Origin of the sequence: Streptomyces anulatus, assembly GCF_014650675.1 — a bacterium.
Lineage (GTDB): Bacteria > Actinomycetota > Actinomycetes > Streptomycetales > Streptomycetaceae > Streptomyces > Streptomyces anulatus.
This window is the reverse complement of record NZ_BMVK01000005.1, coordinates 460118-542031: the sequence shown is the minus strand read 5'-3', so window position 1 is coordinate 542031 and position 81914 is coordinate 460118. Positions and strand designations below refer to the sequence as shown.

General features: G+C 72.2%; 74 protein-coding genes and 1 riboswitch (1 of these 75 cut by a window edge). Of the genes, 19 read left to right on the top strand and 55 right to left on the bottom strand.

Going from position 1 to position 81914, the window contains the following annotated elements:
• Window positions 1-65: 65 nt before the first annotated feature.
• From IE272_RS16475 to metE, 4 genes are all read right to left on the bottom strand, one after another.
• Window positions 66-1457, bottom strand: a complete 1392-nt coding sequence (locus IE272_RS16475) for a lysine N(6)-hydroxylase/L-ornithine N(5)-oxygenase family protein (RefSeq protein ID WP_190007168.1) — start codon at window positions 1455-1457, stop codon at window positions 66-68.
• A 70-nt stretch (window positions 1458-1527) separates the two neighbouring features.
• The gene (locus tag IE272_RS16470) at window positions 1528-3105 is read right to left on the bottom strand and encodes a pyridoxal phosphate-dependent decarboxylase family protein (protein WP_190007167.1); all 1578 of its coding nucleotides are present in this window, start codon (window positions 3103-3105) and stop codon (window positions 1528-1530) included.
• Between the two features lie 308 nt (window positions 3106-3413).
• Window positions 3414-4379 carry an immunity 49 family protein gene (locus IE272_RS16465; protein ID WP_190007166.1) on the bottom strand — a complete coding sequence of 322 codons (966 nt, stop codon included), beginning with the start codon at window positions 4377-4379 and terminating at the stop codon, window positions 3414-3416.
• Window positions 4380-4505: 126 nt separating this feature from the next.
• Entirely contained in the window at window positions 4506-6830 is a 2325-nt protein-coding gene (gene metE, locus IE272_RS16460; protein WP_190007165.1) for a 5-methyltetrahydropteroyltriglutamate--homocysteine S-methyltransferase, read from the bottom strand.
• 165 nt (window positions 6831-6995) lie between these two features.
• Window positions 6996-7209: riboswitch (cobalamin riboswitch) on the bottom strand.
• 323 nt (window positions 7210-7532) lie between these two features.
• On the opposite strand from metE, the gene IE272_RS16455 reads away from it, so the two are divergent.
• On the top strand, window positions 7533-7730 hold the full coding sequence (locus IE272_RS16455) for a hypothetical protein (RefSeq protein WP_007460715.1): 198 nt from the start codon (window positions 7533-7535) through the stop codon (window positions 7728-7730).
• A gap of 64 nt (window positions 7731-7794) precedes the next feature.
• Here IE272_RS16455 and cobF read toward each other — a convergent pair whose 3' ends face one another.
• The gene (cobF, locus tag IE272_RS16450) at window positions 7795-8628 is read right to left on the bottom strand and encodes a precorrin-6A synthase (deacetylating) (RefSeq protein ID WP_056697870.1); all 834 of its coding nucleotides are present in this window, start codon (window positions 8626-8628) and stop codon (window positions 7795-7797) included.
• Between the two features lie 109 nt (window positions 8629-8737).
• Between cobF and lplAB the strand changes: the two genes are divergently transcribed.
• Together lplAB and IE272_RS16440 are read left to right on the top strand one after the other, a co-directional pair.
• The gene (gene lplAB, locus IE272_RS16445) at window positions 8738-9802 is read left to right on the top strand and encodes a lipoate-protein ligase LplAB (protein WP_050357404.1); all 1065 of its coding nucleotides are present in this window, start codon (window positions 8738-8740) and stop codon (window positions 9800-9802) included.
• Between the two features lie 108 nt (window positions 9803-9910).
• Window positions 9911-11560, top strand: coding sequence for an FAD-dependent monooxygenase (locus IE272_RS16440; RefSeq protein WP_190007164.1), 1650 nt, complete (start codon window positions 9911-9913; stop codon window positions 11558-11560).
• Window positions 11561-11650: 90 nt separating this feature from the next.
• On the opposite strand, the gene IE272_RS16435 is transcribed toward IE272_RS16440, so the two are convergent.
• The 4 genes from IE272_RS16435 to IE272_RS16420 all read right to left on the bottom strand — a co-directional run bounded on the left by IE272_RS16435 (window position 11651) and on the right by IE272_RS16420 (window position 17580).
• A complete protein-coding gene (locus IE272_RS16435) occupies window positions 11651-13264 on the bottom strand; it encodes a molybdopterin-dependent oxidoreductase (protein ID WP_190007163.1) in 1614 nt (537 codons plus the stop codon).
• A 124-nt stretch (window positions 13265-13388) separates the two neighbouring features.
• Entirely contained in the window at window positions 13389-15611 is a 2223-nt protein-coding gene (locus IE272_RS16430; RefSeq protein ID WP_056697880.1) for an NADP-dependent isocitrate dehydrogenase, read from the bottom strand.
• Window positions 15612-15715: 104 nt separating this feature from the next.
• A complete protein-coding gene (locus tag IE272_RS16425; RefSeq protein ID WP_050357808.1) occupies window positions 15716-16369 on the bottom strand; it encodes a response regulator in 654 nt (217 codons plus the stop codon).
• Between the two features lie 47 nt (window positions 16370-16416).
• Window positions 16417-17580, bottom strand: coding sequence for a sensor histidine kinase (locus IE272_RS16420; protein ID WP_190007162.1), 1164 nt, complete (start codon window positions 17578-17580; stop codon window positions 16417-16419).
• A 168-nt stretch (window positions 17581-17748) separates the two neighbouring features.
• Here IE272_RS16420 and IE272_RS16415 point away from each other — a divergent pair, with 168 nt between their 5' ends.
• Window positions 17749-18720 (top strand): carboxymuconolactone decarboxylase family protein, encoded by a 972-nt coding sequence (locus IE272_RS16415; protein WP_190007161.1) that lies wholly within the window; start codon window positions 17749-17751, stop codon window positions 18718-18720.
• A 10-nt stretch (window positions 18721-18730) separates the two neighbouring features.
• On the opposite strand, the gene IE272_RS16410 is transcribed toward IE272_RS16415, so the two are convergent.
• Complete coding sequence (locus IE272_RS16410; protein ID WP_050357398.1) at window positions 18731-20209, bottom strand: amidase; 1479 nt, start codon at window positions 20207-20209, stop codon at window positions 18731-18733.
• Between the two features lie 148 nt (window positions 20210-20357).
• Window positions 20358-20744 (bottom strand): hypothetical protein, encoded by a 387-nt coding sequence (locus IE272_RS16405; protein ID WP_050357397.1) that lies wholly within the window; start codon window positions 20742-20744, stop codon window positions 20358-20360.
• 217 nt (window positions 20745-20961) lie between these two features.
• Here IE272_RS16405 and IE272_RS16400 point away from each other — a divergent pair, with 217 nt between their 5' ends.
• Complete coding sequence (locus IE272_RS16400; RefSeq protein WP_190007160.1) at window positions 20962-21723, top strand: hypothetical protein; 762 nt, start codon at window positions 20962-20964, stop codon at window positions 21721-21723.
• A gap of 64 nt (window positions 21724-21787) precedes the next feature.
• On the opposite strand, the gene IE272_RS16395 is transcribed toward IE272_RS16400, so the two are convergent.
• The 8 genes from IE272_RS16395 to IE272_RS16360 all read right to left on the bottom strand — a co-directional run bounded on the left by IE272_RS16395 (window position 21788) and on the right by IE272_RS16360 (window position 30680).
• Window positions 21788-23347, bottom strand: a complete 1560-nt coding sequence (locus IE272_RS16395; RefSeq protein WP_056697892.1) for an NCS1 family nucleobase:cation symporter-1 — start codon at window positions 23345-23347, stop codon at window positions 21788-21790.
• A gap of 122 nt (window positions 23348-23469) precedes the next feature.
• On the bottom strand, window positions 23470-24471 hold the full coding sequence (locus tag IE272_RS16390; protein ID WP_050357393.1) for a TIGR03842 family LLM class F420-dependent oxidoreductase: 1002 nt from the start codon (window positions 24469-24471) through the stop codon (window positions 23470-23472).
• 12 nt (window positions 24472-24483) lie between these two features.
• Window positions 24484-25884: a dihydropyrimidinase gene (hydA, locus tag IE272_RS16385; RefSeq protein ID WP_073743376.1), complete on the bottom strand. Its 1401-nt coding sequence runs from the start codon at window positions 25882-25884 to the stop codon at window positions 24484-24486.
• Window positions 25885-25984: 100 nt separating this feature from the next.
• The gene (locus tag IE272_RS16380) at window positions 25985-27268 is read right to left on the bottom strand and encodes an aspartate aminotransferase family protein (RefSeq protein WP_050357391.1); all 1284 of its coding nucleotides are present in this window, start codon (window positions 27266-27268) and stop codon (window positions 25985-25987) included.
• Window positions 27265-28107 carry a nitrilase-related carbon-nitrogen hydrolase gene (locus tag IE272_RS16375; RefSeq protein WP_050357389.1) on the bottom strand — a complete coding sequence of 281 codons (843 nt, stop codon included), beginning with the start codon at window positions 28105-28107 and terminating at the stop codon, window positions 27265-27267. The genes IE272_RS16380 and IE272_RS16375 overlap by 4 nt, the downstream gene beginning before the upstream one ends.
• Before the next feature lie 207 nt (window positions 28108-28314).
• Entirely contained in the window at window positions 28315-29814 is a 1500-nt protein-coding gene (locus tag IE272_RS16370; protein ID WP_190007159.1) for a hypothetical protein, read from the bottom strand.
• 157 nt (window positions 29815-29971) lie between these two features.
• Window positions 29972-30352, bottom strand: a complete 381-nt coding sequence (locus IE272_RS16365; RefSeq protein ID WP_190007158.1) for a PPOX class F420-dependent oxidoreductase — start codon at window positions 30350-30352, stop codon at window positions 29972-29974.
• A 58-nt stretch (window positions 30353-30410) separates the two neighbouring features.
• The gene (locus IE272_RS16360; RefSeq protein WP_050357385.1) at window positions 30411-30680 is read right to left on the bottom strand and encodes a helix-turn-helix domain-containing protein; all 270 of its coding nucleotides are present in this window, start codon (window positions 30678-30680) and stop codon (window positions 30411-30413) included.
• A gap of 73 nt (window positions 30681-30753) precedes the next feature.
• On the opposite strand from IE272_RS16360, the gene map reads away from it, so the two are divergent.
• Window positions 30754-31521 (top strand): type I methionyl aminopeptidase, encoded by a 768-nt coding sequence (gene map / locus IE272_RS16355; protein ID WP_056698969.1) that lies wholly within the window; start codon window positions 30754-30756, stop codon window positions 31519-31521.
• Window positions 31522-31533: 12 nt separating this feature from the next.
• Here the strand turns inward: map and IE272_RS16350 are convergent, their stop codons facing one another.
• From IE272_RS16350 to ggt, 3 genes are all read right to left on the bottom strand, one after another.
• Window positions 31534-32649: an NADAR family protein gene (locus IE272_RS16350; RefSeq protein WP_057666666.1), complete on the bottom strand. Its 1116-nt coding sequence runs from the start codon at window positions 32647-32649 to the stop codon at window positions 31534-31536.
• 48 nt (window positions 32650-32697) lie between these two features.
• On the bottom strand, window positions 32698-33432 hold the full coding sequence (locus tag IE272_RS16345) for a glycoside hydrolase family 75 protein (protein WP_050357383.1): 735 nt from the start codon (window positions 33430-33432) through the stop codon (window positions 32698-32700).
• 171 nt (window positions 33433-33603) lie between these two features.
• Entirely contained in the window at window positions 33604-35421 is a 1818-nt protein-coding gene (gene ggt, locus IE272_RS16340) for a gamma-glutamyltransferase (protein WP_190007157.1), read from the bottom strand.
• 106 nt (window positions 35422-35527) lie between these two features.
• Here ggt and IE272_RS16335 point away from each other — a divergent pair, with 106 nt between their 5' ends.
• Both IE272_RS16335 and IE272_RS16330 read left to right on the top strand, forming a co-directional pair.
• Complete coding sequence (locus IE272_RS16335) at window positions 35528-36271, top strand: hypothetical protein (RefSeq protein WP_050357381.1); 744 nt, start codon at window positions 35528-35530, stop codon at window positions 36269-36271.
• A gap of 341 nt (window positions 36272-36612) precedes the next feature.
• Window positions 36613-37392 carry a S1 family peptidase gene (locus tag IE272_RS16330; RefSeq protein ID WP_050357379.1) on the top strand — a complete coding sequence of 260 codons (780 nt, stop codon included), beginning with the start codon at window positions 36613-36615 and terminating at the stop codon, window positions 37390-37392.
• A gap of 101 nt (window positions 37393-37493) precedes the next feature.
• Here IE272_RS16330 and IE272_RS16325 read toward each other — a convergent pair whose 3' ends face one another.
• The 3 genes from IE272_RS16325 to IE272_RS16315 all read right to left on the bottom strand — a co-directional run bounded on the left by IE272_RS16325 (window position 37494) and on the right by IE272_RS16315 (window position 39894).
• Complete coding sequence (locus IE272_RS16325) at window positions 37494-38003, bottom strand: SRPBCC family protein (RefSeq protein ID WP_050357378.1); 510 nt, start codon at window positions 38001-38003, stop codon at window positions 37494-37496.
• Window positions 38000-38377 carry an ArsR/SmtB family transcription factor gene (locus tag IE272_RS16320; protein WP_097935989.1) on the bottom strand — a complete coding sequence of 126 codons (378 nt, stop codon included), beginning with the start codon at window positions 38375-38377 and terminating at the stop codon, window positions 38000-38002. Before IE272_RS16320 ends, IE272_RS16325 begins: the two co-directional genes overlap by 4 nt.
• A 116-nt stretch (window positions 38378-38493) precedes the next feature.
• Window positions 38494-39894 carry a CLIPPER-2 domain-containing protein gene (locus IE272_RS16315; RefSeq protein WP_190007156.1) on the bottom strand — a complete coding sequence of 467 codons (1401 nt, stop codon included), beginning with the start codon at window positions 39892-39894 and terminating at the stop codon, window positions 38494-38496.
• Window positions 39895-40304: 410 nt separating this feature from the next.
• On the opposite strand from IE272_RS16315, the gene IE272_RS16310 reads away from it, so the two are divergent.
• Window positions 40305-40934: a TMEM175 family protein gene (locus IE272_RS16310; protein ID WP_050357376.1), complete on the top strand. Its 630-nt coding sequence runs from the start codon at window positions 40305-40307 to the stop codon at window positions 40932-40934.
• Window positions 40935-41087: 153 nt separating this feature from the next.
• Here IE272_RS16310 and murJ read toward each other — a convergent pair whose 3' ends face one another.
• On the bottom strand, window positions 41088-42740 hold the full coding sequence (gene murJ / locus IE272_RS16305) for a murein biosynthesis integral membrane protein MurJ (protein ID WP_190007155.1): 1653 nt from the start codon (window positions 42738-42740) through the stop codon (window positions 41088-41090).
• 146 nt (window positions 42741-42886) lie between these two features.
• On the opposite strand from murJ, the gene IE272_RS16300 reads away from it, so the two are divergent.
• The gene (locus IE272_RS16300; protein WP_098892926.1) at window positions 42887-44095 is read left to right on the top strand and encodes a L,D-transpeptidase; all 1209 of its coding nucleotides are present in this window, start codon (window positions 42887-42889) and stop codon (window positions 44093-44095) included.
• Window positions 44096-44271: 176 nt separating this feature from the next.
• Window positions 44272-45870, top strand: a complete 1599-nt coding sequence (locus tag IE272_RS16295) for a CocE/NonD family hydrolase (protein ID WP_190007154.1) — start codon at window positions 44272-44274, stop codon at window positions 45868-45870.
• Between the two features lie 32 nt (window positions 45871-45902).
• Here IE272_RS16295 and IE272_RS16290 read toward each other — a convergent pair whose 3' ends face one another.
• The 5 genes from IE272_RS16290 to IE272_RS16270 form a co-directional block, all read right to left on the bottom strand.
• Window positions 45903-46790, bottom strand: coding sequence for an amino acid ABC transporter permease (locus IE272_RS16290; protein ID WP_050357372.1), 888 nt, complete (start codon window positions 46788-46790; stop codon window positions 45903-45905).
• A complete protein-coding gene (locus IE272_RS16285) occupies window positions 46787-47431 on the bottom strand; it encodes an amino acid ABC transporter permease (protein WP_007454866.1) in 645 nt (214 codons plus the stop codon). The genes IE272_RS16290 and IE272_RS16285 overlap by 4 nt, the downstream gene beginning before the upstream one ends.
• 16 nt (window positions 47432-47447) lie before the next feature.
• Window positions 47448-48377: a glutamate ABC transporter substrate-binding protein gene (locus IE272_RS16280; protein WP_190007153.1), complete on the bottom strand. Its 930-nt coding sequence runs from the start codon at window positions 48375-48377 to the stop codon at window positions 47448-47450.
• Between the two features lie 12 nt (window positions 48378-48389).
• Window positions 48390-49133 carry an amino acid ABC transporter ATP-binding protein gene (locus tag IE272_RS16275; protein ID WP_007454870.1) on the bottom strand — a complete coding sequence of 248 codons (744 nt, stop codon included), beginning with the start codon at window positions 49131-49133 and terminating at the stop codon, window positions 48390-48392.
• A gap of 147 nt (window positions 49134-49280) precedes the next feature.
• Window positions 49281-49721 (bottom strand): DUF6278 family protein, encoded by a 441-nt coding sequence (locus IE272_RS16270; protein ID WP_047179583.1) that lies wholly within the window; start codon window positions 49719-49721, stop codon window positions 49281-49283.
• Between the two features lie 109 nt (window positions 49722-49830).
• On the opposite strand from IE272_RS16270, the gene IE272_RS16265 reads away from it, so the two are divergent.
• Entirely contained in the window at window positions 49831-50610 is a 780-nt protein-coding gene (locus IE272_RS16265; protein ID WP_050357368.1) for an SDR family NAD(P)-dependent oxidoreductase, read from the top strand.
• A gap of 31 nt (window positions 50611-50641) precedes the next feature.
• On the opposite strand, the gene IE272_RS16260 is transcribed toward IE272_RS16265, so the two are convergent.
• The 14 genes from IE272_RS16260 to IE272_RS16195 form a co-directional block, all read right to left on the bottom strand.
• The gene (locus IE272_RS16260) at window positions 50642-51388 is read right to left on the bottom strand and encodes a Clp protease N-terminal domain-containing protein (protein ID WP_050357367.1); all 747 of its coding nucleotides are present in this window, start codon (window positions 51386-51388) and stop codon (window positions 50642-50644) included.
• Window positions 51389-51470: 82 nt separating this feature from the next.
• Window positions 51471-52250, bottom strand: coding sequence for an exodeoxyribonuclease III (locus tag IE272_RS16255; RefSeq protein WP_050357366.1), 780 nt, complete (start codon window positions 52248-52250; stop codon window positions 51471-51473).
• A gap of 42 nt (window positions 52251-52292) precedes the next feature.
• A complete protein-coding gene (locus tag IE272_RS16250) occupies window positions 52293-52946 on the bottom strand; it encodes an MBL fold metallo-hydrolase (RefSeq protein ID WP_007454881.1) in 654 nt (217 codons plus the stop codon).
• 12 nt (window positions 52947-52958) lie between these two features.
• The gene (pcaDC, locus tag IE272_RS16245) at window positions 52959-54245 is read right to left on the bottom strand and encodes a bifunctional 3-oxoadipate enol-lactonase/4-carboxymuconolactone decarboxylase PcaDC (protein ID WP_190007152.1); all 1287 of its coding nucleotides are present in this window, start codon (window positions 54243-54245) and stop codon (window positions 52959-52961) included.
• A gap of 129 nt (window positions 54246-54374) precedes the next feature.
• Window positions 54375-55361 (bottom strand): Acg family FMN-binding oxidoreductase, encoded by a 987-nt coding sequence (locus tag IE272_RS16240; RefSeq protein ID WP_190007151.1) that lies wholly within the window; start codon window positions 55359-55361, stop codon window positions 54375-54377.
• A 192-nt stretch (window positions 55362-55553) separates the two neighbouring features.
• Window positions 55554-56432: a geranyl diphosphate 2-C-methyltransferase gene (locus tag IE272_RS16235; protein WP_050357363.1), complete on the bottom strand. Its 879-nt coding sequence runs from the start codon at window positions 56430-56432 to the stop codon at window positions 55554-55556.
• 33 nt (window positions 56433-56465) lie between these two features.
• Entirely contained in the window at window positions 56466-57776 is a 1311-nt protein-coding gene (locus IE272_RS16230; RefSeq protein WP_190007150.1) for a family 2 encapsulin nanocompartment cargo protein terpene cyclase, read from the bottom strand.
• A gap of 90 nt (window positions 57777-57866) precedes the next feature.
• Window positions 57867-59279, bottom strand: coding sequence for a family 2B encapsulin nanocompartment shell protein (locus tag IE272_RS16225; protein ID WP_050357361.1), 1413 nt, complete (start codon window positions 59277-59279; stop codon window positions 57867-57869).
• A gap of 513 nt (window positions 59280-59792) precedes the next feature.
• A complete protein-coding gene (locus IE272_RS16220; protein ID WP_050357360.1) occupies window positions 59793-60389 on the bottom strand; it encodes a hypothetical protein in 597 nt (198 codons plus the stop codon).
• 71 nt (window positions 60390-60460) lie between these two features.
• The gene (locus tag IE272_RS16215) at window positions 60461-61627 is read right to left on the bottom strand and encodes an ROK family glucokinase (protein ID WP_050357359.1); all 1167 of its coding nucleotides are present in this window, start codon (window positions 61625-61627) and stop codon (window positions 60461-60463) included.
• A 133-nt stretch (window positions 61628-61760) separates the two neighbouring features.
• Window positions 61761-62618, bottom strand: a complete 858-nt coding sequence (locus IE272_RS16210) for an ATP-binding cassette domain-containing protein (RefSeq protein WP_098892929.1) — start codon at window positions 62616-62618, stop codon at window positions 61761-61763.
• Window positions 62615-63661 (bottom strand): ABC transporter permease, encoded by a 1047-nt coding sequence (locus IE272_RS16205; RefSeq protein WP_050357357.1) that lies wholly within the window; start codon window positions 63659-63661, stop codon window positions 62615-62617. Before IE272_RS16205 ends, IE272_RS16210 begins: the two co-directional genes overlap by 4 nt.
• A complete protein-coding gene (locus tag IE272_RS16200; RefSeq protein WP_441350944.1) occupies window positions 63658-64668 on the bottom strand; it encodes a sugar ABC transporter substrate-binding protein in 1011 nt (336 codons plus the stop codon). Before IE272_RS16200 ends, IE272_RS16205 begins: the two co-directional genes overlap by 4 nt.
• Before the next feature lie 374 nt (window positions 64669-65042).
• The gene (locus IE272_RS16195) at window positions 65043-65801 is read right to left on the bottom strand and encodes a GntR family transcriptional regulator (RefSeq protein ID WP_073959761.1); all 759 of its coding nucleotides are present in this window, start codon (window positions 65799-65801) and stop codon (window positions 65043-65045) included.
• A gap of 131 nt (window positions 65802-65932) precedes the next feature.
• Here IE272_RS16195 and IE272_RS16190 point away from each other — a divergent pair, with 131 nt between their 5' ends.
• Window positions 65933-66952, top strand: a complete 1020-nt coding sequence (locus IE272_RS16190; protein WP_190007149.1) for a Gfo/Idh/MocA family protein — start codon at window positions 65933-65935, stop codon at window positions 66950-66952.
• A gap of 20 nt (window positions 66953-66972) precedes the next feature.
• Here IE272_RS16190 and IE272_RS16185 read toward each other — a convergent pair whose 3' ends face one another.
• The 4 genes from IE272_RS16185 to IE272_RS16170 all read right to left on the bottom strand — a co-directional run bounded on the left by IE272_RS16185 (window position 66973) and on the right by IE272_RS16170 (window position 71502).
• A complete protein-coding gene (locus IE272_RS16185) occupies window positions 66973-68169 on the bottom strand; it encodes a cytochrome P450 family protein (RefSeq protein ID WP_050357353.1) in 1197 nt (398 codons plus the stop codon).
• A gap of 56 nt (window positions 68170-68225) precedes the next feature.
• A complete protein-coding gene (locus tag IE272_RS16180; RefSeq protein WP_050357352.1) occupies window positions 68226-69398 on the bottom strand; it encodes a cytochrome P450 family protein in 1173 nt (390 codons plus the stop codon).
• 36 nt (window positions 69399-69434) lie between these two features.
• Window positions 69435-70175, bottom strand: a complete 741-nt coding sequence (locus IE272_RS16175) for a response regulator transcription factor (RefSeq protein ID WP_032793177.1) — start codon at window positions 70173-70175, stop codon at window positions 69435-69437.
• A gap of 106 nt (window positions 70176-70281) precedes the next feature.
• Window positions 70282-71502 (bottom strand): sensor histidine kinase, encoded by a 1221-nt coding sequence (locus tag IE272_RS16170; protein ID WP_050357351.1) that lies wholly within the window; start codon window positions 71500-71502, stop codon window positions 70282-70284.
• A 145-nt stretch (window positions 71503-71647) separates the two neighbouring features.
• On the opposite strand from IE272_RS16170, the gene IE272_RS16165 reads away from it, so the two are divergent.
• A complete protein-coding gene (locus tag IE272_RS16165; protein WP_047179549.1) occupies window positions 71648-71851 on the top strand; it encodes a hypothetical protein in 204 nt (67 codons plus the stop codon).
• Window positions 71852-71923: 72 nt separating this feature from the next.
• On the opposite strand, the gene IE272_RS16160 is transcribed toward IE272_RS16165, so the two are convergent.
• Window positions 71924-72853 (bottom strand): DMT family transporter, encoded by a 930-nt coding sequence (locus tag IE272_RS16160; RefSeq protein ID WP_056698972.1) that lies wholly within the window; start codon window positions 72851-72853, stop codon window positions 71924-71926.
• 241 nt (window positions 72854-73094) lie between these two features.
• On the opposite strand from IE272_RS16160, the gene IE272_RS16155 reads away from it, so the two are divergent.
• From IE272_RS16155 to IE272_RS16145, 3 genes are all read left to right on the top strand, one after another.
• Window positions 73095-73730 (top strand): TetR/AcrR family transcriptional regulator, encoded by a 636-nt coding sequence (locus tag IE272_RS16155; protein ID WP_050357349.1) that lies wholly within the window; start codon window positions 73095-73097, stop codon window positions 73728-73730.
• Between the two features lie 107 nt (window positions 73731-73837).
• Window positions 73838-74617 (top strand): SDR family NAD(P)-dependent oxidoreductase, encoded by a 780-nt coding sequence (locus tag IE272_RS16150; RefSeq protein ID WP_190007148.1) that lies wholly within the window; start codon window positions 73838-73840, stop codon window positions 74615-74617.
• 149 nt (window positions 74618-74766) lie between these two features.
• Entirely contained in the window at window positions 74767-75597 is an 831-nt protein-coding gene (locus IE272_RS16145; protein WP_007456692.1) for an aldo/keto reductase, read from the top strand.
• Between the two features lie 127 nt (window positions 75598-75724).
• Here the strand turns inward: IE272_RS16145 and IE272_RS16140 are convergent, their stop codons facing one another.
• The 3 genes from IE272_RS16140 to allB all read right to left on the bottom strand — a co-directional run bounded on the left by IE272_RS16140 (window position 75725) and on the right by allB (window position 78711).
• Window positions 75725-76048, bottom strand: a complete 324-nt coding sequence (locus IE272_RS16140; protein WP_050357345.1) for a putative quinol monooxygenase — start codon at window positions 76046-76048, stop codon at window positions 75725-75727.
• Between the two features lie 163 nt (window positions 76049-76211).
• Window positions 76212-77342, bottom strand: a complete 1131-nt coding sequence (alc, locus tag IE272_RS16135; protein ID WP_056697946.1) for an allantoicase — start codon at window positions 77340-77342, stop codon at window positions 76212-76214.
• Between the two features lie 25 nt (window positions 77343-77367).
• A complete protein-coding gene (gene allB / locus IE272_RS16130) occupies window positions 77368-78711 on the bottom strand; it encodes an allantoinase AllB (protein WP_056697949.1) in 1344 nt (447 codons plus the stop codon).
• A 336-nt stretch (window positions 78712-79047) separates the two neighbouring features.
• Between allB and IE272_RS16125 the strand changes: the two genes are divergently transcribed.
• Complete coding sequence (locus tag IE272_RS16125; RefSeq protein ID WP_032793662.1) at window positions 79048-79851, top strand: IclR family transcriptional regulator; 804 nt, start codon at window positions 79048-79050, stop codon at window positions 79849-79851.
• A 47-nt stretch (window positions 79852-79898) separates the two neighbouring features.
• Here the strand turns inward: IE272_RS16125 and IE272_RS16120 are convergent, their stop codons facing one another.
• Entirely contained in the window at window positions 79899-80579 is a 681-nt protein-coding gene (locus tag IE272_RS16120; protein WP_056712236.1) for an ABC transporter ATP-binding protein, read from the bottom strand.
• Entirely contained in the window at window positions 80576-81658 is a 1083-nt protein-coding gene (locus IE272_RS16115; protein WP_190007147.1) for an ABC transporter permease, read from the bottom strand. The genes IE272_RS16120 and IE272_RS16115 overlap by 4 nt, the downstream gene beginning before the upstream one ends.
• A gap of 110 nt (window positions 81659-81768) precedes the next feature.
• Between IE272_RS16115 and IE272_RS16110 the strand changes: the two genes are divergently transcribed.
• A protein-coding gene (locus tag IE272_RS16110; protein WP_190007146.1) for a sensor histidine kinase crosses the window boundary here: on the top strand, window positions 81769-81914 show its beginning. It continues 1054 nt past the right edge of the window; 146 of the gene's 1200 nt are visible here — the first part of the coding sequence; the start codon lies at window positions 81769-81771; the stop codon falls past the right edge of the window.

The following is an 81914-nucleotide window of genomic DNA, read 5'->3' as shown; positions in this document are numbered from 1 at the left end:
ACACCCCCGCCCCGGGCCGCACGGTGAACCCCACCGCGCGGCCCGCGGCCGTTCCGGGACCGTCGTCACCGTCGTTCTTCGGCCGGACGTGACGCGGTGTCCCGGTCGTCACGGTCCCGCGCGCCGAGACCGAACGTGGTGAAAGCCGTCCGTTCGGGCAGCGGGTAGAACTCCTTGCCCGTCAGCGTGTTGACGATGACGGCGGAACGCCAGGCGGCCAGGCCCAGGTCCGGTGTCCCGACGCCGTGTGTGTGCCGCTCGGCGTTCTGCACGAAGACGGAACCGGCTATCTCCGGTGCGAGGACGAGCCGTTGGGCCGCGTCGACCTGCGGACGCCCGGTCTCGTCGCGGACGATGTACGGGTCGAGAGCGGCGAGCAGCAGGTCGACGGGGCGCTCCCGGTATCCGGTGGCGAGGACGACGGCGTCCGTGACGAGGCGGCCCCGCGCCTCCTGCTGGCCGTGCTCGACGCCCAGTTCGATGCGGCCCGCCTCGGTGACGGCTGCGCCGGTGACCTCGATGCCGGGGGTGAGGGTGACATCGGGCCAGCCTCCGCCGAGGCTGCGCCGGTACAGCTCGTCGTGGATGTCCCCCAGCGTGTCCCCGCTGACGCCCTTGTACAGCTGCCACTGGCGGGGCAGGAGCCGGTCCCGGGTGGCCTGCGGAAGTCCGTGGAAGTAGCGGGTGTAGTCGGGGGTGAACTGCTCCAGGCCGATCTTGCTGTACTCCATGGGCGCGAACGCGGGCGTACGGGCCAGCCAGGTCAGCCCCTCCGCCCCCTCGGGCCGGGACCGCAGCAGGTCCAGCAGGACTTCGGCGCCCGACTGGCCCGAGCCGACGACGGTGATGTGGCGGGCGGCCAGCAGCCGGTTCCGCTGGGAGAGATAGTCCGCGGAGTGCAGGACCGCGGCGGCCGGGTCCTGGACCAGCTCCCGCAGCGGTTCGGGGACGTGCGGGGCCGTGCCGACGCCGAGGGCGAGGTTACGGGCGTGGGTGAGCCCGGTCGTGAGCGTCTCCCCGTCGGGACCCAGCCGGGTGAACTCCACGGCGAACGCGTCCTGTCCGGGGTCCCAGGCCACCGTGTCGACCCGGTGGCCGAAGCGGGTGGCGGGGAGTTCGGTGCTCACCCAGCGCAGATAGTTGTCGAACTCGGTGCGGTGGATGTGGAAGTGCTCGGCGAAGTAGAACGGGAAGAGCCTGCGGCGGATCTTGAGGTAATTGAGGTAGGACCAGGGGCTGGTGGGCTCGACAAGGCTCACCAGGTCGGCCAGGAACGGGACTTGGAGCGTCGCGCCCTCGATGAGCAGCCCGGGGTGCCAGTGGAAGGCGGCGCGCTGCTCGTGGAAGGCGGTGCGCAGCCCGGGGACGCCGTCGGCGAGCGCGGCGAGCGAGAGGTTGAAGGGCCCTGCCCCCACCCCCAGCAGATCGAGGGGCGGCGTGCGCGGTCCGGGTGTCATCGGGTTCCTCCGGCGGGGGTCGCTGGGGCGGCGGGGGGTCGTCCCGGGCGCGTCGTACGCATCGTCGGCGTCATGGCGACAGCCTTTCCGCCGCAGGGTCATCGGTATCTTCGGCCCCCGGGGCTTCGGTCGCTGCACGGTCCGCGTCGGCTCCGGTAACCACACCGTCCGCCTCGGCTTCGGTCGCGGCACGGTCCGCCGCCGCCGTGACGAGGTCGAGCAGCGGCAGCAGCTCGGCCGCCGCGGCGTCCGGGTGCAGCAGTGTGGCCTTCAGCCAGAGGCGGCGCCGGCCGTCGCCGTCCTCCGCCTGCGCGCGGCCGAGGACGGCGCGCCCCTCGGCGAGCAGGGTGCGGCGGACTGCGGCGACCACGGCGTCGCCCGCCTCGTCCGGCAGCGCGTCGGCCACCGTCGGGCGGAACAGTACGGTGCTGATCCCGATGTCGCCGGGGCGGCGGCGCAGTCCGGGGCGGGCGTCGACGGCCCGGCCGAACTCGTGGGCCGTGCGTACGCAGTGCTCCACCAGCTCGCCGAGTCCCCGGCGTCCGAGCGCCCGGAACGTGACCGCCATCTTCAGGGCGTCGGGGCGCCGGGTGGTGCGGATCGAACGGCCCAGCAGGTCCGGGAGCCCGGCCTCGGTGTCGTCGTCGGCGTTGAGGTAGTCGGCGCGCAGCGACAGCGGTGCGAGCATCCCGGCGTCCGCGACGGCCAGCACTCCGGCGGCTACCGGCTGCCAGCCGAGTTTGTGCAGGTCGAACGTTACGGAAGCGGCGTGCTCCAGGCCCGCGAGGAGCGGGGCGAGCCGTTCGCTGAACAGCAGCGGACCACCGTAGGCGGCATCGACGTGGAGTCGGGCCGCGTGCCTCTCGGCGACGCGGGCGATCTCCGGGAGCGGGTCGATGCGCCCCTCGTCGGTGGTTCCGGCGGTGGCGACGACCAGGAGCGGCGCCCCGGCGAGGGCGGCCAGGGCGTCGTCGAGGGCGGCCGGGTCGATCCGGCCGCCGCGGCAGGCGACGACCACGGGGGCGGGCAGACCGAGCATCCACGCGGCGCGGTGGACGCTGTGGTGGGCGTTGGCCCCGGTCACCACCCGAAGGGTGCCGGGGACGGCTCGTTCCCGGGCGAGCAGCAGGGCGACCAGGTTGGACTCGGTGCCGCCGCTGGTGATGAGGGCGTCGGGGGCGGGGGCCGTCGGGTGGATGAGCCGGGCCAGTGCGGCCGTGGTCAACTCCTCGATCACCCCGGCGGCGGGTGCCTGGTCCCAGGAGTCCATGGAGGGGTTGAGGGCCGCCCCGGCCAGGTCCGCCGCGACGGCCACGGCGAGCGGCGGGCAGTGCAGATGGGCGACGCAGGCGGGGTCGGCCGGATCGGCGGCCCCTTCCGCGACCGCGCGGACCACATCGCCGAGCGCGGCCTCGGGACCGACGCCCTCCTCCGGCAGGACCGGGGCACAGCGGGCGAGCGTGCTCAGGGCCACGACCTCGGGCCCCCCGGCGGGCAGCGGTCCGCCCCGGGCCGGGGCGGCGTCCTCCAGCGCGTCCAGGACGATCGCGGTGAGGGCCCGTAGCCGACCCGGCCCGTGCGCACCGCCCGCGACGAGGCCTTCCCGAGGACCCGCCGGGCCCGGAATCGGCGGCGTACCGTCGCTCACACCCCACGCTCCACGGGGAGTTCGCAGGACGGCAGGCCCTGAGCACGCGGCATGGCGAAGCCCTTCGGTCGGGGTGCGCGGCGGGGTCGTGCGGGAGGGGCGCCCGCGCGCGGGGCGGCTCCGGTCACGGAAAGATCCACAACCGGGTATTCGCTGGTTAGGCTAACCTAACTCCGACCGTGCGCAGGAATGGCCTCCGGCCGGACGGGCGATCCACCGACATCCGAACTGCCGTTCCGACGAACGCAGTCGGGGCGGACCGGCGCCGGGGTTCCGCGCCGGGAGGACGCACCGCCGGAGCACAGTCGCTACTTCGCGTACCAGCCGCCCAGGTTGTTCGTGCGCGACTCCCCGGCCCGTCGCAGCGCATCGGGGGTTCCCAGCAGTTCGGGCGGCAGATAGCCGGAGCGGAGGCCGAGTTCCCACCCGTGCGCCTGCACCGCGAGCGCGGCCAGGGCGAGGGCGTGGAGCGGCAGCAGGGTTCGGGGCGCGGGGTCGGGGCCCACGCTCGCGCGGTGGCCGACGAGCCGGGACGCCAACGCCTCCTCGAATGCGGCCTGATCGTCATCGAGGAGCACACGAAGAAGCCGCTGGTCCGGTGTCAGAGCGCCCGAGGCGTCCAACTTCGCTGCGGCGAGCGCGAGTTCGTCGGCGTCCGGCCTGCGGAGGGGAACGGTGGGCCAGTGCCGGGGCTGATGCCCTTCGGCCTCGGCCAGATAGGGGCACAGTGCGTCCATCGCGGCGAGGTCCGTCGGGTCCGAGGCCGAGTCGAGCTTCGAGTACGGCACCCCGTCGTGGATCGCGGGCGCGTAGTCGTTCCGCAGCAGCAGTCCGATCACCCGCTGCCAGTCCCATACGAGCCCGCTGACCAGGGAGACCGCGAACGCGTCGAGCCAGGTACCGGCCGAGGGGGCCTGCCCTCCCCCGAAGCGGACGACGTCGCCGAAGGCTATGTCCTCGCTGGTGAGCGTCTCACCGATGAGGGGGAAGTGCAGCTCCTGGTCGCCGTCGGGGAAGCACCCGACGCTCATCTCCCCCAGGTGGCACTCCGCCGCCGTCCGCAACGCCGAACGCGCGACGTCGTCGAGCAGGGCGTCCGCCGCGACACGGGCGGCCACGTGGTCGAGCAACTCGTCGGCCGTCTCACGCAGCCGCTCGGGCGACGCGTCGTCGTAGCGCATCCCGTGCCACCGCCCCATGGTGCGCCCGCCGATGCCGCTCAGCGCCTCGTCCAGGCGCTGGGCACCCACCTCATGACACGTCACTTCCCGCACGTCCGCCGCCCTTTCGTGATCTTCAAGCCGGAAGCGGCACGCTATCAGCGGGCTCGGACATTCCCGGAGCCGTACGGGCGGGCCCGGTGCGGGAGCGGCGGTGGCCCGCTCCCGCACCGGGCCGGGTCACGCCGCTTCGGTGGGCAGCTCCGCACGGATCGCCCGCGCCGCGGCGACCAGGTTCTCCAGGGAGGCACGGGTCTCGGGCCAACCGCGGGTCTTCAGGCCGCAGTCCGGGTTCACCCACAGCCGTGACGCCGGGATGGCCTCAAGCCCCTTGCGCAGCAGGGCCGCGGCCTCTTCGGTGCTGGGGATGCGCGGGGAGTGGATGTCGTAGACGCCCGGTCCGGCCTCGCGGGGGTAGCCGTGGGCGGCCAGCTCGCGGGCGACCTGCATATGGGAGCGGGCCGCCTCCAGGCTGATGACGTCGGCGTCGAGGTCGTCGATGGCCTGGACGATGTCGCCGAACTCCGCGTAGCACATGTGGGTGTGGATCTGGGTGTCCGGCCGCACTCCTCCGGTGGCGAGCCGGAAGGACTCCGTCGCCCACTCCAGGTACGCGGCGTGCTCGGCGGCCCGCAGCGGCAGCGTCTCGCGCAGCGCGGGTTCGTCGACCTGGATCACCGAAGTGCCGCTCGCCTCCAGGTCGTTCACCTCGTCGCGCAGGGCGAGGGCCACCTGCCGTGCGGTGTCGCCGAGCGGCTGGTCGTCACGGACGAAGGACCAGGCGAGCATGGTGACCGGTCCGGTGAGCATGCCCTTGACGGGGCGTGCGGTCAGCGACTGCGCGTACGTGGTCCAGCGCACCGTCATCGGTTCGGGGCGCGAGATGTCGCCCGCGAGGACCGGCGGCCGTACGTACCGGGTGCCGTACGACTGCACCCAGCCGTGCTGGGTGGCGAGGTAGCCGGTGAGCTGCTCGGCGAAGTACTGGACCATGTCGTTGCGTTCGGGCTCGCCGTGCACCAGGACGTCGAGGCCGGCCTTCTCCTGGAAGGAGAGGACCTCGCGGATCTCGTCCTTGATGCGCTCCTCGTAGCCGGCCTCGTCGATCCGCCCCGCACGCAGGTCGGCGCGCGCGGTGCGCAGTTCGGTGGTCTGCGGGAACGAGCCGATGGTGGTCGTCGGCAGCAGCGGCAGCCCGAGGTGGGCGCGCTGGGCGGCGGAGCGCTCGGTGTACGGCTGGGAGCGGCGGCCGTCCGCGTCGGTGACGGCCGCCGTGCGGGCGCGGACGGCCGGGTCGCGGGTGAGCGCGGCACCGGCGCGGGAGGCCAGGTCGGCGCGGTTGGCGGCGAGTTCGGCCGCGATGGTGTCCGTGCCGCCGGTCAGTCCGCGGGCCAGGACGACGATCTCCTCGGTCTTCTGCCGGGCGAAGGCGAGCCAGCGGGCGATCTGCGGGTCGATGTCGCGCTCGGCGTCCGCGTCCAGCGGGACGTGCAGCAGGGAGCAGGAGGCGGAGACGTCGACCCGGTCGGCGAGGCCGAGGAGGGTGCCGAGGGTGGCGAGCGACTTCTCGTAGTCGTTGATCCAGATGTTGCGGCCGTTCACGACACCGGCGACCAGCCGCTTGCCGGGCAGGCCGCCGGCCGCCGCGAGGTCGTCGAGGTTCCCCGCGCCGGACTCGGTGAAGTCGAGGGCCAACCCGTCGACGGGGGCCTTGGCCAGCACCGTCAGTGCCTCGCCGAGCCGCCCGAAGTAGGAGGCGACCAGCAGTTGGGGCCGGTCGGCGAGGCCGCCGAGCGCGCGGTAGGCGCGGGCGGCGGCGTTCAGCTCGGCCGGGGTGCGGTCCTGGACGAGGGCGGGCTCGTCGAGCTGGACCCATGCGGCGCCCGCCGCGCGCAGGTCGGCGAGGACCTCGGCGTACACGGGAAGCAGCCGGTCCAGCAGGGTCAGCGGTTCGAAGTCCGCGGCCACACCGGGGGCCGGCTTGGCGAGCAGGAGGTAGGTGACGGGGCCGACGAGCACCGGGCGCGGGGTGTGCCCGAGCGCGAGGGCCTCCGCGCATTCCGCGACCTGCTTGGCGGAGTCGGCGGTGAACACCGTGTCCGGCCCCAACTCCGGCACCAAGTAGTGGTAGTTGGTGTCGAACCACTTCGTCATCTCCAGCGGGGCGACGTCCTGCGTGCCGCGGGCCATGGCGAAGTAGCCGTCGAGGGCGTCGGCGTCGACCGCCGCGCGGTGCCGCCCGGGGACGGCGCCGACCATGACGCTGGTGTCCAGGACATGGTCGTAGTACGAGAAGTCACCGGTCGGCACGTCGTGGACGCCGGCCTCGGCGAGCTGCTGCCAGGTCCCCCGGCGCAGCTCGGCGGCGGTCTCCCGGAGGGCGGCCGCGTCGACGCGGCCCTTCCAGTAGCCCTCGATGGCCTTCTTCAGTTCACGGTTCGGACCCTGGCGGGGGTAGCCGTACACGGTGGCCCGTGCTGCCGCGGCTGCGGGCTTCGCTGTCACGTGACTCTCCTTCGCGAGCGTGTCTGCATGACAGACCCCGGGACGGGACGCGGACGCGAAGGGATGACGCGTCGGGCGGACATCGGGACACGTCGAACCGTGTCCGTCCACCTGACGGTTACGCCGACCCGCCCACGAGGTCACCGAGATCTCCGCACGCGAACGGTCGCGTGCGGGCAGCGGGCAGGTCTTCGGACTCGCGGGCACGTCTGCCGGGCAGACACCTAGTGGCCGTCGCTTCCCAGACCCGTCCGGGCCCAGTGCGTATGACGGCGGTCGTTCCCACTCACCGCTGCGGGGCAGTCCCGGATTTCCACCGGGTTCCCTCTTGCGACACCCTGCCTGGCGGACAGGGCGAACCAGCTGCACCGGTCAGCCTAAGGGGACGCCCGGCCCGCGCACACCGTAGTTCACACTTCGGACGGTGACGTGGGACACGGCCGAGCGCATGCCGACTTCGGTTCGGGCTCCCCGGCGATGCCCGCCGCATCGCGCCACACGTCTTCTCCGCCCGTTCGACTGTTCGTCAGCATCCTGCTGACCGCCAGTCAGGTCGGGCGCGTCCACTGGACGTGACAGTGACACAGATGTAACCGAATGGCGTAGGGACTGCGGAACCACCGAGCGTCACAAGCCGTTCTTCTTCCCACTACACGGCCGCCGACCCGCGGCGAGGCCGACCGAGGAAACGGAAAACGCCAGATGAAGAAGACAGTCGGGTGGGCCCAGGACGGCGACGACTGGACGATCACCGTGAACGGCACGCTGTACCGCGCCGTCGAACGGCCGACGGACGGCCGCGTGCACAACTACCTGGTGCACGGCAGCGATCTGACCGCCGAATGCCCCAGCCTGGGACACGGGCTCGGTGTCATCCGGGCGCACGAGTCCCGGGGCTGACACTCCCCCAGGTCCGACGACGAGGTGCGGCGGCCGGGGCCGCCCGCGCCTCGACGCGGACCTTTCAGCGGTTCGTACGGTCCGCGTCGCCCGTGCCATCCGCTCCGACCGCAGCGTCCGTGTCGCCCGGCCCTCGGCGCAGCAGATAGGTGTCCATGATCCAGCCGTGCCGTTCGCGGGCCTCCGCGCGCAGCCGGCTGATCCGGCCCGCCACCTCGTCGAGCGGCCCGGAGACCAGGATCTCGTCCGGGGTCCCGATATAGGCGCCCCAGTGGATCCACCACCCCCTGCCCGTCAGATGGGTGAAGCTCTCGTGACCGTCGAGCATCACGACGAGGTCGCAGTCCTCGGGGAAGCCCTGGGCGAGCCGCCGGCCGGGCGTGATGTGGATGGGGCGGCCGACCCGGTTCAGGGTGACGCGGTGCCGGGCGGCAAGGGCCGAGACGCTGCTGATGCCGGGGATCACCTCGTACCCGAACTCCACCGTTCCCCGCCCGCGGATGTCGTCCAGGATCGCGAGAGTGCTGTCGTACAGGGACGGGTCGCCCCACACCAGGAAGGCTCCGCACCGCCCCGGTGCGAGCTCCTCGATGATCAGGCGTTCGCAGATGTCGGCACGGCGGTGGCGCCAGTCGTGCACCGCCGAGGCATAGCGTCCGCCGTCCTGCTGGGTGCGGTCCCGCCACGGGTCCTCGGCCTCGACGACCCGGTAGGGGCCGGTCAGGTGTTCGTCGAGGATGTCCCGCCGGAGCCGGGTCAGCGCGTCCTTCTCCCTGCCCTTGCCCAGCACGAAGAAGACGTCGGCCCGGCGCATGGCCTTCACCGCGGCGAGGGTCAGGTGGTCGGGGTCGCCGGCGCCCATGCCGATGACGAGGATGTGACGTGGTGCGTCGCTCATGTCGGCCGATCATGCCAGGGGTGCGCGGGATGAACCGGTCCCGCGCATGCGTTATAGACGTTTGTGTCCGGCTCACAACGGGCCGGGACCCGAGGGCGGAGGCATGGCTGTGCACGGTGAGTACAAGGTTCCCGGCGGCAAGCTGGTCGTGGTGGACCTGGATGTGGAGGGCGGGGCGCTGCGGAACGTCCGCGTCGCCGGGGACTTCTTCCTCGAACCCGACGAGGCGATCCTCGCGATCGACGCGGCACTGGAGGGCGCCCCGGCCAACACCGACACGGCCGGGCTCGCGGCCCGGATCGAGGCGGCGCTGCCCGACTCCACGGTGATGCTCGGGCTCAGCGCGGAGGGAGTCGCCGTCACCGTACGCCGGGCGCTCGCGCAGGCCACGGAGTGGAGCGACTTCGACTGGCAGCTGATCCACGAGGCCCCGCAGTCGCCCGCCCTGCACATGGCGCTGGACGAGGTGATCACCGCCGAGGTCGCGGCGGGGCTCCGGCCGCCGACGCTGCGGGTCTGGGAGTGGGACTCCCCCGCCGTGATCATCGGCAGCTTCCAGTCGCTGCGCAACGAGGTGGACCCGGCGGGCGTCGAGCGGCACGGCGTGAACGTCGTGCGCCGGATCTCCGGCGGTGGCGCGATGTTCGCGGAGCCGAGCTCCACCATCACCTACTCGCTCGCCGTCCCGCAGTCCCTGGTCTCCGGGCTGTCGTTCGCCGACAGCTACGCCTACCTGGACGACTGGGTCCTCGAAGCCCTCGCCGACATGGGCATCAAGGCCTGGTACCAGCCGCTCAACGACATCGCCACCGAGGTCGGCAAGATCGCCGGGGCCGCGCAGAAGCGGATGGTCGGGCCGGACGGCGGTCCGGGCGCCGTGCTGCACCACGTGACCATGGCGTACGACATCGACGCCGACAAGATGCTGGAGGTGCTGCGGATCGGGAAGGAGAAGATGTCCGACAAGGGCACCCGGTCCGCGAAGAAGCGCGTCGACCCGTTGCGCCGGCAGACGGGCCTCCCCCGCCAGACCGTCATCGAACGCATGATCGAGTCATTCCGCAAGCGTCACGGCCTCTCCGCGGGGAGCGTGACGGACGACGAACTGGCACGCGCCGAGGAACTCGTACGCACCAAGTTCGGTACGCCGGAGTGGACGGCCCGGGTGCCGTAGGTCCCGCGAGCCGGGGGCGGGGCCCGATCCCCCGGGTGCCGGACATCCGCCGCCGCGCGACGATGAGCGCGGGGCATCGGCCCCGGGGGCTCACGGCGGGAGGCACCGGTGGTGCGCAGCGAGACGACGGACGTGATGATCGCGGGCGCGGGCCCGGTCGGCCTGACGCTGGCCGCGGAGCTGCGGCGGGCGGGGGTGGCCTGCCGGATCGTGGACCGGCTCCCGGCCCGGCTGCCGTTCGCGAAGGCGGTGGGCCTCCAGCCGCGCACCCTGGAGCTCTTCGACCGGATGGGCCTCGTGCGGGACGTGCTGGACGCGGCCGTCCCGATGCGCGGCCAGCTGACGTACGTGAACGGGGTGGCGGAGGGGCGGATCGAGCTCGTACTGCCGCCGGAGGTGCCGTACGGCTTCGCGGCGCTGCCGCAGTACGCGACCGAGCGCGTCCTGGAGGAGTTCCTGGGGCGTTTCGGCACCACGGTCGAGCGTGCCACCGAACTGGTCGCGTTCGACCAGGACGCCGACGGGGTGACGAGCCGGCTGACCACGTCGTCCGGTGGCGAGGAGGAGGTCCGGTCGCGGTTCCTCGTGGGGTGCGACGGGGCGCACAGCCTGGTCCGCAAGGGGCTCGGGCTGTCCTTCGAGGGCGGCGCGTTCCCGGAGGAGTACATGCTCGCCGATGTGGAGGTGGGCTGGAGCCTGCCGCCCGGGTACGGGGTGCGCTCCATGCACCGGGGCGAGGACGGCGCGATCGACGATCTCCTGGTCTGCATCCCGTTGCCGGGGACGGGCCGCTACCGGATGTCGATGCTGGTCCCGCCGGAGCTGTCCGCCGCACGGCAGGCGGAGGCGTCCGGTGCGGCGGGCGGCGACGGGGTGGCCCACGGTCTGGAGGGCGGCACCGCGCCCGCCCTCGCCGACATCCAGAAGGTCCTGGACCGGCTGGCCCCGGAACCGGTCACGGCGTCCGCGCTCCGCTGGTCGTCGGTGTTCCGGATCAGCCACCGCCTGGTGGACCGCTACGGTCGCGGCCGGGTGTTCGTCGCCGGGGACGCGGCGCACATCCATCCGCCGACCGGCGCCCAGGGCATGAACACCGGGATCCAGGACGCCTGCAACCTGGCGTGGAAGCTGGCCCTGGCGGTCGGGGACACGGCGGGGCCCGAGGTGCTCGCCGGTTACGACGCCGAGCGCCACCCGGTCGGTGAGGAGGTCGTCGGGCGGACCGTCCGGCACGCCGCCGAGGGCGTCCAGGCCGATCCGGAGGACCCCGGGACGCTGCTGCTGCGCGAGGCCCAGTTGCTCATCGGCTACCCGGCCAGCCCGCTGGTGACGCCGCTCCCCCTGGGCGACGGGAGCGTGCCGCGCCCCGGCGACCGGGCCCCGGACTGCGGTGGCCTCACGGGCGACATCGCCGCCCATCCGATGCGGCTGTTCGACGTCCTGCGCGGGAGCGGGCACGTCCTGCTGGTGTACGGGACCCACCCGGCGGGCGACACGGTGGCCGATCTCGCCTCGGCGGCACGGGAGTTGACCCACGGTCTGATGGAGGCGCGCTGGATCCTGCCCGCCGACGCGACCGACCCCGCCGGGGCGCCGGTCCCCTTCCACCGTGACGGTCTCGGCGAGTTCGCGCGTCAGTACGGGGCCGGGGAGGGGACGGCTTTCGTGGTGCGGCCGGACGGGTACCTGGGCGCCCGCCTCTGTCCCCCGACGGTTCGGGAGCTGTCGTCGGCGCTCGGGAGGGTCTTCGGCCCGTGAGGCGGGGCGTAGTGCCCCGCCTCGGATGGGTCTTGGTACCCCGCCTCGGATGGGGCTTGGTGCCCGCCCCGGATGGGTCCTGGAGGACGGTCAGTCGACGGTGACCACGACGGAGTGCCAGCCGCTCGCGCCGTCGGGGACGGTCTTGGTGCGCTTCTCGGTCTGGAGCTCGCCGGTGCGGTCGGTGGCGCGGACGGTCAGGGTGTGGCCACCGGGAGTCGCCTTCCAGGGGTAGGACCACTGGCGCCAGGTGTCGACGGTGTCCTGTTCGGCGAGTTGCGCCGGCCGCCAGGGACCGTCGTCCACCCGGATCTCGACCTTCTCGATGCCGCGGTGCTGTGCCCAGGCCACTCCGGCCACCATCACCGTGCCGGCCTCCGGGCGTCCGAAGGGCTTGGGGGTGTCGATCCGGGACTGGGTCTTGATCGGGGCCTTCCGCGCCCACGTGCGTTTCACCCAGTAGGCGTCGTAGTCGTCGAACGTGGTGAGCTCGATGTCCTCGATCCACTTGCAGGCGGAGACGTACCCGTACAGGCCGGGGACGAGCATCCGGACGGGGAACCCGTTGACGAAGGGCAGCGGTTCCCCGTTCATGCCGACGGCGAGCATCGCGTCCCGGCCGTCCATGACGTCCTCGACGGGGGTGCCGAGCGTCATGCCGTCCACCGAGCGGGCGATGATCTGGTCGGCCTCGCCGCCTCGGGACGGCGGCTTGACGCCCGCCTCCTTGAGCAGGTCGGCCAGGCGCACGCCGATCCACCTGGCGTGACCGATGTAGGGTCCGCCGACCTCGTTGGAGACGCAGCAGAGGGTGATCTCGCGTTCGATCAAGGGGCGTTCCAGCAGGTCCTGGTAGGTGAACTCCAGGTCCCGGCGTACGCCCTTGCCGTGGACGCGCAGTCGCCAGGAGTTCGCGTCGACCTTGGGAACCACGAGGGCGGTGTCCACCCGGTAGAAGGAGCCGTTCGGGGTGGTGAAGGGGCTGATGCCGCGGACCCTCAGCTGTGCGCCCGCCGGGATCGGCCGCGCGGGCGAGGCCGGCTTCGGCAGGGTCACGGCCTCGCGGGAGGCGACGGCGTTCTGGCTGCTGCGGCTGTTCAGCGCACGGCCGACGGCGCCGGCCGCGGTGGACGCGGCGGCCGCGGCGGTGGCGGCGATCACGAAGCCCCGCCGGTCCCAGCCGGCCTCGTGCTCCGGCTCGTCGGCCCGTTCGCCGTCCGGCTCGTCACCGGTGTCGCGGTGCGGGCCGGTGAGCCGGCCGATGAGGACGTACAGCAGTACCGCCCCGACGACCGACCCCAGCAGGGACGGCAGACCGTCGGCGAGGCCCGTGGAGTCCGGCCTGCTGATGGCGGCCGACGCGCCGACCACCCCGAAGACCAGCACGGCGGCGGAGCCGGTCCGCCGGTACCGCAGTGCCAACAGGCCGACGGCCAGGGCGAAGAGGGCGAGCGTGACGACGATGCCGAGTTGCAGGACGAGCTTGTCGTCCTCGCCGAAGTTCCGGATCGCCCAGTCCTTCACCCCGGCGGGCGTCCGGTCGATGGCCGCTCCGCCGACCGCTGTCACGGGACTCGCCTCGGGCCTGACGGCGGCGGAGACCAGCTCGGCGACGGCCAGCGAGGCGAATCCCGCGAGCAGTCCGCTCAGGGCGGCGAGCGTGGAGCGGGTCAGGGCGTTCCGGGTGATCCTCACGGTCGTCATTCGGAGCCCCGGACCCCGCGGATTGGTCCTTCACCCGTATGGGCTCCCGAACGCGCCCCGCCCCGGCGGGCGCGAGGCCTGCCGGGGCGGGGCGGTGAGACGGACGGGTCCGCCTCGCATCAGGTCAGGCGAGGGTCGCGATGGCCTGGTTGAACGTGGCGGACGGGCGCATGACCGCCTCGGCCTTGGCCGGGTCGGGCTGGAAGTAGCCACCGATCTCGGCCGGGGAGCCCTGCACCGCGATCAGCTCGGCGACGATGGTCTCCTCCTGCTCGGCCAGCGTCTTGGCGAGCGGCGCGAACGCCTCGGCGAGCTTCGCGTCGTCGGTCTGCCGCGCCAGCTCCTGGGCCCAGTACAGGGCCAGGTAGAAGTGGCTGCCGCGGTTGTCGATGCCGCCGAGGCGACGGCTCGGGGACTTGTCCTCGTTGAGGAAGGTGCCCGTCGCCCGGTCCAGGGTGTCGGCGAGGACCTGCGCCCGCGCGTTGTCCGTGGTGGTCGCCAGGTGCTCGAAGCTGACCGCGAGGGCCAGGAACTCGCCCAGGCTGTCCCAGCGCAGGTAGTTCTCCTTGACGAGCTGCTGGACGTGCTTGGGGGCCGAGCCGCCCGCGCCGGTCTCGAAGAGGCCGCCGCCGTTCATCAGCGGGACGACGGAGAGCATCTTCGCGCTGGTGCCGAGCTCCAGGATCGGGAAGAGGTCCGTGAGGTAGTCGCGCAGCACGTTGCCGGTGACGGAGATGGTGTCCTCGCCGCGGCGGATGCGCTCCAGGGAGAAGGCGGTGGCCTCCTCCGGGGTCTTGATGGAGATGTCCAGGCCGTCGGTGTCGTGGTCGGCGAGGTACGTGGTGACCTTGGCGATCAGGTTGGCGTCGTGCGCACGGCTCTCGTCCAGCCAGAACACGGCCGGGTTGCCGGTGGCGCGGGCGCGGGTGACGGCGAGCTTGACCCAGTCCTGGATGGGCAGGTCCTTGGTCTGGCACATCCGGAAGATGTCGCCGGCGCCGACGGCCTGCTCCAGCACGACCGCGCCGCTCGCGTCGACGACGCGCACGGTGCCGGTGGCGGGGATCTCGAAGGTCTTGTCGTGGCTGCCGTACTCCTCGGCCTTCTGCGCCATCAGACCGACGTTGGGCACGGAGCCCATGGTGGCCGGGTCGAAGGCGCCGTTGGCGCGGCAGTCGTCGATGACGACCTGGTAGACACCGGCGTAGCTGCTGTCCGGGAGGACGGCGATGGTGTCGGCCTCGTTGCCGTCCGGGCCCCACATGTGACCCGAGGTGCGGATCATGGCGGGCATGGAGGCGTCGACGATGACGTCACTGGGGACGTGCAGGTTGGTGATGCCCTTGTCGGAGTCGACCATCGCGAGGGCGGGGCCCTCGGCGAGCTCGGCCTCGAAGGACGCCTGGATCTCGGCGCCGACGCCCGGCAGGGAGTCGAGGCCCTTGAGGATGCCGCCCAGGCCGTCGTTCGGGGTGAGGCCCGCCGCGGCGAGCTGGTCGCCGTACTTGGCGAAGGTGTTCGGGAAGAAGGCGCGGACCGCGTGGCCGAAGATGATCGGGTCGGAGACCTTCATCATGGTGGCCTTGAGGTGCACGGAGAACAGCACGCCCTCGGCCTTGGCGCGGGCGACCTGCGCGGTGAAGAACTCCCGCAGCGCGGCGACGCGCATGACGGCCGCGTCGACGACCTCGCCCTTGAGGACGGGTACGGACTCGCGGAGCACGGTGGTGGTGCCGTCGTCACCGTGCAGCTCGATGCGGAGCGAGCCGTCCTCGGCGATGACCGCGGACTTCTCGGTGGAGCGGAAGTCGTCGACGCCCATCGTGGCGACGTTCGTCTTCGAGTCGGCGGTCCAGGCGCCCATGCGGTGCGGGTGGGCCTTGGCGTAGTTCTTGACGGACGCGGGGGCGCGGCGGTCGGAGTTGCCCTCGCGCAGCACCGGGTTCACGGCACTGCCCTTGACCTTGTCGTACCGGGCGCGGACGTCCTTGGCCTCATCGGTCTGCGGGTCGTCCGGGTAGTCCGGAAGCGCGTAGCCCTGCTCCTGGAGCTCCGCGACGGCGGCCTTGAGCTGCGGGATCGAGGCCGAGATGTTCGGCAGCTTGATGATGTTCGCGCCGGGAGTCCTGGCCAGCTCGCCGAGCTCGGCGAGTGCGTCATCGATACGCTGCTCGGCCTTGAGGTGCTCCGGGAAACTGGCGATGATCCGGCCCGCGAGGGAGATGTCACGGCGCTCGACCGTGACGCCTGCGGTCGAGGCGTAGGCCTCGACGACGGGCAGGAACGAGTAGGTCGCCAGGGCAGGGGCCTCGTCGGTGTGCGTATAGATGATGGTCGAGTCAGTCACCGGGTGCTCCGCTCCACGTCTGCAACATTGCTTGACATCAAGATATCTCTTCACCGTGCCGGGCTCCACAAGGCCCCCGCACGGCTTCACGGACCGTGGGCGCGTCACTGCCCCGGGGCCCGGCCCCCGTCGGTCCGCGACCGGGGCTCGACCAGCCCCGACTCGTACGCGAAGACCACGAGCTGGGCGCGGTCGCGGGCGCCGAGCTTGATCATCGCGCGGCTCACATGGGTCTTGGCGGTGAAGGGGCTGACCACCATGTGGACGGCGATCTCGTCGTTGCTGAGCCCCCGGGCGGCCAGCGCGGTGACCTCCCGCTCACGGCGGGTGAGGGACTCCAGCCCGGGGGCGGTGGAGCGGTCCGGAGGGCGGGCGACGAACTCGCCGATCAGCCTGCGGGTGATCGCGGGCGAGAGGAGGGCGTCCCCCTCGGCCGCGACCCTGATCGCCCGCAGCAGCTCGGCGGGCTCGGTGTCCTTCAGGAGGAAGCCCGCCGCTCCGGCACGCAGCGCCTCGAAGACATAGGCGTCCAGTCCGTAGTTGGTGAGGATGACGACGCGCACCGGGGCCAGGAGGGGGTCGGCGGTGATGGCGCGGGTGGCCTCGATCCCGGTCATCACGGGCATGGTGATGTCCAGGAGCGCCACGTCGGGCGTCTGCTCGCGGACGAGGTGCAGCCCGGCGCGGCCGTCCGCGGCCTCCCCGACGACCTCGATGTCCTCCTCGGCGTCCAGCAGCGCCCGGAATCCGGCGCGCATCAGAGCCTGGTCGTCGATGATCGCGACGCGCAGGGGGCCGCGCGCGCTCACCGGGCGCTCGCGGCGCCGGGCAGCGGAAGGGCGAGCGGCAGTTCCGCGTGGACGGCGAATCCGCCGTCCGGGCGAGGGGCAGCGACCAGGGTGCCGCCGAGGGCCGCGACGCGTTCGCGCATGCCGGTGAGTCCGGTGCCCGGGGTGATGGAGGAGCCGGGCGCGCACGGGCCCTCGTCGAGGACCGCGACGGTGAGGATCCGCTCCGTGTAGCCGATCCGCACGGCGGTCCTCGCCCGCCCCGCGTGCCGGGCGACGTTGGTCAGGGCTTCCTGGACGATGCGGTACGCGGTGCGGTCGACGTCCTCGGGCAGGGTGCGCGCGTCGCCGTCGGTTCGGACGGACAGCGCGATCCCCGCGGCGCGGGCGCGTTCGGTCAGCTCCCCGATCCGCGCCAGGCCGGCGCCCGGGGACAAGGGCTCCTCCGGGCCGTCCGTGCGCAGGACCTCCAGCGTGGCGCGCAGTTCGCGCATGGCTTCGCCGCCCGCCTCCTGGATCGCGAGCAGGGCGGGGTCGACGGCGGCCCCGCGCTTGTGGGCGAGATGGACGGCGACGCCCGCCTGGAGCTTCACGATCGAGATGGAGTGGGTGAGCGAGTCGTGCAACTCACGGGCGATGCGCAGGCGTTCCTCTCCGGCCCGGCGCAATGCCGTTTCCTCCCTGGTGCGTTCGGCGTCCAGTGCACGCTGCTCCGTCTGGTGCAGATAGGCCTGCCAGTTCTTGTCGATCAGTCCGGTGACTCCGGCGCAGAGGAACCAGCCGAGCAGGAGCAGCGCCCGCTCGACGGTCTCCCCCGCGCCGGGCCCGGAGGCGAACAGGGCCCCGGTGTATCCGGCGAGGAAGGCCGCCCCGGCCCCGATGCCGTACGCCCGGTGTCCGCTGCGGGCGGCCGCGTGGACGGCGACGACGACCGGGAAGGCCGCCCAACTGCCGGGCTGGGCAAGGACGACGTACCCGAAGAGGCACAGGGTCGTCACCGCGAGGACCGCCCGAGGGGCGCGGCGGTGTCCGGCGAGGGCGAGCGAACCGGTCACGAGGAGCAGCAGGTCGAGGGCGCCGGGCGAGGAGGCCGCCCAGGCCGCCGCGGCGACCGCCGCGGTGATGGCGGCGGCGAGCGCCCCGTCCAGCAGATACGCCCGTCGTGCGCTGTCCCCCTGCATGTGCGGCAGCCTAGCGCCGGCGCGGCGGGGGCCGCGTCATCCTCGGAGAGGGGTCCGGGGCTACTCCCCGGGGAGTAGCCGGGCGCCCGCGCGGTCGGCCCGGATCAGCACGGACTGCCTTCCCCCGTACGACGCCCCGGGGCGCACGCGAGCGCCAGTATCCGGGGCATGACCTCACCTTTCCGCTTCACCTCACCCGAACCCGCCGACGAGACGACGGGAACGGCCGCCGCCGTCCACGCGCAGGTGACCCGGGACTTCGGCATCGAGGGCGCCCTGCCCTTCGTCGCGCTGTCCGCCGCCCCCGATCTGATGGCCGGGGCCTGGGCCCTGATGCGGGAGTCCCTGCTGTCGGGCCACGCCTCCCGTACGGAGAAGGAGTTGGTGACGTACGGGGTGTCACTGGCCAACCGCTGCCCGTTCTGCGTGGGCGCGCACACTCTGCTGCTGCACGCGGGCGGCGACCGGGAGCTGGCCGGTTCGCTGGCCCGGGGCGAGCGGCCGGCGGACCCGGAGCACGATCGGCTGCTGGCCTGGGGACAGGACGTGCGGGGCCGGTGGCCCTTCGCCGCCGACGACGCGCCGGAGTTCGTGGGCTCCGCGATGGCGTTCCACTTCATCAACCGGATCGTCTCCGCCCTGATCGACGAGGAGGCGGTGTCCGGCGGCGCGGACCCGGCCGAGCTGCTGGACACCGAGGCGGGGCACGCCCTGGTCCGCGCGGTGCGTGCCCGGCCGGAGCCGGGGCTGAGCCTTCCGCTGCTGGGGACCGGGGGCCCGCAGCCGTCCTGGGCCGCGGGCTCCCCGGTGGGCGCGGCCTTCGGCGCCCTGCGTGCTGCGGCCCACGCGGGCGCCGGGCTGCTGGACGAGCCGGACGCCGCCTTCGTACGGGAATCGGTGGCGGCCTGGGACGGTTTCACGCCGCTGCCCCTGACGGGTGACGGGCTGCCGGACCGGGCGGAGCGGCCGGGCGCCCGGCTGGCGCTGCTCGCGGCGCGGGCCCCGTACCGGATCACGGCCGAGGACGTGAAGGCCTGGCGGGTGGAGCCGTACACCGATCACCGTCTGGTCCATCTGGTGGCGTTCGGCGCGATGCTGGCCGTGGAGCGGGTGGAGGCGGGGCTGACCGCCCAGGGGTGAGGCTCGGCCGTCAGGCCGGCGGCCGGTGCTCGTACCAGCGCAGGTCGTCCTCCAGTTGGGCGGCGAGCGCGATCAGCCGCTCCTCGCTCCGGGAGGGGCCGAGGAGTTGGGCGCCGACGGGGAGCCCGGACCGGGTGAAGCCGGCCGGGACGTTCACCCCGGGCCAGCCGAGGACGTTCCACGGCCAGGCGTAGGGGCAGGCGGCCGCCATCGTGAGGTCGGTGCGCCAGGCGCTCAGGCGGTCGAAGGCGCCGATCCGGGGCGGCGGCGCGGCCGTGGTGGGGGTGAGCAGCACGTCGAAGCCGGAGGCGTCGAAGAGGGCGCCGATCCTGCGGTGCTGGCGCACCTCACGGGCGCGGGCAGCCCGCACCACCCGCCCGCCCAGCCGCGTCCCGTTTCGCAGGGCACTGCGGGTGCGCGGGTCGAGCAGGGCCGGTTCGGGGTGGCGGGCGGCGAATTCGGCGATGCCCACGGTGGCGCGGGGCACGAAGGCGAGGCCGATCAGCCCGTACCGGGGGCGGGCCTCCTCGACGTGGTGGCCGAGCCGGGCGAGGGTCTCGGCGAGCGCGGTGACGGCCCGGCGCACCTCCGGGTCCGGTCCGGCGCCGGTGAGCGTGAGCGGGGGACGCCAGGCGAGGGCGATGCGCAGCCGGCCCGGGTCGCGGCGGGCGGCGTCGGCGGCGCGCACGGCGGGCGGGCGGTGGAAGTCCTCGGGGTGCGCTCCGGCGACGGCGTCCAGGAGCAGTGCCGCGTCGGCGACCGTACGGGCGAGGGGGCCGTTCACGGTGAGCCCCTGGAAGGCGTCGCTGTGCGGGTGGACCGAGATGCGCCCGCGCTGCGGTTTGATGCCGACGAGGTGTGTCCACGCGGCGGGGATGCGTACGGATCCGGCGCCGTCGGAGCCGAGGGCGGCGGGGACGAGCCCGGCGGCGACGGCCGCCGCCGATCCGCCGGAGGAGCCGCCCGGGGTGTGCGCGGTGTTCCAGGGGTTGCGGGTGGCCCCGAAGGCGGGGCCTTCGGTGAAGGGCCACTGTCCCAGTTCGCAGGAGTTGGTCTTGCCGACGACGACGGCTCCGGCGGCGCGCAGCCGGCGGACCGCCTCGCTGTCGGAGGCGGCCGGGGGCAGCGCGCCGTCGCAGCCGAAGTGGGTGGGCAGGCCCGCCACATCGGTGTCGTCCTTGACCGCGACCGGCACGCCGAGGAGCGGCAGCCGCTCCCCCGCCGCGAGCCGCCGGTCGGCCTCGGCGGCCTCGGCGAGGGCCGCTTCGGTCCGCAGGTGGCGGAAAGCGTTGAGGGTGGGCTGGGTGGCCTCGATGCGGGCGAGGGCGTCGGCCACGAGTGCGGTGGAGGTGGTGGTGGCGTCGGCGAGCCGGCGGGCGCTCTCCGCGAGTCCGGGCACCGGCGGGGGAACGGGGGCGGCGGGGCGGGGGGCCCGATCGGGATCCCGTACGGCCGGGCCGGTCTGCTCGGTGGGCTCCGCTGAGGACATGGGCGTGCCGCCTCCCTCGTGGTGCGGGCCGACCGGTCGTCCCGGCTGCGCCCACACGTACTTACTGGAGGGTAACGAGAGGAGGCGGCACGCTCAACCGTTCCGGCCGGAACGGTTGTCCGGCCCGGCCCGAACGCAAGGCCCTAGATCACGGGCGGACGTGGATCTCGCCGATGCCGGTGCCGAGGCCCGCGCAGTGGGCGGTGGACTGGCCGGACTCGCCGGGCCTGAGGGTGACGTGGTTGCCGTCGACGTCCGGGGACCAGCCGCAGACGAGGTGGACCCAGAAGGTCTGCGTCTGGCTGCCGTTGTTCTTGCAGAGTGCGAAGCCCGTGTAGTCGTCGATGGCGTGCTTGCCGGTGTCGCAGGAGAGGCCGGGCGGAATCGCGCCCGGGGCGGCGGTCGCGGTGGGCGCGGCGACCGTGATCGCCAGTGCGGCCGTCGTCGACGCGGCGGCGAGCGCCAGCAGGGCGGACCGGGAGCGCTTCCCCTTGGCCGTGCTGCCCTTGCTCCTCGTCCCCGTGAACAGGTTCATGGTTCTCCTCCGTGGTGCGTGCGGATGTCCTGGTGGTGCGGGTCGCGTGATCCCGAGCGGGATCACCGCAGCTTTGCCCACGCTCCGTGGCCGAAAACACCGCCGCGCTTCACTCTCCGTGCACGCGCCGGGCGGCGCCCCCGCTCCCGGCGTACGCTCGAATGTGCCGGTCACCAGGGATCGCCGGGCCTGACCGGGGCTTTTCCGAGGAGGCGACGTGAGCGGACACCGATGGGCCGCGCGGGCGGCCGCGGCTGCGGCGGCCGTCGCTCTCACCGTGACGGGTGGCACCCTCGCGCAGGCTGACGACGACATCGAATCGCTGAGCGCCGAGGAGATCGCCGAACGCTCGCGCGACGCCCTGCTCGATGTGGACTCCCTGCATCTGAGCGCGCGCGGGAGCCTCGACGGGAGCGGCCCGCAGATGCGCCTCGACCTCACGCTGGACCGCGAGGGGAACTGCACGGGCGGGGTCGACATGGGCGACGAAGGCTCGGTGGAGATCGTGAAGCGCGGCGACGACGTCTGGCTGAAGCCGGATGCCGCCTTCTGGAAGGAGCACGTGCCGATCGGCGGCTCCACCTTCGACGCGATCCTCGACGGCCGCTACATGAAGGCCTCGGCGGACGACCCCCGGCTGCTCAGTGTCACCGAGGTCTGCGACCTCGACACCTTCCGCGAGCTGATCACGGACAACGCCGGCACCGCCGACCGGGGCACGCTGACCAAGGGCGAGAAGACCGAGGTGAACGGCGCGCCCGCCGTTCCGGTGACCCGCGCCGAGAGCGGCGAACGCCTGACGGCCTATGTGGCCGCCGAGGGCACGCCGTACCCGGTGCGGATCACCGTGCGGAACGCCGGCGAGGAGGGGACCGTGGACTTCTCCGGCTTCGACCGGCCGGTGCCCAGCGCCACTCCCCCGGCGGACGAGACGGTGGACGTCACAGCCCTTCTGGGCCGCAGCATCTCTCCCGTGTAGAGCGCGCCCGGCGGGCGCCCCGGGCGTGCCGGGGCGCCCGCCCCGGACGAACCGGGCCGCTCTCTCAGCCCGTCGCCGGACTCTCCCGGCGGGTCAGCGCCACGTACAGCAGCAGCGAGGAGGCCAGCCCGACCGCCCAGCCGTAGTCGGCCAGCGGCTTCAGGAACGGGATCAGTCCGTCGGCCGGGAAGGGCCCCTTCCCGGGAGCCGAGTGCGAACCGCCCACCGCGAGGACGCCGCCGACCGCGAACGCCACTACCGCCCGCCAGTTCCAGCCACCCCGGTACCAGTACCGGCCGCCGGGCCGGTACAGGTCGGCCAGGTCGAGGACGGTGCGGCGGACGATCCAGTAGTCGGCGATCAGGATGCCCGCGACGGTGCCGAGCAGCCCGCCGACCAGGCCCAGCCAGGTGAAGATGTACAGCTCGGGCGTCTCCGTGAGCTTCCACGGCATGATTACGACCCCGAGCACGCCCGTGATCAGCGCCCCGGTCCGGAAGCTGATGAACTTCGGCGCGAGGTTCGCCAGGTCGTACGCCGGTGAGACCACGTTCGCCGCGATGTTCACCGAGATCGTCGCGATCAGCACGGTGACCAGGCCGAAGACCAGCCCGAAGACGTTGTCGGTACGGGCCACGAGCTGGACCGGGTCCCAGATGGCCACCCCGTACACCGCCTGCGATCCGGAGGTGACGAAGACCGAGAGCAGGGCGAAGAACGTCATGGTGGTCGGCAGCCCGAGCGACTGCCCCCGGATCTGGGCGCGTTGGCCCGCGCCGAAGCGGGTGAAGTCGGGGATGTTGAGGGAGAGCGTCGACCAGAAGGCGATCATGCCCATCAACGAGGGGAAGAAGACCGGCCAGAAGTCTGCGCCCCAGCCGAGCGCGGACGGCTGGTCCAGGAGCGGGCCGAAGCCGCCGGCCTTGACCGCGACCCAGACGAGCAGGACAACGGCGCCGACCAGGACGAAGGGCGCCGCCCAGTTCTCGAAGCGGCGCAGGGTGTCCATCCCCCGGTAGATGATGGCCAGTTCGAGGGCCCAGAAGAGGACGAAGCAGAGCCAGAGCGTCCAGGGCTGCCCGCCGATCTCCCCGGCGCCGGCCCAGCCGCCGAAGAGCTTGCCGAGCAGCGTGAAGATGCCGACGCCACCGATCCAGGTCTGGATGCCGAACCAGGCGCAGGCGACGGCGGCCCGGATCAGGGCGGGCAGGTTGGCGCCGCGCAGCCCGAAGGAGGCGCGGGCCAGGACCGGGAAGGGAATGCCGTACTTGGGCCCGGCGTGCCCGGTGAGCAGCATCGGGGCCAGCACGATCACATTGGCGAGCGCGATGGTGAACACGGCCTGTTTCCAGTCCATGCCGAGCGCCACCAGCCCGGAGGCGAGCAGCCAGGACGGGATGTTGTGGGCCATGCCGATCCACAGGGCCGCGAAGTTGTACGTCGTCCAGGTGCGCCGTTCGACCGGGACGGGCAGCAGGTCGTCGTTGGCGAAGCGGGGATCGTCGGGGACGTATCCGTGGGCGAGTTCGACCCGGCCCGAGGCGGCCGGACCGGATATCGCGTCGCTCGGGGAGGACGGGGACGACGGTGGGGTGGGTGGGGTGGGTGGGACGGTGGCGGTCATGGCGGACGGGCCCTTCGCTCGGGAGCGGTGCCGTGCGGGGCGGTGCGGGCGGTACGCGTGCGGACAGCGAGGGGAAGGCCGGACGGGGAGGCCGTCAGGAAGTCAGGCAGGCCGTCAGGCGGTCAGGCGGTCAGGGCCGGGATGATCTCGGCCCCGTAGGCGTCGATGGTCGCCTCCCGGGCGTCGTGCATGTTGTACAGCGCGAACTGGTCGACGCCCATGTCCCGCAGCGCCTGGAGCTTCTCGATGTGCGCCTCGGCGGGACCGAGCAGACAGAACCGGTCGACGATCTCGTCCGGGACGAAGGCGGTGTCCGGGTTGCCGGTGCGCCCGTGGTGGCTGTAGTCGTACCCGGAGCGTCCGGCGATGTACGCGGTGAGCGCCTCGGGAACCAGGCCGGAGTGCTCGCCGTAGCGGGCGACCAGGTCCGCCACGTGGTTGCCGACCATCCCGCCGAACCAGCGGCACTGCTCCCGGGCGTGGTCGAGGTCGTCGCCGACGTAGGCGGGGGCGGCGACGCAGATGGTGACGGAGTCCGGGTCCCGTCCGGCGTCGGAGGCCGCGTCCCGTACCGCCTTGATCATCCACTCGGTGAGGAAGGGGTCGGCGAGCTGGAGGATGAAGCCGTCGGCCTTCTGCCCGGCGAGGGCCAGGGCCTTGGGCCCGTACGCCGCCATCCACACCGGCAGCCGCCCGTCCTTCACCCACGGGATCTGCAACGGCTGTCCGTCGACCGTCGCCTCCCGGCCCTCGGCGAGGTCCCGGATGACGTCGATGGCCTCGCCGAGGCGGGCCAGGGTGTTGGGCCTGCGGCCCGCGACGCGCATCGCGGAGTCGCCGCGCCCGATGCCGCAGACGGTGCGGTTGCCGTACATGTCGTTGAGGGTGGCGAAGGTGGAGGCGGTGACCTCCCAGGTGCGGGTGCCCGGGTTGGTGACCATCGGGCCCACGGTCAGCTTCTCCGTGTGCTCCAGGATGCGGCTGTAGATGACGAACGGCTCCTGCCAGAGCACCGCCGAATCGAAGGTCCAGCCGTAGCGGAAGCCGTTGCGTTCGGCACGCCGCATCAGGCCGACGACGGCGGAGGCGGGCGGGTCCGTCTGGAGGACGAGTCCGAAGTCCATGGGCGGGATCTCCTAGTCCAGGTACTGACAGGTGGCGCGGGGGGTGTACATGCCGTGCCCGGCGCGGCCGGTGAACTTCCGTCCTTCGATGACGAGTTCACCGCGCGAGAGCACGGTCTCGACCTGGCCGGTGATGCGTTTGCCCTCGTACGCCGAGTAGTCGACGTTCATGTGGTGGGTCTCGGCGGAGAGGGTCTGCTCGGCGGCCGGGTCGTAGATGACGATGTCGGCGTCGGCGCCCGGGGCGATGGTGCCCTTCTTCGGGTAGAGGCCGAACATCCGGGCCGGGGAGGCGCAGGCGATCTCGATCCAGCGGCGGCGGGTGATGTGCCCGTCCACGACGGCCTGGTGCAGCAGGTCCATGCGGTGCTCGACGCCCGGCATACCGTTGGGGATCTTGGAGAAGTCGCCTCGGCCCATCTCCTTCTGACCCGAGAAGCAGAAGGGGCAGTGGTCGGTGGAGACGACCTGGAGTTCGTTGTTCCGCAGGCCCCGCCACAGGGCTTCCTGGTGCTCCTTGGGGCGCAGCGGGGTGGAACAGACGTACTTGGCGCCCTCGAAGTCGGGCTCGGCGAGGTTGTCGGTGGACAGGAACAGGTACTGCGGGCAGGTCTCGCCGAAGACGGGGAGGCCCTTGTGGCGGGCGGCGGCGATCTCCGCCACGGCCTCGTCGGCGGAGACGTGGACGACGTAGAGGGGTGACCCGGCGACCCGGGCGAGCTGCACGGCGCGGTGGGTGGCCTCGGCCTCCAGGGCGACCTTGCGGACGTCCCCGTGGTAGCGGGGGTCGGTACGGCCCTCGGCGAGCGCCTGCTCGACCAGGACGTCGATGGCGATGCCGTTCTCCGCGTGCATCATGATCAGTCCGCCGTTGCCGGCGGCCCGTTGCATGGCGCGCAGGATCTGGCCGTCGTCGCTGTAGAAGACGCCGGGGTAGGCCATGAACAGCTTGAAGGAGGTGACCCCTTCGGAGACGAGGTGGTCCATCTCCTTGAGCGAGGAGGGGTTCACGTCGGCGAGGATCATGTGGAAGGCGTAGTCGATGGCGCAGTTGCCGTCGGCCTTGGCGTACCAGGCGTCGAGCCCTTCGCGCAGGGAGCGGCCCACGCTCTGGATCGCGAAGTCGACGATGGTGGTGGTGCCGCCCCAGGCGGCGGCCCTGGTGCCGGTCTCGAAGGTGTCGGCGGCGTACGTCCCGCCGAACGGCATCTCCATGTGGGTGTGCCCGTCGACGCCGCCCGGGATGACGTACTTGCCCGTCGCGTCGATCCGCCGGTCGGCGCTCCAGCTCTCGGCGGCGTCGGTTCCGTGGGCGGCGAGGGCGGCGATCCGGCCACCCTCGACGAGCACGTCGGCGTGGATCTCGTCGGACGCGGTGATGACCAGACCACCGTGGATGACGGTGCGGCTCATGGGTGTCTCCTTAACTCGGGGCGTCCCCGCCGGCCCTCCGGGCGTGCGGCGGGGGCCGCCCCGCGCGGTTCGTATACGTACGTGCCCCGCCGGGCGGGGGTCAGCCCGCCGCGTGCAGGGCGTCCGCGAGGATCGCCGCGCCTTCCTCGGCCTCGGCGACGGTCAGGGTCAGCGGCGGGGCGATCCTGAGGACGCTGGTGTCGTGGCCGCCGCCCTTGCCGAGGAGCAGCCCGCCGGCGCGGGCCGCTTCGAGGACGGCCGCTGCGGCCTCCGGGTCGGCCTCGTCGGTACCGGGCTTCACCAGCTCGATGCCGATCATCAGGCCCCGGCCGCGCACCTCGCGCACGGCGGGCGAAGCGGCGGTGACGCCTCGCAGCCGTTCGATGAGGAGCCCGCCGACGCGCCGCGCGTTGCCCTGGAGGTCGTGCTCCAGGAGGTACGAGAGGTTGGCGAGCGACGCGGCCATGGTGATCGGCGAACCGCCAAAGGTGGAGATGGAGTTGGCGTCGAGGCAGTTCATCACCTCGGCGCGGGCCACCACGCCCCCGACCGACATGCCGTTGCCGATGCCCTTGGCGAAGGTGAGGATGTCCGGCGGCCCGTGCTCGGCGTGCGCCTGCCAGCCCCAGAAGTGGTCGCCGGTACGGCCCCAGCCGGTCTGCACCTCGTCCGAGATCCACAGCACCCCGTGCCGGTCCAGGACCTCCCGGAACGCGGCGAAGAGGCCGTCGGGCGGCGAGGTGAAGCCGCCGACGCCCTGGACGGGTTCGGCGATCAGGGCGGCCGGCCGGCGGGTGTGCCCGAGGAGGTCCTCCAGGTCGGCGACGCAGGCCTGGATGAACCGCTCGTCGCTCAACTCGGCGTACGGGCCCCGGCTGCGGACGCCGCCGTGGACGTACAGGGTCTGGAGCGGGGACAGACTCGTGGGCGACCAGGCCTGGTTGCCGGTGATGGAGACCGTGGAGAAGGACCGGCCGTGGTAGCTGTTGCGCATCGCGAGGATCTGGTTGGAGCGGCGGTACGCGGTCGCGAGCAGCAGCGCGGTGTCGTTGGCCTCGGTGCCGGAGGTGGTGAAGAAGACCCGGGCGTCGGGGATGCCGGAGAGGGTGGCGATCCGCTCGGCCATCTCCACCATGGGGCGGTTGAGGTAGAGGGTGGAGGAGTGGATGATCCGCCCGGCCTGTTCGGCGACCGCCTTGGTCACCTCGGGCAGGGCGTGTGCGGTCATCGTGGTGAGGATGCCGCCGAAGAAGTCCAGGTAGCGGTTGCCGTCCGCGTCCCAGACGTGGCGGCCCTCGCCGTGGGTGAGTTCCAGGGGGTGGCGGTAGTAGAGGGCCAGCCACTCGGGGCTGACGGCGAGGTGGCGCTCGTGCAGTCCGGTCACGGCTCCACCAGCCCGTCGTAGGCGTCGGGCCGTCGGTCCCGGTAGAAGGCCCACTGCTGGCGGACTTCCTCGATCAGGTCGAAGTCCAGGTCACGGACGAGGAGTTCTTCTTCCTTGTCGCTGGCCACGTCCCCGACGAACTGGCCGCGCGGGTCGACGAAGTAGCTGGTGCCGTAGAAGTCGTTGTCGCCGTACTCCTCCTGGCCGACCCGGTTGATCGCGGCGACGAAGTACTCGTTGGCGACGGCGGAGGCCGGCTGCTCCAGCTGCCAGAGGTGGCTGGAGAGTCCGCGCGAGGTGGCCGAGGGGTTGTACACCAACTGGGCACCGCCAAGGCCGAGTTGACGCCAGCCTTCGGGGAAGTGCCGGTCGTAGCAGATGTACACGCCGACCTTGCCGACCGCGGTGTCGAAGACCGGCCAGCCGGCGTTGCCGGGCTTGAAGTAGTACTTCTCCCAGAACCCCTTGACCTGCGGGATGTGGTGCTTGCGGTACTTGCCGAGGTACGAGCCGTCGGCGTCGATCACGGCCGCGGTGTTGTAGTAGAAGCCGGACTGCTCGATCTCGAAGACCGGGACGACGATCACCATGCCGGTCTCGCGGGCCAGGTCCTGCATCCGCTTCACGGTCGGCCCGTCCGGGACCGGCTCGGCCCAGCGGTAGTGCTCGGGCTCCTGTACCTGGCAGAAGTAGGGGGCGTTGAACACCTCCTGGAAGCCGATGATCTTCGCGCCCTGCCGGGCGGCCTCGCGCGCGTGCTCCTCGTGCTTGGCGATCATGGATTCGGTGTCGCCGGTCCAGGTCGCCTGGACGAGTGCGGCGCGTACGACGTGGGACATGAGCTGCTCCTTCGACGCGGCGTCAGAGAGCCTCTACGCGTTTTCTACGCACGTAGATCGGTGCATGGATGGAGAACGTAAGCCCCTCCGTCCGGCGGGGCAAGACCATCGCCGTGAACCGGCGGAGTCGATCATGTTTCGCACCCGACCGGTCCACAACGGACACGGCCCCGATCACCGGTGGTGTTCCGGGCTCCCCCGGGGACCTCAGACGCCGGGCACGCCCGCCACCCGCAACGCGTGCACCAGGTCCCACTCCCGCTCCACCGACACCTCGCGGGCCGCCGCCAGAAGGAGCGGCAACAGCCGGGTCCCGCCGGTCCCGGCCAGCTCGGCGGCCTCCTGCGGAGTGCGTACGCGGACGAAGGCGCCGAGCAGGTCCCGCGCCTCCCGCTCCCGGCCGGCGCGGTCCAGGACGAGCACCGCCTCGGCCACCCCGGCGGCGGGCCGGGCGACGCCCTGGCGCAGCAGGAGCCCGCAGTCCGCCTCGCGCCCGGCGGCGGCCAGCGCGCCCGCCGCGGCGGCGAATCCGGCGGGCGGCAGCGAGGACACCTCCCAGAGCAGGGTCGTCCAGTCGGCGGCGAGCCCGGCTCGGTGCAGGGCGACCGCGAGCACCGGCAGCCGGGGCGCGGGCCAGGCCGCGACCTCGCAGAGCACCACGTGCGCCTCACCGCTGCGACCCTCGGCACGCAGCCGGATCAGCTGGGCGACGGCCCCGGCCACGGCCTGCCCGGCGGCCGGATCCGGCAGGGCGTCCGGCGCACGGTCCCGCCCGGCCGCGTCCCGGCCCTCGCGCCCCTCCTCCCCCGCCCCACCGCCGAAGCGGGCGCCGCGCGGGGCGGGCGGGCCCGAGCGGGAGGGCACGGGCGGACCGGGCAGCGGCGAGGGCGCGTAGCCGGCCTCCTCCTCGTCCACCTCCAGACCGGCGAACCGGGCGCCCCGCGGCTTCCTGCGCCGGGGGGCGGGGGCGGGGGCGTCAGCCGGGGATCCGTCGCCGTTCCCAGCCCCTCCGGGACGCGGATGCCCGGCCGCCGCGTCCGGGGCCTCGGCACGCGACCGGGGGACCCTGACCGACCAGGCAGGCCCGACGGTCGGCCCGGCAGTCCCGGCAGGCACCCCGGCACCCACTGCGGGCAACTCGACGGTCCCGGCGAGCGGCCCGGGAGCGATGACGGTCCCCGCCCCCCGCTCGTCGGAGCCCTCCTCCCGGAACCAGCCCTCGGGGACCGCCACGGCCGCCAGCCGCCCCCGCAGTTCGGCGCAGCGGGCGGTGGCCCGTTCGTGGTCGTCGCGGGCCCAGGCCAGCGCTTCCGGTTCGGCCGGGCCGGTACCGCCGGCCTCCGCGCCGCGCAGGCGTTCCGCCGCCCTGCGCTGCTCGCGGACCATCAACTCCAGCCGGTGGACGAGCTCCTGGCGTCCGCCGGGCCGCCGGTCGTGGGTGGCGGCGGACGCGGAGTAGAGCGCGGCGGCCCGGACCGAGACCTGCTCGGCGAACCGGGCTCCGTGCAGGGCGGCGAGGTCCGCGAGCAGCGACTCCACCACGTCCCAGGGCGGGATCTCCACCCCGTCCAGGCAGGACCGCATACCGACCGGGTCACGCCGGGCGAAGACCCCGTACCAGCCGCGTCCGGGGTCCAGGCGCGCCACCAGATCCCGCAGGTACTGCGCGAACGCCCCTACTTCGTAAGCCTGCTGATGCACCGTCATCGTCGCCCTCGCCGACCGTCGACTGGAGCCTTCCAGTCCGGAGGCATTCGACCGCAGGCGTGTTACGGGACGGCTACGCGCGGCTTTCGGGCACGATGCGGCGGGAGCACGCCGCCCGGCCGCGCACCCCTTCGCGCTCCGGCGACGGCGGCCGGGCTCAGAAGGTGATGGCGATCCCGGTGTGCGGGCGCTTGCCGAGCCGGGCGACCGTCGCGGGCCAGTCGACGAGCCAGAACTTCCAGGTGTACTTGCGCGCCAGCAGCTTGCGCGCCGCGCGGGTGCCGTCCTCGTCGAGGAGCTTCGCCGTGCCCTCCGCGCTGGAGGCCCCTTCGGCGATCCTGCCGCGTACGTCGCAGACGGTGACGGCGACCTTGCCGTTGTTGCGCAGCCGCTTGACCTTCCACGAGTCGGAGCGGGTCCAGACGTACAGCACATCGCCCTCGGCGGCGGCCCAGACGGGCGTGGCGACGGGTGTGCCGTTCTTCCGGTATGTGGTCAGGCTGACGTACTCGCTGCGCGCGAAGTCCTGGAGAGTCACGGCGCGACCCTACGCGCACCGAGGGGCGACCCGCCGGTCAGGGCTCACCCGAAAGGCCCTACGCGATCAGCGGGGCGGCGGCCGGTTCGGGTGCGCAGCGGCCGAGGATCTCGTCCATGGAGAGGCCCAGCGCTCCGGCGAGGGCGGCCACGGTGAAGAAGGCGGGAGTGGGCGCGCGGCCGGTCTCGATCTTCCGGAGGGTCTCCGCGGAGATTCCGGCGCTCGCGGCGACGGCGGCCATGCTGCGCTCTCCGCGCGCCGCACGGAGCAGCATGCCGAGCCGTTCGCCGCGCAGGCGTTCTTCGGGTGTCAGAGGGGTGCGGACCATGGGCCCATCGTACTACGGAATGCCATTTCTATACCGTCATTACTATACCGCTTCGACCGGTATAGTAATGGGCATGGTGCACATCAAGACGGACACATCCATCGAAGCGATGCGCGAGGCCGGCCGGGTCGTCGCGCAGATCCTGACCCGCGCGCGGGAGGTGGCGGCGGTCGGCGTGACCCCCCGCCAACTGGACGAGGCGGCTCGCGAGGTACTGGCGAAGGCCGGGGCCTCCTCGCCTTTCCTGAACTACAAGCCACACTTCGCGCCCACCCCGTTCCCGGCCGCCATCTGCGTCTCGGTCAACGACGCGATCGTGCACGGCATCCCGTCGGCCGAGCCGCTGCGCGACGGGGACCTGGTCAGCGTCGACGCGGGGGCCCTCCTGGACGGCTGGGCCGGCGACTCGGCGATCAGCTTCACCGTGGGCGAGGCCCGCCCCGCCGACACCCGGCTCATCGACACCGCGAACAAGGCCCTGGCGGCCGGGATCGGCGCGGCCGTGGTCGGCAACCGGATCGGCGACATCGCCCACGCGATCGGCACGGTCTGCCGCACGGCGGGCTACGGCATCCTGGAGGGCTACGGCGGCCACGGGATCGGCCGGTCCATGCACGAGGACCCGTCCGTGCCGAACGAGGGACGGCCGGGGCGCGGCATGGCGCTGCGGCACGGCATGGTCCTGGCGATCGAGCCCATGCTGATCGCCGGTGGCGGCGACGAGTTCCGCCACGACGAGGACGGCTGGACGCTGCGGACCACCGACGGCAGCCGGGCCTCGCACGCCGAGCACTCGGTGGCGATCACGAACGACGGCCCGCGCATCCTCACCGCGCTGTGAGCGGGCGGCCCGTCACATGATCCCGGCGCGCCGGGCGCTCAGTTCGGAACGGACGAGTTCGAGAAGCCGCCCGGCCCAGTTGCGTCCTCCTCCGCCGTTGTCGCCCCAGAACGGGGAGCCCGCCTCGTCGTAGACGAGGGTGGCGTCGTCGGTGGCGAGGAGGATCTCCGCGAGGTCCGGGTGCTGGGTGAACTTGGCGCGGAGAAGTGCGGCCATGACGGCGCCGCGGGCGTGTTCCCAGCCGTCACGCCGTACGGCGGCGGCGGCAGCTACGCTCGCGGCGTGGGCGGTGTCCGCCGCCGCGACGGCGGCCCGCCCGGCGGGATCGGCGACCGACAGGGCCCAGTAGGCGTGGGTGACGGACGCGTAGACGGTGCCGTCGACATCGATGGGCGCGGGATAGTCGTTGCGCAGTCCCACCTTGCCGGGGTGCTCGGAGCGCTGCCTCGGGTAGGAGTGCGGCAGGTGGACCGCGGGCGCGTGCGAGGTCGCCGGGCCGTCCGAGGGCCTCCGGGAAGGCGGTTCCGCGATCAGCCGTGCGCGCTCCTCGAAGTAGGCGATTGCCTCTGCGTGGGTCTCCTGGCTGATGACTCCGTCGGGGCTGCCCTCCAGCGTGCCGCCCGGCCCGGCCACCAGCGCGCGCAGCGGCTGGTCCTTGCGGTCCATGTCCCCCAGCGCGTAGTGGCGCTGGGTCTCGGGGATGGCGAGGTAGGCGGAGCGGACGACGGCCCGGTTCGCCTCGGACCGGTCGGCCAGGAACGCGTCGACGGCGGCCAGGCACCTGCCCGTGGAGTCGGGGCGGCCGTTCAGCTCGTCGAGGGTGTCCCGGACCTCGGCGAGCAGCAGCTCGGGGGTGAGCCAGGTCCACGTCTCACCGAACTTCCACGAGGCCAGCTCGTGCGCGGACGCCTCGGCCCCTTCCGGGAAGTCGGTGGCCACCCAGCCGGAGCGGAGCTTCCGCTCGAACTCCTCGACGGTGGCCAGGCCCCAGCAGTCGATGAGCCCGTCCGCGTAGATGAACAGGTCGGTGAGGTAGTACGTCCCCCCGTTGTTGATGAAGGCGTGACGCCAAGTGCCCGGTATGCGGACGCCGTCCGCCGTGCGGTGGGTGGTGCGCTTGCCGATCATGCCGTCATTGTGCCGGGCCGCGCCCGCGGAGGATCCGGCCCGGCGGGATCAGCGCCCGACGAACTCCCGGGCCAGTTCCGCTCCCCGGCTCCGCGCCCGCTCCCGGCTCTCGATCGGGGAGACCCGGGAGTTCTTGAACGCGATGTAGGTGACGCCGGACTCGGCTCCTCCGGTCGACGGGTCGGGATCGATGCCCAGGGCCTTCGCCATGGCGTACGACGCCTCCCCGATGATGCCCGTGGGGCCGGTGTCGCCGATCACTCCGTACCGCACCCGGTCCCGGTACACGACCGCCACGACGCTGCCGCCGGTGAGCCCCGACTTCCGGTAGTCCCACACCTTGCCCGGGCCCGGTACGACCACATGGGGGAGCACGGCCGAGTCCAGGGGTTCGCCGCGGGAGCTCTGGAACGCGGTCTCCGGCAGGAAGTACGGATCGGTCTTCCGGTTGCAGGCCCTGGTCCTGCGGCCGTCGCAGTCGATGTCCATGTCCGCCTTCCAGAAGACGGCGTCCGCGGTGTCGCAGACGGGCACCGTCGCCCTGGGGCTGCCGCTGTCCGTGCGGTAGGCGCCTTTCGAGATCCGGGCGCAGCCGCGGACCTCGGCAAGCAGTTCGGCGGCGGTCGCCTCGGTCGCGTCCGTTCCGGCGGCGCCCACTTCGGCCGTTCCCGGCTCCTGGCCGGGACCGGCCCCGGGACCGGTGGCGGACGCGGGCAGCGCCGCCGCTCCGAGCAGGGCCGCGCCGCAGGCGGCGGACGTCAGGGCGAGCATGCGGGTGCGCATCGTGCGGAAGACCCTTCCCGTGGACGAGAGACCCGTACGGGTCCCCTGGGCGGCGCGCCCCGCCCCGCCCACCCGGCTCGGCCGGGCGGGCGCGCGCCAAGGCCGCGGGGCCGGCACCGCGCGCTGTGTCGCGTGATACCGGCCCCGGGGCCCCTGCTTCGTCCGGCCGGCTCAGTGACCGCCGCCCGGATGCACCACCATGGCCGAGCCGCCGCCCCTGCGCACCTTTTCCGCCGCCGCCAGCCAGCGGCCGTCGGGCAGCCGCTGCACCCCGGTGGCGGCCCCGATCTCCGGGTTCTGCCGGAAGGCGTGGCCGAGCTTCTCCAGCTCCGCGCGGACCGGGCTGTTCCACAGGTCCGGCTCGATCTCCGTCGTCGGCGCGTTGCGCTGGCTGGCGCGCGGCGCGGCGATCGCGTCGACCAGCGGGAGTCCCCGGTCCAGGTGTCCGGTGAGCGACTGGAGCACGGTCGTGATGATGGTGGCCCCGCCCGGCGAGCCGAGGGCGAGCACCGGCTTGCCGTGCTTCAGCACGATGGTCGGGGAGATCGACGAGCGCGGCCGCTTGCCCGGTCCGGGGAGGTTCGGGTCGTGCACCGCCGGGTTGGCGGGCGCGAAGGAGAAGTCGGTCAGTTCGTTGTTGAGCAGGAAGCCGCGGCCCGGCACGGTGATGGCGCTGCCGCCGGTGGTCTCGATCGTCAGGGTGTAGGCGACGACGTTGCCCCACTTGTCGGCCGTCGTCAGGTGCGTGGTGTTCTCGCCCTCGAACGTGGTGGGCGCGGCCGTGCCGCCGGTGCCGCACCGCTCGGGGTCGCGCGGGTCGCCCGGCGCCAGCGGGCTGGTCAGCGCCTTGTCGTCCCGGATCAGGCACTCCCGCGCGTCGGCGAACCGCTGGCTCAGCAGTTCCTTCGTGGGGACGTCCTCGAACGCGGGGTCGCCGACCCAGCGTCCCCGGTCGGCGAACGCGATCCGGCTGGCCTCGATCAGGCGGTGCAGATACTGCGTCCGGTCGGCGCGCGAAAGGTCGGTGGACTCCAGGATGTTGAGGGCCTCGCCGACGCTGGTGCCGCCGGAGGAGGAGGGGGCCATGCCGTAGACGTCCAGGCCCCGGTAGTTCACCTTCGTCGGGTCCTTGCGCAGGGTCCGGTAGGCGGCGAGGTCCTCGCGGGTCAGATCGCCGGGCCGCACCACCCGGGTGGCGTCCGGGTCGACGGGCGGCTTGCGCACCGTACGGACGATGTCGTCGGCCAACTCGCCCCGGTACAGCTCCCCGACGCCCTTGCGGCCGAGCTTCTCGTACGTACGGGCCAGGTCGGGGTTCTTGAACACGGAGCCGACGGAGGGAAGTTCACCGCCCGGCAGGAACAGCTCGGCGGAGGCCGGGAAGTCGGCGAACCGAGCCTGGTTGGAGGCCGTCTGCGAACGGAAGGTGTCGTCCACGACGAAGCCGTCCCGGGCCAGTCGTTCGGCCGGTTTCAGCAGCGTACGCAGGGACTTGCTGCCCCACGCGTCCAGGGCCCGCTCCCAGGTGGCCGGGGTGCCGGGCGTGCCGACGCCGAGGCCGCTGGTCACCCCCTCCTCGAAGGGGATCGGCTTGCCGTTCTCCAGGAAGAGGGAGGCGTCCGCGCTGCGCGGCGCGGTCTCGCGGCCGTCGATCGTCCGCACGGTGCGCTTCTTCGCGTCGTAGTGGACGAAGTAGCCACCGCCGCCGATGCCCGCCGAGTACGGCTCGGTCACGCCGAGCGCGGCGGCCGTGGCCACGGCCGCGTCCACCGCGTTGCCGCCCTTGCGCAGCACCTCGATCCCGGCGGCCGACGCGTCCGGGTCGACGCTCGCCACCGCTCCCCCGTGACCCACCGCCACCGGGGACTTGGGCGGCGCGGGGCGCGGGGCGGCGGACGGTGCCGAGGCCACCGGAGCGGCGGCTCCCACCGACGCGACCACGGCGAGGACGGCCAACAGCGACGTGTTCCGGCCGACGGAACGGCGCATACGTACCTCCAGTCAACGGATCTCCCGCCGCAGGGTAGCCCCGGGGGAGCCCGATCGTCAGGACCGCCTCGAACGGTTACCCGAATGACCGATACCATGCGCGCCCATGACGGACGACGTGCGCAACATCGTGCTGGGCGTGATAGCCGCCGGGATCAGTGCTTCGCTGGGCTGGCTCGCCCGGACCTACCTCTGGCGGCGGGGACTCCGCCGCAAACAGGACTTCTTCGGGCTGCCGGCGAACTCCGAATGCCTGCTGGTCGTCAACCGCTATGCGGGCGCCGACGGTTCGGTGCACCGCTACGACGCCTTCGCCCTGCTCGAACTCTCCGCGCTGATCAAGGACTGTTCGGCGCACGCGCAGATCGTCACGCACGACACCGCCCAGCAGGGATTCGGGGAGCGTACGGAGTTCTGCGTCGGCGGCCCGATGTCCAACCAGCGGATGGCCGCTCACCTGCGGACCCTGCTGCCCGGGGTGAGGATCAACATCGAGCAGGACCCGGGCCCGGACCGGGTGGCGTTCCAGATCGGCTCGGAGCGCTACCGGCTGGAACCAGGGTCCTCGGAGTACGTCCTGCTCGCACGGTTGACGGGTGGTCAGGACGCGCGCCCGGTCTTCCTGTTCTGCGGTCAGCGGGCCATCACCAACCAGGCGGCGACCCGTTACGTCGCCCGCAACCACGAGAAGATGCGCCGCAAGCACGGCAACAAGTCGTTCTGCCTGCTGCTGAAGGTCGTCAACTCCCAGGCGTACGGCCCCGATGTGGTCGAGCTGGTCGGCGACGTGACGCGCGAGGCCCAGGCCCCCGTGCCCAGCACGCCCGCCTCTCACCGGGCGGGCGGCTGACCGGGCCCGCCATCGGCGGCACAGTCGCGCCCGGGCGCGAACCGGTCGCCGTCACCGGTGACCTGCTCGTGCACGCGATGCCGCACCCGGAAACTCACCTACGCCCACGAAACGCACCCCCGGCCGACGGGCAGGACGGTCCGTCCGCCCCGGTCCGCGTGACCCGGAGGGGGCTCCGCCCTGGACCGGCGGGGACGGCCGCGTACGAGCTTGGCCGAAATGCGCACCTTGTGGCAGTGGCCACCCGTTCCCGACAATCGGATCATCTTGACGGGTGCATGACTAGGACGTCGCGCCCTGTCGGGGTTCCCACAGCGACCCCCCACGAGAGAAGGCCATCCGTGAAGCAACTCCTTCGCGCACTGAAGAGATGTTCCGTCGTCGTCGCCACCGTCGCCATAGCGGTCGTCGGCCTCCAGCCCGTCACCGCCTCGGCCGCCCCCAACCCCGTGGTCGGCGGAACCCGTGCCGCCCAGGGCGAGTTCCCCTTCATGGTCCGGCTCTCCATGGGCTGCGGCGGCGCCCTCTACGCCCAGGACATCGTCCTCACCGCCGCCCACTGCGTGAGCGGATCGGGCAACAACACCTCGATCACCGCCACCGGCGGCGTCGCCGACCTCCAGTCGCCCAACGCGATCAAGGTCCGCTCCACCAAGGTCCTCCAGGCCCCCGGCTACAACGGCACCGGCAAGGACTGGGCACTCATCAAGCTCGCCCAGCCCATCAACCAGCCCACCCTGAAGATCGCCACCACCACCGCCCACAACCAGGGCACCTTCACCGTTGCCGGCTGGGGCGCCAACCGCGAGGGCGGCAGCCAGCAGCGCCACCTGCTCAAGGCCGACGTCCCGTTCGTCTCCGACGCCGCCTGCCGCTCCGCCTACGGCAACGAACTCGTGGCCAACGAGGAGATCTGCGCCGGATATCCCGACACCGGTGGCGTCGACACCTGCCAGGGCGACTCCGGCGGCCCGATGTTCCGCAAGGACAACGCCGGCGAGTGGATCCAGGTCGGCATCGTCAGTTGGGGCTACGGCTGCGCCCGGCCCGGCTACCCGGGCGTCTACGCCGAGGTCTCGACCTTCGCTTCCGCCATCGCCTCAGCGGCCCGCACACTCTGACGCCGCGGACCGCCGCCGTCCACCCCCTCCCGGGTGATCGCGGCTGAACCACCCCGGGGGCGCCCGTCCGTACGGGCGCCCCCGGGCCTGCACCGCCCGGCTCAGCCGAACATGTCGAGGTAGTGCTGTGCGTGGACCGGGTGGTAGTCGCCGAAGTCGACGGATGCCGGGTCACCACCGGTCTCGGCGACGACGAGCCGGTCGAGGTAGTAGTCCCAGCCGGGTCCGACTCCGCCCGCCATCGCCGGGTCGTCGCCGACGGACTGGGTGAACGTGAGCGTGGTGGTGCCCTCGTACTCGACGAGCGTGAGCGTCATGTGCCAGACGAGTTCCTGTCCGGGCACCCGGGAGATGAGGACGAGACGGTGGGGGGCCCGGCACTCCTGGATGGTGAGGAGCTCGGCCTGGTGCTCGTCACCCTCGTAGAGCATCCGGAAGTCAACCGAACCGGTCGACGGATCGCCGGTCCATTCACCGATCCACCGGGCCAGCCGGTCCGGCTCGGTGACCGCCGCCCAGACGTCCTCGACGCCGGCCCGGAAAGTGCGGTCGAAGGCGATGCTGTCCAGGCCGTCGATGGTCACGCGACGCCCGGTGGGGGTGCTGGTCATGCGGATTCCTCCTGAGGTCTACCGGCGGCGGGAGCCGCATCGGTGCCGGCCCGGCGATCATGGACGGTTCTGCGGACCTCCAGGTCGAGGGCGTCGAAAGCGCTCTCGGGGATCGGGGGGCGCCGCCCGGCGAGCTCGTCGAGCAGGGCGCGGACCGGGGCGAGGCCCGGGCGGGCGAGCGCGTAGTGGCGCTCGCGGCCGCGGTCCTCGACGGTGGCCAGCCCCGCCTCGGTGAGCAGTCTCAGATGTTTGCTCACCGCGGGCCGGCTGATCGGATGCCGCGCCGCGAGGTCGACCACTCGGGCCGGGCCGGAGGCGAGGGCGCGCAACAGATCGCGGCGTACGGGGTCGGCCAGGGCGATGAACGGGTCCACTCCTCATTAGTAACTCATTGGTTACCAATAAGCAAGCAGGACCAGGTCATGGCCACCGGCACGGTCCGCTCACCGACCGCGGTGGGCGCGGCGGGAGAGCGGACCGTTGACACCCCTCAGGCGCTGGTGGAGCAGGGGTCGCAGCAGGAGGGGGCCGGTTCCACGCAGATCGTGACGGTGTCGGTGTTGTTCGTGATGTCGGGATCCTTCTCCTGGCCGGTGACCATGGCGGTGTTCGTGACCCGGCCGGGCCTGGTGGCCTTGGCCCGTACCACGAGAGTGGCGGTGGCGCCGTCGGCCAGGCCGCCCACGGCCCAGTGACCGGTCGTCGGGTCGTAGCCGCCCCGGGTTCCGTCGGCCGACAGGAAGGCGAGGCCTTCGGGGAGCCGGTCGGTGACGGAGACGCCGGTTGCCGGGTTCGGGCCGGTGTTGCGGACCGCGACGCGGTAGGTGACCGTCTGGCCGACGGTGACCGTGGTGGCGTCGGCCGCCTTCGTCACGGTCAGGTCGGCGGCGGGCTTGACCTGGGTGATCTGCTCGTTGGACGTGGAGGTCAGGGGCTGCGGCGTGTCGCCCAGCCGGTTCTCGTAGGAGGCGGTCGCCGTGTTGCTGATCTGCCTGCCGCCGCTCTCCCGGGAGATGACGACCCGGTACTCCACGGTGGTCCCCGCCGGCAGGGCTTCCGTGTTGGGCAGGCTTCCGCCCGAGACGCCCGAAGCGCCGGTGCCGAGATGGAAGACGACCTTGTCGTCCCCCGCGTCGTAGTACGCCTGGTCGTCGCCCCGCGCGTCGCTCTTGGTCCCGGCGTTCGGGCCGTCCACGACGCGCAGGGATCCGGGCAGGTAGGTCGTCCCCGGCGGGATGACGTCGGTGAGGACGAGGTCCTCGGCCGCACCCCCGCCCTCGTTCTTGGCGGTGACCCGGTAGGTGACGGTGTCCCCGACCTCCAGCGGCCCGGCGGGAACGGCGGCCTTGGTGAGTTCCACGTGAGGGGCGGTGCCGAAGAAGATGCCGTCCAGGAAGTTCCCGATGCCCTGGTTGCCGCCGGCGGCCGAGATCGAGCGGAACGCGAACCGCGTCAGCACCTGGCCGGCCGGAACGGTGTACGTGCCCGTGTAGTAGCCCCAGGCGGTCGTGCCGTCGGTGAACCGGCGCTGCTCCACCGGGGATCCGGGGGCTCCGATGTCCAGCGCCATGGTGTCGTCCCCCTGACGGCCACGGTGGTACAGCCGCCAGTACAGCTTCGTACCGGGGGTGCTCGGCAGATCCTGGTAGAGCGTGGAGACCTGATTGGCGTTGAGTTCGGCGAACTGGGCGCCGTGGGCCGCCGGCACCCCGTTGAAGCCCGACCGCCACAATTCGATCCGGTGATCGGTGGCCGTGGTCAGCCAGCCCGGGACACGCTTGGCCGCCTGCGTCTGCGAGGAGTCCGGCAGGATCTCCACTCCGGTCACCACGGGCTCTTCGAAACTGCCGTTGGCCAGGGCGACGCGCAGTGGAGCGGATGGTGTGGACATAGGACTTCCCCTCAAGTCGATGCTCTTGGAGTGCACCGCCGTTCGGCACGTACCCCACGGGCCGCAGCGGGACGGAACGGTCAGTAGCTCAACGCATGCGACGTGTTACGTGAAGCGACGTCCGGTGGCCGTTGGCCAACCCCGCGCGACGCGTTTGCGCCGCGGATCCTGGTCTGCCCCCGGCCCGTACACCGCTCCGGGGACGCTCCCGCCCCACCCACCTCACACCACTCCTCCCTCCCCTCCCGTCATGGCCTGAAGCTCACGTGCGCCGGCCGCCCCCACCGCCGCGCAGGGTGAATCGGCGGCCGGGAAGGTTGACGCTCCGGACGGCGCACAGCCGCCCCGGCCGGGGAACGGCGTGCCCGCAGTCGGAGCAATTCGCCGTCGGCCGCGGGCGAGGGGCCAGGGTGAACCGGGTGAGTAACGGCAGCCCTTCACCCGCACGCCCCGACCGCCTGATCACGTTGTCCGACGGCATCTTCGCGATCGCCATGACGCTCCTCGCGCTCGAGGTCCGCGTCGCTCCCGACCTGGACTCCGAGCAGTTCCACGACGCGCTGCGCGAGGCCGTTCCCCAGCTCGCCGCCTACGCGTTGAGCTTCCTCATCCTGTCCATCTTCTGGCGCGACCAGCGTCAGATCCTGCTGATGTCCGCGAAGACGGGCGGTCTCCCCCAGCATCTGGCGCTCGCGGTGCTCGGCATGATCGCGCTGGTTCCGTTCCCCACGTCGATCCTCGCCGAGTACGGAGCCCGCGAGCCGCTGGCGGTCGCGATGTACGCCGCGACCATCTGCCTCATCGACCTGTTGCAGCTCGCCATGTTCGCGACGCTGAGAGGCCGGCACGGGGTCCGCGGCGTGGGCGGGTGGCGGGACACCGCCGCGGACCTGGGCGCGACGATCGTCGTGTTCGGGGCGTCCGTACCCATCGCCTTCTTCGCTCCGCAGGCGGCCATGTGGTGCTGGCTCGCCCTCTTCCCCGCGAAGGCCGCCCTCGGCAGGCGGGAGCGGCTCCGCGGCACCCGCCAGGACGGTTGACCCCGTTCGCTTCCCGCAGGGGAGCACGCCCCCGCCCGGCACCCGTGGCGGCGGAACGTGGGTGCCCGGCGCTCGCACCCTCGGCGACACCTCCCAACGTGTTCTCCGACACGCAGGACTTCGAGGACGCGGCACGGCGGCCGACCGGGCCCGCTATCGGCGGCGCAGCCGCGCCCGGCCGGCCGCCGTCATCGCGGTGATCTCGCCGAGCCCGAACGGGCGGGCCAGCAGCACCACCACGAGCAGCAGCGTGAGCGTGCCCGCCCCGGCGGCCGCCAGGTCGCCCGCGCCCTCCGCCGCGCGCGCCGCACCGTACGCCAGCGCACCGGCGGGCAGACAGGCGGCGATGAGGCGGACGTGCGCACCGAGGGTCGGCGACCGCAGCGGGGACGCGGCGCCGGGGCCCGAGAGCCGCCGGGACAGGACGTACCCGGTGACGGCGAACCCGGCACAGAAGGCCACCGTGCTCGCCCCGGCCATTCCGGTCACCGCCCAGCGCGCCGGGAGCAGGAGGTAGGCGGCGGCCGTCAGGCCCGCCTGGACGGCGGCGATCACCAGGTTGAGGAGGAACGGGGTGCGGGTGTCGCTCATCGCGTAGAAGCCGCGGGAGAGGACGTACTGCCCGGAGAAGGCGATCAGCCCGGGGGCGAAGGCCATCATGATTCCGGCCATCACGGTGATGTCGGCGGCGGTGGTGCGCCCGTACCCGAAGACGGAGCCGATCACCCAGGGTGCGAGCACCAGCAGGGCGGTGGCGGCCGGCACGATGACGGCGGCGCTGGTGCGCAGGGCGTAGGCGACGTCGCGGCGCACCCCGGCGAGGTCGCCGTCGGCCGCGGCCCGGCTCATCCGGGGCATCAGGGCGGTGACCAGCGAGACGGTGACGATGCCCTGGGGGACGACCCAGAGTTGATAGGCGTAGCTGTACGCGGTGTAGCCCGCCCCGCCCGCGACGCTCTGTTCGACGGCGTGCTGTCCGGTGGCGGTGGAGAGCCGGGTGACGACCCAGTACGCGAGCTGGTTGGTGAGGACCAGGAGCACCAGCCAGCCGGCCGCGCGGACGGGCCGGGTCAGTCCGCTGCCGCGCCAGTCGAACCGGGGCCGCCAGCGGAACCGGGCGGCGCGCAGGGCGGGGATCAGGGCGAGGGTCTGGACGGCTATCCCGGCGGTGGTGCCCCAGCCGAGGAGGTGGGCGTCGGCGTTGGAGAGGGTGCCGTCGGAGTCGGCGGCGACACCGATGTAGAGCCCGAACACCCCGATGATCACGATGTTGTTGAGGACCGGGGTCCACATCATCGCGCCGAACCGGCCGCGGGCGTTGAGGACTTGGCCGAGCAGCGTGAAGAGTCCGTAGAAGAGGATCTGCGGCAGGCAGTAGCGGGCGAGGGCGACGGTCAGTTCGGCCTGGCGGCCGTCGTAGTCGGTGTAGACGCCGACGACGAGCGGCGCCGCCGCCACGGCGAGCGCGGTGAGCGCGAGGAGGCCGACGGTGCACAGGGTGAGCAGCCGGTCGGTGTACGCGGCTCCCCCGTCGGCGTGTTCCTTGGCGGCCCGGACCAACTCGGGGACGAAGACCGCGTTGAGCGCGCCGCCGATGAGCAGGATGTACAGGATGTTGGGCACGGTGTTGGCGACGGCGTAGCCGTCGGCGGTCAGGCCGGTGCCGAGGGCGGCGACGACGACGGCCGAGCGGACGAAGCCGGTGGCGCGCGAGACGACGGAACCGGCCGCCATCACGGCCCCGCTGCGCAGCACCGATGCGGACCGGACCGGGGGGCCGGTGGTGCTGTCGACGGTCGCGCTCACTGGTGGTCTCCCGTGGTCCGAGGTGCTGGCCGACGGTGGAGCGTACTCCGGGCCGGGGAGTGAGGTTTCTCCGGGGAAAGGAAGGAACCCGACATGAGGGAAATGCCTCTCCCCTGGTGAGCACCCCTGCCCTGGAGGTTTTTCCGTTGAGTTCCGCACGTCCGCGCATCCGTCGTTCCGCCCCGTCCGGCCGGAGGGCCCGGCTCGCCCTGACCGGGCCCGCGGCCCTGCTCGCCGCCGCGCTCACCGCGTGCGCGGGCGACCCCTCGGGCTCCGCCGAGGTGGGCGAGGACGCCAAGGCGCCAGACACCAGCGTCTCGGTGAACCTCAAGGGCAGGGCGGCGGCGCCGGGCGGACCGGTGAAGGTGACGCTGGCTCACGGAAAGCTGAAGACCGTGTCGGTGACGGCGGGCAAGGACGGTGCGCTGGCCGGGAAGATATCCGCCGACGGCCGGACCTGGACATCCGACCGGGTCGCCGCGCCCGGCACCGCGTACTCGGTCGAGGCGCGGGACACGGACGGCGGCAGCGACCGGGCCGCCTTCGCCACCGCCGAGGCGGAGAAGGTCAACAAGTTGTCGCTGGCGCCGGGGAAGAACACGACCGTGGGCATCGCGCAGCCGCTGTCCGTCGTATTCGACCACCCCGTGAAGGACAAGGCGGCCGTCGAGAGGGCCCTGAAGGTCTCCACGTCCAACGACACCGAGGGCTCCTGGGGATGGCTCCAGGACTACTCGGGCAAGGACCGTGTCGACTGGCGGCCCGAGGAGTACTGGAAGCCCGGCACGAAGGTCACCCTGGACGCGCAGCTGAACGGGGTCGACACGGGTGCGGACGGCGGCTGGTTCGTCCGCGACTACACGACGACGTTCACGGTCGGCGCGGCCCAGGTGGTCAAGGTCGACCTCGACCGGTCCCGGCTCGCCCTGCACCGGGACGGGAAGCAGGTCCTGGACATCCCGATGTCGGCGGGCACCCCGGGCGGCGAGAAGGCCTCCTGGCGGGGCACCGCGGTCCTGATGTCGAAGGAGGGCACCATCAACATGCGCTCCGAGACGGTGGGCCTCGGCGACGCCTACGACAAGATGGTCGACTACTCGATGCGGCTGACCTGGTCCGGGATGTACGTGCACGCGGCCCCGTGGAACGCGGGCTATTTCGGTCAGGCCAACCGGAGTTCGGGCTGCGTCGGGATGAGCGACGCGGACGCCGCGGCCCTGTACGGACAGGTGCGGGTGGGCGACCCGTTCGAGATGACCGGCGCGCAGGCCAAGGGCACGGTCGCCGAGGGCAACGGGTACGGCGCGTGGAACCTCTCGTGGGAGGACTGGGCGGCGAAGAGCGCCCTGAGGTGACCCGGTAGCACCCGTTCCGGGCCCGGAGCACGTCGAGGGCGCTCCGGGCCCGCAGCACTACTGACGCCACGTCCAACAATCGTTACCTTCACGCAACGCACCCGGTAGTTACCAGCGGTAAACAACCGGGGTTACCGTCGGGTCACTTTGCACTGACACGCGTGAGGAGTGACCCCGTGGCACGTCCGAAACCGGCACTGCGCACCACCGCTTCGATCACCACCGCCGCCGTCCTGCTCGCCGGGGCCGCGCTCGGCGCCGCCCCGGCCGCGACGGCCGCCCCCGGCACCGCACCCGCGGGCACGACCACCGCACAGGGCCTGACGTTCCACGACATCCCCGGCTCCGGGGGCATCACTCTGAAGGGCAACGTCTTCACGCCCGCCGGGGCGGCGGCCGGGGCTAAACATCCGCTGATCGTCTTCCCGACCAGCTGGGCCATGCCGCAGATCGAGTATCTGGCCCAGGCCCAGAAGCTCGCCGACTCCGGTTACGTCGTGGTGAGTTACACCTCGCGCGGCTTCTGGCTCTCGGGCGGGAAGATCGAGGTCGCGGGTCCCCCGGACATCGCGGACGCCTCCGCCGTCATCGACTGGGCGCTGGAGAACGCCTCCGCCGACCCGGACCGCATCGGCATGGGCGGCGTCTCCTACGGGGCCGGCATCAGCCTGCTGGCGGCGGGGCACGACCCGCGCATCAAGGCGGTGGCCGCGCTCAGCGGCTGGGCCGACCTGATCGACTCGATCTACAGCGGTCGCACCCAGCACCTCCAGGCGGCCGCCCTGCTCGGCGGCCTGGGCCTGGTCACCGGCCGCCCCGGCGACGAACTGACGCGGACGCTGAAGGACTTCCTCGGCTCCAATCTGGAGAAGGAGCCGGAGATGATCGCCTGGGGGAAGAAGCGCTCCCCCGCGACGTATCTGGACCGGATCAACGCCAACGGCGCGGCGATCATGATGGGCAACGCCTGGGGCGACACCATCTTCCCGCCCAACCAGTACGCCTCGTTCTACGACAAGCTCACCGGCCCCAAGCGGCTGGAGTTCCGCCCCGGCGACCACGCCACCGCCGAGGCCACCGGCCTGCTCGGGCTCCCGAACGACACCTGGACGAGCACCCGCCGCTGGTTCGACCGCTATCTCAAGGGTGAGCGCAACGGCATCGACACCGAGCCGCCGGTCCAGCTCAAGTCCCGTACGGACAAGGGCTACGAGGGCTACCCGGACTGGAAGTCGGTCGGGGCCGTGAAGAACCGGATCCCGCTGGACGGCACCAAGAAGGTGTGGGCGAACGTCGACTCCGGCGCCAACGGCGGCATCGCGATCCTGTCCAACGCGCTGGACCAGTTCCTGAAGCTGCCGCCGACGGTCTCCGTACCCCTGCTGCCGCGCACCTTCGCGAGCGTGTGGCAGTCGGAGCGGTACGCCACCACGCAGCGGATCCGGGGGACGTCCGCGCTGCACACCACGGTCACCGCCACGAAGTCGAGCGGCACCCTCGTCGCGTATCTCTACGACGTGGGGCCGCTCGGCATCGGCAAACTGGTCAGCAATGCTCCGTACACCTTCCACGGGCAGACGCCGGGCCGGCCGTTCCCCGTCGACCTGGAGCTGTACTCCACGGCCTACGACGTCCCGGCCGGTCACCGGCTCGCCCTGGTGATCGACACCGTCGATCCGCTGTACATCGAGCACAACCCGACCGGCGCGCAGCTGACCTTCTCCTCGCCCGGCACGGACCCGAGTCATCTCTCGGTCCCGCTGCGCGAGAAGTGATCACCGACTGCTGCCGGGCGGGCAGGGCCCGGCTACTGTCCTCCCGGCAGCAGCGTCCCCGGTTCGGCCGGGGCCACCCCCACCGCCTTCGTCTTCGGACTGCGCCGCTGACGACGGGCCACCCAGGTGGCGAACCACGAGAGCAGCATGCACATCCCGATGTAGATCGGAGAGATCACCATCACGACGGGGATGAAGGGAAGATCGTAGTCGAGATTCGACGCGATCAGCTTCCCGGCGTGGAGGAATTCCTCGTAGGTGATCAGATAGCCCAGTGAGGTGTCCTTGAGCGCGACCACCAGCTGACTGATGATGGTCGGCAGCATCGCGCGTACGGCCTGGGGAGCCAGGACGAACGTGGTGACCTGTGTCTTGCGCATACCGAGCGCGTACGCCGCCTCGCGCTGGCCCCGGTCCACGGAGTTGATCCCGGTGCGGAACACCTCCGCCAGGACGGAGCCGTTGTAGAGCGTCAGACCGGCGACCAGGGCGGGCAGCGGCTGGACCTTCAGCGCCACGAAGATGAAGAAGATCATCACCAGCACCGGCATGGCCCGGAAGAACTCGACCAGCAGGGTGGAGATCCAGCGCAGCACCCGGTGTTCGGAGAGCCGGCCGACCGCGAGGACCGCGCCCAGGACGAGCGAGAGGACCGCGGCGTACGCGAACGCCTTGAGGGTGTTGCCGAGTCCCCGCAGCAGCAGTTCCTGGATGCCCTTGTACTCGAAGGGCGTCCACTTCTCCGCGGTGAACTGGTCGGTGTCGAAGAGCAGATAGACGATCCAGCCGAACAGCGCCAGGATCAGGACCGTCGAGGCGATCCCGTACAGCAGGTGCCGCTTACGGGTCACCGGGCCGGGGATGTCGTAGAGCGCGGTGGCCGCCGGGAGCGTCGGCCTGCGGGTGAGGGTCTTGGTCATCGTGCCACTCCCCAGCGCTTCTCCATCACGTTGAACACCGCGCTGATGGTCAGGGTGATGATCAGGTAGCCGACGGCGATCCAGATGAAGGACCAGATGATGCTGTAGCCCAGCTCGTTGAGCGTCTTGTAGGTGCCGAGGAGTTCGGTGACGCTGAACGCCCCGGCGATCGCGGAGTTCTTCGCCAGCGCGATCAGCGTCGAGCCGACCGGCGGGATCACCGACCGGAACGCCTGCGGCAGCACCACGGTGCTCAGGGTCTGGCCGAAGTTCATGCCGAGGCTGCGGGCGGCCTCGCCCTGGCCCTTGGGCACGGTGTTGATGCCGGAGCGCAGCACCTCGCAGATGAAGGCCGAGGTGTAGCAGCCGAGTGCCAGCACCGCGAAGACCTGGAACGGCAGGACGAGCCCGAAGCGGGGCAGGCCGAGCAGGACCGCGAAGAACAGCAGCGTCAGCGGGGTGTTGCGGAGCACGGTGACCCAGACCGTGCCCAGCACCCGGAAGGAGCCGACGGGCGCGACCCGGAACGACGCCATCAGGAAGCCGAGCACGAGCGCCAGCGCGGAGGCGTAGACGGTCAGCTCGACGGTGCCGAGGAAGCCCTTGCCGTAGAGGGAGAAGTTCTCTGTCAGTACATCCATGGGTGGGGCCGTCCCCTCAGGTCGCCGGGTAGCGGTCGATGGGCGGCGGGGTCGGCGCGGGCGCTCCGGAGAGCCCCAGCGTCGCTTCGTACGCCTTCTTCCAGTTGCCGTTCTTCTCGTTGGCCTCCAGCGCGTCGTTGAGCGCGTCGCGCAGCGCGTTGTCGTTGCGCGGTACGCCGATGCCGTACGGCTCCTCGGAGAAGGGCTTGCCGACGACCTTCATCTCGTCGGGCGCCTTGGCCGCGAAGCCCAGCAGGATCGCGTCGTCGGTGGTGACGGCGTCGACCTGGAAGGTGAGGAGGTTGTCGACGCAGATCGAGTACGTGTCGTACGCGACGAGCGTCGCCTCGGGATAGTCGGCGGCGATCCGCTGGTAGGGCGTGGAGCCTGCCGCCGAGCAGACGGTCTTGCCCGCCAGGTCCTGGGGCCCGTTGATGTCGTTCTCGTCGGTGCGCACCAGCAGGCCCTGGCCCGCCATGTAGTACGGACCGGCGAAGCCGACGAGCTTCTTGCGCATGTCGTTGATGGTGTAGGTGCCGACGTAGTAGTCGATCTGGCCGTTCTGCAGGGCCGTCTCGCGGTTGGCGGAGGCGATCGTGCGGAAGCGGATCGTCTTCGGGTCGAAGCCGAGCGAGGCCGACATCATCCGGGCGATCTCGATGTCGAACCCGGAGTAGATCCCGCTCGCCGGGTCCTTCTCCCCCAGGTACGGCTGGTCCTCCTTGGCGCCGACCACCAGATAGCCGCGCTTCTTCGCCTTGGTCCAGGTGCGGGAGTCGGGCAGTTCGAAGCCGGTGTCGACCTGGTACACCGGCAGGGCCTCGGCCTTGGGGCCCTTGACCGGCGGGCTGCCGTCCTTGCCGCAGCCCGCGGCGAGTGCGGCGAGCAGGAGACCGGCCACGAGGGCGGCGGCCCTGCCCGTACGCGTGTTCCTCGTGCGGAACATGGAAGCCTCCCCTCAGTGCTTGAGGATCTTGGACAGGAAGTCCTTGGCGCGGTCGCTCGAAGGGTTCGTGAAGAAGTCCTCCGGGGTGCGGTCCTCGACGACGCAGCCGTCGGACATGAACACCACGCGGTTGGCCGCGGAGCGGGCGAAGCCCATCTCGTGGGTGACCACGACCATGGTCATGCCGTCCCGGGCGAGCTGCTGCATGACCTCCAGCACCTCGTTGATCATCTCCGGGTCGAGCGCCGAGGTGGGCTCGTCGAAGAGGAGCGCCTTGGGGTCCATGGCCAGGGCGCGGGCGATGGCCACGCGCTGCTGCTGACCACCGGAGAGCTGGGCGGGGAACTTGTCGGCGTGGGCGGCCAGGCCGACCCGCTCCAGCAGTTCGCCCGAGCGCCGGTCGGCCTCGTCCTTCTTGCGCTTGCGGACCTTGAGCTGTGCCAGCGAGACGTTGTCCAGCACGGTCTTGTGGGCGAAGAGGTTGAACGACTGGAAGACCATGCCGACTTCGGCACGGAGCTGGGCCAGTCCCTTGCCCTCCTCGGGAAGGGGTCTGCCGTCGATCATGATGCTGCCGGACTCGATCGTCTCCAGCCGGTTGATCGCCCGGCACAGGGTGGATTTCCCCGAGCCGGAGGGGCCGATGACCACCACCACCTCCCCGCGGCCGACGGTGAGATTGATGTCCTGAAGTACGTGCAACTCCCCGAAGTGTTTGTTGACGTCCCGCAGTTCAATCAACGGATCGACGGCCATGCGCTGCCCTACCCACTTGTCGCTGTGTCGAGGTCAGCGCAAACTATCCATCCCGAAAAGGGACTTCGCACCCGACACGCGTAAATGGCGCAAAAGGCTTTTTAACTGGATTAGCTGAGGAGAGCGGGCCCCCGGCCGGGCGCCGGCTCAGTTCTCGGCGGACTCCGCGTAGACCTGGGAGAGCTCGGGGCTGCCCGCCATCGCCCAGTCGAGACCGGCCGCGACGACGTCGATCTCCCGCCCGGACTCCAGCCGCACCACGGGCTGACCGCTCGGCCAGACGTCCCACGCCGCCCCCGGGACGGTCCGCACGATCACGGTGCCGAGGTAGAGACCGGCGTCGTTGCCGAGCCAGGGAAGCTCCTCGGGGTCGTCGCGCCAGCGGGGCGGCAGCTGGTCGAGTGCGGCCAACGAGGCGGGTGTGTCGTCGAGTTCGAGTCCGTGCTGCCCCGCCCGGACGCGCAGCAGTTCGCATTCGGCGAGCAGTTCGGCCACGCCGTCGGGGTCTGCCTCGACGGCGGCGGCGAGTGCGCCTGAACGCGTACCACCCTGACGCTTACGCCAGTTGTCCAAGAAAGGGATGTTCATACCACTAGGGTCCCATCCCGGCCAGGTTCCGCACCACAGGGCGCGCGGCGTTCACCGATCCCCCACCCCACCTCGGCCGGGTATCCGAGCAGATATCTAAAGTGCGCACATGAGTGCACACGCTTACGTTTCGGAACTGTTCTCACTGGAGGGCCGGGTGGCGGTGGTCACCGGCGGCAGCTCCGGCATCGGCCGGGCGATCACCGGCGCCCTGGCCCGGGCCGGCGCGGGCGTCGTCGTGGTGGCCCGCCGGGAGGCCGAGCTGAGGGCGACCGTCGACGAGCTGACCGCCGAGGGCTGCCGGGCCGCCTGGGTGAGCGCGGACCTGAGCACCGCCGAGGGCGTGCGTGCGGGAGCGGACGGGGCCGCCCAGGCGTTCGGGGAGCCGGACATCCTGGTGAACTGCGCCGGGATCAATCTGCGCCCGCCGATGGCCGAGCTCGGCGAGGACGTCTGGGACACCACGATGGCGGTGAACCTGAAGGCGCCGTTCCTGCTGGGGCAGCGCTTCGGGCCCGGTATGGCCGAGCGCGGCTACGGGCGGATCATCCACGTCACCTCGCAGCAGGCGCACCGGGCCTTCGTGGACAGCGGCGCGTACGGAGTGTCCAAGGGCGGCCTGGAGTCCCTGGCCCGCTCCCAGGCCGAGGCGTGGTCCCCGCACGGCGTCACCGTGAACACGCTGGTGCCCGGCTTCGTGCTGACGCCGCTGAACCGGAGCCTCGCCTCGGACCCGGAGAAGGTGGCGTCGCTCGCCGCCCGGACGATGGTCGGCCGCAACGGCCTCGGGGAGGACTTCGCGGGGGCCGCGGTGTTCCTGGCGGGGCGTTCCTCGGCGTACGTCACCGGGCAGTCGGTGTTCGTGGACGGCGGGTTCTCGGTGCACTGAGAACCCGCCGCCCGCGCGCCGGGGGCTCCGGTCAGGACTTCTGCTGCCACAGGACGGCGGCCGCTTCGGTCACCGCCGCCTCGACGGCCGCCGAGGCGGCGTCCTTCTCCACGCCGAGGCCGCTCAGCACACCGGATCCGCCCTCGAACTCCAGCAGGGCCAGCAGGATGTGCTCGGTGCCGACGTAGTTGTGCCCGAGCCGCAGCGCCTCGCGGAAGGTCAGCTCCAGGACCTTGCGGGAGTCCGCGTCGTACGGGATCAGCTCGGGCACCTCTTCGGCTGCCGCCGGCAGCGCGGCGGTCGCCGCCGTACGGAGGGCGTCCGGGGTGACCTCGGGGCCGAGGAGGACCCCGGCCGCGATGGATTCGGGCTCGGCGAGCAGGCCGAGCACCAGGTGGGCCGGGAGGATCTCGGCGTGCCGGGCGGCCTGGGCCTCGTTGTGGGCGGCCATGACGACGTTGCGGGCGCGCTGGGTGAAGCGGCCGAAGCCCTGGCTCGGGTCCAGGTCGGATGCGCCGTCGCCCTTCTTGGGCACGAAGCGCTTCTGGGCCGCCTGGCGGGTGACCCCCATGCTCCGGCCGATGTCCGTCCAGGAGGCGCCGGAGCGGCGCGCCTGGTCCACGAAGTGGCCGATCAGATGGTCGGCGACGTCGCCGAGGTGGTCGGCGGCGATGACCGCGCCGGAGAGCTGCTCCAGGGCATCGGTGTTGGACTTCTTGATGGCCTCGATCAGGTCGTCGAGGCGTACGGACGGTGCGGCGGGAAGAGGCTGCGTCATGCGTCAACCGTAAGTTGACACCCACCGGGTGTCAACCTCGGGTTGTCAGTGCGACGCGGCCTCCGCCCCCGTGGATCGCGCCTCAGAGGTCGAGGTCGACGACCACCGGGGCGTGGTCCGACGCGCCCTTGCCCTTGCGCTCCTCGCGGTCGACGTAGCTGTCCTTGACGGCGGCGGTGAACGGGGCGTTGCCGAAGGTGAGGTCGATCCGCATGCCCTTGTTCTTGGGGAACCTCAGCTCGCGGTAGTCCCAGAAGGTGTAGGCGCGGTCGTACTTGAGGGGGCGGGGCAGGACCTCGCTCAGGCCCTCCGCCTCCAGGGCCGTGAGGGCGGCGCGCTCGGCGGGCGTCACATGCGTGGCGCCGGCGAACAGCGCCGGGTCCCAGACGTCCTCGTCGGTCGGGGCAACATTGAAGTCACCGAGGACCGCGAACGGCAGTGCCTTCGCGGCGTCCGCCGCCACGGCCTTCCGCAGGGCCTCCAGCCAGCGCAGCTTGTACGCGTAGTGCTCGTGCTCGACCTCGCGGCCGTTGGGCACGTACACCGACCAGAGGCGCAGCGGGCCGCACGTCGCCGAGATCGCGCGCGGCTCCTGCACCCCGTCGTAGTCCGGGCCGTCGGGCAGCCCGGTGACGACGTCGGAGAGGCCGACGCGGGAGAGCAGCGCGACCCCGTTCCACCGGCCGGTGGCGTTGACCGCGGACTCGTAACCCAGCTCGGCGAGGGCGGCGGTGGGGAACTGCTCCGCCGTGCACTTGGTCTCCTGGATGCACAGCACATCGGTGCCGCTGCTCTCCAGCCAGGCCAGAAGCCTCGGCAGCCGGGCGGTGATCGAATTGACGTTATAGGTGGCGATGCGCATGGCAGCCAACCTAGCGGCTCCCACTGACAGTCGCCGGTGGGCTCACAGCTCGGTGACGCCGCCCGGGGCCAGCCGGCCGTGGTCCGCGCCGCCCAGGGCCCCGATCTGGTTGTCGTAGATCGGCCGTGCCAGATCGGTCAGCAGGGCGTCGTGGACGTCGATGGCGCGTCGCGGCTTGACCTCGCGCACGTAGTCGATGACCTCGGAGATCTTGCTCCAGGGCGCCATCACCGGCAGCAGGAGGGTGTCGACGGGGCGGTCGGGGACGGTGAGCGCGTCGCCGGGGTGGAAGACCGAACCGTCGACGAGGAAGCCGATGTTGGTGATCCTCGGGATGTCCGGGTGGATCACCGCGTGCAGCTCGCCGTGCACGGTGACGTCGAATCCGGCGGCGGAGAACGCGTCCCCCTCGCCCACGGTGTGCACGCGCCCGGGGAAGGCCGCCGAGAGCTGCTCGGCCACGCTGCGCAGCGTCCAGATCTCGGCCGCCGGGTTCGCCTCCAGGCCCACCCGCAGCCGCGCCTCGTTGAAGTGGTCCGGGTGCTCGTGCGTCACCAGGACGACATCGGCGCCGAGCGCCGCGTCGTCCTCGGAGAAGCCGCCGGGGTCGATGACCAGGACCCGCCCCTCCTTCTCGATCCGGACGCAGGAGTGGGTCTTCTTGGTGAGGGTGAGAGCCCCGGGCGATGCGTTCATGGCCCCATCCTGCTACGCGGGCGGCGTGGTTTCCTCCTGGATCACCTTCTGCGCGACGGCGAAGGCGGCACCGGCGGCCGGGAGCCCGCAGTAGACGGCGGTCTGGAGCAGGACTTCCTTGATCTCGGCGGGCGTCAGGCCGTTGCGCAGGGCGGCCCGGGTGTGCGCGGCGAGGCCTTCCAGGTGGCCGGAGGCGACGAGCGCGGTGAGCGTGATGCAGCTGCGGGTACGGCGGTCGAGTCCGTCCCGGCTCCAGACCTCGCCCCAGGCGTACCGGGTGACCAGCTCCTGAAAGTCCTCGGTGAATCCGTCGGCCGAGGCGTTCACCGCGTCGACATGGGCGTCGCCCAGCACCTCCCGGCGTACCTTCGTGCCCTGCTCGTGCCGGGCGTCCGGCGTCGGAGCGGAGGTCTCGGGCGCCGGGGCGGCCGGGGCGATCTCGGCCACCGGGGCGAACGGGGCGGCGGGCGTCGCGGGCCCGAGGACGATCGGCAGCACGGGGATCGCGGCCGAGGTGTCCTGCTGCCAGGAGGTGGAGAAGTGCATCAGCAGCAGGTCGCTGACGGCGGCGGGCTGCTCGACCGGCGCGAGGTGCGAGGCCCCGGGGACGAGCGCCAGGCGGGCGTCCGGTATCCCGGCGACCAGCGTGCGGGCCTCGGCGGGCCCGGTGACCTGGTCCTCCGCCCCGACCAGCACCAGGGTGGGCACGCCGATCCGGCCCAGGGCGCCGCGGATGTCGAACGCCGCGAGCGCCTCGCAGGCGGCGATGTAGCACCCGGGATCGGTCGTGCGGACCATCTGCACGGCCCATTCGACGATGGCGGGCTGCGCGGCGGCGAAGCCGGGGGTGAACCAGCGCTCCGGCGCGGTGCGGGCCATCGGCTCCAGACCGTTGGTGCGGACGATCACGCCGCGCTGGCGGAACTCGTCGGCCGTGCCGAACCGGGGCGAGGAGGCGACGAGCGCCAGCGAGGCCACCCGGTGCGGATGTCTCAATGCCAGGTCCGAGCCGATCGCCCCGCCGATCGAGCAGCCCGCGTAGCCGAACCGCTGGATGCCGAGCCCGTCCAGCGTCGCGATCAGCCGGTCGGCCAGATCGGTGACGGAGGCCGAGGCGTGGGCGGGCGCGCCGCCGTGGCCGGGCAGGTCGTAGCGGAAGACCCGCCAGTGCTGGGACAGCTCGGGTATCTGGCGGTCCCACATGTGCCATGTGGTACCCAGCGAGGGGCCTATGACCAGGACCGGAGCGTCTTCCGGGCCGTCGACGCAGTACTTGAGGGTGTTCTGTGGCTCGCTCACCCGCTCGACCCTCTCATCCCGCGACCGTCTGCCCCAACTCAGGTCGTCGAAGCGACCCGGGGGCCGGCCGTCCCGGCGGGGAGGGAACGGGCGGGAGCGCGGTGGTGCGGCCGGGCGCGCACCGGTGTGTCACACGACGGTGAGCACATCGGCGACCGGTCTGCGCGGGGTGGGCGCCGCCGGGGGGCCGTAGCCGAGGCGGAAGACCATGTGGACGAAGCCCATCCTGGACGCCGGATCGCGGGCCATCGACCTCAGCTCCGGCCATTCCAGCGGCTGCGACATCATCGAGGTTGCCAGGCCGTCCCGCGTCGCCACGAGCAGGATCCGCTCCATGGCCTGCCCTGCCCGGAGCCAGTCGGCGGGGTCGTCCGTCTCCGTGCCGAGCACCGCCAGCTGAGGGCGCTCCTCGAATGTGGCCGTGGCACGCTGCGTGTCCCGAGGCAGCCCGAAGTCCCGCACGGGCACCTTCACGTCGTGCTGGCGCGGACCGAACGCGTAGGAGGGCACTCCCTCGGCCGCCGGCCCCTCCCCCGCCCTCCCGGTGCGCGTCCAGGCGATGATCTCCGCCCGCATGAGATCGCTGGCGGCCTCGTGGAGCTCCGCGTCGTGCACGAGGTCGACGAGATCATCGGCGTGCCAGTCGCTCGGAACGGCGAGCCGGGCCCCTTCCAGGAGCGCGGCCGCGCACAGCTCGTCGAATATCTCCGGCGGGATCTGCTCGTCGGAGAACGGGGAGCGGTTGGTGTGCCGGGCCTCCACAGCGGGAAAGAGGTCCGCCAGCCCCCGGTCGAAGGGCACGGTGTCGGGCTCCTCCAGCGTGACATCGACCAGACGCCAGGGATCCCGGCGGTCCGGGAACACCTCGGCGACCGCGTCCCAGCCCTGCTGAGCGGCGGCCACCCGCAGATTGAACAGCGCGCCCCCGCATCCGAGATGCATGCCCCGGTGCTCGGGGTCGCCGACCGGCAGGGCACGGTCCGGATCGCCGTACAGCGAGAGGACGCCGGTGTCCGTGCGGTGGACGAATCTCCACGGCTGGGCGTTGTGCATGGACGGCGCGGCGACGGCCGCCGCCACCAGTGCCGGGACCGCTTCGGTGACTCGGTCTCTCATCACAGTTCCTTCTCGCTCCACAAGGCCGTCGCGCCGCCCCGGTGAACCGCGATGCGTCCGGCCGCTTCCACCCGATCGGACCGCCTCCTTCCAAACTAACCCCGCGGCCGTGCCGGCTCATGCCGAACGCCGAGATGGCCGGCCGGCACCGGGGGTGTCCCCGGTGCCGGCCGGCCGATGGACCGGGCGCCGTCAGACGCGGTCGGCCGCGATGAGGAGGTACTGGAAGGACCCGTCCCGGTAGGAGTTGATGAACGCGTCCTCGATCCCCGTGACCAGCGAGGACGTGGCGCGCAGCTCCCAGTAGGGCAGGGTGTCGGGGGTGAGGTCGATGACGGCCTGCGGCACGAGGCGGTTGTCGGCCATGGCGCGCAGGTACTCCCGGCGCGAGTGGATGTTGCACTCGAAGTGCGCGTTGATCTGCGAGACCCACTTCGAGGGCTGGCCGTAGCGCGGGTTCCAGCAGCCGGTGATGGTCACGTAGCGACCGCCGACCTTCAGGACGCGGGAGTGCTCGGCGAAGAGGTCGTCCAGGTCCACGTACATGCTCGACTCGTTGTTCCACGACGCCGCGGCGGAACCGGTCGCGAAGGGCGTGGAGAGCATGTTGCAGACGCGGGCGCGGACGTGGTCGCCGATTCCCAGTTCCGCGGCGCGCCCATTGGCGAAGTCGGCCTGCTTGGCCGACAGCGTCACGCCTTCCACGGAACAGCCGAAGCGCTGGTGCGCCATCACCATCGAGCCGCCCCGGCCGCAGCCCGCGTCCACCAGCGTGTCGTCGCGCCCGATGTCACCGAGGTGCCCCAGAAGGAACTCGGCCTGGGCCGACTCCAGCCGGTGGAGCTCGGTGATCAGCTTCTTCTCGCTCTCGCTGTCCTCGGGGTTGCCGAGCGAAGCGGTGTCGACCTCACCGATGCCGTAGTGGTGGTGGTAGAGGCCGTCGACATCGCCGAGGCGCAGGTTCACGGGCCGGGCCTCCCCGTCCCAGTAGCGGGCGATGTCTCCCTGGTAGGGCGTCGCGGGGCCGGGGATACGCAGGGTGGGGGCGGTGGTGAGTTCAGCGCTGGTCACAGAGGGTTCCCATCTCTTGCCGGATGTCGGGGCCTACCAGAAGTCGGGCAGGCTGTAGCGGTAGGTGTTCGATTGGTGCCAGTGGTGATTGCCGTCGACCCAGGCGGCGACGCCCCGCAGGAAGCGCTGCACGGCCGGGACGGGGCAGGCGGTGGCCAGCGCCGCGGCCTCTGTCTCGAAGTCGTGCATCAGCTCGTTGTGGACCTCGACCGACTTGAGGTAGGCGTCCTGGTCGGACAGCCCCTCGCGTTCGGCGATCACGACGGGCAGGTTCAGGTGCCGGCCCGGGGCGTCGAGCTCCTTGGTGTACGAGTAGAGGTCGTTCACGATCGTCGTGGCGTTGGAGGCCAGGGCGATGACCTTCTGCATGTCGGCCCGGGCGTGCAGGTCCGCCGGGAGCTCGTAACCGCCGACGGTGTCGGTGATGGTGGGGCAGGGCCGGAAGTTGTTGAACTGGCGCATCGCCAGGTACTCCCAGACCTCGGGGACCTGGTCCTGTTGGGCCCAGGACGCTTCGGCGAGATACCCGAGGTGCAGGCGCGCCATGTCGTGGCGGAGCCGGTCCGCCTGGGAGGGCCCGGCCGCGCGGACGAAGTAGTCCATGGCGGAGCGGTAGGCGCGCCGGGGGGCGTCCGCGTGGAGCGAGTCCGCCCACTCCGGCTGGTACTCGCGCACGGTGTACAGGGGGTCGAGCGCGGTGTGCGCGAGCAGAAGCCGCTCGCCCAGGCCGATGGGTGACCCGCCGTGGTCCTCGCAGTAGCAGTCGTCCACCGCGTTCTCGGCGACCATCAGACGGGTGGCGAGCATCAGGTGGTCGACGGTGGGCGCGTCCGGATGGCATCCGACCATGTAGCGGCCCACGGAGAAGCCGTCGAACTGCTCCTCCCACTCCTCGGGGTACAGAGAGACCTCGTCCAGCGCCCAGGCCTTGATCCTCCGGCTGACCTCGTCGACGCGCGCCTCGTCGGGCTCGGGGACCGGATGGTGGTACAGACCCGGGATCGGCCGGCCTTCCCGGGGGGCCGGCGTTACGGGACGCTCCTCGCGGGGCGCCAGCCGCAGCCCGGCCGTGCCCAGGCCGTGGGGCCCGCGCAGCAGCCGCTCCAGCCCGACGCCCTGCCCGGGCGCATCGGTCACCGGTACGGCGGTCGGCGGTACGGCGGTGGCCGGCGGGCCGAAGGGCAGCCCGGCGGGCGGGCCCGGCAGGGGGCGTCCGCCGGTCGGCCCGCCGACGGCGTCGGTGTCATGGGCGCGAGCCGCGACCGCGCCGAGCACGGTCGCCCCGAAGCGGGTGACGGCCTCCGGCAGGCTCGACTGCGGAGGTGGCAGCTCGGGCACGGGCATGCGTGGCTCTCCTTGGTGGGGGGGAGGGTGTTCTACGGCGTCCGGGCAGGCGGCCCGCTTCGCGGGGCCGGGCCACGTGGGCCGCGACCACTACCTGGGCCAGTTGGCGATCTGCACGTTCTCCAGGACACCGACCGCGTCGGGCACGAGGATGGCGGCGGAGTAGTAGGTGCTGACGAGGTAGGAGATGATCGCCTTTTCGTCGATGCCCATGAAGCGGACCGAGAGGCCCGGTTCGTACTCGTCCGGCAGGCCGGTCTGCCGCAGACCGATGACGCCCTGGTTCTCCTCGCCGGTACGCATGGCGAGGATCGAGCTGGTCCTCTCCGGGGTGATGGGGATCTTGCCGCAGGGCAGGATCGGCACACCGCGCCAGGCGGGAACCTGCTGGCCACCGAGGTCGGTGTGGTCGGGGTAGAGGCCGCGCGCGTTGAACTCGCGCCCCATCGCCGCGATCGTCCGGGGGTGCGCGAGGAAGAACTTGGTGCCCCGGCGGCGGCAGAGCAGCTCGTCCAGGTCGTCCGGGGTCGGCGGGCCGGAATGCGTCTGGACGCGCTGCTTGAAGTCGGCGTTGTGGAGCAGGCCGAACTCCCGGTTGTTGATCAGCTCGTGCTCCTGGCGCTCCCGCAGCGCCTCGATGGTGAGCCTGAGCTGTTCCTCGGTCTGGTTCATCGGGCCGTTGTAGAGGTCGGCGACCCTGGTGTGGACCCGCAGAATGGTCTGGGCGACCGAGAGTTCGTACTCGCGCGGCTTCAGTTCGTAGTCGGCGAACGCTCCGGGCAGATCGTGCTCGCCGACATGGCCGGCCGACATCGCGATCTCCGCCTCACCGCGGTGGTTCTGCCGCTGCCCGGAGCGCGCGGTGAACTCGGCGAGGTGGGTCCGGAGGTCCGGCGAGTTCGCCACGACGGCCGCGAAGTCGGCGCGGGACAGGGTGAGCAGCGTGCCCGAGGTCTCGGCGGTGGCGGTCTGCGTCCACCGGGCGTCGTCGTCCAGCAGGGCGTGCTCGCCGAAGCGGTCGCCGTCCGCCAGGACGTCCAGGGTGACCTCGTCGCCGTAGCTGCCGGCGGAGGTCTGGCCGATCCGGCCGTGCGCGATCAGATGGAGCTGGTCCGCGGCCGTGCCCCGCTCGACCAGCGTCTCCCCCGCCCGGAAATCACGCTGGACGCACCGGTCGGCGATGGCCGTCAGCACCTCGGCGTCGTCGAAGTCCCGCAGCAGGGCCAGTTCGCCCAGCTCCTGGGGGATGACCCGGACCGCGGACCCGTCCTGGACGAACTCCACCCGCCCGTCGCCCACGGTGAAGGTGAGCCGCCGGTTGACCCGGTAGGCGCCGCCCTTGGTCTCGACCCAGGGAAGCATCCGCAGCAGCCAACGGGAGGTGATCTCCTGCATCTGCGGGGCGGACTTCGTCGTGCTGGCGAGGTTGCGGGCGGCGGCCGTCCCCAGGCTGGACTGGCGGGGCACTTCCAGCCGCGCTTCCGAGCTCGAGTCAACAGTCATCGGGCAGGCTCTCCTTGGTCGGAGCGGGAACGCGCATAGCGGACGCGAACCTACGAAAGGATGAAAAAGTGAGGCAAAGGGGCGATATGAAGGGGAATCCCTCCAGATCAGATCCAGGGGAACACTAAGGTCCCCTCCGGCCTCCGGACCAAGGAAATCCGCTGACATTAGCTCGATACGATGATCGCGCCCGCAGGATGTTTGCCCCTGCGTCGACGGATTTCAGCCGTCATCGGAGCAGGGTGTTCGGCGTCCTTCCGGGCCCACACGGCTCGAAGCCGCGCAGGCGCGACGCAATCCGGCCGGTCGGGGCAGGCCGACGGCGAGGATGACGCGCGGGACACGGTAGAGCGCCCGCGCACACGACCGCACGCGGGCACAGCACGCGGACACACGGCGGCCCCGGCGGTGGATCACCGCCGGGGCCGAAACACGCGTGGCGCCACCGGGTCGATGCGCTCGGTGGCGGCGCGGCACACCCGGAGCCGGGTCGACGTGCTCAGAGGCTCCCGGTCAGGGGGTCGCCGCGGAGACGACGTACACGACCGGGCTGGCCGGGTCGGTCATGTTGACCGTGATGTTCTGGGTCGGGCGCGGCTTCTTGTTCTTGTGCGTGGTGCTGGCCCATTCCTCGCCCGGGCCGAAGGACCAGCCGGTGATCTTGACGTCCCGGGGGCTGATGTCGATCGTGTCGGGCTCCAGCGCCGCGCGTCCGGTGCCCACCCCGGTCAGGAAGCGGTCGAGACCGGCGGAGGTCGTCCGGAACTTCGCGTACATCCGGCTGGCCTTCCAGTTGTTGGTCTCGTAGTACTGGACGCCCTGCCCGTTGCCGGGGATCGGGATCTCGAAGATCCGGCGCTGCATCTTGGAGGGCCAGCCCTCGCGGAGCCCCTGGGCGGCCGCCTCGGCCTCCTTGTCCTGGCCCGAGCGGCGGCTCTGACCGGCCGAGATCAGCAGGTAGCCGGCCGGGATGCCGATCAGCAGCACGATGATCGTCGCGGTGATGAAACGCCGCTTGAACACATGCCGCCGGTCCTCGGGCGGCTTGCCCTCGCCGTCGCCCGGAGACTCCGACTGGTGCGGCACCACGGGGTGCTCGGCTGCGATCATGATCAGGTGGTCCCTAAGGTGCTGCGGTGACGGCGTACTGAAGGGTGGACGCCGGAAAGGGCGGCTGCGGTTCAGTCAGCGGTACGGGTGGAGCGCGTGTTGCGGATGGTGCTCGCCGCCTGGTCGTAGATCTGGGCGTACCGCTCGTACCGCTCGACGCGCCGCCGGTTGGCCCGGCGGAATCGGCGGGCGACCAGCCTGGCCAGGTCCGCGGCGCCGACCATACCCGCCTCGGGGCCGAGCTGCGCCTTCGCGATCCGGGCCTCGGGGCGGTAGCCGCGGCCGGTGAGGTGACGCTTGAAGGCGTCCCGGGCGGGGTTGATCAGAAGGTCGTCGGCGGCGCTTACACCGCCTCCGATCACGAAGCAGGAGGGGTCGAGCGCGGCGGCCAGATTGGCGATGCCGATGCCGAGCCACTGACCGATGTCCTGGAGGAGTTCGATGCACATCGCATCGCCCTCCCGGGCCAGTTCGGTGATGAGCGGCCCGGTGATGTCGGAGACGTTCCCCTTCACCCGGTCCAGCAGGTAGTGCGCGACCGGGGAGTCGGCGGCGGCCAGTTCCCTGGCCTCGCGGACCAGGGCGTTGCCGGAGCTGTACTGCTCCCAGCAGCCCCGGTTGCCGCAGGGGCAGCGGTGGCCGGACGGCACGACCTGCATGTGGCCGAACTCACCGGCCACGCCGTACTTGCCGCGCTTGACCTGGCCGTCCTCCAGGATCGCGCCGCCGATGCCCGTACCGAGGGTGATCATGACGAGGTGGTCCTCGCCCCGGCCCGCTCCGAAGCGCCATTCCGCCCAGGCCGCCGTGTTGGCGTCGTTGTCGACCATGACGGGGACGACGAGGCGGGAGGCGATGGCGTCGCGCAGGGGTTCGTCGCGCCAGGCGAGGTGCGGGGCGAACAGGACCTTGGAGCGGTCGGCGTCCACCCAGCCGGCCGCGCCGATACCCACCGCGTGGACGTCGTGGCGGTCGGAGAGGTCCAGGACCAGTTCGACGATGGTGTCCTCGACGACCTTGGGGCTCTTGGACTTGTCGGGCGTCTCGGTGCGGAGCTGTTCCAGGATGTTGCCGTCGGCGTCCACGACGCCCGCCATCACCTTGGTGCCGCCGATGTCGATCCCGACCGTGGGGACCCGGGGGGCGGTGAGGTGCGAGCGGCGTTCCTTGGTGCCGACGGTCTTGAGGACGGTGGCGCGGGCGGAGCCGCGGTGTGCGAAGTCGCGGTACGTGCTCATCGTCCCTGCGGGGTCTGGGGGGCCGGGCCGCTGTCGCGGCCGGTGGCGGACGGCGCCCGCCGGGCTCGATTCTGCCACTGCCCGGCCCCCGGGGGCCGGTGGGCGGGGTCGGCCGCGCCGGGGCGGTCGCCGCTCAGGGAGTCTCGTCCTTCGTGCCGTGGGCGCCCGGGAGGGTGGGGGTCGGGGTGCGTTCCAGCTCGTGGCTGAGCTCCTCCAGCTCGCTGCCGCCCGCCATCTGCCGGGTCAGCTCGTCCAGCGTGACGTCGTCCTTGGTGTGGCTGCCGGACATCGCGCCGCGCTTGAGGAGGATGAAGCGGTCGCCGACGAGGTGGGCGTGGTGCGGGTTGTGCGTGATGAGGACCACGCCGAGGCCGGCGTCGCGGGCGGCCGCCACGTACTTGAGGACCACGCCGGACTGCTTGACGCCGAGGGCGGCGGTCGGCTCGTCCAGGACCAGGACCTTCGCGCCGAAGTAGACGGCGCGGGCGATGGCCACGCACTGGCGCTCGCCGCCGGACAGGGTGCCGATGGGCTGGTCGACGTCGCGGAGGTCGATGCCCATGCGCAGCAGTTCGGTACGGGTCGTCTCGCGCATCTTCCGGACGTCGAGGCGCTTGAAGGGACCGAAGCCGAGGGTGGGCTCGGAGCCGAGGAAGAAGTTCCGCCAGACCGGCATCAGCGGGACGACGGCGAGGTCCTGGTAGACGGTGGCGATGCCCCGGTCCAGGGCGTCGCGCGGGTTGGCGAGCGCGGTCTCCTCGCCGTCGATCAGGAAGCGTCCGGCGTCGTGCCGGTGCAGCCCCGCGATGATCTTGATGAGGGTGGACTTGCCGGCGCCGTTGTCCCCGAGGACGCAGGTGATCTCGCCCGCGTGGACCTCCAGCGAGACATGTTCCAGGGCCTTGATGTTCCCGTAGAACTTGGACACGTCATCCAGCTCGACCAGCGGTCCGGCGGTCGCTCCGGCAGGGTCTTCAGGGGTGGCCGTCATGCCGTCGCCTCCGCGCGCTTGCGCACCCACGCGTTGAGCAGGGTGGCCAGGAGCAGCATCGCTCCCAGGAAGAATTTGAACCAGTCCGGGTTCCACTCGGCGTACACGATGCCCTTGCTGGTCATGCCGAAGATGAAGGCGCCGACGGCCGAGCCGATCGCGGAGCCGTAGCCGCCGGTGATCAGGCAGCCGCCGATGACGGCGGCGATGATGTACGTCAGCTCGTTGCCGACGCCCTCGCCGGACTGGACGACGTCGTAGCTGAACAGCAGGTGCTGGCCGGAGACCCAGGCGGCGAAGGCGACGCCCAGGTAGAGCCCGATCTTGGTGCGGATGACCGGGACGCCGACCGCGCGGGCCGCGTCAGCCTCGCCCCCGACGGCGAAGATCCAGTTGCCGAAGCGGGTACGGAGGAGGATCCAGGTGGCCACGCCGACGAGCGCCGCCCACCACAGGATCGTCACCTTGAACTCGACGCCGCCGAGGGTCAGCGTCGAGGCGAACAGCGCGCGGGCCGAGTCGAAGCCCTCCATGTCGCCGATGGCCTTGGTGGAGACGGTGCCGCTGATGAGCTTGGTGAAGCCGAGGTTCAGGCCGGTCAGCATCAGGAACGTGCCGAGCGTGATGATGAAGCTCGGCAGTTTGGTGCGGGTCAGCATGAAGCCGTTGAACGCGCCGATGGCGAGCGTGACCAGCAGCGACACGAAGACGCCGACCCAGACGTTGGCCGTCATCTGGTAGCTGAACATCGAGGAGATCAGCGCGGAGCTGGTCACCATGACGCCGGCGGACAGGTCGAACTCGCCGCCGATCATCAGCAGGGCGACCGGTGCGGCCATGATGCCGAGGACGGAGGCCGCGTACAGCACGGTGCCGAGGCTGGAGGCCTGGAGGAAGCTGTCGGCGACGATCGCGAAGAACAGGAAGACGGCCGCCGCGCCGACGACCGAGCCGAGCTCGGGGCGGCCGAGCAGCTTGCGCAGCGGCGAGGTGCGCACCAGCCGCTCGTCCAGCTGGTCGGGGGCGGCGGTGGAGCCGCTCATCGCGTGCCCCGCTTGGTGTAGTCGGCCAGGGCGTCCGCGTCGTCCTTGGTGATGATCTGCGGGCCGGTCAGGACGGGGAGGCCGCCGCCGAGGACGTTGCGGTTGTAGCGGTAGAGCCAGAGCAGGTCGACGGCCTCGTAGCCCTGGAGGTAGGGCTGCTGGTCGACGGCGAAGCCGAGCTTGTCGGTCTGGAGGCCGGTGGCGACCTTGGCGTTCAGGTCGAAGGTGTCGATCTCGGCCTTGCTGCCGGCGGTCTGCTTGGCCTGGACGGCCGCGTCGGCGAAGGGGGCCCCGAGGGTGACGACCGCGTCGATGCTCTTGTCGGACTGGAGCTTGGCCTCGATGGACGCGGTGACGTCGGGCATGTTGGTGCCGTCGACGTACAGGTTCTGCATCGTGCCGTCGAAGGTCTTCTTCGCCCCGGCGCAGCGCTGCTCGTGGCCCACGTTGCCCTGCTCGTGCAGGACGCAGAGGGCCTTCTTGCGGTCCCGGCCGTTCAGCTCGTCGCCGACGGCCTCGCCGGCGATCGACTCGTCCTGGCCGATGTGGGTGAGCGCGCCGAACTCCTTGGACTCCGCGGAGCCGGAGTTCACGGTGACGACCGGGATGCCCGCCTTCACGGCCTTGGCGACCACGGCCTTCATCGCGTCCGGCTTGGCCAGCGAGACGATCAGCCCGTCGACCTTCTTGTCGATCGCGGTCTGGACGAGCTGGGCCTGCTGGTTGGCCTCGTCGTTGTGCGAGTAGAGGAAGTTGATGTTGTCCTTCACGGCCGCCTGCTCGGCGCCCTTCTGGACGATGTCCCAGAAGGTGTCGCCGTCGCCCGAGTGGGTGACCATGGCGAAGGTCCAGCGCGGTGTGTTCACCGCGGCCCGTCCCTCGGCCGCGGCGGCCGCGCGCTCCTCGGCGCGCTTGCCGCCGGTGCTGCTGCATCCCGCGAGGGAGGCGCTCAGCACCACTGCCAGCACGGCGCCCATCGCGCGTACCCCTGTCCGAACCCTTGCCACGACGCCGTGCCCTTCTACTGCTGCTCGCTGTGCTGCTTGACGGGGCCGGGAAGTGTACGGTCCCGGCCCGGCTGCCCAAGTATCCCCGAGCCCCGCCCGCTCCCGCCCGGCAGGGCCGGTGGGGGCGCGTCCTTCGGTGCAGCGAGTTCTAGTCGCGCCGCATGTCCACGTCAACCGTTTGTCCGAACATGCTGACGCGGCGGCTGGTGCGGAGCCCACCACTTCAGCCCGTCCGGCGTTTGAGGACGGAACCCTTGCGTGGGTGGGCCTGCGGCCGGCGGGCCCCGAGGCGCAGGGTCCCGACGAGCGCGGCGGACACCACGTCGACGGTTCCGTCCTCAAACGCCGGACGGGCTGGATGGGGCCCAACGGGCTCAGGCGCGTACCAGGAGCTGGAACTCGAAGGCGTACCGCTCCGCCCGGTAGACGTGCGAGCCGAACTCGACCACCCGGCCGGTGTCGTCGTACGTGGTGCGCTCCATCGTGAGCAGCGGGGCGCCCACGGGCTCCGACAGCGCCCGTGCCTGCCGGTCGTCCGCGGCGCACGCGCCGACGGTCTGGCGGGCGCTGTGCAGCGTGATGCCACCGGCCCGCATCAGCCGGTAGAGGCCGGTGGCCTCCAGTTCCTCGGTGGTCAGGGGCAGCAGCCCGAGGGGCAGGTGGTTGCGCAGGAGGGCCATCGGTTCGCCGTGGGCGCTGCGCAGCCGTTCGACGAGGTGGACCTCACTGCCCTCGGCGACGCCGAGCGCGGCGGCGACCTCGGCGGTGGCCGGTTCCGTGGTGTTGCGCAGGACGGTGGTGGCGGGGCGCTGGCCGGCCGCCTCCAGGTCGTCGTAGAGCGAGCTGAGCTCCAGCGGGCGGCGGACCTTGCTGTGGACGACCTGGGTGCCGACTCCCCGGCGGCGGACCATCAGGCCCTTGTCGACGAGCGACTGGATGGCCTGGCGGACGGTCGGCCGGGACAGGCCGAGGCGGGCGGCGAGGTCGACCTCGTTGCCGAGCAGGGCGCCGGGGGCCAGCCGGCCCTGTTCCACGGCGGCCTCCAGCTGCTGCGCCAGCTGGAAGTAGAGCGGCACCGGGCTGGTGCGGTCCACACTCAGCGGCAGCGGCCGGTCGGTTCCATGTGCGGTCACGGGGCGAGCGTAGTTCGCTTGTCCGGACAAAGCCATGGCGTACCGGGGCGGGGAGCAGCCGATCGATGTGGCCGCCATTTGTCAGGACAAACGCTTGACATGACGACCGGGCGAACGCCACCTTGGGGCCCATGCGCATCGGACTGATCGGAACGGGACGGATCGGCACATTCCATGCGGAGGTGCTGAGCCGTCACCCCGCCGTGGACGCCCTGCTGCTGGCGGACGCGGACCCGGAGCGGGCGGCCGCTGCCGCGGCGCGGACGGGGGCGACGGCCGTACCGGTGGACGGTCTGTTCAGCGGAGAGGGTACGGCCGGGGGCCCGCCCGACGCCGTGGTGATCTGTTCGGCGACCTCGGCCCATGCCGGGCTCATCGCACGGGCCGCCCGCGGCGGGCTGCCCGTCTTCTGCGAGAAGCCGATCGCCCTGGACCTGCCCGGCACGCTCGCCGCGCTCGCGGAGGTCGAGGCCGCGGGCAGCGTTCTCCAGCTCGGCTTCATGCGGCGCTTCGACGCCGGGTACGGCGAGGCCAGGGCCGCCGTGCGGGAGGGACGGCTCGGCCGGCTGCACACCGTGCGGGCGGTCACCTCCGATCCGGCCCCGCCGCCCGCCGCCTACCTCCCGCTCTCCGGCGGGCTGTACCGCGACTGCCTGGTCCACGACTTCGACATCCTGCGCTGGGTGACGGGCCGCGAGGTGAGCGAGGTGTACGCCACCGGCTCGGACGCCGGACCCGCGATGTTCCGGGAGGCCGGGGACGTGGACACGGCCGCCGCTCTGCTCACCCTCGACGACGGGACGCTCGCCACCGCCACCGCGACCCGGTGCAACGGCGCCGGGTACGACGTACGGATGGAGCTGGCGGGCGAACGGGACCAGATCGCCGTCGGCCTGGACGACCGTACGCCGCTGACCTCGGCCGAGCCCGGGGGGTCCGGCGCCCCGGCGAAGCCCTGGCCGGGGTTCCTGGAACGGTTCGCCCCGGCGTACGAGGCGGAACTGGACGCGTTCCTGCGCGTGGCCCGGGGCGAGTCGGCCAATCCGTGCGACGGGCGGGAGGCCCTGCACGCCCTGCGGATCGCCGAGGCGTGCGAGGTCTCCCGCCGGGAACGCCGGCCGGTGGCGATGACCGAGATCCCCGGCGGCTGAACTGGCCCCCGGACCTGCCGCTACCAGGCGACCGGGAGGCTCAGCGGCCCCCGCATCAGGATCCCGGTGCGCCAGGCGAGCGTCGCCGGGTCGGCGGCCAGCCGCAGGTCCGGACAGCGTTCCAGCAGCGACCGGATGGCGATCCTGGCCTCGATGCGGGCCAGCGGCGCGCCCAGGCAGTAGTGGATGCCGTGCCCGAAGGCGAGGTGGCCCCGGGCGTCGCGGGTGATGTCGAAGCGGGACCCGTCGGGGTAGCGGACGGGGTCCCGGTTGGCGTCCGACATCGCGACGAGGACCAGCTCGCCGCCGCCGGGGATCATCACCCCGGCGACCTCGACCGGATCGGTCGTGAAGCGGTAGGTGGGGGTCTCCACCGGCCCCTCGAAGCGCAGGATCTCTTCGACCGCGTTGTCGATCAGGGTGAAGTCGGCCCGCAGGGCGGCCAGTTGATCGGGGTGGGCGAGGAGGTTGTGCACGCCGTTGGTGATGAGGTTGACGGTGGTCTCGTGTCCGGCGACCAGCAACAGCCAGGCCATGCCGATCAGTTCGTCGCCGGACAGCCGGTCGCCGTCCTCGTCGGAGGTGTGGATCAGCGCGCTCAGCAGGTCCTCGCCCGGCTTCTCGCGCTTGTCGGCGAGCAGCCCGGCGATGTACGCGGTCATCGCCTGCGTGGAGGAGGCGCGCAGGGACGGGTCGACGGAGGAGACCGCCTGGCCGGACCAGGTGCGGAAGGCCTCGCGGTCCAGGGACGGGACGCCGAGCAGCTCGCAGATCACCGACATGGGCAGCGGGAAGGAGAGCGCCTCGACCAGGTCCGCCGCACGGGCCGGGGCCGCGAGCATCGAGTCCAGCAGCCCGTCGGTCATCTCCTGGATACGCGGAGCCAGTTGCTCCATGCGGCGCGGGGTGAACTCACGGGTGACCAGCTTGCGCATCCGGGTGTGGTCGGGGGCGTCGGAGCCGAGCATCGAGGAGCCCGCGGACACCTTGCTGACGCCGAGCGACGGCGAGGCCCGGCTCCAGTGCTTGGAGAGCCGCTGGTCGGCGAGGAGGGCGCGGCCCGCCTCGTATCCGACGACGAGCCAGGCGTCAGCGCCCTCGGGGATCCGCACCCGGTGGACCGGTCCCTTCGCGCGCAGGGCGGCGTAGGCGGGATAGGGGTCGCGGGTGAACTCATCGCCGAGCGCGGCGAGATCGACCAGGGGTTCGGTGCTCAACTCGGTTCCCTTCGAGGAGATTCGCTGTAGGTGAAAGGAGGGGGGCGGGCCCGGCCTCACCAGCGGACCGGCAGTCCCCGCACCCCGCGCATCAGCAGACCGGGCAGCCAGTCCAGCTCGCCGCCGGACGGGTCGCGGGCGAGGCCGGGGCAGCGTTCCAGCAGGGCGCCGATCGCGATGCGGGCCTCCATCCGGGCGAGCGGCGCGCCCAGGCAGTAGTGCGCGCCGTGGCCGAAGCCCAGGTGTCCCTGGGGTTCGCGGCGGATGTCGAAGGCGTCCGGTTCGGGGAAGCGGCCGGGGTCACGGTCGGCGGAGGCCAGCGCGACGAGGACCGCCTCGTCGCGCGCGATCTCGGTGTCGCCGATCTTCACCGGCTCCCGGGCGAAGCGGAAGGTGGCGGTCTCCACCGGCCCGTCGTAGCGCAGCATCTCCTCCACCGCGTTGTCGATCAGCCCCGGGTCGGCGCGCAACAGGGCGAGCTGGTCGGGGTGGTCGAGCAGGGCCCGGACCCCGTTGGCGATCAGGTTGACGGTGGTCTCGTGACCGGCGACCAGCAACAGGAAGGCCATGCCGACCAGTTCGGCGGAGGAGAGGCCGTCGCCTCCCTCGTCCCGGGTCCGGATCAGCGCGCTCAGCAGGTCGTCGCCGGGCGAGCGGCGCTTGTCCGCGATGAGGTCGACGAGGTAGTCGCTCATCGCTCCGGCCGGGTCGCCCTCCCGCTGCTCCGGGGTCGGGCTGACGATGCCGTTGGAGAGGGCGCGGAAGGTGTCCCGGTCGATGTCCGGGACACCGAGGAGCTCGCAGATCACGGTCATCGGCAGCGGGAAGGCGAGCGCGTCGACCAGGTCGGCGGAGCCCCGGGGCACCATCGCGTCGAGCAGTCGGCCGGTGATCTCGGTGACGCGCGGGCGCAGCGCCTCGATCCGCCGGGGGGTGAACTCGCGGACGACGAGCCGCCGCAGCCGGGTGTGGTGCGGGGCGTCCAGCTCCAGCATGTTGGCGCTGAGCACGGCCTCGGACGCCTCCCAGCGTCCGGTGGTCCGCCAGTCCTTGCCGAGCCGCTGGTCGGCGAGGGCGGCGCGGGCCTCCTCGTACCCGACGACCAGCCAGATCCGCTCCATCTCGTCGGTGCGCACGATGTGCACCGGCCCCTCGGCCCGGAGCTTGGCGTAGTACGGATAGGGGTTCACGGTGAAGTCCGGCAGGTCGCGCAGATCGAGCACAGCCATGGTGGTCAGCCCCTCTTCCGTTCCGGTCCGCTCCGCTCAGCGTAGGCCGCCCCCGTCCTCCCCGTCCGTGTCGAGGAGTCCCGCGTCATGGACCAACAGCGCGATCTGGACACGGTTGTTGAGTTCGAGTTTGGCGAGAATGCGCGAGACGTGGGTCTTGACGGTCGCGACGCTGAGGTAGAGGGAGCCCGCGATCTCCGCGTTGGAACCGCCGCGTCCGACGGCGACGGCGACTTCCTTCTCCCGCTCGGCGAGCTGATCGAACCGCCTGCGTGCGCGGTCGGTACGGCCCGCCCGGTCGTCGTGTCCGCCGCCCGCGGCGCGGGCCATCAACTGGCGGGTGACGGCGGGCGAGAGCACCGGGTCCCCGGCGGCGACCCGGCGGACCGAATCGACGATCCGGGCCGGCGGGGTGTCTTTCAGGACGAATCCTGCTGCCCCGGCCCGGATGGCGCGGAGCACCTGTTCGTCCGCGTGGAACGTGGTGAGGACGACGACTTCGGGAGCCCCGGGCCGGCGGCGCAGTCGCTCGGTCGCGGTGAGTCCGTCCATGACCGGCATCCGGATGTCCATCAGGACGACGTCGGGGCGCAGGCGTTCGACCAGCTCCTCGACCTCGTCGCCGTCCGCGCCCTCCCCCACGATGTCGATGCCCTCGTCGCCGCCGAGCATCAGGGTCAGTCCGGCCCGGACCAGCGGGTCGTCGTCGACGATCAGCAGCCGGACGGGCGGGGGCGTGGGTGACGCCGGGGGTGTCGGGGACGCCGGGGTGTTCATGACGGCCACCGTAGCCAGCCGGTGCGCGTCACCCGTACGGCGGGCACCCGGGCGCCGACCGCCGAGTGACCGCCCGGCCGCCGTCGCTCCGTCGCGCCCGGGGTCCTCACGCGGCGGGCCACGGCAGCCGGGCCCGGACCGCGAAGCCGCCGTCCTCCGTCGGGCCGTGCACCAGGCCGCCGCCGGCGAGCGTGGCGCGTTCGGTGAGGCCGATGAGCCCCTGCCCCGAGCCGGGGACCCGCTCGAAGGGTTCGGTGGGGGCGGGGTTCTCCACCTCGATGGCGAGCCCCTCGCCGGGGCCGCCCGTCACGGTGAGGGAGACCTCGGTGCCGGGCGCGTGCTTGCGGGCGTTGGTCAGGCACTCCTGGGCGATCCGGTAGACCGTGCGGCCGGTGGCGGCGGGGGCGCCCCGGGGGTCGGCGACCCGGTTGTCGACGACGACCTTCATGCCCGCGAGCCGGGATTCGGCGACGAGGGCGTCCAGGGTGGCGAGGGTGGGCTGCGGCCGGTCGCCCTCGTCGGTGTCGCCCGGCCCGCGCAGGACGCCGATGATCTCGCGGAGGTCCTGGAGTGCCTCGTGGGCACTGTCCCGGATGACGCCGGCGGCCCGGCCGATCTCGGCGGCGGGGGCGTCCGGCCGGAATTCGAGCGCCCCGGCGTGCACGCTGAGCAGGGTCAGCCGGTGGGCCAGTACGTCGTGCATCTCGCGGGCGATGGCCTCCCGGGCCAGGCGCTGGGCCTGTTCGGCGCGCAGCTCCGCCTCGGCCTCGGCGCGGCGGGCCCGTTCGCGGAGCGTGAGGACGAGCTGGCGCCGGGAGCGTACGACCATGCCCCAGCTGAGCACCAGCAGGACCAGCAGGACCCCGATGATGACCGAGGCGAGGAAGCTTGTCGCGGGGTCGGGGCGCAGGAGGGGCTGCAGGGGAGCCGCGATCAGCGCGCCCGCGCCGACGATCGCCACCGGCTTGAACGGGCGGTGCACGGCGAGACTGAAGAGGGCCACCATCAGGGCCCCGGCGGCCACGGGTTCGACGATGCAGACGACGGTCAGCACGGCGGCGAGCCCGACGGGCCAGCGTCGTCGGAGCCAGAGCGCGCAGCAGGCCGCCGCACCGATCACCGAGTCGACGAGGACGAAGACGTCCGCCGTGGTGTCATCGGCGTCGATCGCGGCGAGCGCCAGCAGGCCGATGCCCGCGGCGCAGAGGAATGCCGTGATGTCGACGGCCCAGTCCCGCACGGTCCGCCGCGTCCGGGGCCGGTCGCCGGGCAGCTCGGGATCGGCCATCGCCGAAGGAAGCAGCCAGCGGTATTCGGTGCGCGTCATATCGACAAAGTTACGCAGCCGGGCGGCCCGGAGAGGCCCTGCGCGGCGAGGGCGCGACCAAAGTCGCAGGACCGGCTACTTTCGGCGCGGCGGGCGGGACCGGTGGCCGACGCGGCGGGTGCGGGCCGGGCGGGAGGCTCGGCCCATGAAGAAAATCGTCGAGACGATCGGCTTCCTCGTCTTCGCCCAGGGCGCCGGCGGACTGCTGTACGAGTGGACGGGCTGGTTCCGGCTGTGGACGGTGGTGCGGCGGATCGACTTCCTCAGCGACCGCGGGCTGTTCGTCAACATCGTGCTGATCGTGGCGGGGGTGGCCGTGATGATCGCCGCGGACTCGATCAAGTCCTGACCCTGCGTCGGTGCCGTCATGGCGAGCTCCGGCCACGTCCCGGGGGCGGCGGTCGCTCCCCGGCGCCAGCGGTCACGCCCCCGCGCGCCCCCGGTCCGCGCCGCGCCGGCCCCACGCGGTGCCCGCCAGGACGAGGACCGCCCCGGCGGCGCCGAGCAGCCCGAGCCGTTCCCCGCCGAGGCTGATGCCGACGGCGGCGGCCCACAGCGGTTCCGTACCGAGCAGCAGGCTGACCCGGGACGGCGAGGTGCGGCGTACGGACCACATCTGCACGAAGAACGCGAACAGCGTGCAGAACACCGAGAGGAAGACCAGGCCCGCCCACTCCCGGGCGCCGAAGTCCGCCGCCGTGCTCCACGGCGAGGCGCCGGTGCCGGGGACGGCGGCGAGGACGGCGAAGACGGCGACCGCGGCCCCGAGCTGGACGGTGGTCAGGGAGAGCGAGTCGGCGTCCTGGACCGCTTTGATCCGGGCCATGGCCAGGACATGGACGGTCCGGGCGAGGGCGGCGAGAAGCATCAGGAGGTCGCCGCCCGAGGGGCTGGTGAACCCGCCGCCCTGGGTCAGCAGGATCACTCCGGCGACGGAGAGCCCGGCCGCGGCGACGAATGCGGCCGACGGGCGCACACGGGTCACGGCGGCCTCGGCCAGCGGCGTGAAGATCATGGTGAGGCTGATGATCAGCCCGGCGTTGGTGGCGGAGGTGTGCACCACCCCGTACGTCTCCAGCAGGAAGATCCCGCTCAGTACGAGGCCCAGCAGCCCGGCGCCGCGCCACTGCGCACCGGTCAGGGCCCGCAGTCTGCGCCATCCGGTCGCCACGAGCACCGGCAGCACGATCGCGAAGCGCAGGACGAGGACGGCGACGACCGTGTGGGCGGTGGTGATGCCCTTGGCCGCGAGGTAGCTGGCGCCCCAGACGACGGCGACCGCCAGCACGGGAAGGTCGGTGACCCAGGCGCGGCGCGGGGACGCGACGGCGGGCACGGCGGCAGCGGACATCTGGTTCTCCTGGATCTCCACGGAACATGTTGTGGAGACCTCACCGGCTCGCACGCGGAGCGATCACGCTATCCGCCGGGCTCCTGAAAAAGGAACACCTGTCTCAGCGATCGGATCGTTCCGGGGCATCACCCGTGGTCAGAGGCGGTCGGACCGTTCGGCCGGACGGCGGAGGGTCCGTCGGCCGCGCCGCCGCTCCCTAGACTGACGCCTCGATAACTCTGAGGTACGGAGTGGTCACATGACGTCGTTAAGAGCGGACGGGCGGGTCGAGCGGGGGAACCAGACCCGGCAGTTGATCCTGGGACGGGCGGTGCAGATCGCCTCGGTCGAAGGGCTGGAGGGACTGTCGCTGGGGCGGCTGGCCACCGAGCTCGGGCTGAGCAAGAGCGGAGTGTTCGCCCTCTTCGGCTCGAAGGAGGGACTCCAACTGGCCACCGTACGGGGGGCGGTGGCCATATACGTCGACCATGTGCTGCGCCCCACCCGGTCGGTGCCGCCCGGGCTCGGGCGGGTGTGGCGGTTGTGCGAGGCGTGGATCGCGTACTCCCGCGGGCGCGTCTTCCGGGGCGGTTGCTTCTTCTACGCCGCCACCGCCGAGTTCGACGCCCGCGGCGGCAAGGTGCACGACGCCCTGGCGTCCGCGCAGACGGGCTGGGTCACCTTCGTGGAGCAGACGATCGAGGAGGCCAGGTCCGCCGGGGAGCTGGCCGGGGACACCGACGTGTGCCAGCTGGCCTTCGAGTTGATCGCCCTGCTGGAGCTGGCCAACGCCGAGTCGGTGCTCCAGAACAACAATCTCGGCTACGACAAGGCGGCGCGGGCCATCCTGGTCCGGCTGCGGTCCGCGGCGACGGATCCCGCGCTGCTGCCGTGACGGCAGGCGGCCGTGGGCGTCCGATACCCGCCGGTGCGCGGGCCCCGGCGCGCGTTTGCTGGGGGATGTCGTCGGAGCGACGGCGTCCCCCAGCAAAGGAACCGGCCATGTCCAGCACCCTGTCCACCACCGCCCCCGCCACCGTTCCCACCGGCCTCCCGGACCGGGCCGCCCTGGTCACCGGGGGCGGTCGGGGCATCGGCGCCGCGATCGCGCTGCGGCTCGCCCAGGAGGGCGCGGACGTCGCCGTCACCTATGTCCGGGACGAGGCGGCGGCCCGTGCGGTCGTCGCGAAGATCGAGGGCTTCGGGCGCCGGGGGGTCGCCCTGCGCTGCGACGCGGCGGACTCCGGTGCGGCCGCCGACGCCGTGCACCGGGCGGCGGACGCGCTCGGCCGGCTCGACATCCTGGTCAACAACGCGGGCATCGGCGTCCTCGGCCCGATCTCCGCACTCGCCGGGCCGGAGGTGGACCGGACGCTGGCGGTGAACGTGCGGGCGGTGTTCCTCGCCTGCCGGGCGGCTGCGGAGCGGCTGGCCGACGGGGGCCGCGTCATCTCCGTGGGCTCCGCCCTGAGCCGGTACGCGGGCGGGCCCGGCTCCACCCTCTACGGGCTCAGCAAGTCCGCCCTGGCCGGGCTGACCAAGCCGCTCGCCCGGGAACTGGGGCCGCGCGGCATCACGGTGAACCTGATCCAGCCCGGTCCCGTGGACACCGATCTCAACCCGGCCGACGGGCCGTTCGCCGAGGGCCAGCGCGCGGCGACCGCGCTCGGCCGCTTCGGGACGACGGAGGAGGTCGCCTCGCTCGTCGCGTACCTCGCGAGCGCGGAGGCGGGGTTCATCACGGGTACGGAGGTCGTCGTGGACGGCGGCCACGCGGCCTGAGCCGCACCGCCGCCCCGGAGCGCTCCCCCCGTCCGCCCCGTCCGCCGCCCCGGAGCGCCCCCCGTCGGCCCCGTCCGGCTGCCCCCGTCCCCGCCACGCCCCTACGCTGGCCGGGACGGGGGCAGCGACGGGAAGGACGGGACCAGTACATGTCCGGCACACCGGTTCAGGCGCTCAACGACGGCACGCGGCTCCCCGCGGTGGGGCTCGGCACCTACCCGCTGGACGACGCGGCGGCCGAGGAGGCCGTCGCCGGGGCCCTGGAGCTCGGCTACCGGCTGGTCGACACGGCCCTCAACTACGGCAACGAGACCGGCACCGGCCGGGGGATCGCCCGCAGCGGGGTCCCTCGCGAGGAGGTCCTCGTCACCACGAAGGTGCCCGGCCGGCACCACGGTTACGAGGAGACGCTCGCCTCGTTCGAGGAGTCGAGGGCCCGCCTGGGCGTCGAGTACGTCGACCTCTACCTGATCCACTGGCCGCTCCCCCGCGTCGACAAGTACGTGGACACCTGGAAGGCGATGATCCGGCTCCGCGAGGACGGTCTCGTCCGCTCGATCGGCGTCTCCAACTTCACCGCCACGCATCTGGAGCGGCTGGAACGGGAGACGGGCGTGCTGCCCTCGGTGAACCAGATCGAGATGCATCCGCTGCTCCCGCAGGAGGAGCTGCGGGCGGTGCACGCGGCGAAGGGCGTCGTCACGGAGAGCTGGAGCCCGCTGGCCCGGGGCCGCGAGGTGCTGGAGGATCCCTCGATCGTGGCCATCGCGGAGGACCACGGGGTGAGCCCCGGGCAGGTGGTGCTGCGCTGGCACACCCAGCTGGGCGCGGTGCCGATCCCGAAGTCGGCGGACCCGGGCCGGCAGCGCGAGAACCTCGATCTGTTCGGGTTCGAGCTGACGGCGCAGGAGCTGACGACGATCGCTTCGGGGCGGCAGCGGCGGTTCGGCGGCGACCCGGAGTCCCACGAGGAGTTCTAGGGCCTGTCTGACCCTTCCCGTCGTCGCCCGCAGGGCGGCCGCGCGGCGTCAGGTGCGTGCGAGAGCGCGTGCATGGCGTCGTGAGGCAGACGGGAAGGGTCGGACAGGACCTAGCGGGACGTGCCGGTCAGCGGTGGCGCGGGGTGACTTCCGCCATCCGGGACCAGCCGGTGCCCTCCACCTCGACGTTGATGATCTCGGGGACCTCGGCCACCAGCTCCGACATCGTCGCGATCGCCGCCTTGAAGTGGTCGGAGTTCACGTGCGCCTCGCCCGCCGCCGCGTCGGCGAAGGCCTCCAGCAGGACGAACTGGTCGGGGTTCTCCACACTGTGCGACCAGTCGAAGAAGAGGTTGCCGGGCTCGCGGCGGGTGGCGACGGTGAAGCCGTCCAGCCGGGTGAGCCACTCCTCGGGGTCGAGGGCGGTGAACTTGACGGCGATGAAGATCATGGGGGGCTCCTGGTCGAGGACGTCGGAAGGTGCGGCGCCCGGCCCTCAGGGCCTGCTCGCCGCACCTCGACCAGGGTGACACACCCTCACGTAACGGGATCGGCCGGGCACACCGCGATCCCCCTGCGATTGCGGTGTGCCGGGTGCCCGGCGCGGTCGGGGATCAGCCGCCCAGCTCCCGGTGACGGGCCGCCAGGGCGGCGGCGCCCTCGTCGGTGAGCGATCCGAACAGCCGGAGCCGGGAGATGCCGCCGTCCGGGAAGATGTCGATCCGTACGTGCGTGGCCCGGACCGGCCCGTCCAGGACGAAGCGGTGGTTGGTGTCGGGCTGGAGCCGGGTCCGGGGAAGGACCTCCGTCCAGTCGCCGTCCCCGGCGTTCCCGCCGTCCCGGACCGAAAGGCTCGCCCAGCCGGCGGAGTTGCCCTTGAGGTAGGCGGTGTCGATCTCGACGGCCCGGATCCCGGACTGCGCGGCGAGGCGGTAGCTGATCCAGTCGTTGCCCTTGTCGCGCCGGCGGCGGGTCTCCCAGCCGTCGTCCATCTTCCGCGAGCGGCCCGGCTGGATGGTGTTGGTGGCCGGGGAGTAGAAGCGGTCGGAGGCGTCCTCGACCAGGCCGCCGTTCTCCAGGGCCGCGAGGTCGAACGTACCGAGCGCGCCGAGCCAGGCGGGGTCGGGGGCGACCTCTCCGTGGACGCGCAGCCGGGCGATCCCGCCGTCCGGGTGCTGGTTGATCCGCAGGTGGGTGAAGCGCTGCTCGGCGTCGACGGCGAACCCGTTGGCCGCGTGGCCGCCGACCGCCGTACGGGGGACGAGCGTCGTCCACTTCACGTCGGGGGCGAGGAGGTCCTCGGGGGACGGGGAGCCGGGCAGGGCGACCGCCTCGACGGAGACCGCCTGCGGGTAGTTGCCCCGGAAGTGGGCGGTGTCCAGGACGATGCCCCGGATGACGCCGGGCGCGCCGAGCCGGACGAGGGCCCAGTCGTGGTCGTCGGCGGTGGGGTGGGGTTCGGCGGCGCCGACTCCGCGTCGGCGGCGGGTCTCCCAGCCGTCCATGATCTTGCCCTTGTGCCCGAAGTGCTCCGGGTCGAAGACGGCGGGCCCGGGCTTGAGGAGGTTCTCGCGCTCGGCGAAGAACTCGTCGTTGGCGGCGATGACTCCCGCCCCGAGACGGCGGTCGGCCAGGTCGACGAGGTGGGTGAAGGGGAAGTCGGCGGTGCGGTGGTCGGCGTACGGGTCGCCGCCCGCGTAGGGGCTTGCGTCGCCGGTGAAGCGCGGTATCGCGGCGTCCGTCATGGTCAGGAGTTCCTTTCGGGCACGGTCAGTGGTCGCGTTCGAGGAGGCGGCCGGCGGGCTCGGCGAGTACGCCGTCGGAGGCGATGCGGACACCGCGCAGCCAGCTGGAGCGGACGACGCCGTGCAGGGTCTTCCCGGCGTAGGCGGTGACCTGGTTGCGGTGGAAGAGCTCGGCGGGGTCGACGGTGAAGGTCGCGTCGGGGGCGAGGACCGCGAAGTCGGCGTCGCGCCCGGCCTCGATGGCGCCCTTGCGGGTCAGCCCGGCCAGCGCGGCGGGGGCCGCGGACATCCAGCGGGCGACGTCGTCGAGGGAGTGGCCGCGCTTGCGGGCCTCGGTCCAGATGGCGGGGAGGCCGAGCTGGAGGGAGGAGATGCCGCCCCAGGCGGAGGCGAAGTCCGGGGTCTTCAGGTCGGTGGTGCACGGCGAGTGGTCGGAGACGATGCAGTCGATGGTCCCGTCGGCGAGCCCGGCCCAGAGCGCGTCCTGGTTGGCGGCCTCGCGGATCGGCGGGCAGCACTTGAACTCCGTCGCCCCGTCCGGCACTTCCTCGGCGGTGAGGGTGAGGAAGTGCGGGCAGGACTCGACGGTGACGCGGACGCCCTCGCGCTTGGCGGCGGCGATCAGCGGCAGCGCGTCGCTGGAGGAGAGGTGCAGGACGTGGACGCGGGCGTTCAGCCGCTTGGCGTGGGCGATGAGCCCTTCGATCGCGGTGTTCTCGGCGTCGCGCGGGCGGGAGGCGAGGAAGTCCGCGTAGGCGGGCCCGGAGCGCTGCGGGGCCTCGGCCAGATGGTGCGGGTCCTCCGCGTGCACGATGAGCAGCCCGCCGAATCCGGTGATCTCCGCCATGGAGCGGGCCAGCTGCTCCTGGTCCAGCTCCGGGAACTCCTCGACGCCGGAGGGCGACAGGAAGCACTTGAAGCCGAAGACGCCGGCCTCGTACAGCGGGCGCAGGTCCTTGACGTTGGACGGGATCGCCCCGCCCCAGAAGCCGGTGTCGACGTGCGCCTTGGGGGCCGCGACCTGCTGCTTGATCCGCAGGTTCTCGACGGTGGTGGTCGGCGGGAGGGAGTTGAGGGGCATGTCCAGGAGCGTGGTGATCCCGCCCGCCGCCGCCGCACGGGTGGCGGTGTAGAAGCCCTCCCACGCGGTGCGGCCGGGGTCGTTCACATGGACGTGGGTGTCGACCAGGCCGGGCAGCAGGACGTCGTCGCCGAAGTCCTCCAGGCGGGCGCCCGCGGGCGCCTCGGTGTCGTACGGCAGGACCGCGTCGATCGTCCCGCCCGCGACGGCGACCGCCGCCGGACGGGTCCCCTCGGGGGTGACGACGCGCGTCGAGCGCAGTATCAGGTTCACGTCCGGACCGGACACCTGTGCTCCTTCACTCCAGGAATTCAACGAACTGTTGAAGCTTCGATGGAGTCTTCACTCGGGAATCGCCCTCGTCAAGACCCCACCTTCCGCCACGGGGACCCCCCGGGCCACCCCTGCCGTCCGACTGGAGGTTTCCACAAAGTAAAAGTCATATTTCGAACTGCGGAACGTAGCATGGGCCAGGAGAGGTGGCGCCGAGCCGTCCGCACCGACCGTCGGCACCCGGACAAAACAGCCCCTGACCGGCACCGACGCCGACCGGGGAGCTGTGGGCCGATCGGGAACCGCCCGGTAGGCTGCTGCCTTGCCTTCCGCTTCGAAAGGACCGTTGACGTGCCGCCGTCCCACGCCAGCACAGCCGACTCCAAGCCCTCCGGTTCCAGCGGTGGGGTGCAGTCCCTTGAGCGCGCCTTCGATCTGCTGGAGCGGATGGCCGACGCCGGGGGCGAGGTCGGACTGAGCGAGCTGTCCGCGAGCAGCGGTCTTCCCCTGCCGACCATCCACCGGCTGATGCGCACCCTGGTCGTCTGCGGATACGTACGCCAGCAGCCCAACCGCCGCTACGCGCTGGGCCCCCGGCTGATCCGGCTCGGCGAGTCCGCCTCCCGGCTGCTGGGCACCTGGGCCCGCCCCTACCTCAGCCGACTGGTGGAGGAGACCGGCGAGACGGCGAACATGGCGCTGCTGGACGGGGACGAGATCGTGTACGTCGCCCAGGTGCCGTCCAAGCACTCCATGCGGATGTTCACCGAGGTCGGCCGCCGGGTCCTGCCCCACTCCACCGGCGTGGGCAAGGCGCTCCTCGCGCACACCCCCGCCGACGAGGTCCGCGCACTCCTGGCCCGTACCGGCATGCCCGCCGCGACGGAGAAGACGATCACCACCCCGGAGGGCTTCCTCGACGCCCTGGAGCTGGTGCGCCGCGCCGGGTACGCGGTGGACGACAACGAGCAGGAGATCGGCGTGCGGTGCCTCGCGGTCTCCGTGCCGAACTCCCCCACCTCGGCCGCGATCTCCATCTCGGGCCCGGCCGGACGGGTGACGGAGGCGGCGACGGAGCGGATCGTGCCGATCCTCCAGCAGGTCGCGGGAGAGCTGTCCGACGCGCTGGCGAGCAACGGCACGAACGGCGGCTGAGCCCGAGGAGCGGCGGGCCCGGTGACCTGGGCCCGCCGCTCCTCGTCTCAGACCCCGGCCGGGACGGTCAGCCGCCCGTCGTCCATCGTCACCGTGCGGTCCATCCGCTCCAGGTGCGCCAGATCGTGCGTGACCAGCACGGTGGCGGTGGCGCGCTCCCGCGTCAGAGCGACCAGCAGATCGAGTACGGCCGCGCCGCGCTCGTGGTCGAGTGCGCTGGTCGGCTCGTCGACGAGCAGGACCGCCGGCTCGTTCATCAGCGCCCGTGCGATGTTGATCCGCTGGCGCTGACCGCCCGACAGCTGGTGCGGCCGCCGGTCGGCGCGGTCGGCCAGGCCGACCGCGTCCAGCAGCTCCAGGGCCCGGCGGCGGGCGCTGCGGGCGGACCCGCCGGACAGGTGGCGCATCACCTGGAGCTGTTCGGCGGCGGTCAGCGAGGGCAGCAGGTTGGGCTGCTGGAAGACGATGCCGATGTGCTCCCGGCGCAGGGCCGCCCGCCCGGCCCCGCCGAGGCCCGCCGTCGGCGTACCGGCCACCACGACCTCGCCGGAGTCCGGGGTGACCAGGGTGGCGGCGGCGGCGAGCAGGCTCGACTTGCCCGAGCCGGACGGTCCGACGACGGCGGTGAGCGTGCCCGGGGGCACGTCCAGCGAGACCCGGTCCAGGGCGGTCAGCCGCCCCTCGCCGTCCGGGTAGGTGAGGGTGACGTCGGTCAGGGTGAGCGTCATCGGGCACTCCCGAGTGCGGTGAGCGGGTCGACGGCGGTGATCCGCCGGATGGACAGGGCGGCCCCGAGCGCGCCGAGGGCGATCATCACGGCGGCCGGGACGAGGACGGTCGCCGCGTCCAGGACGAACGGCACGGCTCCCCCGCCGATCAGGATCCCGGCCCCGGCGGCCAGCACGGTGCCCAGCCCCGTACCGAGCGCGAGCATCACCACGGCCTGTCCCAGCGCGTCGCGCAGGAGGTACGGGGTCGACGCGCCGAGCGCCTTCAGCACGGCGACGTCGCCGCTGCGCTGGATCGTCCACACGGTGAAGAACGCCCCGATGACGAGCGCGGAGATGGCGAAGAGGAAGCCGCGCATCAGTTGCAGCGAACCGTTCTCCGCCTGGTAGGAGCCGATGGCCGTGAGGGAGTCGTCGAGCGTGAGCGTGCTGGTGCCCGCCGCCTCGTCCCCCGCCGCGAGGTCGGCGCCACCGGTGGTGGTCAGGGCGATCACGGTCGCCTGTTCGGCGGGCCCGGCGCCGTCGTGGCCGAGCTGCTGCCAGTCGTCGAGCGAGGTCCAGACGACGGGGGTGTGGCTGTACGAGGCGTCCGTGGCGACGGCGGCGATCTCCCGCTCGGTCCGGCCGAGCGCGATCCTGTCGCCCGCCGTGACGCCGAGCTCCTCGGCCGCCTTCTCGGAGAGCACGACCCGCCCCGGGCCGATCCCCTCCGGCCCGAGGGTGCCGTCCGGTTCGACGCCGAAGGCCGACACGGCGGCGGTCCGCTCACCGGCGGCGGTGGCGTTCAGGGTCCGGATGCCGACCGGCTGGGCGGCCTCGACCCCGGCCCGTCCGGCCCAGGTCCGCCAGGTGTCCTCCCGGACGGTCGAGTTGGCGAACGACTCCGCCTGCCCGTCGGGGGGCGCGGCGAAGGCCAGGTGGTCGGCGTCCAGACCGGTGACGGCCGAGATGTTCTCCCGGGCCAGGCCGGCGGTCAGGCCGGACAGCAGGCCCACGAGCAGCGTGATCAGCACCACGACCGAGCCCATGAGCGCGAACCGGCCCCTGGCGAAGCGAAGGTCTCTCCATGCGACGAACATGGCTCCAGCGTCGTGCGGCGCGGGCGGGAAAACATCGCGCGGCGGACGGGCCCGGGATCAACCTTTCGATTGACCGGGTCCGGGGAGGCCGCGGCTACGCTGGACGAACCATGGATTCGCGTTCGCACACCCACGTCACGGCAGCCCTGCGGCTCTGTCTGCACGCGCTGCTGACAGGGCTGCTGGGCCTGGCGGTGGTCCGCGCGGTGAGCGAGGACGCACAGCGGGCACCGGCGGTCGTGGTGGTGGCGGCGCT

Coding starts and splice junctions, on each gene's coding strand:
- IE272_RS16475 (WP_190007168.1), bottom strand. CDS start 1,457: ATGACACCCGGACCGCGCACGCCGCCCCTCGATCTGCTGGGGGTGGGG.
- IE272_RS16455 (WP_007460715.1), top strand. CDS start 7,533: ATGAAGAAGACAGTCGGGTGGGCCCAGGACGGCGACGACTGGACGATC.
- cobF (WP_056697870.1), bottom strand. CDS start 8,628: ATGAGCGACGCACCACGTCACATCCTCGTCATCGGCATGGGCGCCGGC.
- IE272_RS16435 (WP_190007163.1), bottom strand. CDS start 13,264: ATGACGACCGTGAGGATCACCCGGAACGCCCTGACCCGCTCCACGCTC.
- IE272_RS16425 (WP_050357808.1), bottom strand. CDS start 16,369: ATGCGCGCCGGATTCCGGGCGCTGCTGGACGCCGAGGAGGACATCGAG.
- IE272_RS16420 (WP_190007162.1), bottom strand. CDS start 17,580: ATGCAGGGGGACAGCGCACGACGGGCGTATCTGCTGGACGGGGCGCTC.
- IE272_RS16415 (WP_190007161.1), top strand. CDS start 17,749: ATGACCTCACCTTTCCGCTTCACCTCACCCGAACCCGCCGACGAGACG.
- IE272_RS16410 (WP_050357398.1), bottom strand. CDS start 20,209: ATGTCCTCAGCGGAGCCCACCGAGCAGACCGGCCCGGCCGTACGGGAT.
- IE272_RS16405 (WP_050357397.1), bottom strand. CDS start 20,744: ATGAACCTGTTCACGGGGACGAGGAGCAAGGGCAGCACGGCCAAGGGG.
- IE272_RS16395 (WP_056697892.1), bottom strand. CDS start 23,347: ATGACCGCCACCGTCCCACCCACCCCACCCACCCCACCGTCGTCCCCG.
- IE272_RS16390 (WP_050357393.1), bottom strand. CDS start 24,471: ATGGACTTCGGACTCGTCCTCCAGACGGACCCGCCCGCCTCCGCCGTC.
- hydA (WP_073743376.1), bottom strand. CDS start 25,884: ATGAGCCGCACCGTCATCCACGGTGGTCTGGTCATCACCGCGTCCGAC.
- IE272_RS16375 (WP_050357389.1), bottom strand. CDS start 28,107: ATGTCCCACGTCGTACGCGCCGCACTCGTCCAGGCGACCTGGACCGGC.
- IE272_RS16370 (WP_190007159.1), bottom strand. CDS start 29,814: ATGACGGTGCATCAGCAGGCTTACGAAGTAGGGGCGTTCGCGCAGTAC.
- IE272_RS16360 (WP_050357385.1), bottom strand. CDS start 30,680: ATGGTCCGCACCCCTCTGACACCCGAAGAACGCCTGCGCGGCGAACGG.
- map (WP_056698969.1), top strand. CDS start 30,754: ATGGTGCACATCAAGACGGACACATCCATCGAAGCGATGCGCGAGGCC.
- IE272_RS16350 (WP_057666666.1), bottom strand. CDS start 32,649: ATGATCGGCAAGCGCACCACCCACCGCACGGCGGACGGCGTCCGCATA.
- IE272_RS16345 (WP_050357383.1), bottom strand. CDS start 33,432: ATGCGCACCCGCATGCTCGCCCTGACGTCCGCCGCCTGCGGCGCGGCC.
- ggt (WP_190007157.1), bottom strand. CDS start 35,421: ATGCGCCGTTCCGTCGGCCGGAACACGTCGCTGTTGGCCGTCCTCGCC.
- IE272_RS16335 (WP_050357381.1), top strand. CDS start 35,528: ATGACGGACGACGTGCGCAACATCGTGCTGGGCGTGATAGCCGCCGGG.
- IE272_RS16325 (WP_050357378.1), bottom strand. CDS start 38,003: ATGACCAGCACCCCCACCGGGCGTCGCGTGACCATCGACGGCCTGGAC.
- IE272_RS16315 (WP_190007156.1), bottom strand. CDS start 39,894: ATGTCCACACCATCCGCTCCACTGCGCGTCGCCCTGGCCAACGGCAGT.
- IE272_RS16290 (WP_050357372.1), bottom strand. CDS start 46,790: ATGACCAAGACCCTCACCCGCAGGCCGACGCTCCCGGCGGCCACCGCG.
- IE272_RS16285 (WP_007454866.1), bottom strand. CDS start 47,431: ATGGATGTACTGACAGAGAACTTCTCCCTCTACGGCAAGGGCTTCCTC.
- IE272_RS16280 (WP_190007153.1), bottom strand. CDS start 48,377: ATGTTCCGCACGAGGAACACGCGTACGGGCAGGGCCGCCGCCCTCGTG.
- IE272_RS16275 (WP_007454870.1), bottom strand. CDS start 49,133: ATGGCCGTCGATCCGTTGATTGAACTGCGGGACGTCAACAAACACTTC.
- IE272_RS16270 (WP_047179583.1), bottom strand. CDS start 49,721: ATGAACATCCCTTTCTTGGACAACTGGCGTAAGCGTCAGGGTGGTACG.
- IE272_RS16265 (WP_050357368.1), top strand. CDS start 49,831: ATGAGTGCACACGCTTACGTTTCGGAACTGTTCTCACTGGAGGGCCGG.
- IE272_RS16260 (WP_050357367.1), bottom strand. CDS start 51,388: ATGACGCAGCCTCTTCCCGCCGCACCGTCCGTACGCCTCGACGACCTG.
- IE272_RS16255 (WP_050357366.1), bottom strand. CDS start 52,250: ATGCGCATCGCCACCTATAACGTCAATTCGATCACCGCCCGGCTGCCG.
- IE272_RS16250 (WP_007454881.1), bottom strand. CDS start 52,946: ATGAACGCATCGCCCGGGGCTCTCACCCTCACCAAGAAGACCCACTCC.
- IE272_RS16240 (WP_190007151.1), bottom strand. CDS start 55,361: ATGAGAGACCGAGTCACCGAAGCGGTCCCGGCACTGGTGGCGGCGGCC.
- IE272_RS16230 (WP_190007150.1), bottom strand. CDS start 57,776: ATGCCCGTGCCCGAGCTGCCACCTCCGCAGTCGAGCCTGCCGGAGGCC.
- IE272_RS16225 (WP_050357361.1), bottom strand. CDS start 59,279: ATGACTGTTGACTCGAGCTCGGAAGCGCGGCTGGAAGTGCCCCGCCAG.
- IE272_RS16220 (WP_050357360.1), bottom strand. CDS start 60,389: ATGATCGCAGCCGAGCACCCCGTGGTGCCGCACCAGTCGGAGTCTCCG.
- IE272_RS16215 (WP_050357359.1), bottom strand. CDS start 61,627: ATGAGCACGTACCGCGACTTCGCACACCGCGGCTCCGCCCGCGCCACC.
- IE272_RS16210 (WP_098892929.1), bottom strand. CDS start 62,618: ATGACGGCCACCCCTGAAGACCCTGCCGGAGCGACCGCCGGACCGCTG.
- IE272_RS16205 (WP_050357357.1), bottom strand. CDS start 63,661: ATGAGCGGCTCCACCGCCGCCCCCGACCAGCTGGACGAGCGGCTGGTG.
- IE272_RS16190 (WP_190007149.1), top strand. CDS start 65,933: ATGCGCATCGGACTGATCGGAACGGGACGGATCGGCACATTCCATGCG.
- IE272_RS16180 (WP_050357352.1), bottom strand. CDS start 69,398: ATGGCTGTGCTCGATCTGCGCGACCTGCCGGACTTCACCGTGAACCCC.
- IE272_RS16175 (WP_032793177.1), bottom strand. CDS start 70,175: ATGAACACCCCGGCGTCCCCGACACCCCCGGCGTCACCCACGCCCCCG.
- IE272_RS16170 (WP_050357351.1), bottom strand. CDS start 71,502: ATGACGCGCACCGAATACCGCTGGCTGCTTCCTTCGGCGATGGCCGAT.
- IE272_RS16165 (WP_047179549.1), top strand. CDS start 71,648: ATGAAGAAAATCGTCGAGACGATCGGCTTCCTCGTCTTCGCCCAGGGC.
- IE272_RS16160 (WP_056698972.1), bottom strand. CDS start 72,853: ATGTCCGCTGCCGCCGTGCCCGCCGTCGCGTCCCCGCGCCGCGCCTGG.
- IE272_RS16155 (WP_050357349.1), top strand. CDS start 73,095: ATGACGTCGTTAAGAGCGGACGGGCGGGTCGAGCGGGGGAACCAGACC.
- IE272_RS16150 (WP_190007148.1), top strand. CDS start 73,838: ATGTCCAGCACCCTGTCCACCACCGCCCCCGCCACCGTTCCCACCGGC.
- IE272_RS16145 (WP_007456692.1), top strand. CDS start 74,767: ATGTCCGGCACACCGGTTCAGGCGCTCAACGACGGCACGCGGCTCCCC.
- IE272_RS16140 (WP_050357345.1), bottom strand. CDS start 76,048: ATGATCTTCATCGCCGTCAAGTTCACCGCCCTCGACCCCGAGGAGTGG.
- alc (WP_056697946.1), bottom strand. CDS start 77,342: ATGACGGACGCCGCGATACCGCGCTTCACCGGCGACGCAAGCCCCTAC.
- IE272_RS16120 (WP_056712236.1), bottom strand. CDS start 80,579: ATGACGCTCACCCTGACCGACGTCACCCTCACCTACCCGGACGGCGAG.
- IE272_RS16115 (WP_190007147.1), bottom strand. CDS start 81,658: ATGTTCGTCGCATGGAGAGACCTTCGCTTCGCCAGGGGCCGGTTCGCG.